The sequence below is a fragment of the Chryseobacterium hagamense genome (assembly GCF_007991455.1).
In the GTDB taxonomy this organism is placed as follows: Bacteria; Bacteroidota; Bacteroidia; order Flavobacteriales; family Weeksellaceae; genus Chryseobacterium; species Chryseobacterium hagamense.
In genome coordinates, this window is record NZ_BJYJ01000007.1 from 1 (window position 1) to 111,354 (window position 111,354).

94 protein-coding genes and 2 pseudogenes are annotated in these 111,354 nt (G+C 41.6%); 58 read left to right on the forward strand and 38 right to left on the reverse strand.

Annotated features, from left to right (window positions below; translation table 11 throughout):
* Nucleotides 1-143 precede the first annotated feature (143 nt).
* Both CHA01nite_RS08680 and CHA01nite_RS08685 read right to left on the reverse strand, forming a co-directional pair.
* Nucleotides 144-1,598: a hypothetical protein gene (locus CHA01nite_RS08680; protein WP_146940925.1), complete on the reverse strand. Its 1,455-nt coding sequence runs from the start codon at nt 1,596-1,598 to the stop codon at nt 144-146.
* Nucleotides 1,599-1,749: 151 nt separating this feature from the next.
* Nucleotides 1,750-2,049 (reverse strand): helix-turn-helix domain-containing protein, encoded by a 300-nt coding sequence (locus CHA01nite_RS08685; RefSeq protein WP_146940926.1) that lies wholly within the window; start codon nt 2,047-2,049, stop codon nt 1,750-1,752.
* A 183-nt stretch (nt 2,050-2,232) separates the two neighbouring features.
* On the opposite strand from CHA01nite_RS08685, the gene ccoN reads away from it, so the two are divergent.
* The 5 genes from ccoN (at nt 2,233) to CHA01nite_RS08710 (ending at nt 14,005) form a co-directional block, all read left to right on the forward strand.
* Nucleotides 2,233-4,512, forward strand: a complete 2,280-nt coding sequence (gene ccoN / locus CHA01nite_RS08690; protein WP_146940927.1) for a cytochrome-c oxidase, cbb3-type subunit I — start codon at nt 2,233-2,235, stop codon at nt 4,510-4,512.
* A gap of 15 nt (nt 4,513-4,527) precedes the next feature.
* On the forward strand, nt 4,528-5,415 hold the full coding sequence (locus CHA01nite_RS08695; RefSeq protein ID WP_146940928.1) for a cbb3-type cytochrome c oxidase N-terminal domain-containing protein: 888 nt from the start codon (nt 4,528-4,530) through the stop codon (nt 5,413-5,415).
* A 277-nt stretch (nt 5,416-5,692) separates the two neighbouring features.
* On the forward strand, nt 5,693-10,726 hold the full coding sequence (locus tag CHA01nite_RS08700; protein ID WP_146940929.1) for a translocation/assembly module TamB domain-containing protein: 5,034 nt from the start codon (nt 5,693-5,695) through the stop codon (nt 10,724-10,726).
* Nucleotides 10,726-13,053: a translocation and assembly module lipoprotein TamL gene (gene tamL / locus CHA01nite_RS08705; protein ID WP_146940930.1), complete on the forward strand. Its 2,328-nt coding sequence runs from the start codon at nt 10,726-10,728 to the stop codon at nt 13,051-13,053. Before CHA01nite_RS08700 ends, tamL begins: the two co-directional genes overlap by 1 nt.
* 16 nt (nt 13,054-13,069) lie before the next feature.
* Nucleotides 13,070-14,005, forward strand: a complete 936-nt coding sequence (locus CHA01nite_RS08710) for a YihY/virulence factor BrkB family protein (RefSeq protein WP_146940931.1) — start codon at nt 13,070-13,072, stop codon at nt 14,003-14,005.
* 119 nt (nt 14,006-14,124) lie between these two features.
* Here the strand turns inward: CHA01nite_RS08710 and argS are convergent, their stop codons facing one another.
* The 3 genes from argS to CHA01nite_RS08725 form a co-directional block, all read right to left on the reverse strand.
* Complete coding sequence (argS, locus tag CHA01nite_RS08715; protein ID WP_146940932.1) at nt 14,125-15,885, reverse strand: arginine--tRNA ligase; 1,761 nt, start codon at nt 15,883-15,885, stop codon at nt 14,125-14,127.
* Nucleotides 15,886-15,992: 107 nt separating this feature from the next.
* The gene (locus tag CHA01nite_RS08720) at nt 15,993-17,624 is read right to left on the reverse strand and encodes a SusD/RagB family nutrient-binding outer membrane lipoprotein (protein ID WP_146940933.1); all 1,632 of its coding nucleotides are present in this window, start codon (nt 17,622-17,624) and stop codon (nt 15,993-15,995) included.
* A gap of 10 nt (nt 17,625-17,634) precedes the next feature.
* Nucleotides 17,635-20,658 (reverse strand): SusC/RagA family TonB-linked outer membrane protein, encoded by a 3,024-nt coding sequence (locus CHA01nite_RS08725; RefSeq protein WP_146940934.1) that lies wholly within the window; start codon nt 20,656-20,658, stop codon nt 17,635-17,637.
* Nucleotides 20,659-20,776: 118 nt separating this feature from the next.
* Here CHA01nite_RS08725 and rnhB point away from each other — a divergent pair, with 118 nt between their 5' ends.
* Nucleotides 20,777-21,361 carry a ribonuclease HII gene (gene rnhB / locus CHA01nite_RS08730; RefSeq protein ID WP_146940935.1) on the forward strand — a complete coding sequence of 195 codons (585 nt, stop codon included), beginning with the start codon at nt 20,777-20,779 and terminating at the stop codon, nt 21,359-21,361.
* Nucleotides 21,362-21,513: 152 nt separating this feature from the next.
* Here rnhB and yidC read toward each other — a convergent pair whose 3' ends face one another.
* Both yidC and pyrG read right to left on the reverse strand, forming a co-directional pair.
* The gene (yidC, locus tag CHA01nite_RS08735) at nt 21,514-23,337 is read right to left on the reverse strand and encodes a membrane protein insertase YidC (RefSeq protein ID WP_146940936.1); all 1,824 of its coding nucleotides are present in this window, start codon (nt 23,335-23,337) and stop codon (nt 21,514-21,516) included.
* 409 nt (nt 23,338-23,746) lie between these two features.
* Entirely contained in the window at nt 23,747-25,354 is a 1,608-nt protein-coding gene (gene pyrG, locus CHA01nite_RS08740) for a CTP synthase (protein WP_146940937.1), read from the reverse strand.
* A 465-nt stretch (nt 25,355-25,819) separates the two neighbouring features.
* Between pyrG and CHA01nite_RS08745 the strand changes: the two genes are divergently transcribed.
* A complete protein-coding gene (locus CHA01nite_RS08745; protein WP_170234707.1) occupies nt 25,820-26,593 on the forward strand; it encodes a phosphatase PAP2 family protein in 774 nt (257 codons plus the stop codon).
* A 302-nt stretch (nt 26,594-26,895) separates the two neighbouring features.
* On the opposite strand, the gene CHA01nite_RS08750 is transcribed toward CHA01nite_RS08745, so the two are convergent.
* Both CHA01nite_RS08750 and CHA01nite_RS08755 read right to left on the reverse strand, forming a co-directional pair.
* Nucleotides 26,896-27,465, reverse strand: a complete 570-nt coding sequence (locus tag CHA01nite_RS08750) for a YceI family protein (protein WP_146940939.1) — start codon at nt 27,463-27,465, stop codon at nt 26,896-26,898.
* Between the two features lie 63 nt (nt 27,466-27,528).
* Entirely contained in the window at nt 27,529-27,936 is a 408-nt protein-coding gene (locus CHA01nite_RS08755; RefSeq protein ID WP_146940940.1) for a hypothetical protein, read from the reverse strand.
* 59 nt (nt 27,937-27,995) lie between these two features.
* Between CHA01nite_RS08755 and radA the strand changes: the two genes are divergently transcribed.
* From radA to CHA01nite_RS08770, 3 genes are read left to right on the forward strand one after another with little or no spacing between them, the layout of a single operon-like run.
* Nucleotides 27,996-29,348: a DNA repair protein RadA gene (gene radA / locus CHA01nite_RS08760; protein WP_146940941.1), complete on the forward strand. Its 1,353-nt coding sequence runs from the start codon at nt 27,996-27,998 to the stop codon at nt 29,346-29,348.
* A 54-nt stretch (nt 29,349-29,402) separates the two neighbouring features.
* Nucleotides 29,403-29,954 (forward strand): hypothetical protein, encoded by a 552-nt coding sequence (locus CHA01nite_RS08765; protein ID WP_228458377.1) that lies wholly within the window; start codon nt 29,403-29,405, stop codon nt 29,952-29,954.
* 43 nt (nt 29,955-29,997) lie between these two features.
* A complete protein-coding gene (locus CHA01nite_RS08770; protein WP_146940942.1) occupies nt 29,998-30,591 on the forward strand; it encodes an acyl carrier protein phosphodiesterase in 594 nt (197 codons plus the stop codon).
* On the opposite strand, the gene CHA01nite_RS08775 is transcribed toward CHA01nite_RS08770, so the two are convergent.
* The 3 genes from CHA01nite_RS08775 to CHA01nite_RS08785 are packed head-to-tail and all read right to left on the reverse strand — an operon-like array spanning nt 30,592 to nt 31,618.
* Complete coding sequence (locus CHA01nite_RS08775) at nt 30,592-31,092, reverse strand: DUF6702 family protein (protein ID WP_146940943.1); 501 nt, start codon at nt 31,090-31,092, stop codon at nt 30,592-30,594.
* A complete protein-coding gene (locus tag CHA01nite_RS08780; RefSeq protein WP_146940944.1) occupies nt 31,089-31,391 on the reverse strand; it encodes a type II toxin-antitoxin system RelE/ParE family toxin in 303 nt (100 codons plus the stop codon). The genes CHA01nite_RS08775 and CHA01nite_RS08780 overlap by 4 nt, the downstream gene beginning before the upstream one ends.
* The gene (locus CHA01nite_RS08785) at nt 31,367-31,618 is read right to left on the reverse strand and encodes a hypothetical protein (protein ID WP_146940945.1); all 252 of its coding nucleotides are present in this window, start codon (nt 31,616-31,618) and stop codon (nt 31,367-31,369) included. Before CHA01nite_RS08785 ends, CHA01nite_RS08780 begins: the two co-directional genes overlap by 25 nt.
* 67 nt (nt 31,619-31,685) lie before the next feature.
* Between CHA01nite_RS08785 and CHA01nite_RS08790 the strand changes: the two genes are divergently transcribed.
* The 11 genes from CHA01nite_RS08790 (at nt 31,686) to CHA01nite_RS08840 (ending at nt 42,528) form a co-directional block, all read left to right on the forward strand.
* Nucleotides 31,686-32,264 (forward strand): HupE/UreJ family protein, encoded by a 579-nt coding sequence (locus CHA01nite_RS08790; protein WP_146940946.1) that lies wholly within the window; start codon nt 31,686-31,688, stop codon nt 32,262-32,264.
* A 68-nt stretch (nt 32,265-32,332) separates the two neighbouring features.
* Entirely contained in the window at nt 32,333-34,720 is a 2,388-nt protein-coding gene (locus tag CHA01nite_RS08795; RefSeq protein WP_146940947.1) for a M1 family metallopeptidase, read from the forward strand.
* A gap of 83 nt (nt 34,721-34,803) precedes the next feature.
* Nucleotides 34,804-35,691, forward strand: coding sequence for a hypothetical protein (locus tag CHA01nite_RS08800; RefSeq protein ID WP_146940948.1), 888 nt, complete (start codon nt 34,804-34,806; stop codon nt 35,689-35,691).
* A 147-nt stretch (nt 35,692-35,838) separates the two neighbouring features.
* Nucleotides 35,839-36,117: a co-chaperone GroES gene (locus CHA01nite_RS08805; protein ID WP_066755045.1), complete on the forward strand. Its 279-nt coding sequence runs from the start codon at nt 35,839-35,841 to the stop codon at nt 36,115-36,117.
* A 100-nt stretch (nt 36,118-36,217) separates the two neighbouring features.
* On the forward strand, nt 36,218-37,843 hold the full coding sequence (groL, locus tag CHA01nite_RS08810) for a chaperonin GroEL (RefSeq protein ID WP_146940949.1): 1,626 nt from the start codon (nt 36,218-36,220) through the stop codon (nt 37,841-37,843).
* A gap of 95 nt (nt 37,844-37,938) precedes the next feature.
* A complete protein-coding gene (locus CHA01nite_RS08815; RefSeq protein WP_146940950.1) occupies nt 37,939-38,397 on the forward strand; it encodes a hypothetical protein in 459 nt (152 codons plus the stop codon).
* Complete coding sequence (locus tag CHA01nite_RS08820; RefSeq protein ID WP_146940951.1) at nt 38,397-38,864, forward strand: hypothetical protein; 468 nt, start codon at nt 38,397-38,399, stop codon at nt 38,862-38,864. The genes CHA01nite_RS08815 and CHA01nite_RS08820 overlap by 1 nt, the downstream gene beginning before the upstream one ends.
* Before the next feature lie 122 nt (nt 38,865-38,986).
* On the forward strand, nt 38,987-40,165 hold the full coding sequence (locus CHA01nite_RS08825) for a hypothetical protein (protein WP_146940952.1): 1,179 nt from the start codon (nt 38,987-38,989) through the stop codon (nt 40,163-40,165).
* Nucleotides 40,166-40,392: 227 nt separating this feature from the next.
* On the forward strand, nt 40,393-40,803 hold the full coding sequence (locus CHA01nite_RS08830; protein ID WP_146940953.1) for a helix-turn-helix transcriptional regulator: 411 nt from the start codon (nt 40,393-40,395) through the stop codon (nt 40,801-40,803).
* Entirely contained in the window at nt 40,800-41,378 is a 579-nt protein-coding gene (locus CHA01nite_RS08835) for a hypothetical protein (RefSeq protein ID WP_146940954.1), read from the forward strand. Before CHA01nite_RS08830 ends, CHA01nite_RS08835 begins: the two co-directional genes overlap by 4 nt.
* 214 nt (nt 41,379-41,592) lie before the next feature.
* Nucleotides 41,593-42,528 carry a Kelch repeat-containing protein gene (locus CHA01nite_RS08840; RefSeq protein WP_146940955.1) on the forward strand — a complete coding sequence of 312 codons (936 nt, stop codon included), beginning with the start codon at nt 41,593-41,595 and terminating at the stop codon, nt 42,526-42,528.
* Nucleotides 42,529-42,603: 75 nt separating this feature from the next.
* Here the strand turns inward: CHA01nite_RS08840 and CHA01nite_RS08845 are convergent, their stop codons facing one another.
* Nucleotides 42,604-42,822, reverse strand: coding sequence for a helix-turn-helix domain-containing protein (locus CHA01nite_RS08845; RefSeq protein ID WP_146940956.1), 219 nt, complete (start codon nt 42,820-42,822; stop codon nt 42,604-42,606).
* The gene (locus CHA01nite_RS08850) at nt 42,819-43,028 is read right to left on the reverse strand and encodes a helix-turn-helix transcriptional regulator (RefSeq protein WP_146940957.1); all 210 of its coding nucleotides are present in this window, start codon (nt 43,026-43,028) and stop codon (nt 42,819-42,821) included. Before CHA01nite_RS08850 ends, CHA01nite_RS08845 begins: the two co-directional genes overlap by 4 nt.
* Nucleotides 43,029-43,173: 145 nt before the next feature.
* On the opposite strand from CHA01nite_RS08850, the gene CHA01nite_RS08855 reads away from it, so the two are divergent.
* The 18 genes from CHA01nite_RS08855 (at nt 43,174) to CHA01nite_RS08940 (ending at nt 56,929) form a co-directional block, all read left to right on the forward strand.
* Entirely contained in the window at nt 43,174-43,398 is a 225-nt protein-coding gene (locus tag CHA01nite_RS08855) for a SymE family type I addiction module toxin (protein WP_146940958.1), read from the forward strand.
* 437 nt (nt 43,399-43,835) lie between these two features.
* Nucleotides 43,836-44,162: a hypothetical protein gene (locus CHA01nite_RS08860; RefSeq protein WP_146940959.1), complete on the forward strand. Its 327-nt coding sequence runs from the start codon at nt 43,836-43,838 to the stop codon at nt 44,160-44,162.
* Nucleotides 44,137-44,844: a TauD/TfdA family dioxygenase gene (locus CHA01nite_RS08865; RefSeq protein WP_146940960.1), complete on the forward strand. Its 708-nt coding sequence runs from the start codon at nt 44,137-44,139 to the stop codon at nt 44,842-44,844. The genes CHA01nite_RS08860 and CHA01nite_RS08865 overlap by 26 nt, the downstream gene beginning before the upstream one ends.
* Before the next feature lie 73 nt (nt 44,845-44,917).
* Nucleotides 44,918-45,382 carry a hypothetical protein gene (locus CHA01nite_RS08870; RefSeq protein ID WP_146940961.1) on the forward strand — a complete coding sequence of 155 codons (465 nt, stop codon included), beginning with the start codon at nt 44,918-44,920 and terminating at the stop codon, nt 45,380-45,382.
* A gap of 31 nt (nt 45,383-45,413) precedes the next feature.
* Nucleotides 45,414-45,872: a hypothetical protein gene (locus CHA01nite_RS08875; RefSeq protein WP_146940962.1), complete on the forward strand. Its 459-nt coding sequence runs from the start codon at nt 45,414-45,416 to the stop codon at nt 45,870-45,872.
* A 29-nt stretch (nt 45,873-45,901) separates the two neighbouring features.
* On the forward strand, nt 45,902-46,558 hold the full coding sequence (locus CHA01nite_RS08880; RefSeq protein WP_146940963.1) for a DUF2461 domain-containing protein: 657 nt from the start codon (nt 45,902-45,904) through the stop codon (nt 46,556-46,558).
* An 86-nt stretch (nt 46,559-46,644) separates the two neighbouring features.
* Nucleotides 46,645-47,364, forward strand: a complete 720-nt coding sequence (locus tag CHA01nite_RS08885) for a hypothetical protein (protein ID WP_146940964.1) — start codon at nt 46,645-46,647, stop codon at nt 47,362-47,364.
* A 33-nt stretch (nt 47,365-47,397) separates the two neighbouring features.
* The gene (locus CHA01nite_RS08890; protein WP_146940965.1) at nt 47,398-48,060 is read left to right on the forward strand and encodes a hypothetical protein; all 663 of its coding nucleotides are present in this window, start codon (nt 47,398-47,400) and stop codon (nt 48,058-48,060) included.
* A gap of 150 nt (nt 48,061-48,210) precedes the next feature.
* On the forward strand, nt 48,211-49,248 hold the full coding sequence (locus tag CHA01nite_RS08895) for an RNA ligase family protein (protein WP_146940966.1): 1,038 nt from the start codon (nt 48,211-48,213) through the stop codon (nt 49,246-49,248).
* Nucleotides 49,249-49,293: 45 nt separating this feature from the next.
* Entirely contained in the window at nt 49,294-49,941 is a 648-nt protein-coding gene (locus CHA01nite_RS08900; RefSeq protein ID WP_146940967.1) for a suppressor of fused domain protein, read from the forward strand.
* A 128-nt stretch (nt 49,942-50,069) separates the two neighbouring features.
* Nucleotides 50,070-50,660: a hypothetical protein gene (locus tag CHA01nite_RS08905; protein WP_146940968.1), complete on the forward strand. Its 591-nt coding sequence runs from the start codon at nt 50,070-50,072 to the stop codon at nt 50,658-50,660.
* Nucleotides 50,661-50,870: 210 nt separating this feature from the next.
* The gene (locus CHA01nite_RS08910; protein WP_146940969.1) at nt 50,871-51,476 is read left to right on the forward strand and encodes an SMI1/KNR4 family protein; all 606 of its coding nucleotides are present in this window, start codon (nt 50,871-50,873) and stop codon (nt 51,474-51,476) included.
* A 19-nt stretch (nt 51,477-51,495) separates the two neighbouring features.
* The gene (locus CHA01nite_RS08915) at nt 51,496-52,107 is read left to right on the forward strand and encodes an ankyrin repeat domain-containing protein (RefSeq protein WP_146940970.1); all 612 of its coding nucleotides are present in this window, start codon (nt 51,496-51,498) and stop codon (nt 52,105-52,107) included.
* 60 nt (nt 52,108-52,167) lie between these two features.
* On the forward strand, nt 52,168-53,955 hold the full coding sequence (locus CHA01nite_RS08920; protein ID WP_146940971.1) for a UvrD-helicase domain-containing protein: 1,788 nt from the start codon (nt 52,168-52,170) through the stop codon (nt 53,953-53,955).
* A gap of 80 nt (nt 53,956-54,035) precedes the next feature.
* On the forward strand, nt 54,036-54,398 hold the full coding sequence (locus tag CHA01nite_RS08925; RefSeq protein ID WP_146940972.1) for a hypothetical protein: 363 nt from the start codon (nt 54,036-54,038) through the stop codon (nt 54,396-54,398).
* A 144-nt stretch (nt 54,399-54,542) separates the two neighbouring features.
* Nucleotides 54,543-55,067 (forward strand): GNAT family N-acetyltransferase, encoded by a 525-nt coding sequence (locus CHA01nite_RS08930; protein WP_146940973.1) that lies wholly within the window; start codon nt 54,543-54,545, stop codon nt 55,065-55,067.
* 15 nt (nt 55,068-55,082) lie between these two features.
* Nucleotides 55,083-55,682, forward strand: coding sequence for a DUF6624 domain-containing protein (locus tag CHA01nite_RS08935; RefSeq protein WP_146940974.1), 600 nt, complete (start codon nt 55,083-55,085; stop codon nt 55,680-55,682).
* Between the two features lie 239 nt (nt 55,683-55,921).
* Nucleotides 55,922-56,929 (forward strand): T9SS type A sorting domain-containing protein, encoded by a 1,008-nt coding sequence (locus CHA01nite_RS08940; RefSeq protein WP_146940975.1) that lies wholly within the window; start codon nt 55,922-55,924, stop codon nt 56,927-56,929.
* A gap of 88 nt (nt 56,930-57,017) precedes the next feature.
* Here CHA01nite_RS08940 and CHA01nite_RS08945 read toward each other — a convergent pair whose 3' ends face one another.
* Nucleotides 57,018-59,102, reverse strand: a complete 2,085-nt coding sequence (locus CHA01nite_RS08945) for a TonB-dependent receptor domain-containing protein (RefSeq protein WP_146940976.1) — start codon at nt 59,100-59,102, stop codon at nt 57,018-57,020.
* 189 nt (nt 59,103-59,291) lie between these two features.
* Between CHA01nite_RS08945 and CHA01nite_RS08950 the strand changes: the two genes are divergently transcribed.
* The gene (locus tag CHA01nite_RS08950) at nt 59,292-60,044 is read left to right on the forward strand and encodes a DUF3575 domain-containing protein (RefSeq protein ID WP_228458378.1); all 753 of its coding nucleotides are present in this window, start codon (nt 59,292-59,294) and stop codon (nt 60,042-60,044) included.
* An 87-nt stretch (nt 60,045-60,131) separates the two neighbouring features.
* A complete protein-coding gene (locus CHA01nite_RS08955; protein WP_146940978.1) occupies nt 60,132-61,424 on the forward strand; it encodes an MFS transporter in 1,293 nt (430 codons plus the stop codon).
* A gap of 50 nt (nt 61,425-61,474) precedes the next feature.
* Here CHA01nite_RS08955 and CHA01nite_RS08960 read toward each other — a convergent pair whose 3' ends face one another.
* Nucleotides 61,475-61,687 carry a hypothetical protein gene (locus CHA01nite_RS08960; RefSeq protein ID WP_072955399.1) on the reverse strand — a complete coding sequence of 71 codons (213 nt, stop codon included), beginning with the start codon at nt 61,685-61,687 and terminating at the stop codon, nt 61,475-61,477.
* A 632-nt stretch (nt 61,688-62,319) separates the two neighbouring features.
* Between CHA01nite_RS08960 and CHA01nite_RS08965 the strand changes: the two genes are divergently transcribed.
* On the forward strand, nt 62,320-62,562 hold the full coding sequence (locus tag CHA01nite_RS08965) for a hypothetical protein (protein WP_146940979.1): 243 nt from the start codon (nt 62,320-62,322) through the stop codon (nt 62,560-62,562).
* A 57-nt stretch (nt 62,563-62,619) separates the two neighbouring features.
* On the opposite strand, the gene CHA01nite_RS08970 is transcribed toward CHA01nite_RS08965, so the two are convergent.
* From CHA01nite_RS08970 to truA, 3 genes are all read right to left on the reverse strand, one after another.
* Entirely contained in the window at nt 62,620-64,380 is a 1,761-nt protein-coding gene (locus tag CHA01nite_RS08970; protein WP_146940980.1) for an ABC transporter ATP-binding protein, read from the reverse strand.
* Between the two features lie 348 nt (nt 64,381-64,728).
* Complete coding sequence (locus tag CHA01nite_RS08975) at nt 64,729-65,070, reverse strand: hypothetical protein (RefSeq protein ID WP_146940981.1); 342 nt, start codon at nt 65,068-65,070, stop codon at nt 64,729-64,731.
* Nucleotides 65,071-65,689: 619 nt separating this feature from the next.
* On the reverse strand, nt 65,690-66,424 hold the full coding sequence (truA, locus tag CHA01nite_RS08980) for a tRNA pseudouridine(38-40) synthase TruA (RefSeq protein ID WP_228458379.1): 735 nt from the start codon (nt 66,422-66,424) through the stop codon (nt 65,690-65,692).
* Between the two features lie 130 nt (nt 66,425-66,554).
* Between truA and lpxK the strand changes: the two genes are divergently transcribed.
* The 5 genes from lpxK (at nt 66,555) to CHA01nite_RS09005 (ending at nt 71,692) form a co-directional block, all read left to right on the forward strand.
* Nucleotides 66,555-67,580: a tetraacyldisaccharide 4'-kinase gene (gene lpxK, locus CHA01nite_RS08985; protein WP_146940983.1), complete on the forward strand. Its 1,026-nt coding sequence runs from the start codon at nt 66,555-66,557 to the stop codon at nt 67,578-67,580.
* Nucleotides 67,564-68,379: a purine-nucleoside phosphorylase gene (locus CHA01nite_RS08990; RefSeq protein WP_146940984.1), complete on the forward strand. Its 816-nt coding sequence runs from the start codon at nt 67,564-67,566 to the stop codon at nt 68,377-68,379. The genes lpxK and CHA01nite_RS08990 overlap by 17 nt, the downstream gene beginning before the upstream one ends.
* A 92-nt stretch (nt 68,380-68,471) precedes the next feature.
* Entirely contained in the window at nt 68,472-68,993 is a 522-nt protein-coding gene (locus tag CHA01nite_RS08995; RefSeq protein WP_146940985.1) for a TlpA family protein disulfide reductase, read from the forward strand.
* Between the two features lie 84 nt (nt 68,994-69,077).
* Complete coding sequence (gene dinB / locus CHA01nite_RS09000; RefSeq protein WP_146940986.1) at nt 69,078-70,175, forward strand: DNA polymerase IV; 1,098 nt, start codon at nt 69,078-69,080, stop codon at nt 70,173-70,175.
* Between the two features lie 44 nt (nt 70,176-70,219).
* Nucleotides 70,220-71,692, forward strand: a complete 1,473-nt coding sequence (locus CHA01nite_RS09005) for an alpha-amylase (RefSeq protein WP_146940987.1) — start codon at nt 70,220-70,222, stop codon at nt 71,690-71,692.
* Between the two features lie 290 nt (nt 71,693-71,982).
* On the opposite strand, the gene CHA01nite_RS09010 is transcribed toward CHA01nite_RS09005, so the two are convergent.
* Nucleotides 71,983-73,308 (reverse strand): carboxylesterase family protein, encoded by a 1,326-nt coding sequence (locus CHA01nite_RS09010; RefSeq protein ID WP_146940988.1) that lies wholly within the window; start codon nt 73,306-73,308, stop codon nt 71,983-71,985.
* Nucleotides 73,309-73,886: 578 nt separating this feature from the next.
* Here CHA01nite_RS09010 and CHA01nite_RS09015 point away from each other — a divergent pair.
* From CHA01nite_RS09015 to CHA01nite_RS09065, 10 genes and pseudogenes are all read left to right on the forward strand, one after another.
* Complete coding sequence (locus CHA01nite_RS09015) at nt 73,887-74,312, forward strand: hypothetical protein (RefSeq protein WP_146940989.1); 426 nt, start codon at nt 73,887-73,889, stop codon at nt 74,310-74,312.
* A 186-nt stretch (nt 74,313-74,498) separates the two neighbouring features.
* Nucleotides 74,499-75,026: a hypothetical protein gene (locus tag CHA01nite_RS09020; RefSeq protein WP_146940990.1), complete on the forward strand. Its 528-nt coding sequence runs from the start codon at nt 74,499-74,501 to the stop codon at nt 75,024-75,026.
* A gap of 396 nt (nt 75,027-75,422) precedes the next feature.
* Nucleotides 75,423-76,907 carry a serine hydrolase gene (locus tag CHA01nite_RS09025; RefSeq protein WP_146940991.1) on the forward strand — a complete coding sequence of 495 codons (1,485 nt, stop codon included), beginning with the start codon at nt 75,423-75,425 and terminating at the stop codon, nt 76,905-76,907.
* 38 nt (nt 76,908-76,945) lie between these two features.
* Complete coding sequence (locus CHA01nite_RS09030) at nt 76,946-78,073, forward strand: serine hydrolase domain-containing protein (RefSeq protein ID WP_146940992.1); 1,128 nt, start codon at nt 76,946-76,948, stop codon at nt 78,071-78,073.
* A gap of 514 nt (nt 78,074-78,587) precedes the next feature.
* Nucleotides 78,588-79,067 carry a hypothetical protein gene (locus tag CHA01nite_RS09035; protein ID WP_146940993.1) on the forward strand — a complete coding sequence of 160 codons (480 nt, stop codon included), beginning with the start codon at nt 78,588-78,590 and terminating at the stop codon, nt 79,065-79,067.
* Between the two features lie 12 nt (nt 79,068-79,079).
* Nucleotides 79,080-79,313 (forward strand): annotated as a pseudogene (locus CHA01nite_RS21070) (helix-turn-helix domain-containing protein); the annotation flags it as partial.
* A gap of 70 nt (nt 79,314-79,383) precedes the next feature.
* Nucleotides 79,384-81,500, forward strand: a pseudogene (locus CHA01nite_RS09045) (M13 family metallopeptidase).
* 663 nt (nt 81,501-82,163) lie between these two features.
* Nucleotides 82,164-82,367 (forward strand): hypothetical protein, encoded by a 204-nt coding sequence (locus tag CHA01nite_RS09055; RefSeq protein ID WP_146940995.1) that lies wholly within the window; start codon nt 82,164-82,166, stop codon nt 82,365-82,367.
* Nucleotides 82,368-82,369: 2 nt separating this feature from the next.
* Nucleotides 82,370-82,582, forward strand: a complete 213-nt coding sequence (locus CHA01nite_RS21075; protein WP_373869022.1) for a PDZ domain-containing protein — start codon at nt 82,370-82,372, stop codon at nt 82,580-82,582.
* 59 nt (nt 82,583-82,641) lie between these two features.
* Nucleotides 82,642-83,220 (forward strand): S41 family peptidase, encoded by a 579-nt coding sequence (locus tag CHA01nite_RS09065; protein ID WP_146940996.1) that lies wholly within the window; start codon nt 82,642-82,644, stop codon nt 83,218-83,220.
* Nucleotides 83,221-83,819: 599 nt separating this feature from the next.
* Here the strand turns inward: CHA01nite_RS09065 and CHA01nite_RS09070 are convergent.
* Complete coding sequence (locus CHA01nite_RS09070; protein WP_146940997.1) at nt 83,820-84,722, reverse strand: helix-turn-helix domain-containing protein; 903 nt, start codon at nt 84,720-84,722, stop codon at nt 83,820-83,822.
* Nucleotides 84,723-84,974: 252 nt separating this feature from the next.
* Here CHA01nite_RS09070 and CHA01nite_RS09075 point away from each other — a divergent pair, with 252 nt between their 5' ends.
* Nucleotides 84,975-86,030, forward strand: coding sequence for an NAD(P)-dependent alcohol dehydrogenase (locus CHA01nite_RS09075; RefSeq protein ID WP_146940998.1), 1,056 nt, complete (start codon nt 84,975-84,977; stop codon nt 86,028-86,030).
* A gap of 181 nt (nt 86,031-86,211) precedes the next feature.
* Here CHA01nite_RS09075 and CHA01nite_RS09080 read toward each other — a convergent pair whose 3' ends face one another.
* From CHA01nite_RS09080 to CHA01nite_RS09160, 17 genes are all read right to left on the reverse strand, one after another.
* On the reverse strand, nt 86,212-87,492 hold the full coding sequence (locus tag CHA01nite_RS09080) for an alkaline phosphatase family protein (protein ID WP_146940999.1): 1,281 nt from the start codon (nt 87,490-87,492) through the stop codon (nt 86,212-86,214).
* Between the two features lie 122 nt (nt 87,493-87,614).
* Entirely contained in the window at nt 87,615-88,313 is a 699-nt protein-coding gene (locus CHA01nite_RS09085) for a T9SS type A sorting domain-containing protein (protein WP_228458381.1), read from the reverse strand.
* Between the two features lie 77 nt (nt 88,314-88,390).
* Nucleotides 88,391-88,918: an ankyrin repeat domain-containing protein gene (locus tag CHA01nite_RS09090; RefSeq protein ID WP_146941000.1), complete on the reverse strand. Its 528-nt coding sequence runs from the start codon at nt 88,916-88,918 to the stop codon at nt 88,391-88,393.
* A complete protein-coding gene (locus CHA01nite_RS09095) occupies nt 88,915-89,460 on the reverse strand; it encodes a YceI family protein (protein WP_146941001.1) in 546 nt (181 codons plus the stop codon). Before CHA01nite_RS09095 ends, CHA01nite_RS09090 begins: the two co-directional genes overlap by 4 nt.
* 10 nt (nt 89,461-89,470) lie before the next feature.
* Nucleotides 89,471-89,809, reverse strand: coding sequence for a c-type cytochrome (locus CHA01nite_RS09100; protein WP_228458382.1), 339 nt, complete (start codon nt 89,807-89,809; stop codon nt 89,471-89,473).
* Nucleotides 89,810-89,811: 2 nt separating this feature from the next.
* Nucleotides 89,812-90,657 carry a DUF5777 family beta-barrel protein gene (locus tag CHA01nite_RS09105; protein WP_146941002.1) on the reverse strand — a complete coding sequence of 282 codons (846 nt, stop codon included), beginning with the start codon at nt 90,655-90,657 and terminating at the stop codon, nt 89,812-89,814.
* 265 nt (nt 90,658-90,922) lie between these two features.
* Nucleotides 90,923-92,788 (reverse strand): hypothetical protein, encoded by a 1,866-nt coding sequence (locus CHA01nite_RS09110; RefSeq protein ID WP_146941003.1) that lies wholly within the window; start codon nt 92,786-92,788, stop codon nt 90,923-90,925.
* 30 nt (nt 92,789-92,818) lie between these two features.
* Nucleotides 92,819-93,613 (reverse strand): T9SS type A sorting domain-containing protein, encoded by a 795-nt coding sequence (locus tag CHA01nite_RS09115; RefSeq protein ID WP_146941004.1) that lies wholly within the window; start codon nt 93,611-93,613, stop codon nt 92,819-92,821.
* Between the two features lie 139 nt (nt 93,614-93,752).
* The gene (locus CHA01nite_RS09120) at nt 93,753-94,361 is read right to left on the reverse strand and encodes a Crp/Fnr family transcriptional regulator (protein WP_228458383.1); all 609 of its coding nucleotides are present in this window, start codon (nt 94,359-94,361) and stop codon (nt 93,753-93,755) included.
* Between the two features lie 695 nt (nt 94,362-95,056).
* The gene (locus tag CHA01nite_RS09125) at nt 95,057-97,207 is read right to left on the reverse strand and encodes a TonB-dependent receptor (protein ID WP_146941006.1); all 2,151 of its coding nucleotides are present in this window, start codon (nt 97,205-97,207) and stop codon (nt 95,057-95,059) included.
* 37 nt (nt 97,208-97,244) lie between these two features.
* Entirely contained in the window at nt 97,245-97,796 is a 552-nt protein-coding gene (locus CHA01nite_RS09130; protein WP_146941007.1) for a hypothetical protein, read from the reverse strand.
* A gap of 11 nt (nt 97,797-97,807) precedes the next feature.
* Nucleotides 97,808-98,287 (reverse strand): hypothetical protein, encoded by a 480-nt coding sequence (locus CHA01nite_RS09135; protein WP_146941008.1) that lies wholly within the window; start codon nt 98,285-98,287, stop codon nt 97,808-97,810.
* Nucleotides 98,287-101,118, reverse strand: a complete 2,832-nt coding sequence (locus CHA01nite_RS09140) for a T9SS type A sorting domain-containing protein (protein WP_146941009.1) — start codon at nt 101,116-101,118, stop codon at nt 98,287-98,289. Before CHA01nite_RS09140 ends, CHA01nite_RS09135 begins: the two co-directional genes overlap by 1 nt.
* A 181-nt stretch (nt 101,119-101,299) precedes the next feature.
* Entirely contained in the window at nt 101,300-101,605 is a 306-nt protein-coding gene (locus CHA01nite_RS09145) for a DUF3467 domain-containing protein (RefSeq protein ID WP_027375539.1), read from the reverse strand.
* A gap of 86 nt (nt 101,606-101,691) precedes the next feature.
* Complete coding sequence (gene rpoC / locus CHA01nite_RS09150) at nt 101,692-105,957, reverse strand: DNA-directed RNA polymerase subunit beta' (protein WP_146941010.1); 4,266 nt, start codon at nt 105,955-105,957, stop codon at nt 101,692-101,694.
* A gap of 84 nt (nt 105,958-106,041) precedes the next feature.
* Nucleotides 106,042-109,863, reverse strand: a complete 3,822-nt coding sequence (rpoB, locus tag CHA01nite_RS09155) for a DNA-directed RNA polymerase subunit beta (RefSeq protein ID WP_146941011.1) — start codon at nt 109,861-109,863, stop codon at nt 106,042-106,044.
* 472 nt (nt 109,864-110,335) lie between these two features.
* A complete protein-coding gene (locus CHA01nite_RS09160; protein WP_146941012.1) occupies nt 110,336-110,992 on the reverse strand; it encodes a hypothetical protein in 657 nt (218 codons plus the stop codon).
* Between the last annotated feature and the right edge of the window lie 362 nt (nt 110,993-111,354).

Below are 111,354 nucleotides of genomic sequence, written 5' to 3' on the forward strand. Positions count from 1 at the left end.
CTGAGGCAAAAGTATTTGGGCACAGCGTCAAAACTCGTCGCATTAAAATTTATTTTTAAAAAATTTCTGTTATGGACATAAAAAAAGACGGGGCAATCAAATTGAAATTGATTGCCCCGCCTTGGGTAAGCCTTTAATCCGCTTTATTTCTTACACTTGCCGTATTCGGTGATGATGCCGATCAGGTTGTCCTGGTTTTTAAGATCCAGGTTGTTGTTCTTTAAACTTTCGGAAACCGGTTTGCAGTCTTTCAGGTAATCGGCCAGTTTCAGGGATAGCTTTTCGCTGGACCGGTTATCGATCATCTGCCCTTTCGGCTGGATGTCGGTTTTGATCACATATTTCTGAAGCTCCACCGGATCCTGAAGAAGCATAATTTTATTTTCTTTTGCCACCAGACGGTAGAAATAATAGTTGTTGCCGTGAAGCGCTCCGTAATTCTGCAGTTTTTTCATCAGTTCTCCTTTTACATCCAGTCCGTAATAGCAGTCTTCGCCACCGTTATACGGTACACAGAAACGGATCCCCGAATCCGCGTTGTAGGTTTTTGTTCCCATTCCTCTTGGCAGGCTGGTTTTCAGGGTTACGCGCTGCCCGAACAGATCGGCGCCTTCCGACGGCAGCTTCTGGCCGGTTCTTTCGGTATCCAGCTGCTCGAACCAGATGGTAATCAGGCCTTCGGTCTTTTTGCCGGAACGGTCCACCACATATCCCGGAACATCATACAGGTTGATGCTGCGGTCTACGGCATCTTTTATTTTGGCCTGCTGCAGTTCCTGGTTTTTCTGGTACGCCTGGTGCCCCAAAGTATAGCCTTCCGCGAAAAGATAAGTAACGAATTCGTTCATAAAAGCATAATCCGAAGGTGCATACGTCCGTGGGGAAGGATACGTAAATTCATTGTTGTCGAACGTCTTTACAACATAGGTTTTAATGCCCCGGTTGCTCTGGTACAAAGTCGCTACGCGGATTCCGTCCAGGTCACGCACCTCCAGGCAGGGGTTTGCAGAACTGAAGCCGCAGTTGAACATCGACGAATAGCCGATGATCTTCGCCGGATAGGATCCGTTATTCACCAGGATCTCCCCTTTCGAGCCGATTCTAGGATTGTAGATGGACCGGATGTTGCTCAGCGTACTTTGCCGGTCATTCTCCGCAGCGATGCTTCCGGCTTTGGCCTGAAGGTATTTGTCGCCCAGGTTTTCGCGTTTCACATCGAAAAAGCGGTTGATCTCTTCCGTATTTAATCCTTTATCCGTAAAGAAATTATATTTTACGCCCAATTGATGGGCAATAATTCGGTCTACTTTAAAAGAAGTTACCAGTACCTCGTAAGGAATCTGGGTTGTGCGTCCGTCCGCGGATTTCATGTCCAGGTAATATAAAATTTCCTGTCCACTCAGCGCTACGCCTTTCAGGTCCAGATCAAAAGCTTTCTTATCATCGAGGGTATATACTTCATAATGGTTCCGGTAAGGCGATTTTATTACGGCTACCTCCTTCTCGTTGTAGAGGACTTTGTCCTTCTTTATTCCGATTTTCTGACACAAAGCCAAAACAGGAAGTGTAAAGCAAAATAGTAAAAATAGTCTTATCATATTGTATCAATTAATCATCGGTGAAAATAGGAATTTATATCCAATAAATAATTCATTGAAAAATGAAAAATCATAGATACTGTTATGATAGGAAAGACCGGTAAAAGTTAAAGGATGTTAATGAAAATATATAGAATATAAATTAAAGATATTACAACAGCTCTTTCGGAACCTCAATCCCGTTCTTCTTCATATATGCAACCAGTTCGTGGTACTTGTCTTCAAAATCGTTGCCGCATTTATGAGAGATGCTGCAGATATCGGAGGGCTTGATTTCTAAAATATCCGAAATTTTAGTCAGGATCTCCAGATTGATCTTCACTTTGGAATTCTCAATATCCGAGTAAGCCTTCTGGGAAATCCCCATCTCGAAAGCCATGTATTCCTGCGTAAGGTCTTTGCTCCGCCGGATTTTCCTGATGTTCTGCCCGCATATATTCAGCTCTTTCATTTTAGTAGTTTTCGGTATATTTTAGAAGGATATCTATTAGAATTCCACAAAGTTAGTAAATACCTTTGTCAAAACATTACGACACCGCATGATATTTCTGTCTTCTGACGGTTTGGGTTAAAATTTTACTTAAAAAATCCTGCTTCCAGAGACCAATATCAACTCAGTACAACACATAGAATTATGGAGACGCAACAATTTAAGTATGACAATAATATTGTCAGAGCATTCCTCTATGCCACCATCGCATTCGGCCTGGTAGGATTCTTACTCGGACTTACCGCCGCCCTGATGCTTTTTTATCCCGAACTGCCGGAATTCCTGTTCGGAACCGATGACACCACAATTAAAAGTTTAACTTCAGGAAATATCCAGGGACTCATCAATACCCAGGGCGCCATGGGCTTCGGGAGGATCAGGATGCTGCACACCAGCGCCGTGATCTTCGCCTTTGTCTGCAACTCGTTTTTCTGCGGGGCCTATTACAGCATGCAGCGGCTGCTGAAAACCAGAATGTACAGCGATACCTTATCCTGGATCCACTTCTGGACCTGGCAGATCATGATTGTTTCCGTAGTGATTACCTTTTTAATGGGAATCAATACGTCTAAAGAATATGCGGAGCACGAATGGCCTATCGATATTTTAATTACCGTTTCATGGGTGATCTTCGGGATCAATATGTTTGGGACGATTGCGAAAAGAAGAGTGCGCCATCTGTATGTAGCCATCTGGTTTTATATGGGAACGTGGCTCGCCGTGGCGATGCTTCATATCTTCAATAACCTGGAAGTTCCGTTATCGTTTACCACCTGGAAATCCTATTCCATCTACGCAGGCGCAAAAGATGCTTTGGTACAATGGTGGTACGGCCATAATGCGGTAGCCTTCGTACTGACAACGCCTGTTCTCGGCCTGATGTATTATTTCTTACCGAAAGCCGCCGACAGGCCTGTATTCTCCTACAAATTATCCATCATCCACTTCTGGTCGCTGATCTTCGTTTACCTTTGGGCAGGACCGCACCATTTGCAGTATACCGCGCTTCCGGCCTGGGCCCAGGCGGTGGGAACCGGATTTTCCATCATGCTGATCGCACCATCGTGGGGCGGAATGCTGAACGGGCTTCTTACCTTACGGGGAGCCTGGGATAAAGTAAGGGAAAACCCGATCCTGAAATTCTTCGTCGTAGCTGTTACCTGTTACGGGATGGCCACTTTCGAAGGTCCTCTTTTAGCGACTAAATCTTTAAATAAAATCGGCCATTACACCGACTGGGTGATCGGCCACGTGCATATCGGTGCCTTAGGATGGAACGGGTTCATGGCCTTCGGGATCGTTTACTACCTGATTCCGGTGATGTGGAGAACGGAAATCTGGTCTAAAAAATTAGCCAACTGGCATTTCTGGCTGGGAACCCTGGGAATTATTTTCTACGCCGTACCGATGTACATTTCAGGATTTACCCAAGGGCTGATGTGGAAGCAGTTCAACCCGGACGGAACGCTAGTTTGGAAAAACTGGCTGGATACCGTAACTGCGATCATTCCGTACTACAAAATGCGTTTCTTGGGAGGACTTTTCTATCTGTCAGGTGCCATACTGATGGTGGTGAATGTGATAAAAACCATTAAAGCAGGTTCATTCCAGAAAGACGTTCCGGCGGAAGCTCCGGCACTGGCCAAAATCGGTTCCGGAAGAAAAGAAGGCGAAGGGCTTCACCTGTGGATCGAAAGGACCCCGAGAATTATGGCCATCCTGGCGTTTATTACCGTAGCGATAGGAGGTCTGGTGGAAATTATCCCGACCCTGACTTTAAAACAGAGTGTTCCGACAATTACCGCCGTAAAACCGTACTCGCCGCTGGAACTGGAAGGACGGGACCTGTATATCCGGGAAGGCTGCAATGCCTGCCATTCGCAGATGATCCGCCCGTTCCGTGATGAAATCGTAAGGTTTGAAGGGAAGAACGGGCAATATTCCAAAGCGGGGGAATTCATTTACGACCGGCCTTTCCTGTGGGGTTCCAAAAGAACCGGCCCGGACCTGCAGCGGGAAGGCGGAAGAAACCCGGATTCTTGGCACTTCAAACACATGTACAACCCGAGGATTACCTCAGCAGGCTCCATCATGCCGCGCTTCCCATGGCTGATCAGCAATACGCTGGACCGGACCCAGACGGTAAACAAAATGAAGCTGATGAAAAATTACTTCGACGTCCCTTACACCAAAGCTGAAATCGATTCCGCCAACCAATGGGCAGATAACCAGGCCAGCGGCATCGTGAAAAGGATCTATTCCGAAGCGAAAGACGTCAGAGACCAGATCGAAAAAGATAAAACGGCCAAAGGAGCTTCTTTTGTTCCGCTGGAAAAAAGGGAAATCGTAGCAATGATCGCTTACCTGCAAAGGCTGGGAACCGATATCAAAACCACTCAGATTCAAACTGCCAGTGCTGAATAATTTAAATGAATTAACATGAAAACAAGAACACCCATTTCCATCTATATCCTCGTCACGGCAGGTCTGGCGATCATGGCATTTGAAATGTTCGCCCCGGATTCAGGATATTTTTCTTCACCCTTTTTCTGGGGACTGATGCTGGTTGCAATTATTCTTCTTCTCATCCTGAATTCCATCGGGGATCTGATCGAGAACGAGAACTTTAAAAAACTGTCGGACGAAGAAAAGGCAGAATTTATAAAAAACAAAAACACGCCTTATTTTCAGAAACTCTGGAATTCCGCCTTCAGGAAACAGTCGGCGACGGAGGAAAAAGACCTCCTGATCGATCATGGTTTCGATGGCATTACAGAACTCGACAATTCGCTTCCCAAATGGTGGATCGGCCTGTTTTACTTCGGCTGTATCTTCTGTGCGGTTTATCTTACGGCTTTCGCCTTTACTGATTATGCGCATCCGGAGGCTGAACTCAACAGCGATACCAAAATAATGCTGGCTTCCATTGCGGAATTTGAAAAAACAGCCCCTCAGATCACATTGGAAAACGCAAAATACAGTGCAGACAACATCGCAGAAGGTCAGGAATTATTTAAAACCAACTGCGTTACCTGCCATGGTGAAAGTGCGAAAGGCGGAATAGGACCGAACTTAACCGATACCCACTGGATCAACGTCAAACAGAAAAGCCTGTTCAAGAACGTGATCTGGATGCTGGAAAACGGTTCGCCCAACAATCCGGCCATGCGTCCCATGATCAAAGAAGGAACCATTACCGGAAGGGATGCCGAAAAAATTGCGGCTTATATTTACCACATCAACCAGGAAAACCCGCCCGTTACCGTAGCCAAAGGCGGTGCCGCTCCGCAGGGAGAGGAAGTGAAATGGGAAAACGGAAACGAATAAAACATTTTTATCTCAACATATAAACCATGCCATGCCCTCTTTTTTAAATTAAACTTCATTTTACGCAACCTTTTCAACAGAGAAAATGATTAAAAAAGAGGGCTTTTTAAACCAAATCCATGCTTTGACTGCCTCCATCAACTGATTCACTTGACAATTAACTAAACTAAATTCCATTAGCAGGCAGTCAAGGCAGGATTTTTGTATTCCAAATGGGTACCATAACATCTAAACAGTACAGAAAGTATTATTATATTTGTTTAAACCCAATCACACTTTGAAACTGAAAATCAACACCCGAAAACTCTTCAAGCGTTTTGCCATTACCATTATATCCATTTTGGTATTTTTTACGTTAATTATCCTCAGCTTAAGACTTCCGGCCGTTCAGAATTTTGTTAAAGACAAGCTGGTCGTATATCTTGAAAAGAAAATCAAAACCAAGGTCAGCCTCGAAAGGGTCTACATTGGCTTTCCGAACAGCCTTATCATGGAAAACCTTTATTTAAAAGGTCAGAACATCGATACCCTTCTTGCGGTAAAAAAACTGGATGTCGGCCTGAATATGACAAAGCTCCTCAGTTCCACGGCAGATATTACATCAGTAGATCTGGAAGGTGCCAGAGCCAATGTAGTAAGAAAACCAGACGGCACCTTTAATTTCGATTATATTCTCGATGCTTTTGCCACTACCGACACAGAGGAAAGCCCTTCAAAACCTTTCATTATTTCTCTGGATAAAATTAAATTAAAAGATATCGGGGTTACGTTTAACGACCAGCAGTCACGAAACGACATCCAGCTGTATTTCAAATCCTTTGATACCCGGGTACAGACTTTCGATCTTCAGAACAATAAGTATGCGATCAACGACATCAATCTGGACGGATTAAAACTGAAGCTGAAACAGGATCTTATCGAGGAAGTTTCAGGTAAAGTTGAGAAAAAAGTAGATTCCCTGAACAATAAAAAGCCGATGCAGCTTGGTCTCAAAGGAATTAAACTGACGAACTTCAACATCGATTACGGTGATGACAATACCAAAACTTTTGCCAAGGTTTTATTCAAAGAGCTCAGCACAAAAGTAAATAAACTTGACCTTCAGAACAACGCTTATGATGTCGGTAACGTTATCCTTTCAGGAGCAAATATCAATGCCAACCTGTATCTTCCTGCCAAAGATGCCAATCCGAAAGATACTAAAGATGCCGAAACCAAAACTGCAGACCAACAGAAAGCCTTGGCGGTGCTGCTTGGAAAACTTGTATTGAATGATGTGAAAGTGGTCTACAACAATACCGCCATTGCCCCGACGCGACAGGGAATGGATTTCAACCACCTGAACTTTTCAAAGCTGAATATCGAAGTAAAGGATTTCAAAATGCAGGACAATACCTTCGCGGGAAGCGTCAATTCAGCGGAAATACAAGAAGCCAGAGGTTTGAATATTCAGAAATTCAATACGGATTTTGTTTATAACCAGAAAGAAGCCTATCTAAAAGATTTATATTTACAGACCCCAAAAACTGTTTTGCGGGATGAGGTGGTGTTAAATTACAATTCCATCGAACAGCTAAGCTCCAATCCAGGTGCCGTACAGGTTTCTGCCAATATCGAAGATTCCAGAATCGGGTTCTCCGATATCCTGAACCTTGTTCCGACCCTGAGAAATACAGCACCTTTCAATAAATATCCGAATGCTATCGTTAACGTGGATGCCAATGTAAAAGGAAGCGTAAACGACCTTCTGATCAATAAGCTTAAAGTTTCCGGACTGGATCAGTTGCGGGTTGCCGCTTCGGGAAGGGTAAAAAATGCTATGAACCCTGATAATTTGTATTATGATTTAAGAATTGCCGAACTGTCTTCATCCGCCAGGACTATCTTTAACCTTGTTCCTAAAAATACCATTCCATCCAATATCTCCCTGCCTTCGCAGATGAGTATCAAAGGAACGGCAAAAGGTACGACCAAAGTGGTAAATGCCAATCTGAACCTCTACTCTACTTTAGGAAATGCTTCCATGGATGCCAACCTGGATATGCGCAGAAAAAACAGGGAGCTTTACACCGTAAAAGCTAATCTACAGGGATTGCAGATCGGAAAAATCATCCAGAATAAAGACATCGGACCTATCTCTGCACAGATCTATGCCAAGGGAGAAAGTTTCGATTTCAAAAATGCCAACGCTGACCTGAAAGGCCACGTCGCTTCCGCTGTATACAAAGGATACCGTTATCAGAATATGAACCTGACCGGGAAAATAAGAAGAGGCGCATACGATGTTGTTTTAAATTCCAAAGATCCGAACGCCAATTTATTTTTAACGGCTTCCGGAGTTTACAATGAGAAAAATCCTACCGTAAAAATCAACGGGAACATCAATAAATTAGATTTAAACAAATTAGGATTCTATAAAGACCCGATGATCCTCGCCGGGAAAATTGACGGGGATTTTAAAAATCTTGACCCGGACAACCTGAACGGCTATCTGAATCTAAAAGATTTTGCTTTTTCGGATACCAAAGAAATCTATCCGATCCAGGAAGTTAATCTGAAAGCCTCTTCTACAAACGACTCTACCAATATTGTTCTCAACTCGCAGATTGCCGATGTGGAATTAAGGGGAAAATATAAACTGACCCAGATCTTCGGGGCTTTATCCAATACCGTTAACCAATACTATCAGTTCCAGAAACCGGGGAAAATGCAGAAGATCCAGGGCGGACAGTTTTTTACCTTTAATGCAAAAATTAAAAATGACGATCTGATCCGGAAGTTTGTTCCCGAGCTGAAAAGTTTTGAAACTATTAACCTTAACGGAAATTACGATGCCGATTCGCAGAAAATAGAAATCGACGGACAGATTCCACGGGTGCTGTACGGTGAAAACTCCATTGAAAATGCCACCATCAGGGTAACCAATCAAAATCAGGCTTTACAGTACAATCTGTATGTGGGCGGCTTGAAAAGCTCGAGTTTTGCCCTGAATAAAGTGGGTATCGAAGGAGATGTTGCCAACAATACCATCAATTACAACATCACCACAAAGGATCAAAAAGACGTGACCCAGTTCCTGATCGCAGGAAATGCAAAATCCCTGAATGACATCACTGAAATTTCACTAAATCCTAATGGTTTAAAATTAAATTATACTGATTGGACCGTAGCTGAAAACAACAGGATCCAGATCGGTAAAAACGGAATCCTGGCCGATAATTTCAGGCTCTCCAACGGTGGTAGTGAAATCTCATTACAGTCGGAAAGTCAGACCGCAAATGCACCGCTGAATGTTTCATTGAAAGATTTCAGGATCGAAACCATTATGGAGCTGGTTAAAAAAGATACGGTCTTAGCCAGAGGAACCATCAACGGAACCGCACAGCTGAGAGATTTAACCAAAAAATTGACGTTTACTTCCGACCTTAATGTTTCGGATCTGATTGTCTATGGAAATCCGGTTGGAAATCTTGCCGTAAAAGTGAACAATACCTCGCCGAATCTCCTGAATGCAAATATTGCACTTTCCGGAAACAACAATGATGTAAAAATTCTCGGCGACTACAATACTTCCACAAGTACCTTCGACATGAATATGGCCATTAACCAGCTTCAGATGAAATCCGTACAGGGATTCTCGATGAATGCGATCACCAATACCGAAGGCTATATCTCCGGAAACCTAAAGATTACCGGCACCACCGCCAAACCGAATATTTTAGGTAAGGTAAAATTCAATGATGCAGGACTCGAAATTGCCAAAACGGGAAGCGATTTCAGAAAGCTGAATGATGAAATCGATTTTACCAGCCGTGGTATTGAATTCAACGATTTTAAAATTAATGATAAAGACGGAAATTCCCTGAATATTGACGGTCAGGTTTTAACACAGACCTACAGGGATTTTGCTTTCAATCTTGATGTGAATGCAAAGGACTTTAAAGTGGTCAATTCCGAAAAATCCAACGAAGCGATTATGTATGGGGTCCTGTCCATCGACGCCGGTTTAAGGATCAGAGGAAACCTGGATCTGCCGAAAGTAGATGGTAGACTGGCCGTTACGGACGATACTGACTTTACCTTTGTCCTGCCCCAAACTTCCCCTACCCTGCAGGAAAGAGAAGGCATTGTGGAATTTATCGATCAGGATCAGGTTGCTTTAAATAAAACCATCAAAGCAGATTCCATCAGTTCGCAGACCCGAATGAAAGGAATGGATGTAAGTGTGAACATCGAGCTCAGCAAGGAAGCCAAACTGTCACTGCTTATTGATAAAGCCAACGGGGATTTCGTAAAACTACAGGGAGAAGCGGAACTGACCGGTGGTGTGGATCCTTCAGGAAAAACCACACTGGTCGGCGTCTATGAAGTGGAATCCGGAAGTTACGAAATGTCGGTAAGCGTCCTGAAACGTAAGTTCGACATCCAGAAAGGAAGTACCATTACCTGGACCGGCGAACCGACCACCGCCAATCTGGATATTACGGCCGTTTATAAAACCGAGACGGCGCCGATCGACCTGGTGGAACAGCAGATCAGCGGTGAGGCGGCCTCTACTTTAAACCAGTTTAAGCAGAAAATTCCTTTCAACACGTTGCTGATTATGAAAGGGGAACTGCTGAAGCCTGTGATTACTTTCGATATTACAACCGATGAAAAGAACAATGCGGTTTCTTCCAACGTGACGGATATTGTCGATCAGAAACTGTCGCAGCTGAGAACCCAGGAGTCCGAAATGAACAAACAGGTTTTCGCCCTCCTTCTTCTGAACCGTTTTATAGGGGAAAATCCGTTCCAATCCGGAGCCGGGACCTCCGGGGAAATGCTGGCCCGTCAGAGTGTGAGCAAGATTCTTTCGCAACAGCTGAATAATCTGGCTTCCGACCTGATCAAAGGCGTAGACCTTAATTTTGACCTTGAATCTTCCGAGGATTATTCCACCGGAAATAAAAATACAAGAACCGACCTGAATGTCGGACTCAGCAAAAAACTGCTGAACGACCGTCTGAAAGTTTCGGTAGGAAGCAATTTTGCCCTTGAAGGAGATGCCCGCCAGAATGAAAACATGACGAATATTGCGGGGGACGTAACCGTAGATTACAGCCTTTCCCGAGACGAAAGATATATGCTGCGTGCCTACCGTAAGAACGAATACCAGGTGGCTCTTCAGGGGCAGATCGTGGAAACCGGATTAGGATTCATCATCACGCTGGATTACGACAAATTCCGGGAGATCTTCCAAAGATCCAAAAACAACAGGCAGAAGGAACAGAAAAAAAATAAGCAAAACCAGGTTGTAGAATTTAAATAATGGACAAAAATTATCAGACTTATTTCAGATATATACTTACTTTCGGAATGGCTTCGGTTGCACTTTCCTGTAGCAACACGAGGTTTCTGAAAGAAGGACAGATGCTGTATACCGGTGCGGAAGTAAAGATTGAAAACGATACCCTTCCTAAAAAAGAAAAAAAGGAACTTCAGAGTGCTCTTGAGGCCAATCTTACACCAAAACCCAATTCGTCGTTTTTAGGACTGCGGCCTAAACTGTATTTTTATAATATTGCCAAAGAGCCTAAGAAAGAAAAAGGCTTCAATTACTGGCTGAAATATAAAATAGGTGAAAAACCTGTTTTGCTGGGTGATGTAGACCGTGAATTCAACAAAGATATCATCGTTAACTATTCGGAGAACAAAGGCTATTTCAATGCACAGGCCACCTACGATACCATTTCTAAAAACAAAAAGGCAAAGGTGATCTACACCGTAAAACCGGGTGCCCGGTACCTGATCAGCGAAGTAAAGTTTCAGAAAGATTCTTCTCTGGTGAACCAGGAAATGCGGAATACTTCAGACCGGACCCTGCTGAAAAAAGGAAATCCTTTCGATCTGGATGTCATTAAATCCGAAAGGGAAAGAATTGACAACCGGTTAAAGGAAAGAGGTTTTTATTATTTCCATCCGGATAATATTATTGTGCAGGCCGACAGTACCGTAAGCAAAAACCATAAAGTTGAACTGAGTGTAAAGCTGAAGGATAACACCCCGGAGGTTTCAACGGAGCAATTCAGTATTGATAAAGTAATCGTTTTCCCTAATTATAACCTTCAGGATGTAAAAAAAGGAAAGTACAATGTACCGATGGATGCTGATTCGCTGGAGAAATACAAGCACAACGATATTTACGTTATTGATCCCGAGCATAAGTTCAAACCGAAGATTTTCGACCGGGCTTTATACTTTAAAACGGGAGATCTCTATAACCGGACCAATCATAACCTTACGCTGAACCGGCTGATCAGTTTAGGGGTCTTCAAATTTGTGAAAAATGAATTTATCGTTTCGGATTCTTTACAGCACAGATTTGATGCGTATTATTTACTGACCCCGAGACAGCTGCAGTCACTCCGATTGGAAACCCTGGGAAGAACGAATTCAGCCAACTATGCCGGGAGCGAAGTAAACCTTAACTGGACCCACCGGAATTTTTTCCGCGGTGCCGAGCAGTTTAAAGCTTCGGTGTACGGCGCCTTCGATTTTCAGATCGGCGGACCGGAGAATGCTAAGAATATTTTCAGGACCGGGGCCAATGCGCAGCTTTCCATTCCAAGGATCGTAGCACCGTTCAGGTTTAATTCTTCCAGTGCTTTCGTACCGAGAACCAATATTTCCTTAGGCTACGAATTCCAGAACCGGACGGAATATTACTCGCTGAACACCTTCACCGGCTCATTCGGGTACGTATGGAAAGAGAATGCAAGGAAAGAGCATGATTTGAAGATCCTGGATATTACCTATGTTTCCCCGGCCAATGTCACTCCTTTATATGAAGAGAAAGCGGCCAAAAGTGATGCCATCAAAAGAGTTGTTGAAAGACAATTGATTTTTGGTCCGATCTATTCTTACACATATACCAATACCATGCTTCCTAAGGCCAATACCTTTTATTACAAAGGGACATTGGATCTGGCAGGAAATTTAACCGGCCTTTTAACCGGTGCCAATGTAAAAAAGGATAAGGAAAAAAGTATTTTCGGGGTTCCGTTCAGCCAGTTTGCCAAGATTGAGAATGACTTCCGGTTTTACCATAAGTTCAATGAAAAAACATCTCTCGCTACGAGGGCTATTGCCGGCATTGCCTATCCTTACGGGAATTCGGAACACATCCCTTTTTCCAGGCAGTTTTTCTCCGGGGGAAGCAACAGTGTACGGGCCTTCCGCGCCAGAACATTAGGACCGGGAAGCTTTGATCCGAGAACGATTCAGGAAGGTTATTACTTTGATCAGTCGGGTGATATAAAACTTGAACTGAATGCCGAATACCGTGCCAATCTTTATAAGTTTCTGAATGTGGCAGTCTTTGCAGATGCCGGAAATGTCTGGTTAGTTAATGAGGACACCGATCGGCCGGGGGCAAAATTCTCCAAAGATTTTTTAAGCGAAATCGCGGTAGGTGCCGGTGTCGGTCTGAGACTTGATTTCTCAATTTTGATTTTAAGGCTGGATCTTGCGATGCCGCTGAGGGTTCCTTATTACGAAAAAGGTGACCGCTGGGCTTTCGACCGGATTAATTTCGGCGACTCCAGCTGGCGGAAAGATAATCTTATACTAAACATTGCCATCGGCTACCCTTTCTAATGTAAATGATAACAAAATGATGAAGCGTATTAAATTTTTCTGGGAGACACTAAAAGAAACCTTTACGCAGTGGAACAATTCCTCTGCTTCCAATGATTCCGCGAGCCTGGCTTATTATGCAATTTTTTCCATTCCGGGTTTACTGATTATCATTATCTGGATTGCAGGGAATTTTTTTGGTGAAGAAGCCATCCGTGGGGAAATCAGCAGCCAGATCAGCGGGATTATGGGACAGGATGTTGCCAAAAGCATCCAGGATATGATTGCCGGAGCACTGATTGATAAGGAAAATATTATTATGAAAATTATTGGAATCGGGTCATTGATCTTCGGTTCCACTACTTTATTTTTCCAGCTTCAGCATTCACTTAACAGTCTGTGGGAGGTAAAAGCGGCTCCTAAAAAAGCTTTTGTTAAATTCCTGATCGATCGCGCCAACTCATTAGGACTGATCCTGATCATCGGATTTCTATTGATGGTTACCATGCTGCTTTCTTCGCTTATCAGTATTCTGAATGACTGGATTACGGCTTATTTTGGTTTGGAAACATATATTCTGGTACAGTTTATTAATTTCAGTGTCGGCTTCCTGATAACGATGCTGCTGTTTGCTTTAATGTTTAAATTTTTTCCGGACGTACGGATCCGGTGGAAACCGGTCTGGAGCGGTGCTTTCTTAACGGCTGTCCTGTTCACTCTGGGGAAATTTCTTTTAAGCCTCTACTTCAGCAAAGCGCAACCGACTTCAGCTTTCGGAGCTGCCGGAACAGTCATCCTGGTGATGTTGTGGATCAATTATTCCTGCATGCTGATCTTTTTTGGTGCTGAATATACCAAAGTGTATGCCCAGCGGAAAGGATTCAGTATTATCCCTTCGAAACACGCCCAGTGGAGCGACGCAAAATTGTATGAGGACAGTTTAAGAGAGAAGATGGAAAGGGAAAATGTATAGCTTAAGCTTGAAGATGGAAGTTGGAGGTGGAAGTTTTTTAATCAATATTTCAGCTCAATTTCTAATTGAATTTGCATTAAAGAATAAAAAAACCTTCAGGAATACTGAAGGTTTTATTTTTACATCTGGTTTACGGTTTTTATTCCCAATAAACCTAAGGATTTCTGTATGGTTTTTGCCGTATAGTCTGATAAATTCAGTCTTAGCTGCTTTACATTTTTATCGTCCGCTTTCAGAACCGGATTGCTCTGATAGAAGGAATTATAGGCTTTCACCAGCTCATACAGATAATTGGCGATTAAAGCCGGGCTTAACAGTTCGGCGGCTTTGCCAACCGTAGGCTTGTAATTGGCCAGCAGCATCACCAGCTCTTTTTCCTGAGCATTCAGCTGAACATCCGCCATAACTTTAAACTGATAATCTGCTTTCCCCAATAAAGACTGGATTCTGGCATACGTATAAAGGATAAAAGGCCCAGTATTCCCGTTAAAATCGATACTCTCTTCCGGATTGAATAGCATTTTTTTCTTCGGATCCACTTTCAGCATAAAATACTTCAGCGCGGCCTGCCCGATGATTTCATAGGAAACTTCTTTTTCTTCTTCCGTCAGCCCTTCCAGCTTTCCTAATTCGGTGGTTTTGGTTTTAGCAGCTTCGTACATTTCCTGCATCAGTTCATCGGCATCCACAACTGTTCCTTCACGGGACTTCATTTTACCGTTCGGTAATTCCACCATTCCATAAGACAAATGATACAATTGATCTGCCCAGGAATATCCTAACTTTCCTAATATTTTAAACAATACCTGGAAATGGTAATCCTGTTCGTTTCCGACCGTATAAATCAGTTTCTGAATATCATTCTGTTTGAAACGCTCAACGGCCGTCCCCAGATCCTGCGTCATATATACCGAAGTTCCGTCTGAACGCAACAGTAACTTCTGATCCAGTCCTTCCTCTGTCAGGTCACACCAGACCGAACCGTCTTCTTTCTGGTACAATATCCCTTTCTCCAGTCCTTCCTGGATCAGGTCTTTCCCTAAAATATACGTATTGCTTTCGTACTGTACCTGATCGAAATCAACGCCCAGTCTGGTGTAGGTTTCGTTAAATCCTTTATAGACCCACGAGTTCATTTCGCTCCAGAGGTTTCTTACATGTTCCTCGCCGTTTTCCCAGTCCAGCAACATTTTTTGGGCTTCTTTAATCAGCGGTGCTTCTTTCTTTGCCTGCTCTTCAGTCATACCCTGAGCAACAAGTTCTGAAACTTCTTTTTTGTATTCCTGATCAAACTTTACGTAGTAATTCCCAACGAATTTATCACCTTTCGTTTCTGTAACATCCGGAGTTTCGCCTTTGCCAAATTTCTCCCAGGCCAGCATCGATTTACAGATATGGATTCCGCGGTCATTGATAATCTGGGTTTTGATTACTTCATAGCCTGCCTCTTTTAAAATTTCGGCTACAGAAAACCCTAATAAATTGTTTCGGACGTGTCCCAAATGCAATGGCTTATTGGTATTCGGGGAAGAATACTCAATCATCACCGTAGAGTTCTGTTTCTCTATAGCATTAAAATCTTCGGAAATTCCCTGAAAATTATCGACAAAAAATTGATTTTTAATCTTAATGTTAAGAAAGCCCTTTACCACATTAAAGCTATCCAACAGTTCGGTCTGTTGTGTTAAGGCATCTCCCAGTTCCATTCCGATGCTTTCAGGATTTTTCTTCAGCTGCTTCACCAATGGAAAAGTCACAACCGTAAAATCCCCTTCGAATTCCGTTTTATTTTCCTGAACTTCCAGCTGGATGTCTTTCAACTGAAAAACATTTAAAATCACCTCCGAAAGTTTTTCTTCTATTATTTTTTTAATATTCATTATCTGTTATTTAAAATAATGAGACTTCTTATTCTCGAACTGCAAATATACGGAAATAAAAAAACCGCCCGAAGGCGGTTTTGATATTAAAATTTGCTAGGCAAAAATTAGTTTTGGTTCCAGAATGGAGTGTATTGATTCTTAGTAAATACAACGTCGCTTGAAATATTTGGAACATTAGCTGAATTGGTTGCATATTCAGAATTAGGATAAACCAATCTATATGGTCTTCTTGTTTTTACTGCAGATACAGCAACAGGATTGTAAGGCAGATCTGTTCTATTATATTCAACATACATTTCAGTTGGATTTACGTTTGTAAGAGCAATCCATTTCTGGGTCATGATAGCTTCCAATTTTTGAGCATCAGTACCAACCCAACCTAGACCTGGTCTAGTTGCGGTTTGAGTAATATAAGTATTCATCGAAGCAGAATTGGCACCAACCCAAACTCCAGATGCTAAAACTCCAGCATTAAATGCCGCCTGACCACTAGTAAATAAGGAAGGATACCTTAAAGAAGCTTCTGCTAGTAAAAACTTAGCTTCTGCTAGAGACATAATTACCCCTGATCTAGTGCCTCCTACAGCTAATAGTTGAGCAATACTACCTACGGCTGTACTACCAACAACGTTTCCAACTGCTAATTTTGAAACATTTTGATTATCTGTTGGAGCTCCAGGCTGACCAGACGTCGCGCCTTGCCTTACTCCTTTTACCTGTGGAACTCCATTATAAGTTACGCTTGTAAACAATCTAAATCTCCGAGGATCAGTAAGACCATTAAATTTTTGGTATTCAGCAGTTGTATTGCCTCCGATATTTCCATTTAAAGCAATTGCTAAATTTTCTGAAGCAGTAATAACGATGTGGTTTTGAACCTCATTTCCAGCTGAATTATAAAAATAACCTAGAAAGAATGGGTTCATTTTATCATTAGTTGAAGTACTATAACCAGGATTTTCAAGAACGTCACCTGAAATAAATCCAGATCCAGAAGTACCAACTGCTGCACTTAAAGAAGCTAATTGTGTATTTCTGTAATTTGCTAAATCACCTGTAACATTGGACATTCTTAATAAAAATCTCAGCTTAAGAGTATATGCAAAAGATTTCCATTTATTCATATCTCCAGCAAAAACAATATCTTTACCTGCAGGAGCAATAGCATCAGGATCATTTAATGTTATTAAAGCAACAGCCTCATCAAGATTTGTTATAAGAGTTTTATAGATATCAACGTCATTATCATATTTTGGAGCAAGATTATTTTGACCTTTAAAGGCATCTCTAAATGGTGCATCACCGTATAAATCGACAATGTATTGCATATAAAAAGCCTTCATAACCTTCGCCATGGCAATATATTTATCTTGTCTATGGTCTGTATTGGGATAATTTTCTATTGCAACAAAATTATTGACATTTAGATAAATTCCATCCCAAATTCCATCATAAAACTGACTATTTACTGCTGATAATGAAAATTCATTAGGATATAAACCTCCATAATGATATACATCACCGGCCCAAGAATTCATCATTAAATTTCCGAATTGCATCATATCACCAGCCTGCACTCTATAAGCATTAGATACTGCCCCTGGAAATAATAATTCCGGTGTTATATTTTCCGCATGAATAGCATTAGGATTTTCATTAACATCTAAATAATTATTACAAGATATTAAAGATGCCACAGTAATAAGTGACGAAATTATATATTTAAATTTTTTCATTTTAAATGATTTAGAAAGTTATATTAACGTTAAACCCAAAGTTTCTTGCTGTAGGATACTGACTTACAGCTAAACTCCCGGCATTAAAAGATTGCATCTCTGCATCACCAAAGTTTCGGTTATCTTTAGCATATATCACAAAAGGATTTCTAGCATACACTCCAATACTCATACTATTTACAAAAGTATTTGAAAGAACTGTTTTTGGAATAGAATAATTTAAAGCTATTTCCCTAACTTTTAGTGCAGTCCCATCGATTACAAATTCTTCTGCGATATCACTTCCATAGTTAGTTGTAAAATAGTTTACTGTTCCTGCATAAGAAGCATTATTTCCTACAGGAGTTGTATTCACTACATAAACTGGGTTTGAAGCAGTTCCTGTATTCTGTACTGAATTAGGGATTACATAACCTTTAGAACGATCAAAATCTGCTTCTTTTTCAAGCGTTCCAACATAAGACATTAAATTCTTAGCTTCTGAAACAAAACTGTTTCCAGTTCTATAGTCTGCAACTGCACTTAGCGTAAAGCTCTTAAATCTTATTGATGTACTAAAAGTTAAAGTATAATCAGGATCTAATTTACCTAATACCTGGTATTGGCTACTTACTACAGGTAAACCTGCAGCATCAACAATAATTCTGCCTTGTGTATCTCTTTGATATGCAGTACCCATAATAGTGTTTGCACTTCCTCCCAAAACAGCATACAACCCTGCTGGTATGCCATATCCAGACGTTGCTCTAGGTACTGTTACGGCACCATTATCTAAACTAGTTACGAGTGATTTATAAGTTGCATAAGATCCTTTTAAATTCCATTCAAAGTTCTTTGACTTAAATGGAGTTAAGCCTAATTCCAATTCAAATCCTCGGTTTCTCATTGATCCTGCATTATCAAAAACGGCACTAATCCCTGTTGTATTTGAAACACCACTATTAGTAATCAATCCATCGGTCTTTGTTTGATATACAGATCCGTCAAATGTTATTCTATCTTTAACAAAACCTAAACTTAGGTTCGCCTCTAAAGTATTATTGAACTCAGGTTTAATATCTTGTGAAACAGGATTTCTATTTAGAATGTATGAAGAAAGTGACCCAAACGGATAACCAGTTGGAAAAACTCCAACCTCATCAACAGAATAAGCATCTAAAATAGAGTTTCCGGTTCTTGTGAAGCCTCCACTTACCTTTGCATAAGATAATATATTCCCGTTAGTTAAATTAACAAAAGCTTTTGTTGGAATAAATGAAACCCCTGCAGAATAATAAGAATAGCCCTGATTTTTCAATGGTCTTTGTGCTTCTCCAGGAAGTGGAGTTTCGTGTATACTTAAAACAGAAGATTGCTCATATCTGTAAGTTGCATTTAAGAATAAATAATCTTTATACCCTAAATCCAAGTTACCAAACCATGCAACATTTCTTTTTCTATACTTATTATTGTTAAGACTATAAAAAGGAGTTGGATTAAGTACATTTTGAATATTATACCATCCTGGAATTTGTAAATTTGTTCCACCGACTTGAGAATATTCCTCTTTTGTATCTTGAATATTATTACCAACATTTAATTTAAAATTTAGATTATCTGTTAAATCATAATTAAAATTTAACATCAAATCACCATAATATCTCCAAGATTTTGTCAAAGATTTATTATAACTAGATGTTACTGGTGTAGATCCATAATCTAAAAAAGCCGTTCCATCATATGGAGTTCCAGTTCCAGAATATGGTACGTCATCAACTGAAGTATATCCATCTGTATGAGCTTCTGTTACACTTGATAATGTAGTCATATTACCTGTGTAGGTTAAACTAATATTCTTATTAAATTCATACCCCATAGATACAATACCATTAAAAGTGGTTGTATTAGAATCATTACGTAAATGATCTCTTAGCCAATAAGGACTATATGAAAATCCAGTCCAATGCCCTGACATACTACCGCTTGCATAATCTCTAACATTGATATTGGTAGGAGTCTGTAAAAGCTGCGCATATAAGTTACCTCCCGTCTGTGAAGTATTCTGATCAATTAGATTAAATGTCGCATCAATTCTGAATTTACCTAATTGTTTGCCTCCCTTATAAAAGAAGGTATTTCTTTTTAACTGATCGCCTTCAATCATAAAGTCATTTTCGACTCTATTGAAAGATAAAAAAGAATAGGAATCTTTTCCACCAACATTCATCGAGACTCCGTTTTGCATTAATACTCCATTTTTAAAGAATTTATCCATATTATCTTTTTTTGGAGAAAAAGTAGTATAAATAACTCTGCCGTCTGGTTGCGGTAAACCTGCAATTAGATTTTGTCCGCCAATCTGAGGATCAGAATATGCAGGTCCCCAGCTTCCATTTTCATAAGGAACCCAATTTGTACCACCATATTCTGTACTACTAAAAGCGGTTGGTTCACCTGTCCAACCTTGTCCGTAAATCTGTTGACGAATTGGAGTTTTATAAATCGAAGATACATCCACAGATGATGTAAGTGTAAATTGAATTTTTTCAGATTTAGTACCTCTTTTTGTAGTGACAACAATAACTCCGTTACTCCCCTTTTCACCATATAATGCTGAACCTTGCTGTCCTTTAATTACATTCACACTCTCAACTATTTCTGGAGGTAGCTGTTGGAAAATACCTAATGTAGAAATTGCACCATCAATTACTACTAATGCCTGATTGTTTCCTGAAATAGATCTCGGTCCTCTTATCGTTACCGTTGCTTGGCTATTTACAGAGTTACTTGTCGTGTTAATTAATAATCCTGGAACTTTACCTGTTAATGCTTGCGCGGCATTTGGATTTACAGCCTGATTAAGTTCTTTAGTATCAATTACTTTGTTACTGGTAACAACAGCATCTTGTCTCTTTTTAATACCCAAAGCTCCCGTAACAACCACTTCACGAATGTCCTGAGTTCTTAAAGTATCACCTTGTGTATTTTGCGCGTTCACAACCATGAAAGAGGATGTAAGAACAACTGCCAAAACACTTGTAGTTAATTTCTTCATATTTAAATTGATTATTTTTTATTATTTGCAAATATGTAAAACTTTCTTAAAGTAACCAAATATTTTGTTAAAAATATTTAATATTGCATAGTTAAATGTTTCATATTTTATAATAATTATGGATTTAATAAAAAAATGGTCTGTTTTTTATGTTGAAGCAGGATGTGATGAGGTAGGTAGAGGCTGTTTGTGTGGCCCTGTAGTAGCCGCAGCGGTTATTTTGGATGAAAATTTTAACCAAAATTTAGTTAATGATTCAAAAAAACTTAATTTTAAGACAAGGATGGATCTTGATGGCTATATCAAAGAGCATGTTAAAGAATATGCGATCGCCGAACTTCCTCCGGCTTTCATTGATGAACATAATATCCTGAATGCCAGTATTCATGCAATGCACCGCGCACTCGACCAACTGATGACGAGGCCGGAACTGATTCTGGTTGACGGCAACAGGTTTCATCCGTACAATTTCATTCCTCATGAATGCATCATTAAAGGCGATTCAAAAGTGCTGTCGATTGCCGCCGCTTCTATTCTCGCAAAAAATTATCGGGACCAGCTGATGATCGAACTTCATGAAGAACATCCGGAGTATGGATGGGATACCAATTTCGGCTATGCTACCAAAAAACATCAGGAAGCTTTGATTAAATTCGGGCCAACCAAATATCACCGCCAATCCTTCAGGCTTAAATATGATTGAACTTACAAAGTCATACCATAATATATATATGTAAAAACCCTATATCAAAACATTAGACAGACTTTTATTTTAAATAAATGCTCTTTCTTCTTATAAAAGAAAATCCGCCTCATTACATGAAGCGGATTCTTTTTTATCAATAAATAATAAGATTATTTCTTTTTATTTTTCTGTTGTTCCTGATAGGTTTGCTGCTGTTGAGCCTTCTCCATCATTTCCCTCATTTTTTTCTGGAACTTCCCTTCAGTCTTCGGCTTTTCTTTGTTAGCCTGGATCTGTGCATGGATTTTCTTTTCATCCAGAATTACATATTTAATGACAAGAATAATAAGAATGTTAATTGCATTCGATACAAAATAATACCATGAAAGACCGGATGCAGATGTATTTAAGAAAAACAGGAATGTAATCGGGAAAATATACATCAATACTTTCATATTCGGCATTCCCTCCTGTTGCGGCTGCTGCATATTTCCCGAAGTCATTATGGTATAGATCAGGATCACAATGGTACAGGCCAAGGCAAAAATGCTTAAGTGGTCTCCAAGGAAAGGTACTTTAAAAGGCAATTTAATCAGGTCGTCATAAGCTGTCAGATCTTTGGCAAACCAGAAGCCTTGTCCTCTCAGATCAATAAAATTCGGGAAGAAACGGAATAAGGCATAGAAGATCGGAATCTGAACCAACGCCGGAAGGCATCCCGCCATCTGATTCACTCCGGCTTTCCGGTAGACCTCCATTGTAGCCTGCTGTTTCTTCATGGCATCGGCATCCTTGAATTTGGCATTCACCTCATCAATTTCCGGACGGATTACCCTCATCATTGCACTTAACTTATGCTGCTTATACATAATCGGCGACAGGATCAGTTTCACCAAAATCGTCAGTAAGAAAATGGCCCATCCTGCAGTTAATCCCCATGAAGCAATGAAATTATAAATAGGAATAAAGAATCCTCTGTTCATCCATCCGATGAAAGCCCATCCCAACGGAAGAATCTCATCAAAGTTTTTATCGTAAGATTTCAACAATGGCAAATCCAAAGGCATAAAATACCAGGTAAAATCCTGATTCAGCTCGCTGCCGGCCATTGGAACAAAACCTTCATAGTTTAATTTCTTCAGATATTCCCCTTCTTCTACCGCTTCCTGGTTTCCTTTACTTTGGGTAAATCCTGTTTTGGATTCGATCACCGATGCGAAGAACTGTTGCTTTACTCCAATCCAGTTAAGGGTCTCTTTTTCCTCATCCATCGTTGTTCTTCCGTCATAGTCATAATCTTTGTAATTATTGAATGCATAGGAGAATTCAGAGTGGGATTGTTCCTGGGCTCTGCCTTTTTCAAGATTTCTTACATTGTAATCCCAGATAAAATCCGCTTTATTGTCAGCGGTGATTTTTGAAAGCCCCTGGGTCCTTACTTTAAAGTCTACGGCATACTGGTCTTTCAGTTCTGCTTTCGGGTTATTATTTAAGGTATAAACGAACTGAATCGTTGCCCCATTATAGTCAGCTGTCAAAGTAGCCACATTTCCGTTAACTGCCGGAGCAAAAACCAAATCTTTCGTGTTGATGATTTTTCCGGTTTTATCTTTAAACTGAAACCCGTAATTGGAGTTGTTTTTGGTAATCAGATACAGCGGAAGATCTGCCTGGTCTGTTTTGTGATCGTAGGCTTTATATTTTACCAGCTCCACTTTAGAGACCTGTCCTCCTAAACTGTTGAATTCAAGTTTCAGTGCGTTGTTTGCGAGACTGGCGGTCTGAATGGCATTCGGCGTTACATTAGGATTGATATTGTTGGCCTGAGTAGGTTTTACGGCATTTTTCACCTGCTCGGTCTTCTGTTGCTCAGCTTTCATCTGATCCTCTTTCGATTGCTTGTTCTGGAAATAGAACATGAACCCGAAAAGAATCACACATAAAACCGCAAAACTGATAATCTGACTTTTATCGAGTCCGTTGTTCTGTTGCATTTTATCTTTAATTAAATTTTATCTTTTTCTGTACATCATCGTATGTACCTGATTTGAGTCGACAAAAATACTGTTTTTTTATCAAAACTCTATACTCTACTCTATTACAATATAATAAACTCAGGATGAGAATAATCAGTAGAGGTGTATGATGAGACGCATGAGATTTAAATTTACTTTCTACGGCGGTTCCAACGAACATGAGAGTTAACCAACTTTTAGCCGAAAAGATTTAATTAGCAGAATCAATATGACTAACCTAAAGACTAATAAGGAAATGCAATGACAATAAAACGAAAACCATTGGCAACAGGTATTTAAAGAAATTGTTGCCTGGCTCAAAAAATAAACTCAGGCTGATTATTTCAGCCTGAGTTTTATAATAGGACGTCTTTACTTTTTGATTACTTTATTTCCGGGTACATGCTTTTATAAAAGCAATAAATAAAGGATGCGGCGTATACACCGTACTCTTATATTCCGGGTGATACTGAACCCCTACATAAAACGGATGGTCCGGCATTTCCAATGCTTCTACCAGGCCTGTTTCCGGATTGGTACCGGTTGCCTGGAAACCGTTTTGCTCAAACTCGCCCATATAATCGCTGTTGAATTCATACCGGTGACGGTGTCTTTCCGTAATATTTTTAGTCCCGTAAATGTCATTAAGCTTAGAGCCGTTCTTGAGAGAACATTTCCAGGCGCCCAAACGCATGGTTCCTCCTTTTTCAACTACATTTTTCTGCTCTTCCATTAATGAAATCACAGGATGTTCCGTTGAAGTATCGAATTCCACAGAATTTGCTTTGGAATACCCTAACACATTTCTTGCAAATTCAATCGTCATGATCTGCATTCCCAGACAGATCCCCAACATTGGGATCTTATTTTCCCTTGCATACTGAGCAGTCAGTACTTTTCCTTCAATTCCCCGGTCTCCGAATCCCGGAGCCACAAGGATCCCGTTTACTCCGGATAACGTTTCTCCTATATTTTCTTTAGTCAGATCCCCGCTGTATACCCATCTGATCTTCACTTCGGTTTCAAGATCCGCACCGGCATGTTTGAAGGCTTCGGCAATGGAGATATAGGAATCCTGCAAAGAGACATATTTTCCAACCAAAGCGATCTCCACCGATTTTTTAGGATTCTGGAATTTCTTTAAGAAAGTTTTCCATTCTTTAAGATCCGCATCCTTATCGCTCTTGAGATCCAGCTCTTTCATAACCACATCATCGAAGTTCTGCTTCTGAAGATACATCGGAACTTCATAAATGGTATCCAGATCTTTACATTCAATAACATTATCCAACGATACGTTACAGAACTGGGCTAGTTTTGCTCTCTGATCTTTCGGTATTTTATGCTCCGTACGGCAAACCAGGACGTCCGCCATGATTCCGCTCTCCATTAACTGGCGAACCGAATGCTGGGAAGGTTTTGTCTTTAATTCTCCGCTGGAAGCCAGATACGGCAATAAAGTAAGGTGAATTACCATCGAATTCTTTTCACCCAATTCCCATTTCAGCTGACGCACGGTCTCGATATAAGGCAGAGATTCAATATCCCCTACCGTTCCACCGATCTCCGTAATAATAATGTCGTAGTTCTGTTTGGATAAAATTTTAATTCTCCGCTTGATTTCGTTCGTGATGTGAGGAATTACCTGAACCGTTTTCCCCAGGAAATCTCCTTTTCTTTCCTTTTCAATTACCGTCTGGTAGATTTTTCCTGTTGTAACGTTGTTGTTTTGGGAAGTCGGCGCATCCAGGTAGCGCTCGTAGTGACCTAAATCCAGATCCGTCTCCGCACCATCTTCGGTTACATAGCATTCTCCATGTTCATACGGATTCAAGGTTCCCGGATCAATGTTGATATAAGGATCAAGCTTTTGGATGGTTACGTTGAAGCCACGTGATTTTAGTAGAAGGCCCAGAGAAGCAGAAACGATTCCCTTTCCCAAAGATGAAGTCACACCTCCTGTTACAAAGATGTACTTAGTATTCTTTTTACTCATTAGATTAGGTTTGTGCAAAGTTATGGGAAAAAGAAATACAAAGCAATTTTTTAGATTTATCAAATTAAGAAATAGCAGCTTGTTTCATAAATTTAATGAAACTTTTTATTTATATTTGATCTTACCGAAACGCAAGAAACCTAATATTAGTCATGATTCCCGCCTCTACAACGAATCAAAATGGCAACAGCTGCCACATCCTGTACCATAACTTTATACCGAACATAAAGTTCCGTTTTATCCCGTCACAGCATGTGCTATCCTGCAAGTTGCATAGTACCAAAGCTTTTCTTTTAAATGAAATCGCATCAGGCTGCTGATAAAATCATTTTTAATTTACATAAAATCATTTTCAAAGTGATTGAAGAAAATGAATTATTATTCCCCTTCAAAGATAAACAGATCATGAAATTACGACCGGATATTTCCTCCTTCCTGCTAAATCCTATGATGTTAAGAAAACGAATGACTGAAAAGCAACTGAAAATCTGGCAGCAGATATTTGCATTAACCGTCTGTACTATCGCCTTCATGACCATTTATAATCTCTGTACCTGGTATGCATCTTCTTTGGATGATGTGCCGTCATTCACTTTCGGCTTCGAAAAGTCGATCCCATTTGTGCCCCTGTCGATCATTCCGTACATGGCAGGCGGGCTTTTTTTCTGCATGGTATTTTTTTCATGTAAAGACAAATACCAGTTAAAAATATTAACCTGGCGTATACTTTTTGTAACGGTTATCGCGGGCATTTTCTTTATTGCCGTGCCTTTGAAGTTTTCCTTTGCAAAACCTGAAGTTTCCCATCGTATTTTGGAACTTCCCTTTTCATTTTTAAAAACGTTCGATTCCCCTTTCAACCAGTCTCCATCATTGCACATTGCTTTTGCCTTCCTATTCTGGTCGGTGTTTAAAGAACTTTCAAAATGGCGGACTTTCCTGATGATCTGGCTGATCCTGTTGGGTATTTCAACACTGACGACTTATCAGCATCACCTGATTGATATCCTCAACGGATCCATTCTGGCGCATCTGAGTTTTATCATCATTCCCTACCGCAAAAACAAGCCCGAATACCGGAACTCCCGGACGGCAAATTATTATTTTCTCTCGGGATGGATCCTCATTTTATCTGCTTTATTGCTTAATAAATATACCGGGACCAAGGGCCTGATCCTTTTATTACTTGCTCTGGCAACAATGATAATGGGGTATTATTATCAGAAGAAAAACGTTTAAAAATGTAATCGGCTAATATTTTTCATTTTTCTATGAGCCTGTTTAAAATTTTAATTCATCAAACTTTCCGTCATTTCTCTTAATTTTCTGAATTAAATAAACTTTGTTTATTCTTCACTTTAATACGATGATTTCAATTGACTTAATTGAATATTGCCGGGCAACCGACATATTGATTTTTTAAGCTAAAATGCCTTAAATTCTTAATGTTAAAATATAAAAGGTAAATTTAAACAGGCTCTATATAAAAAAGGTTCCCAACATCTTGAGAACCTTTTTTTTTAAACCCATATAACATGGAATTACTGCTTAACCAACTCAAAATATAAGTTAACGTCAACGTCTTTTGCCACACCGGCTCCGGTAGGATCATATTTGATGTTATAATCCAGACGGTTTACCTTAAAGGCAGTCTGGAATCCCATTACTTCTTTTCCCTGCTGGTTTTTGGTAACTCCTCCGAAAGTTACCGGAACGGTAATTTCTTTGGTTACCTCTTTAATCGTCAGTTTTCCTTTCAGCAGATATGTATTGTTTTTATCTTTCGTAACGGATCCTGATTCAAAGCTCATCCTCGGAAATTTTTCAGCATCAAAGAAATCCGCACTCTTAAGATGCTTGTCCCTCATTTCAACACCGGTGTTGATCGTGGCTACCTCAACAAAAAAGGAAAGTTCCGCATTGTCCAGATTATTGGCTGCAGTGATTACTTTTCCGTCAAATTTATCAAATCGCCCCTGTACGAAGCTGATCCCCATATGCCTGATATTGAAATTGACGGAGGAATGCATAGGGTCTACTCTCCAGGTCGTCTGTGCAAAACTTATAACACCGAATAGTGCCAGTACAAAAGTTAAGAATACTTTCTTCATAATATTTAAGATTAATTTTAATACAAATATAAACCAGTTCCTATAATAGCGAGTTGATCTATGTTATTTTTTACGGTTTAAAGAATTTATTTTTAAGTATAAAACATCAAGCAGATACATGATCAGGAATACGGCAATTGCATTCCCATACACCATCACCATTAAAAGGTTTTCATGGGTCGCCTTATAAAAATATAAAAAGGGATTATTTCCTGAAATAGCTAAAAAGAGAAGATGAATCACTTCAAACAAAACAGCCATTCTAAGTATGGAATAATAATTTCTCCTGAAAATAGCGACCGTCAATACACCTATCCCGGTAACGACGGAGCAGAAAATAAGCATAAACCCAGAGAACATTCCATAACTTCCACCCGGTAATTTCAGAAAACCGACCTCCCAATCTGCAAACTGCGCATGCAGCAAAGACATCACCACAAAAACCATCAGGCTTAAAAAAATATTTTTCATGGCCGAAAATTAACTAAAATCCGGAGGAAAAATTCAAAAAAATTTTTGAACTTCGCGGTATGGCAAAATTAAAAACAGCATATTTCTGTCAGAATTGCGGTGCCCAGTATTCACAGTGGATGGGGCAATGCAAAAGCTGCGGACAGTGGAATACCCTGGTGGAAGAAATCGTGGAGAAGCCCTCCTCCCACAAAACCCCGCCTTTTTCAAAATCGAAACAGAACGTGATCAATATCATTGAGGTCGAGACGAGTGAGGAACCGAGGATCAAGACGCCTTCCGAAGAGCTCAACCGGGTACTCGGCGGCGGAATCGTATTGGGTTCCGTTACATTGATCGGCGGTGAGCCGGGCATCGGAAAGTCTACCCTGCTCCTTCAGCTCGCTTTGAAAATGAAAAAGAAAATTTTTTATGTTTCAGGGGAAGAAAGCGCGTCCCAGATTAAAATGAGGGCCGACCGGCTTACGGAGATCCAGAATCCCAACTGCTTCCTTTTTACGGAAACCAATCTGGAAAAGATCCTTCACGAAGCTCAAAAGCTGGAGCCGGATTTTGTGATCATCGATTCTATTCAGACGTTACAGTCACAACTCATTGAAAGCTCGCCGGGAACCGTTTCCCAGATCAGGGAATGCTCCAACGAGATTATCAAATATGCGAAAGAAAACAACGTTCCTGTTTTCCTGGTGGGACACATTACCAAAGACGGCCAGATTGCCGGCCCGAAAGTGCTCGAACACATGGTGGATGTCGTCTTGAATTTTGATGGTGACCGGAATCACCTGTTTCGCCTGCTCAGAGCCAATAAAAACCGTTTCGGATCCACTTCCGAGATCGGGATTTATGAAATGGTTTCCCAGGGGTTAAAGGAAATAAAAAACCCTTCCGAAATTCTTATCACTAAAAAATTTGAGGAACTTTCCGGAAATTCGGTAGCCGTGACCCTAGAAGGAAATCGGCCAATGCTGCTGGAAATCCAGGCCCTGGTCAGCACCGCAGTGTACGGAACCCCGCAGAGAAGCTCAACCGGTTTTGACGCCAAAAGACTCAACATGCTTCTTGCGGTTCTCGAAAAAAGAGCAGGCTTCCAACTGGGTGCCAAAGACGTTTTCCTGAACATCACCGGAGGAATCAAGACCGATGACCCGGCATTGGATTTAGCCGTCGTAGCGTCCATCCTGTCCTCGAATGATGATATCGCCATCTCCGAACATTACTGTTTCGCCGGAGAAATCGGCCTTAGTGGAGAAATCCGCCCGATTGCCCAGGCCGAACAGCGGATTACCGAAGCCGAAAAGCTCGGTTATGAAAAGATTTTTATTTCCAATTTAAACAAGCTCCCGAAGAAAAAATTCGGAATCAAAATAGAAGAAGTGAGTAAAATCGAAGATTTTCACGAACGCCTTTTCTAGGTTGTTAGAGCTTAAAGCTCTAACAACCTTTGCCAACCACTTAAAAAACACGCTATGAAAAAAAATGTTTATCCTTTAGAGGCGGAATGCTTCTACCATGTGTACAACAGAGGAATCAACGGACAAAGGTTATTCTTCGATGATCTGAATTACCATTATTTCCTTTCCCTGATGCGCCGTAAAATCGCACCGATTGCCTCGGTATATGCCTATTGCCTTCTACGGAACCACTTCCATTTTCTGATCCGGATAAAACCGGAGCAGGAAATACGGCAGGCCTTCCCGGAAAAAAGCAAAACCGACGTTCCCAAAATCATCAGCCAGCAATTTTCCAATACCTTCAACAGCTACACCCAGGCCATCAACAAACATTTCGGAAGGACGGGAAAATTGTTTGAATTACCGTTCAGGAGAAAATTAATTACTACTGAAGAACAACTGATCAATACCATCCGCTATATCCATAACAATCCGCTGAAACACGGAATTACGGAAAATGTTGAAGGATACCGGTATTCATCGTTGTTTAAAATCAGCAATGGGATTGATGATCCGATGCTGGCGCTGGAGGAGATTCTAGCTTTGGTAGCGCTGTTAGGGCTTTAAGCCCTAACAGCGCTACCAACGTTATTTTTCTTATTTTTACCTAATGAATTACCTTGCGCACTCTTTTCTATCCTTTACCGACGGGCAGATCGTCGGCCAGTTCCTGGAGGATTTTATCCGGAACAGGGATCGTTTTTCTTTTCCGAAAGACATTCAGGACGGGATTACGATGCACCGGGCGATCGATACGTTTACCGATGCCCATCCGGCCATTCATGAAGCGAAAAAAGTGTTTGCACCTTTGGTAAGATTGTATGCAGGTGCTTTTGTAGATGTGTCAATGGATTATTTTGTGGCGAATGATATGAAATTACATTCCTTAAAGAGCTGGAAAAACCATTCGGTAAAAGTCTACCGGGTTCTGAATGAAAATTACGAATACCTGCCTGAAAACTTCAGGAGCATGCTGGAAAAGATGGAAGAAGGTGACTGGCTGTACAACTACCGGTACGAAAAGAACATCGGCTACAGCATGCGGAACGTTCTGAACAAAGCAAAATATTTAAATACGGACATTCCCGTTCATGAAGCTTTTCTGAAAAATAAAAATTTCCTTCAGGAATGTTATGATGATTTTTTTCCGGATCTGCTGGAGCATGCCAAAGGGATCCATGCTCTGCTGCAGCTGGAAAACTGATTAAAACTGCTGGAAAAGGTACCGGTTCGGATACGTTAGCTTTTCACTTTTCCGTTCCCTGTTCACGATGATGTGGACGATGTTGATCTGGTCATCAAATAAATTATACAGGAAGCTTACGGCGGCTTCTACTTTTTTAGGTGCTTCGATCTTTTCCGATTCAAGATAGATGTTTACCGACTCATGGTCTTCCTCGTAACCTACATAATTTACATTCAGGAATTTGTTGTTGGCTTTCAGCTTAAAATATTCGGAAGCATAGTTTTTCAGGGATTCGTTGAGTTGGGTTTTAAATTTCGGATCGTTGAAATGCAGGGATTTTCCGTATTTGGTATTCAAGCCGTTTTCCAGGTCATCCAGAAAAAAGCGTCCGGTGACTTCAAAAGTCTTTGATTTCTGATTATAACTGATTTCCACCGAGCCTACATGATAAGGATGCTTCGCTCCGGTAAAAGAGAAAAATACCAATAAGACCGAAAAAAAGAAAAGGAGTTTTTTCATGACAACAAATCTAGGAGTTTTTGCGGATCCTGCCGCATATCAAAAAAAAGAAGGACTTTGATCAGGTCTTCACTTTCCTTTCTAAAAAACATTCGTACGTGTTTTTTACCGATTAGCGCTGAACGGACATTATGAGAATATTTTTGATATAAATTAAATTTACCTTTTTTTAATTTTTCGGCTACTTTTTCTGCTTCATCGATGAACAGGCTAATTTCTTTCTCAGTCCAATTTCTGGAAAGAAATTCAATGATATCTTCATAACTTCGGCTCGCTATTTCCGAGAATATAATTCGCATACTTTTTTTCTGGCGTTTGCAAAAAACTCTTCCTCGGAAATCATTTCTTTTTCCTCAAGACGATCAGCATATTCAGACAGCTTTTCGATAAACCATTTCGGGGTACCGTCTTCATACAATTCCTCATCCTGTGCTATGGAAACCGACTTGATGCCTTTGATATTTTCCAGAAGTTTCTTTATAAACGCGAAATCTGCCGTATTTTCCAATTCTATATTGACCATCATACCGTTTAATTTTACACAAAGTTAGAATAAATTTTGTATCATCGCAGTTCGAAAAAATCATTTAACAATGCAGGATTTTTTATTTTACCTCAACCTGGGATGGGAACACATTATTTCACTCGACGCCCTTGATCATCAGCTTTTTGTGCTGGCGCTGATCGCCGTTTATTCCTTTAACGACTTAAAAAAGATCTTAATTCTGATCACGGCTTTTACCATCGGCCATTCGATCACATTGGCTTTAAGTACCTTCGATATTGTCAGGATCAATTCGGCCTGGGTGGAATTCCTGATTCCGCTGACCATCGTTTTAACTTCACTGGACAACATCCTGATGAAGAACAAAAAGCAGACGCTGATGAAAGCCAATTATTATTTAGCCCTGATCTTCGGCCTGATCCACGGAATGGGGTTTGCCAATACGGCCAGGGTAATGATCGCCAAGAGCCAGAGTCTGGCCGTTCCGCTTTTAGGGTTTAATATCGGGCTGGAGCTCGGGCAGATCGCCATTGTTTTCGGAATTCTGATCGTCTTATTTATCCTTCTTAAAATATTTAAAGTCAACCAGAAAGACTGGGTGCTGTTTGTCTCTTCCGGAGTCTTTGCCCTGTCCCTGAAAATGACATTGGAAAGAATTCCGTTCTGACGCTGAAACATTTCCGGTTTTTCAGCTACTTATCGTTATATTTGAAAATCCTTAAAACAATTTCGGTTATGAAACTAAAAGTTGCCATACTTTCCTTTTCTGTATTTGCGTATACAGGTTTCACCGCACAAAATATCCAGAACAATCCGGGGAGCAACCACGGAAACCGGTTCGAACAGCTGGGAACCATCCTTCCTACACCCAACATCTACAGAACAGCTTCCGGAGCACCGGGTCACGGCTACTGGCAGAACAGGGCAGATTATACCATCAATGCCTATCTGGATGAAGACAAAAGGAATCTGAAAGGTTCGGAAACCATTACCTATTACAACAATTCTCCCGACGACCTGGATTACATCTGGCTCCAACTGGACGAAAACCAGCAGTCGACGGTAAAAAAAGCCGATTTCCCTTCCTCCTCTACCCTTCCGAAAGCTTCCAACGACCAGCAGCTCCGCCCGACGGAACTTCCTGCTTCCGACAATGGCTACGGGGTAAACCTTGAAAAAGTAACCGATGCTTCCGGAACACCGCTGAAATATACGGTCAACAAAACCATGATGCGGATCGACCTGCCGAAAGTCCTGAAAAAAGGAGAAAAGCTGGTTTTTAAAGTCGACTGGAACTACAACATCCCGAACCGGATAAAAATGGGCGGCCGCGGCGGTTATGAAAACTTTGCCGAAGACGGAAACGACCTTTACACTATGACGCAGTGGTACCCGAGAATGTGCGTCTACAGCGATTTCCACGGATGGCAGAACCACCAGTTTACCGGACGGGGCGAATTTGCCCTGGTTTTCGGGAACTTTAAAGTAAACATGAACGTTCCGGCAGACCACGTAGTCGGCGGAACGGGAGAATGTAAAAATTACGACCAGGTTTTAACGGCAGAACAATTAGCGCGATATAATAAATCCAGAACTTCAGGGGAACCGGTGGAGATCGTGACCCTGGATGAAGCGAAAAAAGCGGAGAAAAACCATTCCAAACAGAGAAAGACCTGGAGCTTTGAAGCCAATGACGTGAGGGATTTTGCATGGACCTCTTCCAGGAAATTCGTTTGGGACGGGATGGGCGTTACCATTCCTGAAAACAACAACAAGGTAATGGCCATGAGCTTTTACCCGAAAGAAGCCTACAATTTATACCGTAAATATTCAACCAAAGCCGTAGCGCACACCATCAAGACGTATTCGGAATTTACGATTCCTTACCCTTACCCGGTAGCGCAGTCGGTGGAAGCGGCTAACGGAATGGAATACCCGATGATCTGTTTCAACTACGGAAGAACGGAAAAAGACGGAACCTATTCCGAAGGGATCAAGAACGGAATGCTCGGTGTGGTGATCCACGAGGTGGGACACAACTTCTTCCCGATGATCATCAACTCCGACGAGAGACAATGGAGCTGGATGGACGAAGGGCTGAACACTTTTGTGGAATACCTCACCGAAGAACGGTGGGACAATAAATTCCCTTCCAAAAGAGGCCCGGCCTGGACCATTACCGACTATATGAAGTTACCGAAAGACCAGCTGGAACCGATCATGTCCAATTCGGAAAACATCATCCAGTTCGGTCCGAATGCCTATTCCAAACCGGCAACGGGGCTGAATATCCTCCGGGAAACCATTATGGGAAGGGAGCTTTTCGACAAAGCCTTTAAAACCTATGCGAAAAGATGGGCCTTCAGGCATCCTGAGCCTGCGGATTTCTTCAGGACGATGGAAGATGCGAGCGGCGAAGACCTCGACTGGTTCTGGAGAGGGTGGTTCTACGGAACGGACCCCGTGGATATCGCCATCGATAAAGTAACCATTGCCACACCGGATCTTGAAACGGCACCAAGGGAAGCTAAGGAAAACAAATATAAAGTAGACAAGCCTGCACAGAATGATTTTGAAGACATTTCCAAAATCAGGAACCGGGAGGACAAGAACATTACGTTCTACGTCGATAAAGACAAGGAAGCCCAGGATTTCTACTACCGCTACGACAGGGGCCAGGAAAAAGTGGACAATACCAAAGAATACGTTCTCAAAACTGAAGGAACCGAGCCTTTAACCCAAAAGGAAAAAGACAAGTTTAAAAACATGACCGCTTATCAGATCGACTTCACCAACAAAGGCGGACTGGTCATGCCGATCATTCTTGAATTTACCTTCGAGGACGGAACAAAGCTGAAAGACAAATCGTCTGCCCAGATCTGGAGACTGAACGAACAGAAAGTTTCCAAGACCTATTATTTCGACAAGAAATTAAAATCCATCCAGCTGGACCCGATGCGGGAAACGGCCGATATCGATACCTCCAACAATTTCTGGAGCAACGACGGCGGAAACACCCAGGTTTCCAAATTCGATCTGTTTAAGCAGAAAGAAGCCGGGGCCACCAGAGGCGCTTCCAACGGAAGAGTCAACCCGATGCAGGCCGCCGGAAAGAAAAACTAAAATTTATTACGAATTGTTATTAAAAAGTACTCATCATTTGGGTACTTTTTTTAGTTTTGCGCAGATTATAAAAATTTAAAACCATGAAAAAACTCAGCTTCCTGATTTTAGTGCTGCTCTCGGTTCAGCAGTTCTTCGCCCAGTCTTTACAGTTCTATACCGGCAAGCGGGATTTTATCCCTATCGAAATCCTGATGGAAGACGGCAGTACCAGAAAAGGGTTTGCCCAGGACTTCATGCTTCCGGACGTAGCCACCTTCAGCGTGATGGGAAGAGGCCCGAAATATGCGAACCTGGATCGTAAGGAAGTAAAATTCAAATCTGCCAAAAGCGATACGCAGGTTCAGCGGATTCCCGTTTCTGAAATCAAAAGCCTGCTTTATACCAACGAAGAAACCCAGGAAACATTCCAGCTGGACAAACGCCTGGTAAAGGAAATCAACAGCAACCTGGAAGTGGAATCGGAAGGAAAGGTGCTGATGCTGCCACTGATGGAGAAAGGAAAAATCAATATGTACGGTTACCGCAGTATGATGTGCAAGGCCGATTTCGGAGACAACAATTCCGCGGGATTCAATGGGAATGAAGACCAGTGCCAGCTTACCTATGTGATGATTTACCTGAGCAAGCCCAATGAAACCTTTGCCATCGCGCCGGTGGATTACAGTTCGCTGACCCCGCTCGATTTGTTCAACCTGAAGAAACTGTACAAAAAGTTTTACCGCGCGTATGAAGAAGTGGGTGCCGACTGCCCCGAATTCCTGGCCAAAGTGGATGAAGCCCGGAAGAACGACTATTTCTCCAACAAAACCTTCAAAGAAAACAAAAAAGCCACGGATGCCGAACGCAAGGCCCTGCTGAAAGGGAAAAGAGGCGCTGAAGCTTCCAGGATCAACATGAAATACCGCACCGCGCTGTTTACCGATATGTATAAAAAGCTGCTCGACGATTATGATGCTTCGTGCAAATAAACAACAATACTAAGTCCACCCCGGTGGACTTTTTTTCTGCCAAAATTTCAGTTCTTTCAAAAAAATTCTGCCATTTCCGTCACAGACTGCCGATGGCATACTATTAGGGAAATACAAGTCAGCAATAATTAAAACATTAAACATATTATGTCAGTAAACTTTAAACCATTAGCAGACCGAGTTTTGATCGAGCCGATCGCTGCAGAAACAAAAACCGCTTCAGGGATTATTATTCCGGACACCGCTAAAGAAAAGCCGCAGGAAGGTACCGTAGTGGCCGTAGGTCCTGGTAAAAAAGACGAGCCGACAACCGTACAGGTAGGCGACAAAGTACTTTACGGAAAATACTCCGGTTCTGAGCTGAAACTGGATGGAAAAGATTATTTAATTGTAAAAGAAGGAGATCTTTTAGGAGTTATTGGTTAATCTGTAAAAAGTAAAATGTATTCATGTAAAATGATTTCATGAATATAAAATTCATTATACATTGTACAAAGTACATTAATACAAAATACAATCAAAAATTATGGCAAAAGAAATAAAATTCGATATCGAGTCTAGAGACGCTTTAAAAAGAGGGGTTGATGCATTGGCAAATGCAGTAAAGGTAACCTTAGGTCCTAAAGGGAGAAACGTAGTGATTGAGAAATCTTTCGGTGCACCTCACGTAACCAAGGACGGGGTTTCCGTGGCAAAAGAAATCGAACTTGAGGATAGAGTAGAAAACATGGGTGCCCAGATGGTGAAGGAAGTCGCTTCCAAAACCAATGACATCGCAGGTGACGGTACCACTACCGCTACCGTTCTGGCTCAGGCGATCGTAAGAGAAGGTCTGAAGAACGTAGCAGCAGGGGCTAACCCGATGGACCTGAAAAGAGGGATCGACAAAGCGGTAACCGCTGTGGTGGAAAACCTGAAATCCCAGTCTAAAACCGTAGGTGATTCTACGGAAATGGTGAAGCAGGTCGCTTCCGTTTCTGCCAACAACGACGAAACCATCGGTGCTCTGATCGCTGAGGCTTTCGGAAAGGTAGGTAAAGAAGGGGTAATCACCGTAGAAGAAGCGAAAGGTATCGATACAACGGTAGACGTTGTAGAAGGGATGCAGTTCGACAGAGGATACCAGTCTCCGTACTTCGTAACCAACCCTGAGAAAATGGTGGCTGAGGTAGAAAACCCATACATCCTTCTGGTAGAGAAGAAAATCTCCTCCATGAAAGAATTGCTTCCGGTTCTTGAGCCAATCGCACAAGGTGGTAAATCGCTATTGATTATCTCTGAAGAAGTGGAAGGTGAAGCGTTGGCTACTTTGGTAGTAAACAAATTGAGAGGTTCCCTTAAAATTGCTGCGGTAAAAGCTCCAGGATTCGGGGACAGAAGAAAAGCAATGCTGGAAGATATCGCGATCCTGACAGGCGGAACCGTAATCTCTGAAGAGCAAGGGTTCACCATGGAAAACATTTCTCTGGATATGCTGGGAACTGCTGAGAAAGTAACCATCGATAAAGACAACACCACTATCGTAAACGGTGGCGGCGAAGAAAGCAAGATCAAAGGAAGAGTCAACCAGATCAAAGCTCAAATGGAAACTACAACTTCCGACTACGACAGAGAAAAGCTTCAGGAAAGACTGGCTAAATTAGCCGGTGGAGTTGCCGTACTTTACGTAGGGGCTGCTTCCGAAGTGGAAATGAAAGAGAAAAAAGACAGAGTAGATGATGCGCTTCACGCAACAAGAGCTGCCGTAGAAGAAGGAATCGTTGCCGGAGGGGGTGTTGCCTTGGTAAGAGCCATCTCTTCCCTGGAAAACCTTACCGGAATCAACTCTGACGAAACCACTGGTATCAAAATCGTAAAAAGAGCGATCGAAGAGCCGTTGAGACAAATCGTGGCCAACGCCGGAGGTGAAGGTTCCGTAATCGTAGCCAAAGTAGCAGAAGGAACTGCCGACTTCGGATACAACGCGAAAACCGACGAATACGTCAATATGCTTGAAGCAGGAATCATCGACCCTACGAAAGTAACCAGAGTAGCCCTTGAAAACGCGGCTTCCGTATCCGGAATGTTATTAACCACTGAATGTGTGATCACTGAAGTGAAAAAAGACGAACCGGCCATGCCAATGGGCGGAGGAATGCCAGGAATGATGTAACGGTCAGCGACCGAGACAAATACATATTAACCGTTCTGATTTCAGAGCGGTTTTATTTTCGAACAAAATAAATATAATCAATAAACACTAACAAAATGAAAGAGATTGGAAAAGCAATATTTAATTTACAAAGGTTTCAAATTCTTCAAACTAAATTAAATCCTGCAACAAGTAATTTGATTCCAAATGATTACGCTTATGCATGGTATCAAAAACTTTATCCTTTATTAGAGGAAAACAATTTACATGAAGATTTACAGCCATATTTTTCTGTAACTAAAGAACAAGTCGATGAAATTACAAATTATGCCGACAGTGAATGGTTAAAGAAAAAATATTATAACTTTTATGAATATGAAAAACATTATGAATGTCGTACAAATCCTGTAATGGGAATTTCTAGAAGCACATTAATTTCAGTTTTTAGATACATGTTTTTAAGAGATAGTTTTGATCAAGAATTTTGGGATAAATTATTAGAACCAATGCAACATCCAATTGAAGCAAGCGGAATAACCCGAGATTTTGACATTAGTTACATGTATCTTATCTAATGGATTGGACAATAAAATTAGGAGTAGTCTCCTCAGTTATTTCGATTGCAGGTGCAGTTTGGTCATTATTTAATGTGAGAATTATACGTAAAACAAAAAAAGAAATTTTTTCTAAATTTAAAGTTGTTAAATATTCAAATATTAATGAAAAAGCTAAAACAACAATATATCAAGTTAAAAAAATTGCTTTGAAAAATAAAATACCTAAAGGTATAAACTTATTTGATATAAATAATTCTGTTAATGATTATTACGAAAAAATCCATGAAATAAGTAATGACATAGAAAAAGAAAATTCAGCTAATCTTAACAATTACATTAGTAATTTAAGGGAGAAAATAATGGAAGTTTCAAAACTAAATAATAACTCTTCAGATCTTATAGAAAAATATACTCAATTGTACTATATAATATTGCAAGTTGATAAAGAGATAGATAAGTTTAAACAAAATATCATTGAGAAGTAACAAATCTTATGCGAGCATTTCGTTCGTACCAAGAAAATTAAACCGTTCAGATTTTTTCTGGGCGGTTTTATTACTAAATCAATAATAATTTAATTCATATATTTAATCTCAAAAACAAAATCATGACACTAAATTTTCCTTTTAGAAATATTACAGTAAATGAATTGTGGGATTTTTTAGATAAATCAAAAGTCCAAGAATATTCTGAAATTAGAAAAAATCCTGATTCTTGGAAAAAAGAGTATTTTGAAACATCAATTGATATTTGGAAAGAAGGATTGGTAAGTTTTGAAAACGAAATTCTTCAAGTTGTCAATACAACTAATCAAAACACTATAGACGAATATTTTAAACAACTTAGCAACCTATTAGTAAATCTCCACAATCATTTATCTGAAGATTTTTTAAGAGAAAAAGTAAATGAATGGAATCAAGAAATATATAAAAAATATGAAGAGCAGGTAGAGAAGGATAGTGATTCTTTTTTTAAAAATAAAACTACTGAAAGAAATCATTTGGAAGAATATGAAGTGAGTGAGCGTTATCCGCCATTTTTACCAACTCCGTCTTTTTTAAATACAAGTAAAAAAATAAAAAAAATAAATTACAATTATTTTTGTATTGAAAAGAGTCCTGAGCTTATAGAGGTAAACTATATTGAAGATTACTTTATTTTAGTTGAGAATTTATTTCAAACGTTAATTAAAATTGCTAAAAAATATTACAATCCATGGAAAAATGGTGAAATAGTTTCAAAATCAGACAACATAATAAAATTAAAACCTGTGATTTTTTTAGAAGGCGATCACGATATAACTTATATAATCAAGGCTGCCGAATTATTAGGCAAATCTGAACTATTAGGGAAAATTGAATTAAGACAAAGAGATGGATTTAGAAATTTGGACAAACTATGGAGTGAATTGAAGAAAGATAGTTGGGAAACAATACCACAAATAAAAATTTTTCTTTATGATTGTGACACTCAAAAGCAAAATGAAGATTTTGGGCACCATTACAGAAGAATAATCCCAACTTTAGAAAATGGATTTATAAAAAATGGAATTGAAAATCTCTTTCCTAAAACTCTTATAGAAAAAGCAATTAAAGAAAAAGATGCATATATAGATTTTAAAAGTGAATCTGGTATAACCAGAGGAATAAAATATCAAAGAGAGCATTGCGAAGTTAATAAGGATGAGAAAAAAAATTTTTGTAGTTGGGTTTGTAAAAACGCATCAAAAGAAGATTTTGAAAACTTTAATGTAATTTTTGATATTATCGAAGGATTAATCGAATAAAACTGTTTCCCCCGCCGGCGCGAGCTTCCAAGCTCGTGCCCCACTTCCACAAGTCTTTTACCCCAACAGAAAACTCTTCGCGTAAAGCACGAGCGACACGCTCGCGCTAGCAAAAGAATGAAGATATCAACAAAAACACCCAATCCTCCCAGAATAATTTACCCACCCACTCCATTTCCAATCCGAAAAACTTTTACTTATCTTTGTTTTTCTTAAAATACACAAATATGCAGGACAAGAAAATACATCAGGGCAGGAACATCAAGCGGTTCCGGGAAATGCTGGGCATCAAGCAGGAAGCGCTGGCTTTCGATCTGGGAGAAGACTGGAACCAGAAGAAGGTTTCCTTGCTGGAACAGAAACAAACCGTAGAACAGGATATTTTAGAAAAAATAGCACAACTTCTGAAAATTCCCGTGGAAGCCATTGAAAACATGGACGACGAACAGGCGGTCAATATTATTTCCAATACTTTTGACAATGGTTCCATACTTAATGGAATCAACTATAATCCTTCTTTCCATCCTATAGACAAAGTTCTGCAACTTCACGAAGAAAAAATAGCCCTGTACGAAAGAATGCTGAAAGAGAAAGACGAAATGATGGCGAAGCTGGAGCAATACCTGCAGAAACCGTGATCCGGATTTTCCTGGCGGTGCTTTCGGGTATTCTTCTGCTCAGCTGTTCCAAAACTGAAAAAGAAGAAAGTGCTGAACTGAACTGCATTCTGAATGCCGTCCTGAAAAACGAATCGGCCCGCAGGGAATCCGCCCATCTTCAATACACCATCAATAAAGAACTTCAGCCGTTAGCGGTATATGTTCCGACGGCAAAAGAACTATCCGGAGAAGAGCCGGGACTGTCTTCTACTTCCAGCAGAAGTATTGTCCGCATTCTTGATTTAAATCACAGCCGCTTGGATGAGAGAAGATCGGATTCTTTACATCTGTTAAAGCAGAAACAGTATGTTTTTGATTCCATTCCGCTGGATAAAACCATCAATCCAGACATCAGGCTGGCGGGCAAAAAAGAAACGGATCAGCGGAACAGGATTTACCAATTTTCAAATCCGCTTTATCTCAACGACCATACCGTATATATCGAATCAATCTTCTTCGATACTTCTTTCGGGATCGGCTTCGGATACCTGCTGGAAAAACAGGAAGACGGAAGTTGGATTGTGAAGAAAATGATCAATACTTTTATTACCTAAGGCTAAAGCTTAACCATAAAACCTGACGGATTTGGTGAAAGTTACCGCCGCCGCAGGATTCCAGGCTCGTATCCTATACTTGCATTGATACCTCAACTCTCCCTCCACAGAAAGACTATTCTGCGTAAAGCACACGACAAACTTAACATCGGCGATTTACACTCCTTATTTTTTCGCTATCTTTAAAAATCAATTCAACAAAACCTCACCGCCATTGAAAAAACTATCATTTCTCTTCTTCATTTTCAGCTTGTTCCTGGCGAATGCCCAAACCCTGAATTTTAAGCATCTGGCGGATCTATCCGTTCGCAGAGGAGGGATCAGCAGTGCCGTTGCAGATGATGACATTTATGTGAGTAACGGGTACAGGGACAATGACGGCAATGCCACTTTTATCGAGAAATACAGCATTAAAAATAACCGCTGGAGTGTTGTCAACGCCAAGCTGCTTCCCAGAAGATTCGGTAATTCCGAGACGGATGGTCATAAAATCTATATTTTCAATGGCTGGGGAAACAGCCACCTTGAAATCCTGGACCTTGAAACCAATAAAATCACAAAAGGAGCGGTGAACCGTGCCTACACGGGAAATGCAGGTTCTGCCCTCCATAACGGAAAAATCTATGTGTTCGGCGGCAGCGGGCTGAATAATGCTGCCACCACTGTATTTTCCAACAGGTTCCAGTACTATGATATTGCTTCCGATACCTGGCATCCCCTACCCGATATGCCCACGGCCAGGGAAACAAAGGGCAAAATTGTAAAGGATAAGCTGTATGTCATCGGCGGTTTCAACGGTACGCCTTCCCGTCTGGTCAATGTTTACGATCTCAGCAAAAATGTCTGGACGGAGCAATATAAAATGCCTTTGGCAATAGCCGGTCATTCATTGGCGGTATCCGGTCACAAGATCTTTATTGCAGGCGGAAGTAACAATCAGACGTTCTTAGCCTATTTCGATACGGAGACCAACACATTGCATCAGTTATCCTCCAATATGATTCCCAGAAGACATGCCGCTGCGGAAATCTATAACGATAAACTCTACATCATCGGCGGAAGTACGACGTCTTCCACCAAATCGGCCCTTAAAAGCCTTCAGGCTGCGGATATCAGCGAGGGAGCGCTTTCCGCTGAAAGTACCCGTTGATACCACTCGCTGTAGGGATTTTCCAGGAATCTACGCTGGCGCGAGTTTCCAGGCTCGCGCCCGTCTTGTAAAGCATCACCTCAGATCCACCAGCTCCGGTAAAGAAACCTCCAAAGCGTTGGCCAGTTCCAGCAATGTATAAAGCGTAGGATTCACTTTGCCGTTTTCCAGTTTTTCGATGGCCTGGCGGTCTTTGTTGCAGGCACGGGCAAGATCAGACTGGCTCCAGCCTTTCTTTCCGCGAAGCATGATAATGCGTTTACCTAATGCTATCTTTAATTGATCTTTGATCATGAACCCGTCGATACCAGTAATTCCCGGATATCTACTTTCAGAAATTTAGATATTTCATAAAGTGTTTCAATGGAAGGCTGGACTTCATTGGTACACCAGCGTGAAACGGTGGATTCTGTTTTTCCCAAATGACCAGCGAGATCCTTACTGGTTTTATTTTTTTCCGCTAAGACAGACTTTATTCTATTTAAATTTATTTTCGACACAGGGCTCAATGATTAACTTCTCCCGCAAATATCGTAAAATTCTAAAGACCTGAAAATCATCTTCAAAATAGTTAAAATTATAATTTAATGCGGTTTTATTTGTTTTTAATTATAATTAATTATACTTTTACAACAATAAATCCGCATGATGAAGCAAGAAAAAAAATTTCAATACAAAAGGGATCGTCATCTGAAAGTATATGGAAAATACACCGGAAATTCCAATTCCCGGCGACCTAACCTACTTCCTGAAATCCGTTTATGCGGCAAATGGCTTCAGGAAATCGGCTTTGAACAGGGCAATACCATCAAAGTACAGCAGAGAAAAAATAAAATAACCATTACGCTGGACCGGCAGGAAAAAAATTAACCTCCGTCTTTGATCAAAGCAAAATGATTTTGTCAAAGGCAAAGTCTAAGAGCATTATAGAAAAAGTATTTGATCTGTAATCAGATTTTAAGAGAATTCCCTGAGGCTTTCGGTCATTTTAAATTATTTCAAAACTTCTTTAGTCACAAACACTCCTGTTTGTAACCTCCGTAGTCTTTCCGAGGTTTAAAACAACCTTGTTTGTAATCTCCTACAACTGTATTTTGTTATAAACATACCTGTTTGTCATAAAATACAACTGTATTTTATTTCCCGCAACTTGCGGGAGACTTCCGTAGTCTTCCGTAGGTTTAAAAGACCAATATTTATACTTCTGGATGATCAGCATTAATACCATTCGTGATTTATTTCTTATTCCCTTCTTACATTGCCCCGATTTTTCTTAGTTTAGCTGCCTAAAAATTAATCCTCTTAAAATGAAAATCGAATTAAAACCGGAATTCTCCATTGAATACGACGAATTTCCAGAAATGATTGAAGTCGATATCGATGAAAATTCATCCTCAATCGGGCAGCTGATCGATAAAATCCATGAACAGACGAATATTCCCGCCAATGTAGAACTAAAGTGGGAAGATTTTATCGAAAAAATATCCTGTACCTATTATGTTATCGAAAAAGGCGAATATGATGACTACCTTAGGATTACAGACATGGAAGAAAAAATTAGTAAATTTCCTAGGCATGGGCAGGACGGAGCAATGATTATCGTAATCGATGGAAGAACCAGGCTGGTTAATTAGTTATCAGTGGGGAGAACATCCCAATGAGGCTACCATCAAAGAAGACCTGCAGCAGGGATATCCGCTGGTGATAAAAAATTTCCCTCTGTCCGACGAAGAACTGCAATCATTCATCAGCCGGTTGGGAACCGCATTAAACGAGAGACGGAATAATAACGGAAAATCGGTTTTTGATGTAACCATTGTCCGCCATAACAACTTTTTCACCTCTATTGCCAACTCCAATTTAGCCTTTCCACTACACACTGATTGTGCCGATTTCGATACCATTCCCAATACGATAGGCCTATTGTGCATGGAGCCGGATGAGGAAGGCCAGGGTACGAATACCTTTATGCTGTTGAGCAGTCTTTTAAACCACCTTACCGAAGACGAAAAGCAGAAAATGCTGGGTAAAAAATGGAAATTCGGAAATCAGCTGAGAAGTATTTTATCATTTGAAGACGGAAACTATGCCCTTTGCTACGACCGGATTACGATGGAATCTTTTTCCAGGCTTGAGGTAACGGAAATTGATGAATTAAATAAACTCGATAAGCTCTTCAAAAGCCTTTCCTTCGAAATTAAGCTGGAAAAAGGCGACCTGATCTTATTCAGAAACGATTTAATGCTGCACGGACGGGATAAAATCCATACCGATTCAAAAAGATGGATTAAAAGAATCAGGTTTGATATGAAATAGTGAAAGCTTCTTGCTAATGCAACTTACCAGAACTTTTTAAATCTTAAACCCAAACTTCAACCTCAATTAAAACATGAACCTTAACCAAAAGAAATTTGAAGATATCAAAAAGGTCCTCATTGATAGATTAGGAGATGAAGTTGAGTATTCAAAAGACGAAGACGGAACCGAATCTTTGGCTCTTAAAAATTCAGAATTCTGGATTTCAACCACTTTTGGGGAATTGGTGGTGGGCTACGGTGTACATCATACGCACTTCAGCGAAGCATTCGGAAATTTAGACGACGGAATCGTCCAGGCCTTTGATTTACTGACCAACAGAGTCAGAACAACCAACTACCTAAAAGGAAACACGGTATTTAAAACAGTTGTAGAAATTGAATATCCCGATGCTACCCTTGTCGACATCGGAAATTCCGGCCTGGTCCTGTTTCCTTTCTGGAAAAAAACAAAGCTTAAGGTAAAGTATGATGAAAAAATTTTAGAGAAAAAAGAAATTGTGGATCAGGTGAATGCAATTCTGGAAAACCTGAATTGATTAATATTGTAAAAAATTAAATGAACCATCGATGATTAAACTATATCCATTAGCAGCTGTCATCCTTTTATTTTTCTTCAGCTGCACAAAAAAAGACGGCATGAAATACCGTGTGGGCCAGGAATGGAACTATAAAACCAGACCGGGAGAAGAAAACTCGATCCTGAAAATTTTAAAAACTGAAGAATATCCGGCCAGCGGAAAAGTGATCCATATCTCAATCAACGGATTAAAGATGAAAGATCCCCATCATCCGGAAGGGATTGCCGATAAAATAAGCCACCTTCCGATAACGGAAGAAGCATTGGATCAAAGTGTCATCAGCATTAAAAAAGATACCCGCCGGATGCCCGACTCCATTGAAGTGGATGGATATTCTTACTGGAAAAAAGAATTTGACAAAGGAAATGCCGGCGTGTTTTCCATCCCTGTTTCCGAGATTGTAAACGTAATGGAAAAATCCATTGTTTCGGGAGACTACACCAAATAAATTACTTTACTTTTGCTAAAAATCGTAAGATGAAAAAAGCCTTTGAATTCCTTAAACAGCTCGAAAGAAACAACACCCGCGAATGGTTTGCCGCCCACAAAGCGGAATACGAAGCGGTGGTAAAAGAAAACAAAGCCCTTTTCAACCGGATCTACGCCGAACTTCAGCAGCATGACCGGGTAAACGGCATCCATATGTACCGCATTTACCGGGATATCCGGTTTTCCAAGGACCAGACGCCGTACAAGACCCACTTCGGAGCCGGGTATTCCCGCCTGAAACCGATGCTGAGAGGAGGCTATTACATCCATTTGGAACCCGGCAACAGCTTCGTGGGCGGCGGATTCTGGGGACCGGATGCCAAAGACTTGCTCCGCATCCGCAAGGAATTGGAGATCAGCACCACGGAAATTGATAAGATTACTTCAGACCGGACTTTCATCAACTATTTTAAAGAATTAAAAGGCGACTCAGTGAAAACAGCACCGAGAGGTTTCGATAAAAGCCATCCCGCCATCGGCCTTATCCGAAAAAAGCAGTACGTCGTCATGCGGCCGTTTACCGATCAGGAAGTTTTTTCGGATGATTTCGCGAAAGAAGCAGTCCTCACCTTCCTGGCCATGCGACCTTTCTTCGATTACATGAGCGAAGTGCTGACGACGGATCTGAACGGACAACCTCTATGATGGCTGTAAGTGTTATTTGGAATGTGTTTTGGCAGAAAACCATGATATTTTATTTATTTTTACCGTTTTAAACATCAGTTAAAATCATGAAAACCATTCTTTCAGTTGCTTTACTATTAATGGCTTCTGTTTTTCATTCTCAAACAAAAGACATTGCAGGAATATATGGCGAAGGACTTCTCAACAGACTCAACCCGGCAGCAAGTTATATTGAATTAAAAACGGACTCCACTTTCATCTACAACGATTATGGAAAAAAATATGAGGGCCATTGGAAGCTTTCCGGAAACAGGGTTCTGCTGAATCCCGACCTTAAGAAAGAATTTGCCAAAGTAAAAATGAAAGAATCCAGAAACAATTCGGATTCCATTACCATTAAGATCAGCTACATTCCGAAAAAGGATGATTCCGGAAATACGCTAAGCGACGGCTTCAAAATGGCAACCGTTTATTTTGATAAAAAAGCAAATTATATCAATATTCTGAAGTCACCTTATGTAAAAAGCAGCGGCAGGGCTCCGTATATAGATAGGCAAAATATCCTTAATAAGGAAAATTCCGTAAGTGTTTCCAAAAAAATTTTTTCACAGCTCGGTTTCAGGACCCACAATCTCAGCAACTACCTTATTTTCAATAAAGCTAATAAGGATTCCAATGTCTTCGAGTTTGAAATCGAAGATATCGCCGCCTATGAAGACAACATCCGGGACGAATTTTTTATTCTCGATGGAAAATCATTGTATTATCCCAATAAGAAAGGGAAAATCGATGTGATGCAGTTGCCTTTGATGAAAAAGAAAATGTAACCGTATGCCCTTACACATCTCCCTGAAATACCCATGAAAATAAAACTACTTATCTTATCATTTCTGATTGCAGCAAAATTATCCGGATGCAAATGCGAGAACATGAGCATTCAGGAATCCTTTAAGCATGCAGATTTTGTGTTTACAGGAAAAGTGTATGATATTGTTCAGATTCCTTCGGGGTTCAAGACCTCACATGATTACCTCAGCAAAATACAGGTCGGGAAAATTTACAAGTCGGAGGCTTATGGAAAATTTTACAAAAAAGAGGCTGTCCTTTTTTCATCCCCGCTCAGGTCATGCGATCTGTCTTACAATAAAAATACCGAATATCTGATTTTCGGATATATCGAGCCCGATACCGGCTTGCTCTACTCTGAATTCTGCACTTATACCAGACCCCTGAAAAACGTCACGAAGGAAGACCTGAAAATTTTACAGGATCTGGAGAAAGAATATCTGATCCAGGATGAATATGCCGTTGTAAAGCCTTTTATAGAAGACTTTGAGCTTGAAACAAACAAGCCGGACATCTACATTAAAAAGCTTAAAAGAAAAGCCGATCTGGCCGAATCCAGATACGAAGCCCTGAAAACTGAAAACAGAAACCTAACGATTCTTCTGTGCGTAATGGCCGGAATTTTAGTGTTGGGAATTTCTTTTATATTTGGGAAAAGACAATATACACCCAAGTAGAACTTGCTTCCGGAAATTATAGTATTACCATTGAAGCCAGCTGAAAACCTTGGCCAATTTATTGGAAATAGAAAGGATTTATGAGTAACAAAAATCTGATGAGTCCTATCTTTGATGCTAAAAACTGACAAAATATTATCAACTAAAACAATGAATGAATTCTCAGGCTACGAAAAAATGCCCAGCAGCTTAAAAAAATTAGGACTCAGCGAAAACGACTTTTCACAAATGGAAAAGCTGAAATGGGTGGTCACGGAAAAAGTACACGGTGCCAACTTCAGTTTTGTCTATGAAAACGGCAACCTTAAATTTGCCAAAAGAAAAGAATATCTTTCTTGGACCGACGATTTTTTCGGTTTTCAACTTGTAGTTAACAAACTGGAAGACCGGATTCTTCGTCTTTTTGAAAAGTTGAGCAGCGAAATTGTTGCTGAGAAATACATCATTTATGGTGAACTCTTCGGTGGTAAATATCCCCATGCTGAGGTTGAGCGTGTAAAAGATATTCATGCTATTCAAACCGGAGTATATTACGCACCTTCTATAGAATTCTGTGCTTTTGATATCGCTTTAGAAACAGCTGGCCCCGCTTCCAAATATTACTTGGATTACGAAACAGCAATGGATTATTTTGAGCAGTTCGGAATATTTTATGCAAAACCTTTATTCATTGGAAAATTTAATGAAGCCCTGAATTTCAATATCAGAATCAACTCTGCTGTTCCGAAAGACTTCGGCCTTCCCGAGCTGAAGGACAACCTAATTGAGGGCGTGGTAGTGAAACCTTTTAACCAGACCGACCACACAATTTTTTCGAGGCCCATTGTTAAATTGAAAAATCCGGAATTTGATGAAGAAGACAAATTTCATGAAGCCGAAAAATGGTCATTCATTCCAGGAGTTTCCTCCAAAACAGAGGACTTATCATTTATTGTGGAAGAGCTGAGAAATTATATTACTCTGAATCGGTTAAAAAGTGCCGTTTCAAAAACAGGCAAGCCGGATATCGATAATCCACATCGGATGTCTGAAATTAAAACTGAATTACTGGAAGATGCAATAACCGATTTTAATGAAAACAACAACCATCTTTTAAACGACTTATCCGAAAATGAAAAATACTGGATCCGCGAAAGAATACATGCTGAAATAGACAGATTCATTCCTCTTCATCTTACGGAATTGTAGTCCTTTATTAATTTTTCCGTACCTTAATTCCTCAAAAATCCACCAATGAACACAGAAGAATACAGAAAACAATTTACCGAAGACAATGCCGTCGGCTGGGAATGCATTGATCAGGAACTGGAAAAAATCTATCCCGGGCAGGAACCGCTTCATTTTGCACCGCCACTCCATTATGCAGTCGGCGGCAATGACCCGCTGGACGGCATCAGTGTATACCGGAGCGAAAAACAGGACAAGCATTTCCATTTTGTGACCTATGGATTCTCGGAATTGTATTACCGTGAAAAAAGTGCCGGCGGCGAATTCAGTAAATTCGGGTTTGAGTTGACTTTCAGGCTGAAGATGAACCAGGAAGATGACAACATCCATTGGGTCTGCAATCTCCTCCAGAATCTGGCACGGTATGTCTTCCAATCCGGCAAATGGTTTGAAGAATACCACCTGATCCCGGCCAACGGACCGATCCGGGTAGGATATGATACCGACATCACAGCACTCACTTTTGTCCCCGATCCCGAACTCGGAAAGATAGACACGCCACACGGAGAAGTTGCCTTCTTACAGATCGTAGGACTCACCACCGATGAATTTAAACAGCTGGAACAGAATCCGGCTCCCTCCGAAACTGAAAAGCGGATAGACCAGCTGCGACAGTTCAACGGATTGTTGATTACAGACCTGAACCGGAAATAGTTACTTGAAAAATATTCCGAAAAGGGGCTGACAGAAGCACCGGCATCTTAAAAGAAATGCTTAAAAAATAATGCAGGCGCTGCTTTTCCAAAGTCTTTTCCTTATTTTTATCCCTCAAACAGCTACTTATGAAGAATCTGGAATCAAAAATAGATGAAGCCTTTCAGGAAACCGTTCTTTTCCCGCGGGAAAAAGCAGTCACGGATTTTCTGATAAAGGTTTTAAATTCAACCGACACTTTCAGGGAAGATGACCGGAAAGTGGAAGTGATTGGCCTGTATTATTACGCCGCCAGCCCTTTGAGCTTCCTCTTTGCCATGCCCAACTACGCCTATTATGCACCTGATAAAAATATTCATATCGCAGAGCTTCACCTGAATGAGCATGGCTTTAAAGATTATACGCAGGCAGACCTTCAGGACCTGTGCCGGAAAGTGCTGGATGAAAATGATATTCAGTATACCGGAAACCTTAATGCAGACAACCGGCTGGATACCAGCGGCTACTGGGAAAACCAGTCCGGGCTGGAACACGAATTCCTGAGGCAGTGCTGGAAAAAAGCCAAAGAGCAGACCCGTTCAAAAGTCCTTGGATTTCTCGAAGCTTCGGACTCCAGCAGTGCGGTTTATGACCTCGATAACGGGTATTATCTTCCGTTTGAAGTAGACCTGGACGAATATCTGCAGGCGCAGGGCTTCCGTTTTGAAAAGGAAATGTAATTGGCGGAATCGATTTAGTTCAAAAATACATCCGCTTTGCAAAACTGACAGGGTAGCTTCACTGAATTAGCCGGCTGATCCTATTTTTGATACGCTGATTTAAGCATAGAGAAAATAGATCTTTGATTCAAAAATTAGTCAGGACCTTATATTGCAGGTTCACCCTGCTGTAAAAATTCAACGGAATTCCGTACATTTAAAATAAAAAACATGAATCCGACTGCTGAACAGTACATTGCCGGACTGAAAAAAGCGTACTTTAAAAATCAGGGCAAAGAAAGCTGGGACCATTTTGAAAAAATAAAACATGGCGCTGCTGAAGAAAATATTCAGAAGCTTAAAGAACTTTACCCGGAAATTCCTGAAGCGTTGACTGATCTTCTGAAATTTGTGGACGGGACCTACTGGCGGGAATATGGTGGTGAGAAAATAGCCTTTTACTTTCTCGGTTCCGATATGGAAGAATATCCCTATTACCTCCTGTCTTCCGGTGAAATGATCGAAAATCATGATCTGGCAGTGAGATATTATAAAGATTATATCGAACGGGAATATGATGAAGTGGATGTGGACGAAAAGATTACCACCACGGTAAAAGATATGAAATGGCTCCATTTTTCAGACTGCATGAACAACGGCGGGACCTCGCAGCTGTTCATCGATTTCAGTCCGTCGGAAAAAGGGACAAAAGGACAGATCATCCGTTTTGTCCATGATCCGGATGAATTAAGCGTCATCGCCGGCAGCTTTGAAGAATACCTGAAAATGCTGATGGAAAAAGGATATGATTTTATTAATGAAGAATTTTTGGAGTAAATACTAAAAGAATTGCCGGATGAAGAAGAAAGAGATCAGAACTTATTTCAAAGCCATTACGGATGGCAACATTCAAAAAGTAGCGGAACTTGTTGAAGCGGATAAGGCTTATCTTACCACATGCAGCTTGTCACCGCCTAAAAAGAACGACGGACAGTCCGGGCTGCAGGTGGCTTTTAAAACCGGGAACTTCGATATCGCCAGGTTTCTGATCGAAAAAGGAGCAGACGTCAATTTCATGGAAACCTCCGCCATCAACGAGTGGACGGCACCTGTTCTTCATGATTGCATCCGGGCCATGATTTTTAATTCCTTTACGCTTCAGAAAGATACTGCCCGGTTTGACCAGGCTTTTGCTCTTTTTCAGCAGATGCTGAACCGCAATGCAGATCCAAACGCGATGGATTCGTACGGTAACAATTGCTTGCACCGCGCCATTCTGGATGCCAGTCAGATGATCAATCATCCGAATACGGATTTGTCTGACGGTATTCTGTTGCAGCAGCTCAGAAAAATATTCAGAACCCTCATTTCAGCAGGGGCTGATATTCACCGCCATGACGAAAGAAGACCGGATGCGGAAAGTCTAATAAAAAATTTCAGACTGGAAAATTATCATTTGTTGGAGTAAACACCAACCGTAATTATTCTGACTTACTGATATAATCAATACACCAAAAACACAAAACCGATGAATTTAACAAAAGAACAGCAGGACATCATCAACTCGTCCGGAAACATTAAGATCAACGCCGTAGCAGGATCGGGGAAAACCACCACCGTTATCGAATATGCTGCAACGCGACCTGCAGGAAGCAAAATCCTTTATCTGGTCTTCAACAAAGCCGTGAGAATGGAAGCAGCTGTAAAGTTTGCCGATAAAGGGCTTCATAACGTCACGGTGGAAACCGCCCATTCGCTGGCTTTCCGGCATATCGTTTTCCGGCACAATTATAAAGTCCGTGCACAGGGCTATAAAACCCATGAAATCGCCGCTCTCCTGAACCTGCAGGGTAACGGCGAGAAACATGCCGAATATATTGTCGCCAACCATATCAACAAATGCATTGCCTATTTCTGTAACAGCGACAAAAGGAAAGTACAGGACCTGAACTACCTCGATACCGTGACCGATCCGAAAGCCAAAGCATTCGTTTCAACATTCTACGACTACATCATTGCCCAGACCCGGCTCCTGCTGAGTAAAATGGACAAGGGAGAAATTGAGGTAACCCACGATTTTTACCTGAAGAAATTCCAGCTGCTGAATCCGCAGCTCGGCTATGATTATATCCTCTTCGATGAAGGGCAGGATGCTTCTCCGGCGATGCTCGGCCTCTTCTTAAACCAGAAAGCCGTGAAAGTCATTGTCGGCGATACCCATCAGCAGATCTACAGCTGGCGGTATGCCGTAAATTCCCTGGAGAAAGCAGACTTCGCCACCTATCACCTTTCCACCAGCTTCCGGTTCGGACACGATATTGCCGGTCTGGCTTCCGAAATACTGGATTTGAAAAGCTACCTTGATGAAAACTTTAAAAATTCTGTTTCCATAACAGGAGCAGGAAACAGCACAGAAGTAAAGACCAGGGCTACCCTGGCGAGAACCAATCTCGGACTGCTGCTGAAAGCCATCGAATATGTAACGGAAAATAAAAAATCCAGACAGATTTATTTTGAAGGCAATATCAACTCTTACACGTATGCCGATGAAGGTGCCTCCCTTTATGATGTCCTGAATCTTTACACCAACAAACGCCATCTGATCAGGGACGAGCTGATCCGGTCGATGAAAGACCTCCGTGAGCTCGAAGACTATATCGAAAAAACGGAAGATGTGCAGCTCTCCCTGATGGTGGAGATTATCAAAGAATATGAAAGTGAAGTTCCGGCAATCATCAATACCATCAAAAAGCGACATGTAGCAGACAATGATAAAAGCAAGGCCGACATGATCTTCTCCACCGTTCACCGCTGCAAAGGGATGGAATACGATTCGGTAGAGCTGGTAAATGATTTCATCTCTGAAAAGAGGCTGGCCAAGCTCAGGGAAGACCGGAAAAGCTTTGAGCTGAACATCCCGAAGTTCAATGAAGAGATCAACCTGTTATATGTGGCCGTAACCCGGGCTAAAAACAGCCTTTCTATTCCTGAAACTTTACTTCCGGATGCCTTTATTCTGGAATCGCCTTCCATTCAGGTGGTAAAAGTAAAAGAAGAAGAAGAAAACAATCTGCCAAAGAAAACTTCTTCCACTGCTGCAAAAACCAGAAATAAAACAGAGAAAGCGTATTCTCTTGAACAGATCAGAACGACCCACAAAGGCGCTTATAAGCCATGGACGCAGGATGAAGATGATGAGCTTGCCGGTATGTTCGGTGACGGATGTCCGATCAAAGAAATTGCCGACCATCTCGGAAGGACCAGAGGAGCCATTGTGGCCCGGATTAAAAAACTGGAACTTGAAGATTTTTATTAAACTGAAGTAAGCTAAAAATAGCCGGAAGAGGGAAGCCGGATGCCGGAAGTTCCTTTTTCAATATAAAATTAAATATTCCCATGATGAAAAACATCAGACCGATTCCCCTTGAAAAATACAGCACGCCTGTTTATGAATCTGTAGACAATTTTGTTTACAGAAATACGGAAGAAAATAACTTTGTCACTGCCCTGAGCTTTGAACTGGAAGACAACGAAGACTCCCAATATCCCCTGGAAGATCTGCTGGACCGTTTTAATCTGTATATTTCAGATTTTATTGATCCGGAAGTTTTTGGCCAATCCCGTTACCTGAGCGCTGAATTTGCCGGCGGTCTCGGGGATGTCCGCCGTTTTCTGAAATCCGTTGTCGGGAAAAGCGTATATAATACCAATACTGAAGGAGAGAACGGCGAAACCTATGTGAAATTAATCATTGAATGAAATCAGTTTATGGTAAACGATAAATTTAGTTAATCAATAATTTTGAATTTTTAAAGTCTTCAGCTGTCCGGCTGATAAAATTTAATTCGTTGTTAAAGGGCAGGACTCATAGATTCCCTACATTTGCTTTTACATAAAATTGATATGGAAAAAGAATTCAGGCTGAGATCCTGGGAAAAGGAAGACCTCGGCAGTCTGGTAAAATATGCAGACAACTTAAATATTGCCCGGAATATGACCGACCGGTTTCCGCATCCTTACTCGGAAAAGGACGGTATCGGATTTATTGAATTTGCTATGGCGGCGGATTCTGCCCATATTTTTGCCATTGAGGTGGACGGTGAAGCGGCAGGCGGCATCGGGATCCATCTTCAGGACGACATCCACCGGAGAAATGCCGAACTCGGCTACTGGCTGGGCGAACCTTTCTGGGGAATGGGAATCATCAGCCGTGCCATTTGGCAGGCCGTGGATTTTGCGTTCCGGAACTATGAGGGAATCGAACGTATTTTTGCACGTCCGTTCGGCAGCAACACCGCCTCGCAGAAAGTTTTGGAAAAGAACGGATTCATACCGGAAGCACGATTTGCAAAAACCCTGATCAAAAACGGTGAACTGGAGGATGAGTTGGTATATGCCGTCCGCAGGGAAAACTTTTATCAGGATTAATATCCTTTTTACCTCATGAATTTCAAAAGCATCGCTAAAAAAATGATCCGCCTTAAAAACGCCGATCTTCAGCTTCGGGATGAATTGATCCGCAAAGGAGAACTGGGCAATGGATATCATGAAGAAATGCAGGCCCTTCACCATAAGAACGCGGAGATCTTAAATGAAATCATTGATAGCATCGGATATCCTATGGCCGAAAAAGTTGGTCAGGAAGCTGCTGATGCGGCATGGATGGTTATCCAGCATGCCATCGGCAAGCCGCATTTTATGAGAAAATGCCTGAAGCTGATGGAAGATTCTGCTCCTATATCCCATGCCGAGAGAATCAATATTGCCTATCTTTCCGACCGGATTGCTGTTTTCGAGGGAAGGCCGCAGTTGTACGGAACCCAGTTCGACTGGGACGAAAATGGGCAGCTGAGTCCGAATGTATATGATGATCTGAATCAGGTAAACGAAAGACGGAAATTACTCGGACTGAATTCACTCGAAGACCAGACTGCCCTGATCAGAAGCCGTGCCCGGAAAGAAAACCAACATGCGCCGGCAGATCTGGAGCAAAGAAACAAAGAAATGGAAGCCTGGAAAAAATCGGTAGGCTGGATTATCTGAAGACTTTCATCATCCGGCTTTGATCGCCTTGTCAACATTTTTCAGAAATCAGATAAAATATTTAATCTTCCGGAAATAAATATTCCAACGTGGACAGCTTTCCTGAAACCCATTCATACAAAGGAAAACCAAAACAATAAAAAATCATTATTTAGTGAATAATGAGATCGCCGCTTTGGAATCCGTAAAATACCTGAATACCACGGTGTCTTTTTTGCTTACCTTTAACAAAAAATTTTATGAAACAAACTTTATTCCTTCTGCTGGCATCAGCAGGCCTTTTGTCAGCCCAGACCACCATTACCAAAGCATTCAATGATCCGGTAGCCGGGGAATCGGTAGCCTACCTGGGCGTTGTCGGAACGCCTGACAATTCTGCCACGGGTGCCAATACCACGTTCAACAACGGTTCACTGACATTTGCAGGATCGGCCACCACCGTCTACTCTACCCCTACGGCGAGCGAGATTACAACTTTCCCAGGATCTACCCTGAAAATGACCGGTACCGGAAATACGGTATATTATAAGCAGACCGCTTCCAAGCTCGAAATTACCGGATTGGTAACGGCGGATGCCACCCTGAATTTATCAGCCAACAACGGGACGTTCATCAGCTATCCTACCCAATATACAACAGCAACGGAAACCGACCAGGCCCAGGGAACATTCTCTTCCACTGCCATAAGCGGCCTTTGCAGAGGGACCATCACCATTAACCCCAACGCTTCCGGAACCCTGATCCTGGGTGGTACTACGTTCACCAACGTCTTACGGGTGAAATCTGTGCAAACCTTCAATTTACATTTACCGAACGATACCAATTTCCTTTTACCAATCGGAACCATTACCAATACGTCCTATTCCTATTACAGCAGCACAAAGAAATTTCCTTTGCTGACAACCATTCAGACGGTAGTTAACGTACCAGTGGCCGGCATTAATAACCAGACAACCGACGGGGCGCAGGCACTGAGTTCGGCGTTCCTTGCAACGGGAGAAACCGCCACAAAAAAATCAGGACTACAGATATACCCGAATCCCGCTCAGGATTTTATCGGGTTCAAAGGGCAGACCAGCGATTACTCAACGGCTAAAATCTACAGTGTAGACGGAAAACTCATCAGAACATCCGATATCCAGTCCGGAAAAATCCAGGTTGCCGATCTTCCTGCCGCTTCTTATTTTATTGAAGTATCCGGTAAAAACAATCGGAAGCCGGAAGCTGCGAAGTTCATCAAAAAATAAGATCCATATTATTACAGATCACAGAATCCGCCCGGAAATTCCCGGGCGGATTCTTATATTTAATCATAAAAGAAGATGAGGAACCGGATTAAAAAGTAGCGGCAGGTGCCGTATAATTGTTTAGTTTCTTATCCAGTTCCGTCTTTTTGCCTTTCGAAAAATCATAGCTGAAGCCTAAGACGAACATGGATTTGTTGTTCATGATCCGGTTGACCCGGCTGTAATTCACCAGGCTTTCCGGAAGGCTTTTGGTTTTATACTCCGAAGGCATGCCGATCCAGTACATCCCCGCCATAAAGGTCCACGCTTTCTTTTTATAACTGGCAAACGCATGGTTCTGGTTTTCGTTGGTACTTAAGAAAGCACCGTTCAGCGTATAAACCGGAATATTCAGCTGGTACTGAAAACTGAAGGATTTATATTCGGAAGACAATACCAGGTTATTGGCCAGGTAATCATTTTTAATCAGAGCCCCTTTGCTGGTCCTGACGGTCTCCGTGGCCGGAGTCAGGTTGAGCTTAACCACCAGCAGGCTGCTGCCGAACGGCTTATAGGATCCTGATAACTGAAGCCCGAACCGCTGGGCATTTTTCGCATTTTCATAGGTCAGCGCATAGCCGAAATTCTCATCTGCAACATAATATTGGTTGATGATCCGGTCCGTATACTGGTAAAACAAATTGGCATTAAAATCAAAATGTTTATTACTGAACGAATAAATCAGGTTGTTGCCAAAGATCTGCTGGGATTTAAGGAACGGGTTTCCGCGTTGTACGATATTCGGTGCCATCTGTACGATGTTGCTGCTCAAAGCGGCACTCCATGGACTTACCGGTTTATAGCTGCTGGTAAAACGCAGGCTTTGATTATCTTTCAGCTGGTATCCTAAAATAACTTTGGGAGTGAAAGTCCACTGATCGAAGGTATTTTCAGCACTTTTGTTGTGAATATTCGTAAGGCCTGCTCCCAGCCGGTAGCTGAACTTCTTTACTTTTCCTGAAAATTCCGTATAAAAATACTGCTCCAGGTAATTCACACTGTATTCCGAAAATCCGGCCAGGTTCTGCAGGTCATTGGAAATCGCCGTATTGGAGATCCGGTATCCCGAAGCAAGCTTTCCTGCTTCAAAAGTATGGATATGGGCCAGTTCTCCGACAATGCCGGTCTGCCGGGTCTGCAGATTCATGTCATTATCAAAGACGGGAGCTCCGGAAGAAATCACCCATTCTTTCGCAAATTCGGAAGTACGGGTCGTAAAGGCAGAACCCACTACATTTAAGCTGAGCTCATCTTTTTTACCTATATTTTTTGAAAAATAAAGATCTAAAGTCGGTGTGGTATAATTGGAAGACCCGTTCTTCAGCATGGTGTGCTCTTCGGCAGTGTTGTCTTTGGTAAAAATGCTGCCGCCGGTTCCCTTGATGAAGCTGGTGAAAATATCCGCATCCAGTTTGGCCTGAAAAGCATAATGGTCAGGAACCATCCTCGTATACCGCAACGCCACATTCTGTGAGGTATAGCCGAAGTGATCAACCTTGTTTTCATTGGTCCGGTAATGGCTGCCGTCCAGCTGGTAATCGTAGATGCTGTGAACCTTCCGGTTGTTGTAATCGCGGAGGTTGATGGAATACTCCAGGCCGATGTTGTTTTTTCCTTTGGTAAAGCTGGCATAGGCTGACCCGTTTACAAAACCGGTATTCAGCGCCGAGCTTACGTCGGTTCCGAAAACATAGCCGGTTTCGAGAGAACGGGTAACCAGGTTTACCACCATATCCGCCCTGGTGGCCCAGCGGGCCGGCGGAATGTCGTAGTACTCTACTTTCACCACTTCGGCCGGCGCCACACTGCGGATCTGCATATCCGTGGCCTCAATCCCATTGATTAAAAATAAGGTCGTTCCGCCTTTTGTACTCTTCAGCGTGTTGGTGATGGGGTCCAGCTGCAGTTCCGGTAAAGTCTGGATCAAATCTTTGGCATACCTTGCTTTTTCAAGGGCTTCTTTGTCAAATGTATACACAGAATGGTCCGCCATCTGTTTTTTACGCCGGGCTTTAATGATCACCTCACGGATCTCTGCCGTTCTGGTGGTGCTTATGGTATCATTCTTTACATTTTCCTGTGAGAACACCAATATTCCCCATAGAAAAAACAGCGAACCTACAGTTTTTTTCATTTTGAACTTTGAATCATTTGAAATAAGACAAACGGACTTCATGAATTGTTACATCACGGCGCAATTTAATTCACGAAAGACCAACACCTATTTTATAGAGAGATCATTAATTTTACTATATGACTGTAAATTCCGCAATCATTTGCCCGCTTTTTGCTTTCACCTCAGCAACACTTTAAATATATGATTATGAAAAAATACTTTCTATTGTTTCCATGCCTGATGTTCTCAGGAGTATCCGCACAGGAAATTTCCGCTTCCGAAACTTCCGATAAGCTGAACATCATTAAAACGAATGTTACCGCTTATGCGTTCAGGAATATTAATCTTTATTATGAAAGAGCCTTCAACCAGTGGTTTTCACTGAATATGGGATTTGGGGCCATGCCTGAGGGAAAAGTACCTTTTATCAATTCCTTTCTGAAAGATGATGATGAAAGAAGATTCCAGAATCTTGAAATAAAATCCTTTAATTTTACAATTGAACCGCGTTTTTACCTGGGTGCAGGATATGGAAAAGGATTCTATTTCGCACCGTATTACCGGTACTCCAAAATAACCTCCAACACCTTCGATTTTTATTATGATTATACCTTCAACGGGACAACTTTTGAGATTCCGCTGAAAGGGAACGGCGGTGCCCACGGAAACAGCGGCGGACTAATGGTCGGTGCCCAGTTTTTCCTGACAAAAAGCAGGAATCTTGTGCTGGACCTGTGGATTGCCGGTGCCCACTACGGAAAAGGTCAGGGTGATTTCATCATGACCAGCGATGTCGTGCTGACCCCCGATATGCAGGCAAGGCTGAAACAGGAAATCGAAAACCTGGATATTCCTTACGTAAACTATACGGTGGAAACCAATTCCAGCGGAGCAAAAGTGAATGTGGACGGGCCATGGCTGGGATTCCGGAGCGGACTGTCCGTAGGATACCGTTTTTAAGATCTTTAACTGAATATACAGAACTGTTCTTTTTCTGAAGAGCGGTTTTTCTGAAAGTTGTATCTTGGCTGCTTATTCAGTAAAATCATGAACACTTCACAAATTACTACTGCCCAAAGGATCAAAGCCATTGTAGGCGGATCAATCGGAAATCTGGTAGAATGGTACGACTGGTATGCTTATGCCGCCTTTGCCATTTATTTCTCCCATGCTTTTTTCCCGGATTCGGACATGACGGCCCAGCTGCTGAATACGGCAGGAATCTTCGCGGTAGGCTTCCTGATGCGGCCCGTAGGAGGATGGCTTTTCGGAAGCATTGCCGACAGGATCGGAAGGAAAAGGGCGATGACGCTTTCGGTTTTGCTTATGTCCTTCGGATCTCTGCTGATTGCGCTTACGCCCACTTATAAAACGATCGGCGTACTGGCCCCTCTATTGCTGCTGCTCGCGCGGCTGCTCCAGGGATTAAGTGTCGGCGGTGAATACGGCGTATCGGCAACGTACCTCAGCGAGATGGCCACTCCGGAACGTCGGGGATTCTATTCCAGCTTCCAGTATGTCACCCTGATCGGCGGACAGCTGATTGCCCTTGGCATCCAATTGATTTTACAGAAATTTCTGCTCACGGAAACCCAGCTCGAAAACTGGGGCTGGCGGATTCCTTTTGTTATCGGGGCGCTGCTCTCCGTGATTGCCCTGTATTTAAGAACCAACCTTCATGAAACCGAAGCCTTTGAAAACAAAAAAGAAACGGGTGAAAAGAAAAAAGGAACGATTGCAGAATTGCTGAAACATCCGAAAGCACTGGTTACCGTCATCGGATTAACACTGGGCGGAACCCTGGCTTTTTATACCTACACCACTTATATGCAGAAATTCCTGGTGAACACCGTGCATCTGACGAAAGAAGAATCCACCTTAATTTCGTTTATCTCGCTTTTCCTCTTTGCCTGCCTTCAGCCTGTTTTCGGAGCTTTATCGGATAAGATCGGCAGAAGGCCTTTGCTGCTGGGTTTTGGGATTCTCGGAACCATCTGTACCTATCCGCTGCTGAATGCATTGAGCCATACCACCTCCATGTGGAGTGCTTTTTTCCTGATCATGTCGGCTCTTATTATTGTAAGCGGCTACACCTCGATCAATGCCGTGGTAAAGGCAGAACTTTTCCCTTCTGAAGTAAGGGCGCTGGGGGTAGGGCTTCCGTATGCCTTAACGGTTGCTGTTTTCGGCGGAACGGCGGAATATATTGCCTTATGGTTCAAGCAGGAAAATGTGGAGACTTATTTTTATTGGTATATTACGGCCTGCATCTTTGTCTCATTCGTAGTGTATGCAAAAATGAAAGATACAAGGCAAACCTCAACACTGGATAAAGATTAACTGTCTCCAGGATAAAAAATTCGCGGCCCGTTTCCGGGCCGCGACTCTATTTAATGGTAGGCTTGCTTAAATTTGGCCAGAATATTGTCCAGATTATGTCGCTGAACATACACGCTCTTTACATCTTCATACCGTGGCGACTTGTAAAAGACTTCGTGGAAATCCATACTGCCGTTCCCGACTTTCACCACTTTCTGTACTTCGATATTCAACTTTCTTAATTCGTCTTTAAAAACCTGAAATTCGTCTTGGATATTTTTCATCTATTTTGGATATTTTAATTAAAAAGTACTTATTTACATCAAAGACCCTACCAAAGCAAAGGGGGTCTGTTTAATTTCAGAATAAAGTTAGCAAATTATTTTAAACAAACATAACGTTTTACTATTAATAATTGAATTTATTTACGACAATCAAAAACATTTTCAAAAATCAATGCATTTAATACAGATTCAAACTTTCTCAATTCTCCTGTACAACTGATGAATAAAGCTTTTCAGCACGCTCTTCAGACAGTGTTTACAGGTAGTGTTTAATTTTTTCTTCTGCTTTAAATAAAGAAAGTACCATTGGCTTACCCTTTAGAAATTACCTGTTCAGGATCATGTAAAAAACAGATTTTAACAAAAGCAGAATATTTTATTTTTACTGAAACAGAATGAAGATGTAACAATTTTCCTTCCCCTAAAAGCTATTGTTAAAGAATACTGTGAATTACTTTCTCCGACTGAAAAACGATGCTGCCGGATTATGGCATTTTGTAAAGAAATCCGACGATGTCCAGATCCATTTTTCTTCCAAAAAACAGATTCCTGCTGATTTTTAACCTGCTGCTTATTGAACCGGTACTGCATTTTATCATTGTTTTCCATCTCGGGAATTATGTAAACGACTCATGGAACAGAAAGCTTTTGTACTTCCCGGCGATACGGTAAGTCTTGAATCGGATATTCAGGATGATAGGATTTACAGCCTGAAAGCGGATCATTACCAGCTTCAATGCCTGCTGGACTATCTTTATGGTACCAATCAGATGATTACCGGCGAAGGTATGGTAAACATCCGTTTTACTTCCGGAAAAGGAATTTCAAAAGAGGAATTTTTAGGCCTCCTCAAAAAGAATTATGAAATTAAATAAAAAAAATAAAGGTTAAAATCGCTGCTGATTTTAACCCTTTTTATTTATTTAAAACAATTATTTCTTGCTTTCCTCTTCTTCCAGCTCGATCTCATGTCTCAGCTGGGCTTTGTATAAAGTGGAATAATATCCGTTTTTATCCAAGAGTTCGAGGTGTTTGCCTTCTTCTACTATTTTACCGTGTTCCATTACAATGATCTTGTCTGCTTTTTCAATCGTTGAAAGCCGGTGCGCAATAATGATGGAAGTCCGGTTTTTGGTAATCTTTTCCGTTGCCCGCTGGATCAGCTTTTCACTTTCATGGTCGATGGAAGAAGTGGCTTCATCCAGGATCAGGATTTTCGGATCCGACAGGTAGGCCCGCAGGAACGACAGCAGCTGTCTCTGTCCGAGAGAAATAGACGACCCTCTTTCGCTCACCACATAATCATAGCCGCCGGGCAGCTGTTCTATAAACGCGTCAACTTCAATTTCCCGGGCTCCCGCTTTTATTTTATCCAGCGTAATGCTTTCGTCCCCGAAAGAAAGGTTCTCGAAAATACTGCCGTGGAACAGGAATACATCCTGTAATACGACACCGATATGGCTTCTCAGATTGTACAGCTCATAATCTTTCAGGTCGGTATCATCAATCAGGATGTTTCCTGAATTGATATCGTATAATCTGGTAATCAAACTGATGATCGTGGATTTTCCGGCTCCGGTGGCACCTACGATGGCTACCGTTTCTCCCGGGTTTACCCTGAAATCGATTCCTTTGAGTACTTCCTGCTTATCGTCATAGGCAAAATGCACGTTTTTAAATTCAATCTTTCCGCTGAAATGATCTTTCTGTACGGTTCCGGTATTCGGCATGGCATTATCCTCATCCATGAGTCCCAGAACCCTTTCGGCTCCTACGATACCACGCTGGATGTTGTTGAAACGGTCGGCGATCTGCCTCAGAGGACGGATCAGCATCGAGATGTATTGGATAAATGCAATCACTACCCCCGCACTGATCGTGATGTAGCCTCCGTAAAAAAGAATGAACCCGATGAACAGTGAGGAAATCAGTTCGACCACCGGAAAGAACAATGAGAAGATGAAAACCGTTCTCAGCAAGGCGCTTTTCAGCGTAATATTAATGTCATCAAACTTTCTGAACTCGGATTCCTGCCGGTTGAACACCTGGATGATCGGCATTCCCGCCAGCCTTTCCTGCACAAAAGAGTTCTGGTTCGACGTCCAGTTCCTTTCATCCCCGAAAGCCTTTTTCAGCCGTTTCTGGAAAAACCGGGTAATCACCACCATCAGCGGTAAAATCGCCAGGGTAATATAACTCAGGTGAACATTGGTACTGAACATCATGATCAGGACAAAGACAATTCTCAGGACGTCCCCGAATACCATCAGGAAACCGTCGGTATATACCGTGGCAATGGTTTCCACATCACCGACCGCCCTGGTAACCAGTTGCCCGATCGGCGTTTTATCGAAAAATGAAGTTTTAAAATAGATCAGCTTGTTGTACAGCCTTTCCCGGATATCCCGGATCACATTCTGCGATATGAAATTGGAAAAGTAAACGAGGAAAAAGTTGAGCACCGTTTCAGCACATACCAGACCTACCAGCAGATAGATATGCTTCATCATCAGCGTTTTGTCTTTCAGTCTGGTAATATCGTTATCCACCACCTCCATCGTGAGATAAGGCCGGTACGTCGAAACCATGGCAAGGATAACGGATATAATTAACGTAAGGATAAACCATGAGCGGAACTTCATTCCGATAAAGAACAGCCGCTTCACGATCCCCCAGGTATCTTGTTTTTTCATTGTACGAATTGAAGAAAGAATTATATAAAATTCTATGCAAAAATAAGACTTTCTGAATTGTCTGGCTTTACGTATGGATGAATTCGTAATGAAAATTTATGATGACCGTTATTTATGGAATGGATAAAGCCGGAAGGGGGATGCCGGATACCGGAAGTTTGTTGCCTATAGTCAGAGCCATCCGCTTTTTAATATGAATTATATGGTATATATTTCGTTTTACGTTTTTTTAAACAAACATAATTTGAACTTCAAGACTTTCAGAAGTATTTTAATGGATGTTACTTCCATCATCCGGCATCCGTCTTTCAGCCTTTCAATATGGTGTCTAATTGGAGTTCACATTTTTTACAACTCCTTTTTTCCAATTTCCTCGATTTCCATCGCGGGTTTTTTAAGGCTTTCTTTCCTGAATTTATCTTCAAGGATTTTATAGAATCCCCAGACTGCCGCTACGGAAAGAACCCATCCTACAAGATTCAATGCCGAAAACTGCATAAAATTGTTGTCATCCAGAGAAGCTGGATCCGTAAGCCCTGCATAAATTCCGTAAGAGAAGGCGAAGACAAACTGGGTTCCGAGGTAAACGCCCAACGCCAGAAGGCCGTAATGCCATTTTGTTTTTCCGAACCGTCCTGCAAGACCTGCGTAGTACCGGTAGGCTGCAATTAAAATAAAAATTCCAATCATGGTATCAGTTTTAATATATTAAAATAAGAACGACAAAGATAACCATCTTTTTATTTCCCTCAGAAAATTAAGCAGATATTAACACAAGTAAATCTGGCAGATTTGCGAAAACCTATTAAAATAGCCCATACGTTTTTGAGATTATTTGACGGAAATTTGATTACAGTTAACTTATTTGACGGAACCCGAAGTAGAATCCGGATGAAAAGGCTGGAAGATGGATGCCGGAAGTTTCTTCTGTGAAAAACAGGATCAAAGGTCCTGATGATCAAACCGCATCTTTTATCATTCTACCAACAGTTATTCTCTTTAAAATCCCGAATGGAATCGCCTTAATTTTATTTTCAATTGAATAACAGACTGAATACAAATCGAATATGCTCAAACTTATACGATCTTAAGTCCTTAAGGGACGAATTATTACAGGACAGGATAAAATCCTATCGGAAGCATGAACCATTGATTCATCTTACGAAGAGTCATTCTATTGATTATCAAAAAGATTTCATTTGATAATCAATATCTTTAAAAGTAATATTGACAATAGAAACTTCCAGCCCGGCATCCCTTTTCCAACCTACCCATGCGATTTCTGCTCCGGCTTTAAGTTAAATTAAATTCAATCAAACTCATAGCCCACATCCACCAGATACAGCCCATGGGCCGGTGCAGAAGTTCCAGCGGAATTACGGTGCCTGGCTTCAATTACTTTCCGCACATCCTCGGGCTTCAGCTTTCCGGTACCGACTTCCACCATGGTACCGACGATTGCCCGTACCATATTCCGGAGAAAACGGTTGGCAGAAACCGTGAACTTCAGTTCGCTTCCGTCTTGCTCCCATTCTGCTTTATAGATTTTGCAGAGGTTGGTCTTATTATCGGTATGGAGCTTGGCAAAGCTGGTGAAATCTTCATATTCGAATAAAATTTTACAGGCTTCATTCATCTTATCCACATCCAGCGGTTTTCTCCAGTGCTGCCAGGCCGATTCTTCAGTAAACGGGTTTTTCTCCAGCGAAATATAATATTCATACGTCCGGAAAGTCGCATCGAATCTCGCATGAAAATCATCCTTTACCTGGAAGATCCTTTTAACGGAAATATCCGGCGGCAGAAAACTGTTCAGTCTTCTTGATAGATTCTGATCCACTGCCTGGTCAGTCTCAAAATGGGCGAACATCTTCCTGGCATGGACCCCGGTATCCGTTCTTCCCGCTCCCGTTGTCTTAATATGTTCCCGCAAGATCGTGGAAAGCGCTTTTTCCAGTTCTTCCTGCACGGATATGGCCTCCGGCTGGATCTGGTAGCCGAAATAATTCTTGCCGTTGTAAGAAAACTCAATGAAATACCTCACTGTAATAAAAATAAGTCTGCAAAAATACTGTAATTTAATGATAATCAACCGCAGAATTTTTAAAATAAATATTGAAAAGAAGCTACCATATTGATTCAAATCCATGTGAAAATTCCTATTTTTGCAAGGTATGAAAAGATGGTACCTCTATCCTTTTTCCTTAGGCTATCACATGGTAACGGGTATCCGGAATACCCTGTATGATTTAGGGCTTTTTAAATCGACGAAATTCAATACCCCGATCATCTGTGTCGGGAATCTTTCCGTGGGCGGAAGCGGAAAATCGCCGATGGTGATGTATCTGGCCCAGTTCCTCTCCAAACATTACCGGACCGGTGTGCTGTCCCGTGGCTATGGCCGTCTTACGAAAGGCTATGCCGTCACCAACTACGAAAGCAATTACAAAACGGTAGGCGATGAAGCCATGCAGCTCTTTGAGCGTTTTAAAAACCGTTTCGTGATCGCCGTTTCCGAAGAGCGGGTTCCCGGTGCGCGAAAAGTAATCAGCGATATGGATCTGGATGTTCTGGTTCTTGATGATGCCATGCAGCACCGTGCCATCAAACCTGGATTCAATATCCTGATGACGGATTTCAACGATCCTTATTTCAAAGACCATCTTCTTCCGGGCGGAGACCTCAGGGAATCACGAGCCGGCTCCAAAAGGGCAGACCTTATCATGGTGAGCAAATGCCCCGATGAACTGACGGAAGAAACCAAGCAGTATTACATTTCCAGAATACGGCCGGACCGCACCCAGAAAGTGTTCTTCTCCTCCATCGGATACGACGAAAATGTGTACGGAAGGGAGAAAATGCTGCCGGACAACAACCTGAATTATTACGACATCCTCCTGATTACAGGAATCGCCAACCCGAAGCCCCTGCTTACCCACCTGGCGAAATTTTCACAGCGGGTAAAGCATCTGAAGTTCCGGGACCACCATAATTTCACGGAAGCCGATATCAAGACGATCGTTGCCGAATACAAGAAGTTAGGTGAATATAAATTAATCCTGACCACCGAAAAAGACTACGTGCGTCTTAAAAGTTTTGACTATCTTCGGGATATTGTTTACTACTGGCCAATCAATGTGATCATTGATAAAAAGGAAGAATTCAACCAAATCATCCTAGATTATGTTAGAAAAAATTAAGCAGGCTTCGGAGTTTATCAGAAGTACGATTAAAGACATTCCTGATTTTGCGGTTGTTCTCGGTTCAGGACTGGGAAAACTGCAGGACGAAGTGGAAGCCATCCGGGTTCTGGAATATGATGAAATCCCGAATTTCCCGCAGACGACCGTTGCCGGACACAGCGGAAAACTGATCTTCGGAATGCTGGAAGGCAAAAAAGTGCTGATGATGAGCGGCCGTTTCCATTATTACGAAGGCCACTCCATTGAGGCCGTTGTTTTTCCGATACGGGTTTTCCATCTGCTGGGCATTAAAAACCTCATCCTTTCCAATGCTTCGGGAGGCATTAACCCGGATTACCGGATCGGCGATATCGCGATTGTGAAAGATCACATCAACATGATGCCTGAGCACCCGCTCCGTGGCAGGAACATCGATTCTTTCGGTCCCCGCTTTGTGGATATGAGTGAACCGTACAACCGGAAAATGATTTCAGTCGCCGAAAACGTGGCTGCTGAAAATAATATCCCCGTTCATCAGGGCATTTACGTCGCTCTTCAGGGTCCCACGTTTGAAACTCCGGCAGAATACGGCATGATCAAGGCCATCGGTGGTGATATGGTGGGCATGAGCACCGTTCCGGAAGTTATTGTAGCCAGACATATGGGAATGGACGTGTTCTGCGTTTCGGTAATTACCGATCTCGGAGGGCCGGACATCGCCTTTTCCGTTTCCCATGAAGAAGTACTCAATGCCGCCAATAAAGCGATGCCGAATGTGATTGCCCTGGTGAAGGGAGTAGTGAAAAATTCTCAATAGAAATTCTCAATCTTACCCATTCTCAGTATTGCACGAAAAGCAATTCTTAATCGTATCTTATAGGCTACATTTGCATAAATATTTTTTTGAACATGAAAAAACTGTTGTTGTTACTAATGATGGGAATTTTCGGATCAGGCTTTTCACAACAGGCTCCGAAAGTCCTGAAAAAGACGTTTTCCAGAGAAGCCCTGGCTCAGAAACTGGAAAATGAAGAAGGAAAAACAGTAACCATCCAGCAAATCCTGGATCAGCATAAAGGGAAAGTACTTGTCATCGATTTCTGGGCCGGATGGTGCCGCGACTGTCTTAATGCCCTTCCGAAAGCCAGAGAGCTGGAAGAAAACAATACGGATATCGACTTTGTGTTTCTGTCACTGGACCGTTCCAAAGAAGGTTTTGAGAAAAGTCTGGAACGTTTTGATATGCAAGACAAGGAAAATTACTGGTTTGCGGCCGGCTGGAAAAACGATTTTAACAATTATATTGATCTCAACTGGATCCCCAGATACATGGTGATCGACCAGAAATCAGCCATTGCCAGATACTATGCGATTTCTCCGGAAGATCCCGAAATCCAGGCTACCATCAACAAGCTTTTAAAAAAAGGTTAGGCTAAGAATAAGGGTCAGATACCTCTAACCCTGGACATTAAACCTGGAGCATTAAACTCTGACAGGAATCCATATCTTTGCGGTATGGATTTTTCTTTTCCCACCCGCAAAATCATTCATGTCGATATGGACGCATTCTATGCTTCCGTGGAGCAACATGACAATCCTGCGCTGAAAGGAAAAGCCATTGCCGTCGGCGGACAGCACCGGGGTGTCGTAGCTGCTGCCAGCTATGAAGCCCGTAAATTCGGAGTCCGTTCCGCCATGCCCAGCAAGACGGCCCAACAGAAATGCCCCGATCTTATTTTCGTACCGCCGCGATTTCCCCGCTACAAGGAAGTATCCAGGCAGATCAGGGAAATTTTTCACGAATATACCGATCTGGTGGAACCGCTGTCGCTGGACGAGGCATATCTGGATGTTACGGAGAATAAAAAAGGCATGGAATCCGCGAACCTCATTGCAAAGGAAATCCGTCAGAAAATTTTCGAGAAAACCGGGCTTACCGCTTCTGCAGGTATTTCGATTAACAAGTTCCTGGCGAAAGTAGCTTCCGACATCAACAAGCCGAACGGGCAGAAAACCATCCACCCCAATCACATCGAAACTTTCCTGGAAGAGCTTCCGGTAGAGAAGTTTTACGGCGTCGGGAAAGTAACGGCCAATAAAATGTTCAGCCTGGGCATTTACAAGGGGAAAGACCTAAAGAAAAGATCCCTTGAAGATTTAACGAGGCTGTTCGGAAAATCAGGAGCCCACTATTATAACGTGGTCCGTGGAATCCATACTTCCGAGGTCAAGCCGCACCGGATCCAGAAAAGCGTAGCCGTGGAAAGGACGTTTTCCGAAGATCTTTTTGAAGAACAGCAGGTTAACGAAAAGCTGGAAAGCCTCAGTGAAGAACTGCATAGCCGGCTGCAGAAAAACAATATTCTGGGGAGAACCTTAACGCTGAAGATCAAGTATAAGGATTTTTCCCTGTATACCCGAAGCATGACGCAGGAAGATTATTTTTCCCTTCCGGAACAATACGTGAAGACCGGAAAAAAATTATGGGAGCTCCGGCCTTTCGACAAGCCGGTACGGCTGTTGGGACTCTCCCTCTCCCATCTGAATACGGAAGAAAAAAAACAGGTTTCCGTACAGCTGAAAATACCATTCGAGGAATTTGATCATCGATAATCCGTTTTTTTTCACTAAATTGTAGTAACCAAATTTACAATTTTATGAACGAAACGATGATTCAGTACTTCCATTGGTATTCTGAGGGAAACGGAAAGCTATGGAAGCAGATACAAAATGATGCAGAATATTTAGCCGGTCTCGGCATTACATCCGTCTGGTTCCCACCGGCTTACAAAGCGGCAGGCGGACAAAATTCTACAGGATACGACACGTATGACCTGTATGATCTCGGAGAATTTGACCAGAAAGGATCCGTGGCGACCAAATACGGCACCAAGGAAGATTATCTCAAAGCAATCAATACTTTAAAGGAACACAACATCAAGACGATCGTAGATATCGTACTGAACCACAAAGGCGGCGGCGATGAGCTGGAAACGTTTAAAGTGGTAAAGGTGGATGAGAACGACCGTGAAAAAATTATTTCAGACGAATTCGAGATCCAGTCGTATACTAAATTTACATTCCCGGGAAGGAACAAAAAATACTCCGATTTCGAGTGGAACTTCACCTGTTTTACGGGAGTGGATTATGCCGAAGGAATGGATTCCCATATTTACATGATCAAATCCGAATACGGCGACAGCTGGGAAGAAATGATCGATGATGAAAAAGGCAACTATGATTACCTGATGTTCAATGATATCGAACACCGAAATCCTTTTGTACGGGAGGAGCTGAACAAATGGGGAAAATGGTATTTTGACCAGACGGATTTTTACGGCGTACGTCTGGATGCCGTAAAACACATTTCCTATACATTTTATAAAGAGTGGCTGACCATGCTGCGCTCCAACACCGGCCAGAACATTTTTGCCGTAGGAGAATACTGGGCTCCGGGACGCCTTCCATTGCTTAGAAAATACATTGAAGCTACCGAAGGCTGCATGAGCCTATTCGACAGTTCGTTACATCACAATTTCCACAATGCTTCAAACGAAGGCGGCTCGTACGATCTCCGCAGGATTTTTGATGAAACCTTAACCAAGGAAGACCCTCTGCATTCGGTAACCCTGGTGGATAATCATGACACCCAGCCGCTGCAGGACCTGGAGGCACCTGTAGAAGAATGGTTCAAGCCATTGGCTTATGCGCTGATCCTTTTAAGAATAGACGGTTATCCATGCGTTTTTTATCCTGATCTATACGGTGCCCATTATGTAGACAAAGACAAGGAAGGCAACGACCAGGAAATATTCCTCAACAAAGTGGATGGTATCGAAGAACTGCTGAAAGCCAGAAAAGACCATGCTTACGGTGAGCAGCGGGATTATTTTGAAGATGCCAACTGCCTGGGATGGGTGCGTTACGGTGACGAAGAACATTCCGGATGTGCCGTAGTGCTGAGCAACAAAGATGCTTACGAAAAACCCATGGAAATGGGCGAAAGATACATTGGAAAAACATTTTATGATACCCTTGGAAGATCTGAGGATAAAGTAACCATCGATGAAAACGGCTGGGGTACTTTTCCTGTACCTGCCGGGAACGTCAGCGTATGGCTGGAAGAATAATAAGGTTAATTGGCTGGAAGACGGATGCTGGAAGTTTTCCTACCGATCATTTTAAAGCTTCAAATGGGTATTCTTTATTAATTGTTAAAAAAGAATCTTTAAAAATTTTGAATTTTCCAATATTGTTCTTTTTTGTTAATTCATTGGAATTACATTAAATATGATCTAATCCACTTTATTTTACTCTATTATCGCTCCGGAGGAATTATTGGCTTTGTTTGCATTCGGCAAATTAATCTAAAGTTCTTCGGAGCGATTATTTTTCAATTGATTCTAATTTTTTTTTTAAACTAAATTTTCCGGAGTTCAAGCATTTCCGGAAGTTCCTGATTTTCAGATATTTTTCCTGTTGCCGCAAACTCAGCCCAAAGTGTGCGTAGCTTTCTGCCATTCTCCTGAATATACTTCCAGGGAATTTCTTTTAATAATTCAGAATCTTTCCAGGCTTCTCCGTTTTCGAAAATCAGAGGAAGATCAATACAATGGGAAGCACCGATGTTATGATTCTTTAAAGTCAGTCTAAGGGTAAACCGATAGACATTTCCTCCGCCATCAGCATAATTCACGGCAAAAGCATCAGCCGGTTTTTCGTATATGGATTCCGTTGTTTTCCGGACAATGCTGTTGAGAATTCTGTTGTGAAGATAAGTATACAGTCCTTCCTGGGCGGTTTTCACATAGAAGGCCGTTTCATCCTGGTTGGATCCGATCAGCACATCATATTTTTCCGCATTCTTCTTCCATCGTTCCAGGCTTTCTTCTTCTGTGCACAACGGGGCAGAACCATATTGCGTACAGAAAGGCATGGCGGTTTTTAAACCATATTTCCGGAATGACGGCAGAAAATTCACATATTCATCCACCATTTTTAAAGGATCTTCTTCATGTTTCAGGAATTCCGTTTTCCGGAAAAACTCCAGCGACATTTTCTGTCTTTTAAGCCTGAAACCCAACGGTGCACTATGGATAATTGCCCTTTGAAACAACCCGTCTGTTCCTTCTGAAATCATCAGATGGGCAATGGCATCACCGCCGGAGGACTGCCCGAACAGCGTGATGTTTCCAGGATTCCCGCCGAAGCTTCTGATATTTTTCCGGATCCATCGTAAAGCTTCCATGATGTCGAACAGGCCAAGATTCGCCGGACGTTCTTCGCTTCCGCCCAGAAAACCGAAAAGCCCGAGGCGGTAAGAAACGGAAACAATAACAATCCGCTGTTCTTTCACCCACACCGACGGATCGGAAGTCGGCAGATCTCCGCAGCCGATTTCATAAGATCCTCCATGGATCCATACGACCACCGGAAGATTATCATTCTCATTTGGATTTAAAGGGCGCGTTACGGTTAAAAACTGAGGTGATTCGTCAGGTTCAAATTGTTCCACATCCGTTTTCTGAATCAGCCTTTCCAGCAACGGACTGATGTGCTGCGGGCATACCGGAGTTTTCTCCGGAATTTTATGAAATCCAACATCTACCGGCACAGGCTTCTGATATCTTCCGGAACGGGCATACCGGATGCTTTTTGCCCGGATCACCCCGTTTTCCTGTATCGCTGAAATTTTTCCGGAAGGAGTCTGAAAAGTAAGAATTCCTGAATGCTGCTGGGTCGTCATGCCGAAAACAAAATTTATATTCTATTAAATATAATGATTTTTGAGTTAACACTAAATGCACTTTTATTTATTTGCTTTAAAAATGGTTTGGAAAAATTTGACCCATAAGTCATGTAAGATTTAGATCAGGCTTTGAAAATATTTCAGAACACATGACAGTGAAAATAAGATTTTTGTTTACCTGCTTTTTGTTATTTCTCCGTTTACATTGAGAAATATCAGGATACGAATGGTCCTGTCCTATCTCTAAAACTAAGTTGAGATGCCTGCGGCATAACAAAAGGACTGGATATTAAAATTTGAACGATGTGAACAAATGCATCTCCAGTGGCTGAGCGGAGCCCAAATTACCCGCAATCATTTGTGAAAATCTAAGCAAATCTGAGGTTTTATGGAACATAAGTGAAAATCAAATTCCTTACAACTTTGGACATAGATCAATTGTAGATGAAACATTAACATTTTTTACAAATTATGTTTCAGGAATAAAAGGAAAAACAACTTTTCTGAAATTTGAAATAACAAATATTGGAATTCATGTTGTGGACACTCGATCAGAGCACTTTGAAGAAGCTACGATGAAAGCTATAGTTAATTGTTTTGACAAAACTATCAATCCGTTTAATGGTGATTTAGCCGCAAGAATTTCAAAACAGACTTTGGAATATAGTCGCCAACATAAACTTGGATTTTTAAAAAATGAAATAATAGAATCACTTAAGATTGATAATATTTCAGAAATATTCGCAAAAATCTTCAGTAGGGAGAATATAGATTTACGAATGCTTAATGGAGCTAATTTTAATGTTTATATGAATGATAGTTTCGAAAAAAGAAAAGTATTGTTAGAGACATCAGATATAGAAACCTTAAAAAAATTTGATGCCATAAATGATTGGGAAAATATTATGGATATTGGAAAGGCTCATATTGCAAAAATTTTAAAAGACCAATACGATATGAGTTACCATTTCAATATTAAATTTGAAGATTTTAAAAAATGAGAAAAATCCCTAAAACTGCCTAACAATGGTTTTGCAAAATTGCTGTTGTTTAGTCCAGCCGAGCAAACTAAATTTTAATTTCCGTAACTCCCGCAAAGCCTAAGGACTTTGCTATTGCTATTAAAATCTCAAAAACGATGAATATCCTAAAAAAAAATTGACATAAACAGAAACTGTGTTTTTTTATTGTTATTCTCAATCTTTATTTCTTGTAATTCACAAGAAGCAGATGAATATGAAATTTTAAATTTAGTAATAGATAAATGTGTACTTAAAGCAACTGACCCTGAAGAACTTGCCAAAATTGAAGATCAGAAAAAAATAAGTTTAGTCGAAGCATTGGACGTTTTAGATAATAGATCGCAAAATCAACAATATACATTTTCCATGTCAGATACTCTTCTTGCAGAAAATTTACCAGCGGATGTTTGGAATTATTTGCACAGTTACGATATTTTTGAAAATAAGAAATATAATGAATCAATTCTTATCGATTTTAATAAGATCAAGCCTCTTAATAACAGGAATAGAGTTAATAAACCACAACTAAATGATCATTATCTTGGTCACTTCAGATTTTACAGAGTTCTTTTCGATAATACAAGAGAAACAGCTTATATGCGAATAGATATTCCAGAAAGCAAAGGTCGTGTTTTTGGTTCTTGGGGATTAACGTTGCGAAAAGAAAATGGAAAATGGAGATTGAAAAATTGATTTAATATTTTAACAAATCTAAATCACAGTCGATTAAGTAGTCTCTCATGTACTGCGGCTTTGTTATCTTTTAGGAACTTAACTATAAATTAGCAGCAATTCTTGGTAAGTCAATCTTTGTGAATATCCCTGTACCTAATCTCTTGGAACAAATCAGCTGACTATTTTATTCTAGTTGATTCTCAAAAAATAATGTGTATTATTTTTCAAATTGTATTCAGTCAATAGAAAAAAGAGATGATTTTGGAAAAGCAAGATTTGAAATTTTGAATGATATTCTCACTGACTTGAAAGTATATTAAAACAAATAAGATATAATTAAGTCTCAAAAAACGATCAATGTAATAAAATTATTGCTTCACTTGTCTTAATTTAGTGCACCACTAAACTATTAAAATGAGAAGGCTGTTTAAAACCGTTGAGATTGGATTATTGTTATTTGCAGTTTCATTTTCCAAACAAGTGATTGCTCAACACACTACAGATAGTATTGATGTATTCATCAAACAAAAAATGGTACAGTCGAACATCCCTGGTCTTCAGTTGGCAATTATACGTAATGGAAAAATTGATAAACTTAAAAATTACGGTTTCGCGAGCCTGGAACATCAGGTAGCAACAAGTTCAGAAACAACCTTTTCCATTAATTCTATGACCAAAGCTTTTGTAGGGGTGGCAATAATGCAGTTGCAGGAACAGGGTAAATTAAACATAAAGGATCCCATATCCATATACATTGACGACATTCCTAATGAATGGAAATCTATAAGGATCCATCAGCTTTTAAGCAATACTTCCGGTCTTCCCAATAATATAGACGAAAAGGAACAGGTATTGGGGAATGGTGATGAAAATCGCAACTGGGAAATGGTAAGAAAATTACCAATGGAATTTAGTCCCGGAGACAAATTCAGTTACAATCAGACCGGATATTATATTTTAGGAAGGATCATAACCAAACTCAGCGGCCAGCATTTCACAAAGTTCATTGAAGAAAATCAATTCAGGCCCTGCGGCATGGTCTCCACCCGTTTTGGTGATTCAAACGATGTTATTCCACATAATTCAAACGCGTATTCCACTATTTACAATGAGGGAGGAAAGTGGATTAATGACGGTAAGCTTCATAATGCCTATGCCACTTTTCCTCTGTTTTTCAGAACGGCAACCGGGATTATTTCGACATCCGAAGACCTGGCCAAATGGCTTATTGCACTTCAAAGCAAAAAACTGTTGAAAAAACAGTCAAGCCTGGATCAGATGTTTGCTACAGCCAGACTGAATAACGGAAATATCGGAGGATTCAATAAGTTGACCAATGGTTATGCCCTGGGCTGGCCGACAGTGGTCAGAGAAGAGCACCCTGCATTGGCACCCGTTGGCGGAATGCGCTCCGCACTGTTTATGTATCCTCAGGACAATTTATCGGTAATCGTGTTAACCAATCTTCAGGGCTCAAACCCCGAATGGTTCATTGATGAAATTGCCGGTTTCTACCTTCCGGATATGAAATTGAAAAACGGCTTCGGATTAAGTAAGAATTTGAAGTTCCTGCGCCGGCAACTGTTAAAGCATGATTTTAAAGATGCCAATAAAATTTTTAATAAAATCAGTAAAGACCATAAAAACTTTAGTCTGACTGAGGATGAAGTCAATTCCTGGGGGTATCAGCTTATAGAACAAGGCAAAAAAAATGAAGCAATGGAAATTTTTAAATTGAATACTTTGTTGTTTCCGAAAAGTTCCAATGTCTACGATAGCTATGGTGAAATACTGGAAACACTTGGAAATCGTAAGGAAGCCATCCTTAACTACAGGAAATCGTTAGAGCTGAATCCTGAGAATACCAATGCTGCCAATTATTTAAAAGATAAAAAATGAGAATATATAAGGAAACACATTTTAAAACTTAAGCCTCTATGAAAAAAACGCTATTCATATTCACTTTAATCTGGGCATCAGGCTGCTTTGCACAGACAGGTTCCATAAAATTTCCTACCGACAATAAATTAAAAACAGCATTCGATTCTTTGGTAGATCAATCGGTCTCTGCTTTTATGCAGAATAATTCCAGAGTCGGTATTTCAGTAGGTATCATAAAAAATGGTAAGAAGTTTATCTATAATTATGGCTCAACCCGGAAAGATAAGCAAGATCTTCCGACAGAATATACCATATACGAACTAGCTTCCATTACAAAGACATTCGGTGCTACGTTGCTGGCAAAGGCTGTTCTTGACAAAAAGGTAAATCTGAATGATGATATAAGAAAATATCTGAAGGTAGATTATCCTAATCTGGAGTTTAATGGAATGCCCATTACTTTAGTGAATTTGGCCAATCTTACCTCGGGGCTACCCAATTGGATGCCGGATAAAGATATTTTTGGAAAAGCTGATCCGGATACCATACCTTATATTTTAGATTCTGTACACACGATTTACAGCAGACAGGATCTCTATCGGGATCTTCATCAGGTGAAATTAAAAGTGCTGCCGGGAAGTATATCGAAGCATTGTAATACGGCAGCACAGTTGCTGGGATATATAATGGAGCGCGTTTACAATGACAATTACGAAAATCTTCTGAAAAAATATTTTGCAAAGCCATTAAAGATGAAAAATACCTATCTGCTGAAATCCGGGGAAGTCCCATTAAAAATGGCAAAGGGCTACGATGGCAGAGGGCGAATAATGCCGGTTATCGATTGGGAAGACCTTAGAGTAGCAGCCAGCATCACATCCTCCACTTCAGATATGTTGAAATATATGGTTTTCCAATTGAATGAAAAAGATCCTGTTGTATCTCTGAGCCATCAGCCTACTTTTGGTAAAATGGAAGACGGAGCTATTGCACTTAACTGGAAGGTGAAAAAAACGGAAGATGGCAGAAGAAGTATTTCCCATACTGGAGGGAGTTTAGGATTTAGCAGCTATATGGTCTTTTACCCTGACTTGAATTCCGGTATTGTCTTGTTATCCAATGAAGCAGATCAGGAAACTCAGAATGAACTTATTATCCTGGCAGATAAGATTATGAAACGATAATGATAAATAGAAGATTTTCTTTTTGAAAATTGGAAAGAGAATCTGCATTTATAATAGAATTACAGAAATATTTGATGATAAGCTCAAGAGCGGATATTTAAAATTTAAGGAAGAGAACTATGTATTCTTGAAAAATTGAGTATAAAGTTGATAGCTTCAGAACTGACAACAATCTTTACAAAAGTTACAGACTTAAAGATAAAAATTAGTAATTATATTGAGCTCTTACAATAAAAATGCACGCCTTTGGTAAGCTCTGAAACGTTGTAGATAAAATAAAGTTTCAAAAAACAATTAGATTGCAAATTGCTGAATGTTTTGTATATTATAGAGAATCAAGCCTCTAACTAATTACTTCTAAAAATTTGTTGAATCTTACAATTCATTTTAAATTTTAATTATATCAGGCTCTTTTTATAGTTTTACAAAATGAATGCAGTCTATAGTGAATATTATATCAGCGGGACATTTGAAAATTTCATTAAGAAGTTTTGGATTTTAGATAATCTAAATAATGGCAATCCGATTTTACAAAAAGGAGTTCCCCCCCAACGGATGTTTCACGATGGCAATCATACAGGGAAACGGATTGAAGGTAAAGCTTAAAGATAATAACAGACATTTACCTGAAGGTATATACTTTTGCGGGCAGATCACACAAGCATTGTCTCTTGATATCCTTTCGGAAACAAAGGCCATAATGATCCAGCTTTTTCCCTGGACTCCAGCCTGGTTTGGAATGTCAAACGCTCACTTATTTACTGATAAAATTTGCCGGGCAAATGAGGTGATTAATTTTAAAGAATTGAATTTTGATGTGCTGATTAGTTTAAACAATGAAATGGTGTGCATTTATCTTGCAAAAATTTTCTCTCCTTTATTTCGGAAAAGTCCCAACATTGCACTAATTTCTAAAAGCGTTCAATTAATTGTGGATAACAGAGGGAACATTGCTGTTGCCTCAGTGGCAAGATCAATGAAATGTTCTGAATGACATCTTCAAAAATTATTTCAAAGTTTTATCGGGATCAATCCTAAGCTTTTTATCAATATTATAAAATTACGGGAAGCTTTAGATCATATCGTATATTCAAATGATAAACCTGAAACAATGACCCAGTTAGCCTTAACTAATGGTTATTACGACCAGCCCCATTTTAATAATGCTTTTAGTTCATTTGTAGGCAAAACACCAAAGAAGTTTGATGAGAAAGAATTTTTTCTTACAATCAAAAAGTAGTGTGTATTCGTATTTATACAAGTTTGAATATGTTAGTTTCAGTAAATTCGTCAATTTACAACTGATAAATATGAATCAATCAATCTCAATTCCGAAATATTCTCATCACTTTTATAAGAAAAATATTGCATTTACAGAAATCAATAAAATAAGAGTAGTTATTTTATTGCTTGCATTGCCATTTGGAGTGTTTCCTGTAAAAGCACAAATAAACCAACTCAATAAAGGAAAATCGACATCCGGAAATTGGGGCGTAGAAACACAGTTCATCAGTAAGACCTTAAAACCCGGCAATGATTTTTATACCTATGTCAATGAAGGTTGGTTAAAGTCAGCAAAAATTCCAGCAGGTTCTTCGGGATTTAACAGCTACAGTCAAGCTAAAGATAAAATAAATCAAAGAATTAATGAAATCATTTGTGATGGAGACAAAAAAAGTTACTCAACAAATTACTCTTTGAAACAGATCAACTCAGTCTATTTAGGATATTTAGATACGGACGATATGGACAAAGTTGGGATTAAACCCATTGAGAAAGATCTTCAAAATATTCTCGCTATTCGCAGTTACCAAGAAGCCGCAAAATGGATGGCTGATCCGAAATCTTTTTCGATCATCGCTATTCATACCGGACCCCACCTCAATGACAGAAGCAAATTTTTAGTTTCATTGAATGAGAGCGGCATCGGATTGCCGACACCTGAATATTATACGAAAGATGATGCTGTGTATATTAAGTATCGAAAAGCTTACAAAGAGTATATTATTAGAACTTTTGATCTGGCAGGCATCAAAAATGCTGACCGACGTGCTGATGACATCCTGAGCATAGAAACAAAATTAGCCAATTTACAATGGACACCGGCTCAGATGCGGGACAGCAAGATCAATTCCCACGTTATCCAAACTGAGGATTTGGATAGTTATGCTCCAGGTTTCCCTTGGAAGGTTTTCTTTAAGGAAAGACAAGTCGATAATGTGGATCAAGTGATTTTGCAGGCAGATACGGCCATCAAGGCAAAAGCAAAGCTATTTGCAGAAACATCGACAGATGTTTGGTCATCCTATATTGCATTTCATTGGATCGTTAACCACTCTACAATTCTGTCAAAAGACTTCCGTCAGAACTATTTTAATTTTTATGGTACCCAGCTGAGCGGTATTCGAGCAGACACTCCCAGAGATCAAAAATCAATTCAGTATGTCAACAGTCGTTTGGGACAACTCGTAGGAAAACTTTACGTTGAAAAATACTTTCCTGAATCGCATCTCAAAAATATCCAGGATTTGGTCAGATATGTTCGTAAGGCATTTTCAGAAAGGCTTGGAAAACTGGATTGGATGGATGATCAAAGCAGAAAGGAGGCCATTGATAAGTTAAATGCGGTAACGGTCAGAATAGGATATCCGGAAGTCTGGCGCGACTATTCATTATTAAAGTTCGATGCAAAAAATCCGATTGCCAATGAACAACTGATCGCAAAAGCCAACTGGGATTATGAAAAGTCAATTATAGATAAAAATTTCACCAGTAAGGAATGGTACCAGATGCCACAGACCGTTGATGCCACAAGCAGTAAATTATACAATTCTATAGAGTTTCCTGCAGGAATTCTACAGCCTATCTTCTTCGACCCAAATGCAGATGCAGCGGCTAACTTTGGTGCTATAGGTGCCATCATCGGACATGAGCTTGGGCACTGTTTCGACGATCAGGGATCCCTGTTTGATGGTAATGGTGTGATGAGAGATTGGTGGACACCGGAAACAAGAAAACAATTTGAGAATCGTACTCAACGCCTTATTGAGCAATACAACAGCTTTTCACCCCTGGAAGGTATTCATCTGAATGGAAAGCAAACGTTGGGAGAAAATATAGGTGATCTGACCGGAGTCGTTTTGGCTCATGCAGCCTATCGTCTTTATCTGAAAGATCATCCTGATGAAAATAAGAATATAACTACCTTTACACCCGATCAAAGTTTTTTTTATCTTTTGCACAGGTAAATAGGAGCCTTTACACCCCTGAGGCATACCGCCTAAGTGCTGAAAAGGATTATCATGCGCCTGCTCAATACCGAGTGAATGGTGTAGTTAGAAATGTTGATGCGTGGTATAAAGCTTTTAAAATCAACGGAAATGACAAGCTTTATCTTAGACCAAAAGATAGAGTAAAGATCTGGTAAAAGGAGAAGAAAATGATAACAAACTAGCTTGAAGCAAATTCATTAAAATAAAATTTCACTTCTATTTTTTTGCGGGATCAGAATAGATTATAAAATCATATTTTTTTATGAAAGATAACAAGATAAATCAATAATTATGAACTTAAAATATTTTCTTTAACCATTGTCTGCACTTTATTTACTGTTCATACCTTTGCACAACAAACCGAACAGACAAAAGTCAAATATTACTATTTAAAAACCTGGGGATTTTTAAAATATTATCATCCAGCATTAGCTTCAGGAAGGATTGATGCTGATAGTATTTTTTAAAGAATTATGAAGCTGTAGATAAAATTCAGAATGCCAGTCAATTAGATTCCATACTTTCCAGAATGATCAGCAACTTAAATTCTGGACAAATCTTTAAACCTGCCCCTACAAAATATTCTGTCACAGAAATGATTGATAACGTTAACCAAAATTGGTTTACAAAAGAAACGTTTCTTTCGGTAGATCTGCGTAAAAAGCTGCAATATTTACAAGAATCGCTTTGCGGATGATAGCCATTACTATTATACGCCAAAGCATTTCTCTACGGAAATTCCACACGAGAAGCCATACGCTTTTCCAGATTCCCTTCCTATACCCTATGAGTATCGGATGCTGTCTTCAGCTAAAATTATGGCCGGAGTAAATTATCTCTTCCCTCACAAATATCTCATGGATTCTGACTGGGACAAGATTTCTATGGGTGCTATACCACTGTTTGCAAAAGCTGATATAAGACTCGCTTTTGAAACACAATTACTTAGACTGGTAGCTCCTTTAAATGATACCCATGCCCTTCGGTTTTACAAGGAAATGAAAACTGGAAGACTATTTTAAAGATAAAGTTTTACCCACCTTTTGATTATCAGCTAGTCAATAATGGTTCCAAGGTAGTGGTTACTAAAATTATCATTCCTGAATTGTGTAAACAAGCCGATATTAAGCAAGGCGATGTGATCACTCATGTTAATAATAAAACGATAAGTAAGAGGGTGGACTTAATAGGGGAATATCTTTCAGCTTCAAATCCTAATCGCTTAATTCTCGTTTAAGCCGATACCTGGACAATCTGCTCTTCCCAACCGATAATCTGCATGCCGAACTAATATTGATGCGTGGAAGAAATATTAGAAAAACAACTGTTGAGTGGATAAGTAAGCAGGATGACTTCAAAAAAGTGTCTGCCTATATAAATAACAAGCTTGCCGGAAGTAAATTAGGCATTCAACCAGAATATGCGGCGCCTGGTGTAGTGATCTTCAGATCTAATCAAACGACCCGATTTCTTGAAAATCTGCCCGAAGATAAATTGAAAACTGCGATGAATTCTATTTTTATTCAAGCAGGAAAGCAAAAAGGCATTATTCTAGATATGCGGAGCTATCCGGATTGGGGCGGTTTCTATTATCTGATGTACAATACTTTTGGAAAAGATAAGAGCTTGTTTTCAAGATATTATAAGTTGGATAAACAGCATATTGGTATGTACAGACAATTAACAGATAATATAGAATATTATCCGCCAACAGCACAACCCAGAAACCGTGTAACGAATGCAAAGATTGTCATTTTGGTAAATGGCGAAACGCTGAGTGCTGGTGAATATTATACGATATTATTGCAACATATATTTCCAAATGCCATTACAATCGGTAGTCAGAGTGCTGGTGCAGATGGTGATGATAAATAGATTGTTCTACCCGGTGGATACAAATTTCCGTTTTCCGGCAATGCCATTTTTTATCCAGATGGAACTCAAACATAACGTAAGGGTATTAAGATCGACAAGGTCATTGATCCCATCATACCTGATGTTGCTGAAGGTACAGATAGTCAGTTAAATGAGGCAATAAAATGGATTAATCGATAGCTGAATGAACTATGATTATAAATTAAGTGGTAACAGAATTATTACATGATTAATAATGATCTCAACAAACGATGGATATCCCCATTATGGCCATCGTTCTGAATATCCCCTAGATCCAATTACCGGAATTGATCAGCTGAATACTCTGCCGGTTTACTTCACCTTTTAAACTTCTCTGGAATCGGTAACGATCTTTGATGTGGCCAATGTCCAGGATATCCCGGGATCCAGTTTCCCGAAGCTAATAATCTGACTATTTTTTATTCTAGTTAATTTTCAAAAATATCTGAACTATGGTTTTAAACTGACACAAAAGCGACCCAAGCCCCAATGCGAATATTCAACTTTTAGTACAATGTTGAGATGCCTGCGGCATGACAAGAAGGTCAGTGTACATCGGCGGTTTAAGAATTATAAAATCAGTTCAACGACTTATATTCGCTTGGAGAAACCCCGACTTTGCTTTTGAACAGGCGGGTAAAATGCTGTGGGTATTTGAAACCTAAATTGTAGGAAATTTCGCTGATGGACTTTGCCGGATCGAAGATCTGGTCCTTCGCCGTATCGATAAGCCGGTTGTGAATATATTCCTGCGCGGAAACTCCGGTTTCCTTTTTGATCAGGTCGCCGAAATAGTTTGCTGATAAATTCAGCTGATCGGCAAAATAATTGACCATCGGCAAACCGATATGTTTAGGCTTTTCCGAACGCAGGTAATCATTCAGCAAAGTATCGAACCTGCCGATGATTCCCCGGTTTACATAGTCCCGGGTAATAAACTGGCGGTCGTAGAACCGCATGCAGTAATTGAGAAAAAGCTCGATATTGTTGATGATCAAGGATTTGCTGTGCTTGTCGATCGGCTGTGCGATTTCGTGTTTTATGTTTTTCAGACATTCCAGAACTGTCTCCCGTTCCTTTTCGGAAAGATGCAATGCTTCGTGGACATCATAGGAGAAGAAGTTATACGCTTTGATGTTCTTTCCAAGAGAAGTTCCTTTCAGCAGATCGGGATGGAAAACCAATGCAAAACCGGCAGGCTGAATGTAAGTTTCTGCATTATAAATCCCGTAGGTCTGTCCCGGTGCAATAAACACCAGTGTTCCTTCCTGATAATCGTAGCTGTGCTTGCCGTACTGCATGTCGCCGCACATGACATCTTTCAGGAAAACGGTGTAAAACCCAAACTTCCTGGTAAACTGGCAGATAGGATTCGATTTCGAGAAATCTACCACACTCACCAGCGGATGCAGGGTTTCATGGTTCAGCATTTTATTGTATTCCGATATGGTATTAAAAACTTCAACGCCCTGATTCTGCATGACTTTTATTTTATAGGTTCAAAATTACCATTTTCTCCGGGACATTGGGCATGGCCGGTAAAATTGGTAGTTCTTCCCGTAATTTATATAAGCCGATTTACGGCAAAAGGTTCGAATTTTGCAGCCATAGCATCAGATTCTGAAAGCAGTGGCCTTCAGTTCTGCCGATGGCCGGGGATCATCTTTCAAAGGATGCCCAGGGGTATCCGATTCAAATAGACAACAAACAAAAAAATAATTAATACTAAACAAATGAGCACATTTACAGTAAAAGCTTACGGCGCGGAATCCAGAACGGCCGATCTTCAGGAATTAAAGATCGAAAGACGGGAAGTTACCGCAAAAGACATTGAAATTGAAATTTTATATTGCGGCGTATGCCACTCGGATCTGCATACCGCCAGAAACGATTGGGGCGGATCAATCTATCCTGTGGTTCCCGGACATGAAATCGTAGGCAGGATTACCAACATCGGAAGCGAAGTTTCCAAATTTAAAGTGGGCGATCTGGCAGCCGTTGGCTGTATGGTAGATTCCTGCGGAGAATGCGAAAGCTGCAGACACGACCTGGAGCAATATTGCCAGAACGGATTTACCGGAACCTATAACGGAAAAGACAAGCACCTGGGCGGCCAGACTTTCGGTGGATATTCCCAGAAAGTAGTGGTAGACGAAGGCTTTGTACTGAGTATTCCTGAAAACCTGGATTTAGCTGCCGTAGCTCCGCTTCTGTGTGCAGGAATTACCACCTGGTCCCCGCTGAGACACTGGAATGTCGGTCCGGATTCCAAAGTTGCGGTAGTTGGCCTGGGAGGCTTGGGCCACATGGCGATCAAGCTGGCCAAAGGCCTGGGTGCTGAAGTAACTTTATTTTCAAGGACACCGGGAAAAACGGAAGACGCAAAAAAACTGGGTGCAGACCACGTGGTGATCTCTACGGAAAAAGAACACATGGATTCGGTACAGGGAAAATTTGACCTGATTATCGATACTGTTCCTTATGAACACGACATCAATCCTTATCTGCAGACGGTGGCACTGAACGGAACCCTGGTGCTGGTAGGATTTGTAGGACCGTTTGAGGAAACCAAGCCAAGTACGCTTCCTTTGATTTTCCAGAGACGCTCGGTAGCCGGCTCCCTGATCGGAGGAATTGCCGAAACCCAGGAAATGCTGGATTTCTGCGGCCAACACAATATCGTTTCAGATATTGAACTCATTAAAATGAGCGAGATCAACGAAGCGTATGAGAGAATGCTGAAAAGCGACGTGAAATACCGTTTTGTAATCGACATGAAATCTTTATAAACCTTCGGGTATTTTTTCACAAAGGCTCTTCGGTTCCGGAGGGCTTTTTGTTTTTTGAGGCTAAGGTAAAGTTAAAGACTGAGGGACAGTTAGAATAGGAATAAATTCAAGCATTGATGAATACCATTCAAATTGTTACATTGTTACATTGTTACATTGTTACATTGTTACATTGTTACATTTAATTCTTCTTCAATATTTTTTTAAGTACCTTTAGTTTTCCGTCGACCGGCTGTTCAAACTTTAGTTCCAGAATATCAGCAACCAGCGGGTACACATTTACATTCTGAAATTCACCGATCTCCAGGTTACCTTTGAATTCCGGTCCCCAGGCGAAGAAGGTAGCTTTCATTTCAGATACGGTACGCGGATCGTAACCATGTTTTCCAACGGGACCTTTCTTTCCCTTTTCAAGAAATATTTTCGGAGCTTTCGGGATCAGTATAATCTGTCCGATCCTGTTGTAACGGTCGTCCCTTGTAGCAAAATAAAGGTATTTCGGCAGCTTTTTATCCAGATAAACCTCATAGTCTCCGGTTTTCTCTCTTTTTAATTGCTTATAAGTGTTCTTCACATCTGCCGGATCTTTAACATAAACCCTTAAAATGGTTTGGGAATTGTAGTAATCGAATTTATTTTTATCCAGTAACAAAGAAGGAATCTCCAGAGGATGCTCACCATCTACTTTGATCATGCCGTGGTCTGAGACGAAAACAAAGTTTACATTCTTCAGCCCGAGATCATTTATTTTAGAAACCAGATTTCCAATGGCCTGGTCCACCAGATGTACGGCCTCTCCGGTTTCTTTGGCATCGGGACCGAAATGATGGCCCGACGCATCCACTTCCGGGAAATACACAGCGATAAAATGCGGTCTCTGATCCATCGGAAGTTTCAGCCAGCCGATCACTTTATCTGCTTTTTCAGCAGGTGAAAACTTCTCATGGTAAGGATAGTAGAACGATGGCCTTTTGCCTCCTGCGTCGCTTGCAGACCCCACCCACATCATGGAAGCGGAGACCATGCCCTGCTTTTCGGCCAGTGACCAGAGCGGAGTTCCGCCGTACCAGCTTCCGTCTTCTGCCGTTTTTCTGCTGCTCGCCTCATAGTTTTCCTTTCTTCCATAATCGTAGAAGTAATTATCGATAAGACCGTGGTGGGCAGGATACAAACCGGTAACCAGCGTCCAGTGGTTCGGAAAGGTAATGCTTGGGTAGCTCGGGAGCATGTCTTTTGCCCGTACGCCTTGCGCAGAATATTTCAGAAGGTTTTCCGCATGGTATTTTTCAGCATAATCGTAACGGAATCCGTCGGTGGAAATCAGGATGACATACGGTTTGGTTTGCGCTTCCACCCTGTTATACCGGCCCGGCACAACAACCTGAGCCGTATCAGCATTGGTCTTCTGTGCGGAAACAACCAGTGAAAAGATCAGCAGTACAGATAATACCCCTTGCTTCATTGTTTATATTTTATGCAAAGTTAGTTCCCCTGTTTTTCACATGAAAATTTAGCCGGTTAAAAAAACATTAAACGTTGTTGATTACTATTAATGAAAAAGCCACTTTGCAGTGGCCTTTATTGTTATTGTTTGATGAGTTGTTCGAAAACGGTTGAACCGTCTTTCAGGGTGATTTCAAGATAGTAGTTTCCGGATTTAAATTCGGAAATATTAACTTCTTTTCCATCCACTTTTACGGACTTCACTTTTCTTCCGGTCGCTTCGTAAATATCAACCGTCCTGATTTTATCTACACTTTTAAAAGTAAAAGTCTCTTTGGCAGGGTTGGGATAAAGCACCACTTTCTTAGGTTCAGCCGCTACTTCGCCGGTTGCCAGGACAGATGATCTCGTAAGAACGGAATATCCTCTGGTGGAATGGTGGTTATTCGCTAATGTAAGGCTTGGTCCGACCGCATAAAAAATATTGATCGAACCTGTGGAATTGGTAAATGCGGTATCACCCGTACCTCCGGCCAAAGACCGGGTAGCTACAAGGGTTCTTGTTCCTCCTGCCGTCGTGTTGGAGCTGATGGTCCAGTCCTGGGCCGGATCCGCGTTAGGAGTCACGCCGATTCCGGCAAAAGTATAATCCAGATTGGTCGTGTTTGTTGAGTTGGAGTTATAAATAAATCCGTCAACACCACTTCCCATACCGCCACTGCTTCCGGTGCCGCCGAAACCCAACCCCAGATAAGCCGTATCCGGTCCGGTAAGTGTAAGGGTAACATTGGTGGAAGAAGTCACCATTTTTACAGTCATTCCTGAAGAGCCGAGGCTCACGGTTCCCGTTGAAAAAGCTGTGCGCTGAATGAGGAAGCTACAGCCAGGGATAAAGTAAGTAAAAGTTTTTTCATTCTTTAATTTTTAAGCAGATTAATAATTTCTTTATTGTTCGTTTGTAATGCGTATTCAAAAGGCGTCATTCCCTGAGCGTCTTTTATGGTTTTATCGGCTTTATTCTTCAGCAGCAGTTCCGTCATTTCCCTGTTTCCGAATTTTACGGCCCAGAACAGCGGCGTATATCCTGAAGCATCTGCAATATTCGGATCTGCATTTTTGCTGAGAAGGTATTCCGCGAGTTCCCGGTTATATTTTACGGCAAGCCCGGATAAGGCAGTTCCTTCCCGGCTTTTGTAATTAACATCTTTGACCCGGTCCATCAGAAATTTGGCCACCTCCACGTTTCCCCGGTAGCATGCAAGAATCAACGGCGAGAAGCCGCCCTCGTTGGTCTGGTTGATGATGTCCGGGTTCTGTTTCATCAGTTCTTTCACCTCAGCTACCGTCCCGCTGCGTGCAACATCATAGATGGATTTTGCTTTTTCCTGAGCGGATAGAAATACCAGGCCCAGAAACATGCTCAGGATAAAAAAGGTCTTTTTCATTGTTTTGAAAGGACATAGTTATACTGTACGTTTACGCTTTCGGCAATTTTCTTGGTTACCATTTTAGGAATGGTCACTTGATGATCTGCCGGTTTTACCACAAAGCTTCCGGTCATATAGATCTTTCCGTCTTTGGCATACAGGGAAGCCGCAGAATTGTAGGCTTTATCCACCCCGTGAAAATTCAGTGTTCCCTGAAGCGTGTATTTCTGCGGAGATGCGGAAAGTTTGGACTTATCGAAATTAACGATCTTTCCTTTAAAGGTGGTCTTGGGATATTTTGCCGTTTCCGCATAGCTTTCATTGAAGTGTTCTTCCATCAGTTTGGTTTTGAAATGGAAATTTTTAACGTTGGAAACCGAGGCAAATTCCCCGGTATCGGCATTGATTACCGCTACGTTGGTGTCATCCTGTGCGAAAACGTCTTCAAACAAAGGGACCGATGCTTCAAAAGTGACTTTGCCTGTTTTGGCTACGTATTTCTGTGCCGATGCAAAATGGGTAACAAGTATGGCTGCAATAACCAGAATTAGCTTTTTCATAAAATTTGATTTAGTTTTCAGGAAGTCCGTCGGTCTTCCATTTGGTGATGATATTGATTTGTGCAGGAGATAAACTTCCGCCCTGCGGCATTTTCTGAGGATCCCCGTTGGCACGGCTTATCCTGTCGATGATGCTGTTGATGTTGCCTTTAACCTGGGAATAATTGGTCAGGGCCTGAGGTCCCGGCGAGTGGCAGCTTACACAATTGGCATCGATGATGGCCTTGACGTCCTTATTGTACGTGACGACCTGTGCAATTGGGGTATTATCTGAAATTTCCTCGTAAGTCCGGCTTTCACAGGCGATGCATGCAACGGCTGCTGAAATGATACATATAAACTTTTTCATACTTAAAATACCCGATAAAGGTTAAACCCAAAGAAAATCTGGCCTTTTTCCCATTTTCCGGAAGCATTGGTCAGGTAACCGATATCCGAATTGAGCTGGGAATTGGTGAACAAAAGCTGGAACACGTGTCCCCCGGTTTCTATATCCATCCCTAACGAAAGCGGATTTTTGTAGAAACTGTGATTGTCGAAGTTTACAAAGTATTCGGCGTTGAGGGAAATCCTTTTGGAGATCTTATAACGGCCGCCCATACCTGCAAGAAACTGATTTTTGTCTTCAATCGCCGGCTCATAAAGGTTCTTGTGTACATAAGACGGGGTGAGCTGAAGGGAAAACTTATCGTTGAACCTCCGGGAAATCAAAGCCTGGGTAAGATAGGAAAGCCGGTCGCCGAACCGGAGATCCGGATAATTATCCTTGCTGAGGTCTGTATTCACAGCCATTACATGATATCCCACAAGATCTACCGGAAAGTTTTCGCTTTGCTTTATCAGTCTGTATTTTATGGCCCCTTCAAAGGTTTTAAGGTTGGTTTCCCTGGAAAGACTCACCGAAATACCATCGGTTATCCCGTAGATCCCGCCTAATTTGGTTGAAGCATTATCGAGCCCGAAAAAGTCCTTAAACCCTTTGCTGATATCTCCGAAGCGGTGTGCAACCACCATATACCATTCGTTCTTTGCAGGAAGCTTGGTAGATTGCCCGGTAACAATCTGCAGTGCTTTGAAGGCAGGCTGCTCCATATCCGGGGTTTTGGTCTGGATTGTATCGATATCCTTCAGCAAATCTTCCTGTGCCGAGGCAAAACCTGCGATGAATACCGATAAAAATAAGAGAGTTTTTGTCATAAGCATTATTGAATTAATAACGCAAACTTAGAAACTTAGCCCGTTAAAATTGTGTGATAAAAGTCACCGGTATCCATATTTTCAGGGAATAGCCCGCAACAGAAAACAGACTGCCCTGAAAGACAGCCTGTTTATGATGCATGCGTTTATATTAAACTTTAATGAATCTTCCGGATTACGGATGATCTTATTTCAGATCTGAAAACAAAGCGCCCTTCCTTTTCATTCACTCTCTTTCGTAAACAGTATCAGACAGAATCCGCACTTACGGAACCAGCGGATTGCTGTTGAAAACATGGCTGATGTTTGAAAGCGCCGGGCTCAGCTGGGTGGCATTATTCGCCGAATGACATCCGAAGCAATTGGTCCGGGGATCCGAATTTGCATTCTGAAACTGGGAATAGGTTTCCATGGTGGTATTGGATAACTGGTTGGTTCCCACATGGCTGAAACTCGTTGCCGAAATATTCCATGTTGAGCCGATATGAAAGTATTTTTTCCGGACATCGTTTCCTACCAGCCTTGCATTGACGTCATTGTTCCCTGCAATTACCTGAGCATTGCTGCGGTCTTCAGTAAGTCCTACGGCAGAACTTCCGAAACCGAAAGGCTTGGTCCGTTGCGTATCGCTGCCGCTGATGGTAAACGGAGACATGGCATTGATATCCTCGCCGTTCATAAACATATGGGAAAGGTTGAAAGAAGTAGCCGTAGCAGAAGAGAACAGCCACGCGGGACCTGTTCCGAAGTTGGTGTCGGCGGCTACCGCCGTGATCCCATTGCTTGAATTTCTGTAGTTGTACGCCCTGTTAGGAGAATTATTGACATGTTCTATCGAGCCCCAGATCATCTCAGGATGCCCGGCAACGCTCCCCACGATATGCATACCTACCAGTGCCAGCATCACGGTTTTAGATCCGTTTCTTGTCCAGACACTCGCTGAGGTCTGGGTATAATTCGGAACCGTTGCCTTTACGGTAATATAATCCTGAAGATTAGGAAGGTTGGTGGTTTCTATCCAGGATGTTTTCAGTTCCATGGCTAGAGAATTGGGTTCAACGATCGGGATATTTTTTGAGGCTGCATAAGCAATAATGGCATTGAGTTCTGCCTGGGTGGTGGGAAATCTGGCTGAAGCAGGCAATACTCCGTTCTTTACCATCGTCAGGAAAACGGCATATACATCGTTTACCATGGAATTATAATAAACGAGAGAACCGTTTTTCGCCATCAGTGCATCTCCGGTGGCCTGTCCCTGCTCCGGCACCACAATCCTGATCACCCCGTTTATTCTTGCGATAAAGATATTTTTCTGAAGATCCGTTGTAAATTTCTGTACGGTGGTATTCTCCTCCAGAGGTTTGGAATAAATAAGTGTTGGATTCTCGATGATTTGCGCATTGATTCCATAGAAAACAGGTGCATTGTTTATCAATTTAACGAATTTTACTTCTTTCTTTTCATTTCCGTCCATAACAAGGTTGAGGCCATTGGGAGAAACAGGCGCTTTATCCACATCGAACATTATTTTGGTCTCCCTTTCGAAAAGCACCGGCAGGTTATTCGCCCCGTTTGCCGTTCCTTTGATATCAAAAGTCATCGCATCCTTTGTATCAACACTCTTAATGGACTGCTGCGAAGTGGCGGAAGATTTAAAGAAAAATACCGGCATGCAGGTATGCTTCTTTAAAGTCCGTAACCCGGTAGTCTGATCGGTAGCCGATACGTCATAAAATTCAGGGGAATTGAATACAAATCCGTTGCAGCTTCCGTATCCGCCGGTTGTGGGCGTCGGCGACAGAAGCCATAAGAACATCTGTTCGGTCCACCGGTAAAAATTCAGATTGATAAAGGCATTTGAAGGGTTTGACGGATGCAAAGCCACGGGATTAGGAGCCGAATCACTGAAGGCCAGGCCGTCCGCAGGTTTTACAAAGACGTCCTGAACAGGCGTTACGCCGGCCGGTAGCCAGGTATCGAATACAGCCTGGGGAACCACATTCCCGGTATCCATGGCATTCAAAGGCATGATGGTAGACTTAAAGCCCTGATAGACTCCCGAGTCCTTCATAAAATTGTAGGTGATCAGAATGGAGGCTGCGAAAGAAATTGTTAATAATATCTTTTTCATGATGTTCACAGTTATTAGTTATACTTTAGATTAGTTTTTGATAAGCGGCCGGGTTACGGATTCTTTTCCGGTGTTTATTTTCACATAATAAATACCGGGCAGCTGCCTGCTTAAATCGATAGAAGTCTGCCTGTTGATCTTTTCCATCTTAACTACCCGTTCTCCTTTTGAATCGAAAACTTCACAGCTGAAAGTATCGGCATCTGCCTTAATCCTGAAGGTGTCTTTCGTAGGGTTCGGATACAGAAGATCCGTATTGCGGGCAAGAGGTGCCGGACTATCCTTGGTTTTATAAATCACCACCTCATCCAGAACGATCGGATTTGCACTTTCCGTTCTGTACTGGGTGGAAACGAACCGGATGGCGGATCTGCTGTTTTTGGAATAGTCTGTTAACGGCAGCCTGATTTTTTCCTCCTTACCGGTTTCGTTGGCACCTAAGGTCAGCAGCTTCTGCCAGGCCCCTTTTTCATCCAGCAGCTCAACCGACAACGTATTATCAGTCCCGTTTTCCTTTTTTTTCTGAAGGTAAAGGAATTCCAGGATTACCTGGCCGTTCGACAGATCGATGGATGGGGTGTCTAATGAAGTGGATACAGGCTGTGTCGCCAGGCCATTGAAGAATACGGCACTGTTTGTGCCCTTCAAGGGAGATTCTACACCGATAGCTGAAATTCCGAAATTGATCCAGGTGGTCTCCTGATCAATGAAGTTCTGGGTAAAACTACCCGGAAAGCCCTTTTCAAAATTTTCCCGGAAGATGATTTCCTGAGCATCTATAAACGAAACGGATGCCATCATCGTTAATAAGATTGTTTTTTTCATGAGGTATTAGTTTTAAATATTCTGGAATATTATTGTATAACAAACTTACGTACTTATCAATTCATAACCGTGTGATAAATGTCACTTTAAAATTGTTTTTATCAATTGATTTTCAGAATATTTAAGACTTTATTGATCATCATCTTTTAACCGGGTCGGATACGGTAATCCGTATCCCTTCCTTGGTCTGAACGAGTTCTCCTTCATTTTCCATTTTTTTCAGGACCCGGCTGATGACTTCTCTTGAAGTTCCGAGATTTCCTGCAATTTCCCGGTGGGTAAGCCGGATCGGATTGTTGCCGGTAACGGAGATCTGCTGCCGGATGTAATTCAGGACGCGTTTATCCAGACGATGGAATACGGCATCATTTACCATACTCATCACATCGGAAAACCGCTTATCGTATTCATGATAAAAAACCTTATTGATTTCGGGAAAGCGGATCAGCCATTCGTGGATGACGGAAACCGGGATCAGCATGATTTCGGAATCTTCTTCGGCAACAGCATAGACCCGGCTGGTATAATCGGTAAAGATGGATGAAAACGTCATCATGCAGCTGTCGTTCCTGCGGATATAATAGTAAATAAGTTCGCGCCCGTCATTTAAGGTAAATACCCGTATGGATCCGTTGATCAGGAAGGGGACAAATTTATTCTTCTGTCCTTCCCTTACAATTTCGGTTTTGGCCTTTACCTGGGTCATTACGGCACATCGATCGAGCTCATTTAAGAAATCACTACCCATAAAGCCGAATTTATTAAGAATAAATTGATTATTTACCATATCCTTTGTATCAAATCTAACAGCAAAGATATACAATTGTGAAGTTTATATCCTACTTTTTTTAATCTATCGTTTTTATACCTGATTTAATAGGGATTATCATTATATCCGGATTAATAAACTTTCCGATTCCATATTTAAATACGGTGCAGCTCAATATTTTTCTAAATACTACTTTAACGTGAATTCGACCGTATTGACATCATATTCAATCGATTATTTAAATCAAAAATAAAATTAGAATGATTCAGTCGGGATTTTGGATGCCACTCATCCTGGCAGAACGAATAAACGATTCACGCTTCTGACAGGATTTTATCCTATCCTGTACCAAGCCGGCCCTTCAGGACTTTGAAACGATTAATCCGTCTCTGATTGAAAATAACCAAGACCGGTTATTAAGGATTAAATAAAAACTCCTCTGATAAAGTGGTAACCTATTCAGTTTGATGATCAGGACCTTTCCTTTATTTGACAAGAGAAACTTCCGGCATCCGGCACCCCTCTTCCAGCCGCTTAATCCAGGTTCTTCTTCGAGTTCACATTATTTTATAACCTATCATTATTAACATCACACACAGGAAAATGATCCGGAAATAAAATTGATTTTTTGGTAAAAAAAACTGCTTCATGAAGCATGAAACAGTTTTAAATAATCAGAGCCTGTATTTCAGATTCAGCCCGTAAAATAAGTAGGCCTTACTTGGACCGGGGTTGAGATCCGTCGCCAGGTTTTTCGGATAATTACTACCCAAATCGGAATCATTGATATTATTACCCAAAAACAGGAAGGTGTAATTGATCTGGCTGGTCAGGTTATTTCCCATCACATAGGCATCAAGGTCGAATCTGCCGAAGGATTTTTTATAGCCCAGTTTGGAATTAAGCAGCCCAAAACCTTTTACAACATTGGTATTGGCAAAATCCGTGTACACATTGCCCAGATAATTGTAGGTATTCACCAGATAAAAGCCCGGTTTGGTATAAAGATCCACCCCAACTGCATATTTGTTTCTCGGCACGCCCACTACCGTTTGATGTTTATAAGTCTGTTCTTTTCCTAACAACACTGTTTTAAAATCTTTATATTTTGCATCATAGTAAGACATATTCACAAAAGGCACAATTCGGTTCACAAAAGAATTGTCGTTTTTATACTGATACCCCACACTTACTTCAAGACCCGTGTTTCTCTGGCTACCCGTATTTGCCCAGTAGCTGTAAGTGCCATTATTACCGGATAACTGGGTGAGTTTATTGGTATAATTAATATTAAATACAGAAACCTGATAATCCAGCTTCGTATCCAGCAGTAAGCCATGTACGCTGAAATCCAGCATTTTCGCACGTTCAGGTTTAAGGTCATCATTGGCGATATTGATGACATTGATGTAAGAAGAAGTTGCTGTAGGTGCATTATAGCCTTCACTGTAACTCAGATTAAAAATCTGTTGCTTCCATTCTTTCTGTAAGGCAAAATGCGGCATATAAGCCGTTTCGTACTGCTTCCCGAAAGACTGGTCTTTTTTCCCTGCGATTAATCCGGGAACGGCAAACAGGTCTTTCCGGTCATAATTGGTTCTGTTGGCACTTATTCCCGCGAGGAATGTTACGCCCCAGGGTTTGTACGTCAAATAATCGATGGCAAAATAGGTAGACTGATTGTTATTGTACTTAAAATAAGTAGCATTGGAAATTCCTGTCGTCTGTAACGGATTGGAAGGATCTGTTCCGGTAAAGCGGTAACTGGAAGTAGTGGACATCGAGTTCTGGATCTCCGTACCGAAGTCGAAGCGGTTTTCGAAATCCTTGAATTCATTTTTCAGGGTAAAGGTAGAACGGAGTCCCACATTGGGTGAACTCGTGATTCCGAAAGCCCCCGCCGAAACACTTTCCGTATTTCCGTTGTAGTAAAATAAAGTGGTATAATTTCTCAGATTTGGCAGAATATTCACCGAGTTGCTGAGGCCTATCCGGGTTGATTTTATTTTATTCCCTGCATTTTTACTGATGTAGGCCGTATTCCCGTTATCAATGCCTGCATTATAGTCTGCATAAGAGATCTGTCCCGAAATATGCTCATACGAATAAGCCTGGCTGCCGAAAAAGCTCAGCTGGTCGCTTTTCCCCAGCTTTACCGTTCCGTTGACATTGAAAAAGTTCTTCAGCCCGCTTCCGTTCGGCCGGTAGCCTTCCGTTTCCAGATGGCCATAAGCTGCATTTACCGAATAATTTTCATCGGCAACATTAAGCTGCGTGCGGGACTGGAAAGTTTTAAAGGCGCCCGCCAGCACATTTTCCGATACGGTGATTCCTTTGGTAAAATCGGGACGCGTGTAGAAACGGACAACCCCGCCTACGCCCCCGCCGTACATCGTTGCAGCCGGACCTTTGATGACTTCAATATTATTCACGTAGGCAAAATCGATGTCATCCAGGATGGTAATTCCCTCAGCATTGGTAAGCGGCATATTGTTCCAGTAGGCCTTTACGCCCCAGTTATTGAATTTCTGGTCATTTCCGTAGCCGCGGACGACCAGTCGCTGGCCACCGAAATTCGTCCTTTTGTCCACCTGCACTCCCGGCATGGTCGATAAGGTCTGTTCGATAGCAGCAGGATTATTCCTGTTAAGTTCTTCTTCGGAAAGGGTTTCTACGGATTGCGCATGCCTTTTGAATTCCGCACGTTCCTGCTTTATTTTTTTTCTTCCCTGGATGGCAACTTCTTCGATATTGGTTTCCGGGGACTGCTGGGCATTAGCAATGGTACAGCCCAATACGGCTGCCATGCATATATATTTTTTCATTTGATTAAAAATTTAATTATCTGTCGTTGAAAGTTTATCAGGCAATATATCTTTCTTCCGGAGGCGGAATGATGACTGACAGATCACAAGTATTTTTTAATCTTTTAAAATAGTCTGATTCCGGATTCCTGTAAAAACTGAAAAGCTCCGGTTGTCCGGTGCCGGAAAAAATAAAAAAGCCAGATGCCTTTATAAGTTTCGTATGCTGAGCAGGTAAGGTAAAATGCCGCCAGGCACACACTTTTTTAGTCACGAAAAATCCTGACAATTTAAGGATGGAATTCAAAACAATATCTTTTTTATCCACGTAGCACTGATAATATTTCTGCCCGTTTTTTAAATCAACTTTAATGATATCGTAGGAAAATCCGTGGAGGACAAATTCCCTTTCCTCTTTCCATTCAGCATTTGCCATTTGTTTTTCTGAGAAATATACGGTTTCCGACGGATCGGTTCCGTGTTTTGAAATATGATCCCGGGTGATTTCATAGATTCTGCTTTTAATAGAGGAAACAGCAGGATAGATCATATTCATCAATATGATCACAAAAGGAATAAGCAGGAACAGAAAAAATAGTTTTGTACGCAAAAAAAAAGAAATTATTGTCGTCGGGGAATCAGTTCCCCTTCAGGTTCTGCCGGGATAAACGCCGGAATTCTGAGTTGGTATATTTTTTCGGAACCCTTTACGGTATATTCTATCTGGCTGTCTTCCGGATCCCGGTGAACGGATGGCTCCGATTTTTCAACAGAAGATCCGGAATCTGAATAGTCAGGACCTTTTGTTTCATCGGTTATCTGAAAACTCCCTCTTACCATAACCGAATTTCCCGAACGGCTCTGCATAAAGCTTATGGGATGTCCTTCCGCCTTGAAAGAAGTAACGGTCATCTGATCCCTGCGGTCTTGCGGTTTTAGAAAGACCGTGTAGACGGCTCCTCTAATACCCGGCCGGCCACCGGACCACTCCGATTTTTCTGCAGAAACCAAAGCCACCCTGCCCTGATCCAAAGAGGAAACCGGCGCTTTACAGGAAAACGCCAGCATCCAGAATATGATGATAAATAACGGGTTATTCATTAGTCGTCGTCTCCGTCGTCATTTACTTTACCCAATACCAGGTAGTTTCCGCTGTACACGGTTTTTCCGTTGGCTTCGGCTTTCAGGACGTAATTTCCGGGGGTTAAACGCTGTCCGAATTCCTCGTCGGATTTTACGTTCTTTTTCGTATATACCAATCTTCCCGATGCGTCGAAAATACTGATGTCTACGGAACTGTATTCAGCAGCTCCAAATCTCAGATGGGAGATTCCTTTCGATGGATTCGGATATATTCTGATTCCGTCTTTTTTGGATTTCACTTCGCCGGTCGCCAGAGTAACGGTTGTATTCTGGGTGGTCCAGGCACCTCTTCCGTAGGTGGATACCAGAACCGTTCTGGTTGAGGGACGATAATCCAGATTGGTGACCCTTACGTTACCGATATTCCCGGTAATGGAAGCCCATGTAGGAGAAGAGGCCAGGAAGTTTGTGGTTCCCCATACTCCCATTTCTGTTCCCAGAATTACTTCGTTGGCATCATCAGGATTTCTCAGAACGGTTCTTACCGGCATATCCGGAAGATTCCCTTCTTTGTTCTGCCACGTTGCCCCGCCATCCGTAGAATAGAATACGCTGGTCAGGTTATAATTCGATAAAGTGACGATAATCTCATTTTCACTGGCTCCGAATTCGATGTCGGAAATTGTTCCTGCGGCCGGTGCGGTAAGTACGGATGAGGTATAAGAGGTGGTATTGGCATTCGTAACTTTAAAGATCCTACCCAGATTGGTTCCTACAAATAAGGTGGTGGAAGCCGTTGTGTAAGGAGAAACCTTCATCCAGGAAACCTGCTCGTTGGTCTGGGCGGTTCCTACCGTCATGGTAACGTTGGTAAATGTGGTAGAAGTCGCCGACAGGCCGCCTGTTCTGAAGAGGGTAAGTCCTGAACGGTAAGAATAAAATACATTGTTGATCCGGTCTAAAGCGATTTCATTGACAAAGTGACCGTAAGCATTCCTGTTGGCGCTTGAAATCAGATAATAGGTACCGGTCGTCAGCAGATAATGGTTGTTGTATACATAGCTGGCAATTTCGTAATTGTCCTGGTCATCGTATTCCGTATACATTCCGTCTCCGGACGTAGCCGCCTGGCTGGTCAGGAAATTATTGGACTGCGGAACTCCATAGAGCCACCACGAACCGTTATCCTGGGCGCCCGCCAACAGTTCTTCGTTAGCCGGGGTTTTAACAGGATTCAGCATTGCCGTATAAAACTGCGTAACATTGTACCGTGTGTTTCTGGAGGCAAAACTACCTGCTGTTGCGATGGTATTTTTATTTGCTGCAAAATAGATTCCGCCGTCATTCCCGAACATCATCTGATTGGTCGCATAGTTATTGAACGGATTGAAAACGATCTCATGCTGGTCTGCATGGACCTGGGAAACCGGCAGATTGGCCATACTGTTGTTGTTCGACCATTTTGAGATCTGGCTCCAGGTGGTACAGCCGTCCGTAGATTTATAAAGATCGATTCCCCCGATATATACCGTATTGTCATCTAAAGGATCGGTGGCGATAATCAGATCATAAAAAGACTGCCCTCTTGTGAAGTCGTTGGCCGGAATACTGGTATCCGCAGCTGTAGGCAGAGTAATGACCGGAGAAGCATCGCTGGTAGCCTGCCAGGTTGTCCCGCCATCGGTAGATCTGGCGATACGGATCGGCTCGGAGGTACTGTTGGCGCCCTGCATAAAGGCATATACTTTATTGGCATCTGTCCGCGACAGCGTAAAATTCACCCGGGCTCCGGAATTGCCGACGTTATAGACTTCGCTGAAAGTCGTTCCGTCCGCAGATTTTAAAATCCGCCCTCCCGAATCGATGTTGGAATATCTGGAAGACCGGGTAGAAACCCATACGGAATTATCTGCTCCGATTTCGATCTGCTGAATGGCATATCCCGTTGTGCTCGGCGTACCCGTGTTGGTATTGATTGCCGATAAACTGGTATTTTTTGTAAAGGTTGTTCCTCCGTTGGTGGATTTGTACAATCCTGCCTGGGCCAGCCCCTGGAATGCGCCGTCGTTATAGTTGCCGCTTACGCCTGCATAGACTTCCGAAACCCCGGCATTGTTTCTCACTTTAATGTCGTTAATATAAAAGTTTCCGCTCCTTACGTTTCCGGAATAGGTAGGCGTAATGGTAAAAATCTGTGTCCAGGTATTCCCTCCGTCGGTCGATTTCCAGATGCCCGAGCCTATGGCGTCGGCGGTAGGGGCTTCACCTGTACCCACGTAGAGGGTTTGGGGATTATTGGGATCGTAGGCGATACAGGAAACGGAAGTATTCGCCCAGAAAGTACTCAGCGGTGTCCATTCGTTGGTGCTTACGGAAGGATCCTGATTTACCCACAGTCCTCCGGAAACGCCTCCTGCAAAAACTCTTTTACCGGCAGGATCATTGGGATCATACATAATGGCACGCGTTCTCCCCCCTACGCTGTAAGGACCTCTTTCGATCCATGGTTCGTTTACTATTTTTCCGGTGGAAGACCCGCTCCCGGTAATGAAAGACATTTGTTTGGTAGGAGCATACCTTCCCTGGGCAATTTCCTGATTCAATGCGGCAAGCTTGTAAAATCCGTTTTCTCCGGTTACCGGATCCATGGTTCTTTTGTAATCTTCTTCGTTATAAGGGTTTGGCGGAATACCAGCAGACCTTGCGACTTTATGTTGTTTCTTCAGGTCTTTGCTGTATTTTGCATACAGTTCCTGAAGATGTTTCTGGTTTTTATGAAGTAGATTTTCCTGCGCATAGAAGCTTCCTGCAGTACAGAGCATCGCACAAAAAATAAAAGGTGCTTTCATTTTCAATATTTTCCGCAATATACTAAGTCTTGAGATAATTATAATATTCTAAATTAAATTTTAATAATTGTTAAGTATTTCCAATAAATAGCAATGAATTATTTAAATCCGGCAATGGGAAAATGAGGAAACAAAAATGCCCCGGCTTTCACCGGGGCATCTTTTTTATATAAGAAAAATCTTAAGCTTGTACGTTGTTTCCTCCTAATACGAAAGGCTCAACTTCTTTGATTTCTCCGAATTGCTGCTCGTAGTTAGCAATGTTCTGCTGAAGAGCAGAAAGTACTCTCTTGGCATGAAGCGGAGCAAGAATTACTCTTGATCTTACTTTAGCCTGTTGTACACCTGGCATTAACTGGATGAAATCTACTACGAATTCAGATGGAGAGTGGTTTACCAAAGCTAAGTTTGCATAGATACCCGCTGCTACCATTTCGTTTAATTCGATGTTGATGTTTCCGTCTTGTGGATTTTGATTGTTGTCCATTTGTTATAAATATTTTTTAATTCGAAATTTTGAGGTTGTGAAAATATAAAAATAAATCCAAACCTCAAATTTCCGAATCATTAATTTTAGTTAAGATCTTCGAATTCTTTTTTAGAACCTACGATCACATTCTGATATTCTTTAAGACCTGTACCTGCAGGAATTCGGTGTCCTACAATTACATTTTCTTTAAGACCGTTCAGCTCATCTACCTTACCTGCCACTGCAGCTTCATTCAGTACTTTTGTGGTTTCCTGGAACGATGCAGCCGACATGAAAGATTTCGTCTGAAGAGCCGCTCTGGTAATACCCTGCAATACCGGAGTTGCGGTAGCCGGTAAAGCTTCCCTTACCTGAACCAATGCCTGGTCTTCACGTTTCAGCTTAGAGTTTTCATCTCTCAGTTCTCTTGCCGTGATCATCTGACCCGGCTGGAATACTTTAGAATCTCCTGCATCCATTACCACTTTAAGCCCGAATACCCTGTTGTTTTCTTCCAGGAAGTCGTATTTGTGCTCAAGCGCTCCTTCAAGGAACTGGGTATCCCCACCATCTACGATCGATACTTTGGTCATCATCTGTCTTACGATGATTTCGAAGTGCTTATCGTCAATTTTTACCCCCTGAAGACGGTAAACTTCCTGAATTTCATTTACCAGATATTCCTGAACCGCGGTTGGACCTTTGATTCTTAAAATATCGTCCGGAGTAATGGAACCGTCGGAAAGCGGTGAACCTGCTCTTACGAAGTCATTTTCCTGTACCAGGATCTGGTTGGATAATTTAACCAGGTAGATTTTTCTTTCGCCTGTTTTTGCTTCAACGATCAATTCACGGTTACCTCTCTTGATTTTTCCGTAAGAAACTACCCCGTCGATTTCTGTAACCACTGCCGGGTTGGATGGGTTTCTTGCTTCGAATAATTCGGTAACTCTCGGAAGACCCCCGGTGATATCCCCTGCTTTTGCAGATTTTCTCGGGATCTTGATTAAGACTTTACCGGCCTTGATCTTCTCACCGTCATTTACCATTAAGTGGGCTCCTACCGGTAGGTTGTATGCTTTCTGCTCAACCCCCTTGGAATCTACCACCTTCAGGGTAGGTACGGCTTTTTTATTTCTGGATTCGGAGATTACTTTTTCTTCGAAACCGGTAGCTTCGTCAATTTCCAGCTGGAATGAAATACCCTGAATGATATCTTCGTACTCCACCTTACCGGCAGTTTCAGCAATGATTACCGCGTTGTAGGCATCCCACTTACAGATCACATCGCCTTTCTTCACTTTATCTCCCGGCTTCACAGCCAGTATGGAACCATAAGGTACGTTGGCCACCATCAATGGTGTTCTGGATTCGTTATCCGCTACCAACCTGAATTCCGTAGAACGGGAAACCACAACTTCAGCCGTGTTACCGTTTTCATCTTCAGAAGTAATGGTTCTGATCTCGTCCATTTCAACGATACCGTCTCTTCTTGCCACGATGGATGGATTTTCGGAAACGTTTCCTGCAGTACCCCCCTGGTGGAAGGTTCTCAGGGTAAGCTGAGTACCCGGTTCCCCGATGGACTGTGCTGCAATTACCCCTACTGCTTCACCCATGTGGATGGTTTTACCTGTTGCCAGGTTTCTACCGTAGCATTTTGCACAGATTCCTTTTTTAGCCTCACAGGTTAACGGTGAACGTACTTCAACCGCCTCCAGTCCGGCTTCTTCAATTCTTCTGGCAAATATTTCGTTGATCACTTCGTCGGCATTGATGATTAATTCATCGCTTTCAGGATCATAAATATTATGTAATGATACCCTACCCAAGATTCTTTCGGAGATTCTTTCAACGATCTCGTCATTTTTCTTAAGCGCAGTAACTTCGGTACCTCTTAAAGTTCCACAGTCGTCTTCGGTAACGATCACGTCCTGTGCAACGTCTACCAGTCTTCTCGTTAAGTAACCGGCATCGGCCGTCTTAAGAGCGGTATCCGCAAGACCTTTACGGGCACCGTGGGTAGAGATGAAGTACTCCAGGATGGAAAGACCTTCCTTAAAGTTTGCAAGGATCGGGTTTTCGATGATCTCCGCTCCGGTAGAACCGGCTTTCTGCGGCTTGGCCATCAAACCTCTCATCCCGGATAACTGACGGATCTGTTCCTTGGAACCCCTCGCCCCGGAATCAAGCATCATGTATACCGAGTTGAATCCGCCCTGGTCGGTCTTCATCCGGCTCATGATCATTTCCGTTAATCCGGCGTTGGTATTGGTCCAAACGTCAATTACCTGGTTATATCTTTCCGTATCGGTAATCAGACCCATGTTGTAGTTGGCTCTGATCTCGTCTACCGTTTCGATAGAAGTAGCGATCATCTGCTTTTTCTCAACCGGTACCACGATATCACCTAATGAGAACGAAAGTCCTCCTTTAAATGCATTTGAGTATCCCAAATCTTTCATGGCATCCAGGAACTTCACGGTAGTAGGGAAATCCGTATCCGCAAGGATCTTACCGATAACGTTTCTCAATGATTTCTTTGTTAAAAGTTCATTGATATAGCCTACCTGCTTCGGTACAATCTGGTTGAACAGGATTCTACCTACGGAAGTTTCGATCAGTCTGGTAACGATCTGCCCGTCTTCCTTTACCGGAAGCCTGCATCGTACTTTAGCGTTCAGAGATACTCTTCCTTCTGCGTAAGCGATTTCCGCTTCTTCCGGAGAGTAGAATGCCAAACCTTCACCTTTCACTTTCATATCGTCCGTAGAGCTTAATTCTTTGGTCATGAAATAAAGACCAAGAACCATGTCCTGAGAAGGTACGGTAATCGGAGAACCGTTTGCCGGGTTCAGGATGTTCTGAGAACCCAACATCAGTAACTGTGCTTCAAGGATCGCTTCAGGGCCTAACGGTAAGTGTACCGCCATCTGGTCACCATCGAAATCCGCGTTGAAGGCCGTTGTTACCAACGGGTGAAGCTGGATGGCTTTCCCTTCGATCATTTTAGGCTGGAAGGCCTGGATCCCCAGTCTGTGAAGCGTAGGTGCCCTGTTCAGAAGAACCGGGTGGCCTTTCATCACGTTTTCAAGGATATCGTATACTACAGGTTCTTTCCTGTCGATGATTCTTTTAGCTGATTTTACGGTTTTTACAATCCCTCTTTCAATCAGTTTTCTGATGATGAACGGTTTGTAAAGTTCCGCTGCCATATCTTTAGGGATACCGCATTCGTGAAGCTGCAGGTTAGGACCTACAACAATTACCGAACGTGCCGAGTAATCTACCCTTTTCCCCAATAGGTTCTGACGGAAACGACCCTGCTTACCTTTCAATGAATCGGAAAGGGATTTCAACGGTCTGTTGGATTCAGATTTTACCGCAGAGGATTTCCTTGTGTTATCGAACAGGGAATCTACGGATTCCTGAAGCATACGCTTTTCGTTTCTAAGGATTACTTCCGGAGCTTTGATCTCCAATAGTCTCTTCAGACGGTTGTTTCTGATAATCACCCTTCGGTAAAGGTCATTTAAATCGGAAGTTGCGAAACGTCCTCCATCCAACGGAACCAATGGTCTCAATTCCGGCGGAATTACAGGCAGCACACGCATGATCATCCACTCTGGCTTATTGATCATTCTTGTATTGGCACCTCTCAATGCTTCTACAACGTTCAGCCTCTTAAGAGCCTCCGTTCTTCTTTGTTTAGAACCTTCGTTGTGTGCTTTGTGTCTCAGGTCGAAAGACAAGGCATCAAGATCGATTCTTTTCAGCAATTCCTCAACCGCTTCAGCACCCATTTTGGCGATGAATTTGTTCGGATCGGAATCATCAAGATACTGGTTCTCGATCGGAAGGGTTTCCATGATATCCAGATACTCTTCTTCCGTCAGGAATTCCATGTTTTCGAAGTCGGAACCGTCCAATTTCTTGGCAATCCCCTGTTGGATCACTACATATCTTTCGTAGTAGATGATCATATCCAATTTCTTGGAAGGAATTCCTAAAAGGTAACCGATCTTGTTCGGTAAAGAACGGAAATACCAGATGTGAGCAATCGGAACAACCAGGTTGATGTGCCCGATTCTCTCTCTACGTACTTTTTTCTCCGTAACCTCAACCCCGCAACGGTCGCAAACGATCCCTTTGTAACGAATTCTCTTGTATTTACCACAAGCACATTCGTAATCTTTTACAGGACCGAAGATTTTTTCACAGAACAAACCGTCTCTTTCAGGCTTATGCGTTCTGTAGTTAATGGTTTCCGGCTTCAGCACCTCTCCTCTCGATTCCTGAAGAATCGATTCGGGGGAAGCTAAACCGATGGTTATTTTATTAAATCTACTTGATTTATTTTTATTTGACATTTGTTAGATTTTAAATTTTAGATTTTAGATTTTAGATTAATTTCCAGATGTTTCCATCCGGCATTGATAATTTAAAATTTAAAATTATTCCTCTAGTCTTACGTCTAATCCAAGACCCTGTAATTCGTGAAGCAATACATTGAATGATTCAGGAATACCCGGTTCAGGCATCGATTCACCTTTTGCGATTGCTTCGTAAGTTTTTGCTCTACCAATCACGTCATCCGACTTCACGGTCAGGATTTCTCTCAGGATATTGGATGCTCCGAATGCTTCAAGAGCCCAAACCTCCATCTCTCCGAATCTCTGGCCTCCGAACTGCGCTTTACCTCCTAACGGCTGCTGCGTAATCAATGAGTAAGGTCCGATGGAACGGGCGTGCATCTTGTCATCAACCATGTGACCCAGTTTCAGCATGTAGATTACCCCTACGGTCGCTGCCTGAGAAAATCTTTCTCCGGTACCTCCGTCATACAGATAGGTATGACCGAATTTAGGAAGACCTGCTTTCTCAGTGTACTCCGTAATCTGGTCAAGGCTTGCTCCGTCGAAGATCGGCGTTGCAAACTTCAATCCTAATTTCTGACCTGCCCATCCGAGAACGGTTTCATAGATCTGTCCGATGTTCATACGGGAAGGTACCCCAAGCGGGTTCAATACGATGTCTACCGGTGTCCCGTCTTCAAGGAACGGCATATCTTCTTCACGAACGATTCTCGAAACGATCCCTTTGTTACCGTGGCGTCCTGCCATTTTATCCCCTACGTTCAGTTTACGTTTCTTGGCGATGTAAACTTTAGCAAGCTTCATGATTCCTGCAGGTAGTTCATCCCCGATGGAAATAGCAAATTTCTCACGGTTTTTAACCCCCTGGATATCATTGAACTTAATCTTATAGTTGTGGATCAGCTGTTTGATCAGTTCGTTTTTATCCGCATCAACCGTCCAGTCTGAACCGCTGACGTTTACGTAATCTTCAACGGAAGTAAGCAATTTGTGAGTAAACTTCACCCCTTTACCGATAATTTCTTCATCCAGGTCGTTTTTCACCCCCTGGGAAGTTTTACCGCTTACCAGCGTATTTAATTTTTCAATTAACGTGTTTCTCAACTCATCAAACTTAGCTTTGTAAGTGTTTTCAATTTCTTCAAGCTTAAGTTTTTCTTCTGTTCTTTTCTTTTTATCCTTAATGTTTCTGGAGAAGAGTTTCTTATTAATCACCACCCCTCTTAACGAAGAGTCGGCTTTCAATGAAGCATCTTTTACGTCACCGGCTTTGTCACCGAAGATCGCTCTAAGAAGTTTTTCTTCCGGAGTCGGGTCGGATTCCCCTTTTGGAGTAATTTTACCGATCATGATATCACCAGGCTTCACTTCAGCCCCGATTCTGATCATCCCGTTTTCATCAAGATCTTTGGTTGCTTCCTCGGAAACGTTTGGAATATCTGCCGTAAGTTCTTCCATACCCAATTTGGTATCACGAACCTCAAGAGAATATTCATCTACGTGGATGGAAGTAAACCAGTCTTCACGGACTACTTTTTCGTTGATTACGATCGCATCCTCGAAATTGTATCCTTTCCAAGGCATGAACGCAACCACAAGGTTTCTACCCAGAGCCAATTCTCCTTTTTCGGTAGCATACCCGTCGCAAAGCACCTGGCCTTTTTCTACCACATCCCCAACTCTTACGTTCGGTCTCAGGGTAATGGTGGTACTCTGGTTGGTTTTTCTGAACTTAGTCAGGTTATATGTTTTCGTAGCGGACTCGAACTGTACCAGATCCTCGTCTTCGCTTCTTTCGTATTTAATAACGATTCTGTCGGCATCCACATACTCTACCGTACCGGTACCTTCAGCATTGATCAAAATTCGTGAATCTCTTGCTACCTGCTGCTCAAGCCCTGTACCTACAATCGGAGCCTGCGGCTTCAACAAAGGAACGGCCTGACGCATCATGTTGGATCCCATCAATGCACGGTTCGCATCATCATGCTCCAGGAATGGGATCAGTGAAGCGGAAATACCGGAAATCTGGTTTGGTGCCACGTCGATCAGGTTAACCTGGGAAGGTTCAACTACCGGATAATCACCATCCAGTCTTGCAATAATCCTGTCGGTAAGGAAGTCTCCGTTATCGCTCAATTCCACGTTGGCCTGAGCAATTACTTTGTCTTCTTCGTCTTCGGCATTCAGGTAAATAGGATCGGCATTAAGATTAATCTTGCCTTCTTCTACTTTTCTGTATGGGGTTTCGATGAATCCAAGCCTGTTGATTTTAGCATAGATCCCTAATGAAGAGATCAGACCGATGTTTGGTCCTTCCGGAGTTTCAATCGGACAGATTCTTCCGTAGTGGGTATGGTGAACGTCACGAACCTCGAAACCTGCTCTTTCTCTTGATAAACCTCCAGGCCCCAGTGCGGATAATCTTCTCTTGTGAGTAATTTCCGATAATGGGTTGGTCTGGTCCATGAACTGGGAAAGCTGGTTGGTTCCGAAGAAGGAATTGATCACCGACGTTAACGTCTTAGCGTTCACAAGATCAAGCGGAGTGAAGATTTCGTTATCTCTAACGTTCATTCTCTCTTTGATGGTTCTTGCAATTCTTGAAAGACCTACGCCGAACTGTCCTGCCAACTGCTCACCAACGGTTTTGATTCTCCTGTTGGACAAGTGGTCGATATCATCAACATCCGTTTTTGAGTTTACCAGCTCAATCAGGTGTCTTACAATCGCGATTATATCTTCTTTGGTAAGAACTTCAGTTGTTGTAGGAATGTTCAGACTTAATTTTTTGTTCAGTCGGTAACGTCCTACTTCACCCAAGGAGTATCTCTGCTCGGAGAAGAATAATTTCTCAATGATCCCTCTTGCCGTTTCCTCATCTGGCGGATCTGCGTTTCTTAACTGACGGTAGATATATTCCACCGCTTCTTTTTCAGAGTTGGTAGGGTCTTTCTGTAATGTATTCTGGATGATAGAGAACTCATTGCTGTTTTCTTTGTGAATCAGGATCGATTTCACACCGGCATCAAGGATCAGATCCAGGTGCTCTTTTTCAAGAATGGTTTCTCTATCCAGGATGATCTCGTTTCTTTCGATAGAAACCACTTCCCCTGTATCTTCATCTACGAAGTCTTCGAACCAGGTGTTCAGAACTCTCGCAGCCAATGTTCTTCCTTCTACTTTTTTAAGTGCCGCTTTAGAAACTTTTACTTCTTCAGCAAGGTCGAAGATCTGCAGGATATCCTTATCGGATTCGTAACCGATCGCTCTTAATAAAGTAGTTAACGGTAATTTTTTCTTACGGTCGATATATGCGTACATGACGCTGTTGATATCGGTTGTAAATTCCATCCATGATCCTTTGAAAGGAATGATTCTTGAATAGTAAAGTTTGGTTCCGTTGGCGTGGTAAGTCTGTCCGAAGAATACACCGGGTGAACGGTGCAACTGCGTAACGATAACCCTTTCAGCACCGTTGATGATGAAAGATCCGCTAGGCGTCATATAAGGAACCGGGCCTAAATATACATCCTGAACCACGGTCTGGAAATCCTCGTGCTCAGGGTCTGTACAATACAATTTAAGTCTTGCTTTAAGAGGTACGGAATACGTAAGCCCTCTTTCCACACACTCATCGATTGAATAACGTGGAGAATCTACCAGATAATCCAGGAATTCCAATACAAATTGGTTTCTGGAATCCGTAATCGGGAAATTTTCCTGAAAAGTCTTGTAAAGACCTTCATCTCTTCTGTCTTCAGGTAGGGTATCAAGCTGGAAAAACTCAGAAAAAGACTCGATCTGGATATCCAGGAAGTCAGGTGTGATGATTTTTCCTTTCGCTGAAGAGAAATTAACTCTCTGGTTTACCCTTGTTGTAGGTGTTGTTTTACTCATAAAACTTTTAAGAAAGGTTAAAAAATATTTTGATTCATTAAAAAATATCAGAAAAGAACAGGTAACAGGTTTAAAATGAAAAGGTAAAAGTATTTTGGCGCTTACAAAGAACCTCCTATTTACTAACTCTGTACTTACTTTTTTTCTAACTGCAACGCTGGTATATCTTTTCACAGCGTAATGCAAAATATTTTTATTACTTTTGAGGCAGAACCGCCACTGTATCTATAAACAGGAAATCCCCTTCACAATCATGAAAGAGGTGATATTCAATATTTTATAGATATGTATACAATTATTCGCGCCAAAAGAGACTGCAAAGATAGAAAATAATTTTGTTTTCTACAAATATAAATATCTTATTTTCAATAATTTCTTTTATACAGAACTGCAGTTCTCATATAAATATGGAAAATTCAGTTTATTTTTTTTAATGAAATAATACATAGAGACTGAATCATTCTACCGACGGTTATTTACGATCTGACGAGCACGGCAGATGATCATTATAGAAAAACATTACATGATCAGCAGGAGCATTCCAGTCTGCGATATAATGCCTGAAAGCATCGCGGAACCAGGCATCCACCCTATTTTTTGCAGAAGACTGGATAAGCAGAGGACCATATTGCCGGTTCTGTTCTAAAGAAAGGTCCGCAGGCATGACCAAAGCAATGTGTCCGGGCTTATGAGGATTGGTATTTTGCGCACATACAATGACCAGATAGCCCTCATCTGCCATTCTCTGTGCTTCATACAGCGTATTCTCCGGCAGCGCATGCCATCCGGAATTTTTGGAGCGGCCGGAATTCAGCCATCTTACCTGTGCATTGGCAAGCAGTTCCTGCTTATGTTCGGGCGGTCTTAAAAGATAAATTCCTTTGCGTTCGCAGGCTGCAGCAACAAAGGCACTGCAATGGGTTCTTATTCCGGAAACCGCATCAGGATCATCCGGCTCACCGGTCTGCCAGTTGATGTGCTGGCCTGCCTGCCATTTGTGCAGGATATCCATCCCGAGGTAAAATGATTTCAGCTGCCTCCCGCATTCGGTCATGCGTAAGCTGTCGGTTTCCTGCCCGTAAGTGAGGATGGAAACAAGAAATAATAGGATCAGACTGAGTTTTTTCATGATTTTATACTTGAGGTGAACTCGAAACAGAATTCGGATGAAAAGGCTGGAAGAAGGATGCCTGATGCAGGAAGCTTCTTGTGTCAATATGATCAATAAAGGTATTATAAAATGAATAGTTTGTCACTTTATCAGATAGAGATTTTGTTTAATTCTTTATTCAGAAACTTAAATTTTAATTTATACCCTAATAACCAAATACATATAAATAAGATGGAGTCGAATTCAGGTTATAATCAGCTGTTTTGGCACTTATTCATTCCCATTCCCAAACTGTCATAATGGTTTAGAGACAAAACAGGTAAGAATGTTAAATTGAGTTGATGAATAAAAAAAAGACTAAAGTTCAGGATCGCTCCTTC

Excerpts from the sequence above, each read along its gene's own strand:
- CHA01nite_RS08930 (WP_146940973.1), top strand. The coding sequence starts at position 54,543 with ATGGAAAAAGAATTCAGGCTGAGATCCTGGGAAAAGGAAGACCTCGGC.
- CHA01nite_RS09135 (WP_146941008.1), bottom strand. The coding sequence starts at position 98,287 with ATGAATAACCCGTTATTTATCATCATATTCTGGATGCTGGCGTTTTCC.
- CHA01nite_RS08770 (WP_146940942.1), top strand. The coding sequence starts at position 29,998 with ATGAATTACCTTGCGCACTCTTTTCTATCCTTTACCGACGGGCAGATC.
- CHA01nite_RS08830 (WP_146940953.1), top strand. The coding sequence starts at position 40,393 with ATGCAGGACAAGAAAATACATCAGGGCAGGAACATCAAGCGGTTCCGG.
- radA (WP_146940941.1), top strand. The coding sequence starts at position 27,996 with ATGGCAAAATTAAAAACAGCATATTTCTGTCAGAATTGCGGTGCCCAG.
- CHA01nite_RS09140 (WP_146941009.1), bottom strand. The coding sequence starts at position 101,118 with ATGAAAGCACCTTTTATTTTTTGTGCGATGCTCTGTACTGCAGGAAGC.
- CHA01nite_RS09005 (WP_146940987.1), top strand. The coding sequence starts at position 70,220 with ATGAACGAAACGATGATTCAGTACTTCCATTGGTATTCTGAGGGAAAC.
- CHA01nite_RS08910 (WP_146940969.1), top strand. The coding sequence starts at position 50,871 with ATGAATCCGACTGCTGAACAGTACATTGCCGGACTGAAAAAAGCGTAC.
- CHA01nite_RS08695 (WP_146940928.1), top strand. The coding sequence starts at position 4,528 with ATGAAAACAAGAACACCCATTTCCATCTATATCCTCGTCACGGCAGGT.
- CHA01nite_RS08815 (WP_146940950.1), top strand. The coding sequence starts at position 37,939 with ATGAAAGAGATTGGAAAAGCAATATTTAATTTACAAAGGTTTCAAATT.
- CHA01nite_RS08750 (WP_146940939.1), bottom strand. The coding sequence starts at position 27,465 with ATGAAGAAAGTATTCTTAACTTTTGTACTGGCACTATTCGGTGTTATA.
- CHA01nite_RS08680 (WP_146940925.1), bottom strand. The coding sequence starts at position 1,598 with ATGATAAGACTATTTTTACTATTTTGCTTTACACTTCCTGTTTTGGCT.
- CHA01nite_RS09125 (WP_146941006.1), bottom strand. The coding sequence starts at position 97,207 with ATGAAAAAATATATATGCATGGCAGCCGTATTGGGCTGTACCATTGCT.
- CHA01nite_RS08785 (WP_146940945.1), bottom strand. The coding sequence starts at position 31,618 with ATGATGGTCAATATAGAATTGGAAAATACGGCAGATTTCGCGTTTATA.
- CHA01nite_RS08865 (WP_146940960.1), top strand. The coding sequence starts at position 44,137 with ATGGAAGAACCAGGCTGGTTAATTAGTTATCAGTGGGGAGAACATCCC.
- CHA01nite_RS08955 (WP_146940978.1), top strand. The coding sequence starts at position 60,132 with ATGAACACTTCACAAATTACTACTGCCCAAAGGATCAAAGCCATTGTA.
- CHA01nite_RS08775 (WP_146940943.1), bottom strand. The coding sequence starts at position 31,092 with ATGAAAAAACTCCTTTTCTTTTTTTCGGTCTTATTGGTATTTTTCTCT.
- CHA01nite_RS08875 (WP_146940962.1), top strand. The coding sequence starts at position 45,414 with ATGATTAAACTATATCCATTAGCAGCTGTCATCCTTTTATTTTTCTTC.
- CHA01nite_RS08945 (WP_146940976.1), bottom strand. The coding sequence starts at position 59,102 with ATGAAAAAAACTGTAGGTTCGCTGTTTTTTCTATGGGGAATATTGGTG.
- CHA01nite_RS09115 (WP_146941004.1), bottom strand. The coding sequence starts at position 93,613 with ATGAAAAAAACAATCTTATTAACGATGATGGCATCCGTTTCGTTTATA.
- CHA01nite_RS08780 (WP_146940944.1), bottom strand. The coding sequence starts at position 31,391 with ATGCGAATTATATTCTCGGAAATAGCGAGCCGAAGTTATGAAGATATC.
- CHA01nite_RS08870 (WP_146940961.1), top strand. The coding sequence starts at position 44,918 with ATGAACCTTAACCAAAAGAAATTTGAAGATATCAAAAAGGTCCTCATT.
- CHA01nite_RS09145 (WP_027375539.1), bottom strand. The coding sequence starts at position 101,605 with ATGGACAACAATCAAAATCCACAAGACGGAAACATCAACATCGAATTA.
- CHA01nite_RS08975 (WP_146940981.1), bottom strand. The coding sequence starts at position 65,070 with ATGATTGGAATTTTTATTTTAATTGCAGCCTACCGGTACTACGCAGGT.
- CHA01nite_RS08790 (WP_146940946.1), top strand. The coding sequence starts at position 31,686 with ATGCAGGATTTTTTATTTTACCTCAACCTGGGATGGGAACACATTATT.
- CHA01nite_RS09010 (WP_146940988.1), bottom strand. The coding sequence starts at position 73,308 with ATGACGACCCAGCAGCATTCAGGAATTCTTACTTTTCAGACTCCTTCC.
- CHA01nite_RS08820 (WP_146940951.1), top strand. The coding sequence starts at position 38,397 with ATGGATTGGACAATAAAATTAGGAGTAGTCTCCTCAGTTATTTCGATT.
- CHA01nite_RS09055 (WP_146940995.1), top strand. The coding sequence starts at position 82,164 with ATGGCCGGAGTAAATTATCTCTTCCCTCACAAATATCTCATGGATTCT.
- CHA01nite_RS08855 (WP_146940958.1), top strand. The coding sequence starts at position 43,174 with ATGATGAAGCAAGAAAAAAAATTTCAATACAAAAGGGATCGTCATCTG.
- CHA01nite_RS08725 (WP_146940934.1), bottom strand. The coding sequence starts at position 20,658 with ATGAAGAAATTAACTACAAGTGTTTTGGCAGTTGTTCTTACATCCTCT.
- CHA01nite_RS09080 (WP_146940999.1), bottom strand. The coding sequence starts at position 87,492 with ATGAAGCAAGGGGTATTATCTGTACTGCTGATCTTTTCACTGGTTGTT.
- CHA01nite_RS09030 (WP_146940992.1), top strand. The coding sequence starts at position 76,946 with ATGAAAAAAACGCTATTCATATTCACTTTAATCTGGGCATCAGGCTGC.
- rpoB (WP_146941011.1), bottom strand. The coding sequence starts at position 109,863 with ATGAGTAAAACAACACCTACAACAAGGGTAAACCAGAGAGTTAATTTC.
- CHA01nite_RS08800 (WP_146940948.1), top strand. The coding sequence starts at position 34,804 with ATGAAAAAACTCAGCTTCCTGATTTTAGTGCTGCTCTCGGTTCAGCAG.
- CHA01nite_RS08880 (WP_146940963.1), top strand. The coding sequence starts at position 45,902 with ATGAAAAAAGCCTTTGAATTCCTTAAACAGCTCGAAAGAAACAACACC.
- CHA01nite_RS09090 (WP_146941000.1), bottom strand. The coding sequence starts at position 88,918 with ATGAAAAAGACCTTTTTTATCCTGAGCATGTTTCTGGGCCTGGTATTT.
- CHA01nite_RS08885 (WP_146940964.1), top strand. The coding sequence starts at position 46,645 with ATGAAAACCATTCTTTCAGTTGCTTTACTATTAATGGCTTCTGTTTTT.
- CHA01nite_RS09095 (WP_146941001.1), bottom strand. The coding sequence starts at position 89,460 with ATGAAAAAGCTAATTCTGGTTATTGCAGCCATACTTGTTACCCATTTT.
- CHA01nite_RS08920 (WP_146940971.1), top strand. The coding sequence starts at position 52,168 with ATGAATTTAACAAAAGAACAGCAGGACATCATCAACTCGTCCGGAAAC.
- CHA01nite_RS09035 (WP_146940993.1), top strand. The coding sequence starts at position 78,588 with ATGGCAATCCGATTTTACAAAAAGGAGTTCCCCCCCAACGGATGTTTC.
- rnhB (WP_146940935.1), top strand. The coding sequence starts at position 20,777 with ATGGATTTAATAAAAAAATGGTCTGTTTTTTATGTTGAAGCAGGATGT.
- CHA01nite_RS08685 (WP_146940926.1), bottom strand. The coding sequence starts at position 2,049 with ATGAAAGAGCTGAATATATGCGGGCAGAACATCAGGAAAATCCGGCGG.
- CHA01nite_RS08940 (WP_146940975.1), top strand. The coding sequence starts at position 55,922 with ATGAAACAAACTTTATTCCTTCTGCTGGCATCAGCAGGCCTTTTGTCA.
- CHA01nite_RS09120 (WP_228458383.1), bottom strand. The coding sequence starts at position 94,361 with ATGGGTAGTGATTTCTTAAATGAGCTCGATCGATGTGCCGTAATGACC.
- CHA01nite_RS09075 (WP_146940998.1), top strand. The coding sequence starts at position 84,975 with ATGAGCACATTTACAGTAAAAGCTTACGGCGCGGAATCCAGAACGGCC.
- ccoN (WP_146940927.1), top strand. The coding sequence starts at position 2,233 with ATGGAGACGCAACAATTTAAGTATGACAATAATATTGTCAGAGCATTC.
- CHA01nite_RS08720 (WP_146940933.1), bottom strand. The coding sequence starts at position 17,624 with ATGAAAAAATTTAAATATATAATTTCGTCACTTATTACTGTGGCATCT.
- CHA01nite_RS09015 (WP_146940989.1), top strand. The coding sequence starts at position 73,887 with ATGAAAGCTATAGTTAATTGTTTTGACAAAACTATCAATCCGTTTAAT.
- CHA01nite_RS08915 (WP_146940970.1), top strand. The coding sequence starts at position 51,496 with ATGAAGAAGAAAGAGATCAGAACTTATTTCAAAGCCATTACGGATGGC.
- argS (WP_146940932.1), bottom strand. The coding sequence starts at position 15,885 with ATGAATATTAAAAAAATAATAGAAGAAAAACTTTCGGAGGTGATTTTA.
- CHA01nite_RS09100 (WP_228458382.1), bottom strand. The coding sequence starts at position 89,809 with ATGAAAAAGTTTATATGTATCATTTCAGCAGCCGTTGCATGCATCGCC.
- CHA01nite_RS08745 (WP_170234707.1), top strand. The coding sequence starts at position 25,820 with ATGACTGAAAAGCAACTGAAAATCTGGCAGCAGATATTTGCATTAACC.
- CHA01nite_RS08845 (WP_146940956.1), bottom strand. The coding sequence starts at position 42,822 with ATGATCAAAGATCAATTAAAGATAGCATTAGGTAAACGCATTATCATG.
- CHA01nite_RS08925 (WP_146940972.1), top strand. The coding sequence starts at position 54,036 with ATGATGAAAAACATCAGACCGATTCCCCTTGAAAAATACAGCACGCCT.
- CHA01nite_RS08765 (WP_228458377.1), top strand. The coding sequence starts at position 29,403 with ATGAAAAAAAATGTTTATCCTTTAGAGGCGGAATGCTTCTACCATGTG.
- CHA01nite_RS09110 (WP_146941003.1), bottom strand. The coding sequence starts at position 92,788 with ATGAAAAAGATATTATTAACAATTTCTTTCGCAGCCTCCATTCTGATC.
- CHA01nite_RS09065 (WP_146940996.1), top strand. The coding sequence starts at position 82,642 with ATGCGTGGAAGAAATATTAGAAAAACAACTGTTGAGTGGATAAGTAAG.
- CHA01nite_RS08950 (WP_228458378.1), top strand. The coding sequence starts at position 59,292 with ATGAAAAAATACTTTCTATTGTTTCCATGCCTGATGTTCTCAGGAGTA.
- CHA01nite_RS08995 (WP_146940985.1), top strand. The coding sequence starts at position 68,472 with ATGAAAAAACTGTTGTTGTTACTAATGATGGGAATTTTCGGATCAGGC.
- CHA01nite_RS08970 (WP_146940980.1), bottom strand. The coding sequence starts at position 64,380 with ATGAAAAAACAAGATACCTGGGGGATCGTGAAGCGGCTGTTCTTTATC.
- CHA01nite_RS08860 (WP_146940959.1), top strand. The coding sequence starts at position 43,836 with ATGAAAATCGAATTAAAACCGGAATTCTCCATTGAATACGACGAATTT.
- CHA01nite_RS08900 (WP_146940967.1), top strand. The coding sequence starts at position 49,294 with ATGAACACAGAAGAATACAGAAAACAATTTACCGAAGACAATGCCGTC.
- pyrG (WP_146940937.1), bottom strand. The coding sequence starts at position 25,354 with ATGAGTAAAAAGAATACTAAGTACATCTTTGTAACAGGAGGTGTGACT.
- CHA01nite_RS08805 (WP_066755045.1), top strand. The coding sequence starts at position 35,839 with ATGTCAGTAAACTTTAAACCATTAGCAGACCGAGTTTTGATCGAGCCG.
- CHA01nite_RS08755 (WP_146940940.1), bottom strand. The coding sequence starts at position 27,936 with ATGAAAAATATTTTTTTAAGCCTGATGGTTTTTGTGGTGATGTCTTTG.
- groL (WP_146940949.1), top strand. The coding sequence starts at position 36,218 with ATGGCAAAAGAAATAAAATTCGATATCGAGTCTAGAGACGCTTTAAAA.
- lpxK (WP_146940983.1), top strand. The coding sequence starts at position 66,555 with ATGAAAAGATGGTACCTCTATCCTTTTTCCTTAGGCTATCACATGGTA.
- yidC (WP_146940936.1), bottom strand. The coding sequence starts at position 23,337 with ATGCAACAGAACAACGGACTCGATAAAAGTCAGATTATCAGTTTTGCG.
- CHA01nite_RS08825 (WP_146940952.1), top strand. The coding sequence starts at position 38,987 with ATGACACTAAATTTTCCTTTTAGAAATATTACAGTAAATGAATTGTGG.
- dinB (WP_146940986.1), top strand. The coding sequence starts at position 69,078 with ATGGATTTTTCTTTTCCCACCCGCAAAATCATTCATGTCGATATGGAC.
- tamL (WP_146940930.1), top strand. The coding sequence starts at position 10,726 with ATGGACAAAAATTATCAGACTTATTTCAGATATATACTTACTTTCGGA.
- CHA01nite_RS08935 (WP_146940974.1), top strand. The coding sequence starts at position 55,083 with ATGAATTTCAAAAGCATCGCTAAAAAAATGATCCGCCTTAAAAACGCC.
- CHA01nite_RS08890 (WP_146940965.1), top strand. The coding sequence starts at position 47,398 with ATGAAAATAAAACTACTTATCTTATCATTTCTGATTGCAGCAAAATTA.
- CHA01nite_RS08960 (WP_072955399.1), bottom strand. The coding sequence starts at position 61,687 with ATGAAAAATATCCAAGACGAATTTCAGGTTTTTAAAGACGAATTAAGA.
- CHA01nite_RS08990 (WP_146940984.1), top strand. The coding sequence starts at position 67,564 with ATGTTAGAAAAAATTAAGCAGGCTTCGGAGTTTATCAGAAGTACGATT.
- CHA01nite_RS09105 (WP_146941002.1), bottom strand. The coding sequence starts at position 90,657 with ATGACAAAAACTCTCTTATTTTTATCGGTATTCATCGCAGGTTTTGCC.
- CHA01nite_RS09025 (WP_146940991.1), top strand. The coding sequence starts at position 75,423 with ATGAGAAGGCTGTTTAAAACCGTTGAGATTGGATTATTGTTATTTGCA.
- CHA01nite_RS08795 (WP_146940947.1), top strand. The coding sequence starts at position 32,333 with ATGAAACTAAAAGTTGCCATACTTTCCTTTTCTGTATTTGCGTATACA.
- CHA01nite_RS08895 (WP_146940966.1), top strand. The coding sequence starts at position 48,211 with ATGAATGAATTCTCAGGCTACGAAAAAATGCCCAGCAGCTTAAAAAAA.
- CHA01nite_RS09160 (WP_146941012.1), bottom strand. The coding sequence starts at position 110,992 with ATGAAAAAACTCAGTCTGATCCTATTATTTCTTGTTTCCATCCTCACT.
- CHA01nite_RS08905 (WP_146940968.1), top strand. The coding sequence starts at position 50,070 with ATGAAGAATCTGGAATCAAAAATAGATGAAGCCTTTCAGGAAACCGTT.
- CHA01nite_RS09070 (WP_146940997.1), bottom strand. The coding sequence starts at position 84,722 with ATGCAGAATCAGGGCGTTGAAGTTTTTAATACCATATCGGAATACAAT.
- CHA01nite_RS08710 (WP_146940931.1), top strand. The coding sequence starts at position 13,070 with ATGATGAAGCGTATTAAATTTTTCTGGGAGACACTAAAAGAAACCTTT.
- rpoC (WP_146941010.1), bottom strand. The coding sequence starts at position 105,957 with ATGTCAAATAAAAATAAATCAAGTAGATTTAATAAAATAACCATCGGT.
- CHA01nite_RS08965 (WP_146940979.1), top strand. The coding sequence starts at position 62,320 with ATGGAACAGAAAGCTTTTGTACTTCCCGGCGATACGGTAAGTCTTGAA.